We start from the raw sequence: 115,343 nt of genomic DNA, 5'->3' as shown, positions 1-115,343 counted from the left end.
GTGTTTTGTACGTTCTCGATACTGCGTTTAAACCATTTTCTTCAAGGAAATCGTTGAGCACCGCCACATCTTTCATTGCTAACATTTGAATAGCGAACTCGTTTGCGCTAATCCAGAAACCTTCCACCTGTTGTGTTGCTTCTTCAGCGGTTTGTGCGGCACTAGTGGCTATTGTTGTATCAGACTGACTGTCGATTTCATCGTTAGGCGCATTGGTAGTGTTATCACCTGTGCTTGAAATAGCCTGAACGGAAGAAACGTTAGTCGTGCTATTCTCTAAATTCGAAATAGCCTCTTTCCAATCTGTTACAAGCGTAGCTGAATCATCTTTAGGGATGTTTGTTGCGGCATCACTTGGGCCTTGTGCCACAATGTCACCAGACTCTTTGTTTTCTTTTGTGTTTTCGGGGGCGCTTTCGTTGCCCGTGGTGTCTGTTGTAAGGGGCTCCACTACCGCAGGTTCATCGGTATCAGCAGGCTGCGATGCATCTGCTTCATCAAGCAGGTTCTTATACGCTGAACCAGGCACTGCCTGTGGAGTGTCTGCGATATCTGCGTCGCTATTAATCGGCGTGAACAGTGAGGCTAGTTTATCGCCGTACTGCCAGTAGACTAAACCCGAAAACGTTACCAAAAACACCGCTAAAATACTGATATAGAGCCACTTTGATTTTAATGGGTTTGAAAAGGTAATGGCGTTTTCTTGCTGCCTATTATCCAAGTGCGCTTGAAATGCCTCACGACGAGACGCAATCATTTTATCTAAATCTGATTCAAAGCGCGGCTGTTCACTCATTACTGACTGACTGCTAATGATAAGTGGCATTTCGGTATTTTTGGCAGGTAGCCATTGCTTGGCCTTTTCAGCCCATGCACTGTTGGCAAAAAGTAAAACATTAAGGTGTTGTTTGTTGCCTGCAAATCGGCTTTGTAGCACTAAGTCCCACAGCTCTTGGAGCAGTTTGTCTGGCAGGTGTTGTGCTTGAGTAATAGCAATAAGAATAGGACCATTATGGCCATTTAAGTCAGACAATAACTCGTTAAGGGGGCGAACGAAACTGCCCACTACTTGGCCAAGTAGTTGGCGGCATAGCTGACGACGATAGTCCGAAATATCCATATTATCTTGCGCTGTTAGGTACGCAATTTCGGTGTCGTCGTGCTGCTGAAACACAAAGGCTTCCAACGTTTTTTGTTGCTCAGCAATAGACTCACCGCTAACAAAAATTAGCTGTGATGAGTAATTTACTAAGTATTCCAAACGTTCATGCAGTTCGCTGTGCACGTGGGTTTGCCTCTGTTTTTATTTGCTCATATATACGCGTATCGCACCGCTTTACGCCGTTTTAAATAGTATAGTGATATCACCAATACGCGTATGACCAAAGGCAGTTAGTTAAGTAGGCTGGATAAAATATCGTCAGTAACGTCTTTTGTCACTACAGCTTTGCCGATACCTTGTGGTAGTACAAACCGAATACTGCCTGCCTCAACTTTTTTATCTCGCTTCATGTGTTTCACGTAGTCTGCTTTATCCATCGTTGATGGTCCTTCAACAGGCAACGAGAACGCTTCAAAAAGTGACACCACGCGACGGGTTTGTGACGCGTCGAACCAAGATAATGCCTCAGCTGCTTTACAAGCAATAACAGTACCAGCCGCTACTGCTTCGCCATGCAGCCAGTTACCATAGCCTTGTTCCGCTTCTATGGCATGACCAAAAGTATGGCCTAAGTTAAGTATGGCGCGCAATCCGCCTTCTCGCTCGTCTTGTGCAACTACATCGGCTTTAATTTCGCAGCAGCGAAATATGGCTTGGCTTAGTGTGTCCGTATCTAGTGAAGTAAGTTGTTCAACATGTTGCTCTAACCAAGTGAAAAGCGGCGCGTCGTAAATAATGCCGTATTTAATGACTTCGGCCATGCCCGCTGCAAATTCTCTCGCTGGAAGCGTTGAAAGTGAGTCAGTATCGATGGCAACCAAAACGGGCTGATAAAACGCGCCAATCATGTTTTTGCCAAGCGGATGGTTAACCGCTGTTTTACCGCCTACCGATGAGTCTACTTGCGATAGAAGTGTGGTGGGTACTTGAATGAAAGGTACGCCGCGCTGATAGGTTGCGGCAACAAAACCGGTTAAATCGCCAATAACGCCACCACCAAGGGCAATGAGTGTAGTGTCTCGTGCCGCATTGAGCTCAAGCAAGCGTGTCATTACCACTTCAAACTGCGCAAGGTTTTTATGTTGCTCGCCATCAGGCAGCACAATGGTCTCAACGTTCACATCGCCACACGCAGCAATGACTTTTTCCAAGTAAAGTGGCGCAACAGTTTCGTTGGTTACAATAACGGCTAACGGGCCTTTTATATAGGCACTAAAAAAGCCGGATTGCGATAACAACCCAGCCTCTATATGTATGGGGTAACTACGTTCTCCAAGTTCCACAGTTAAGGTTGACATTGGCGTAGTACCTCCTAATTACATGTTATTTTTTATAGACCAATTTTGCTAATGATTTGGTTAGCTACAGCGCGCGCTGATTGGTCGTCTGTGTCAACGATGTAATCAGCCACTTCTTCGTAAAGTGGATTACGCATTTCAGCTAACTCGCGAAGTACCTTCTCAGGATCTTCATTTTGAAGTAAAGGACGACGTTTATCGCGTTGTGTACGAGCAACTTGCTTATCGATAGTTGTTTGTAAGTAAACAACTATACCGCGGGCAGATAAACGATTGCGCACGGCTTTAGTTACGATAGAACCACCGCCAGTGGCAAGTACAATACCTTGCTTATCGGTCAAGTCGTTAATGACGTTCTCTTCGCGTTTGCGGAAGCCGTCTTCGCCCTCTAGATCGAAGATCCAAGCAATGTCTGCACCGGTACGGCGTTCAATTTCTTGGTCAGAATCAAAGAATTCAAGGTGAAGTTCGTCTGCTAGATGTCTACCGATTGTACTTTTGCCAGCACCCATTGGGCCAACTAAAAAGATATTACGTTTTTCAGCCATATTTGCTTATATCACAACTTAATCATGTTAGGGGCAGCGCACTGTTGCCTTACCAGCCTACCCATTGACTCGTGCCTATTTAGTGTCCAATAAGCACTACTCCTTTAACCTCGCTTAAATTTCGAGAGCGCGATTATCTCAGCTTCGGGTTACACGATGCAAGTTTTGTTACCAACAAATAGCAGGAACTTGTAAATAAACTGCCAAAAAAGTGGTCAAAACGAAAAAGCGCGCCTGAAAAAGCGCGCTTTCAACTAAACTTTGCGTTCACATCGTTACGGTCGCTCTGTCACAATCTTTGGTGTTACAAAGATAAGCAGCTCACGTTTTTGTTGTAACTGAGAGGTATTTCTAAATAATGCGCCTACCAAAGGAAGGTCGCCAAACAGTGGTACTTTCGTTACACCATCCTGACTGGTTTGTTGAAAGATGCCGCCAAGCACTATAGTTTCACCGTTTTCAACCAGCACTTGTGTTTTGATTTCTTGCGTATCAATGGCAATTGCATCGCCGGTAGACGTAGATACTGTTTCGCCCCGAGTGTCTTGAGTTACAACGAGATCAAGAATAATGCGGTTGTCCGGGGTGATATGGGGTGTCACCTTCAAAGACAGCACGGCTTTTTTGAATTCCACCGACGTTGCCCCACTCGATGTTGCCTCTACATAAGGAATCTCTGTACCTTGTTCGATGTACGCTTCGTGCTGATTGGCAACCGTAATACGCGGGCTGGCAATAATTTCGCCTTTGTTTTCAGACTCAAGGGCTGATAATTCTAGGTCTAAAATGGTGCCATCTACCAAACTAGCAATTTGGAAACCAATGCTGCCTGCTGCTGTAGTCACCGGTAGGTTAACGTTGAGTCTGTCGTTAATAGATGGGACAACGCCGCCAGCAATTGTGTCCGCTCCCTCTATAGAACCCGATACACCGTCATCGCCTTGTCTGTCGCTAAAGCCCCAGCGTACACCAAGCTGTTCATCCACGTTGTCTAAAACCGTAACCATACGGCTTTCAATAAGAACCTGCTTAACCGGAATATCTAGGGCATCAATGGTTTTTCTTGCTTCATCAATAGAGGCCAGCGTATCGCGAATGAGAAGTGTATTGGTACGTTCGTCAACCGTTACGCCACCGCGCTCTGAAAGGATACCGCCCTCAGATGATTTTAAAATTAATGCTAACGCAGCTGCTTTTGCATAATTTACTGGAATGTTTACCGTGTGAAGTGGCGCTAAGTCAGACACTTGCTTTTTAGACTGAAGTGCCTGTGTTTCCCTTGCAGAAAGCTCTTCTGCGGGGGCGATAAGAAGTATGTTGCCTTCCAAACGTTTATCTAAACCTTTAACGCGTAAAATCATATCTAGCGCTTGATCCCACGGCACACCTGACAAGCTAATAGTAACGTTGCCCGACACAGTGTCGGTGGTCACCAGATTAAAGCCATTAACTTGCGCAATAATTTGTAGAACCTGTCGCACTGGAACATCTTGAAAGTCAAGTGAGATAGGGTCGCCATTATATTTGCTTTCAGACGCTAGTGCTTCCTCTTGCTCTTCGTCCATAGGTGACACTTCAATGCGCAAAACGTCATCAACAACGCTGTTTTGAACAACAACATTGCCGCTGTAATTCACTTCAATGCGTGCGCTGTTGTCTTCTTCAAAGGTTTCAACAGTAGATACCACTGTGCCAAATTCACTGACATTAAGCTCAATAAGTTGATCGTCGCCAAGTGCAGTTGCTGAAAGCGTTACCGACACTTTTCCTTGCGACTCAATAAGCTGTAGCTTTGGTGTAGTGCCTTTGAATGTGACTAAAGTAACGGCTGCGTTATTGGCACCTCGTGTAAAGTCAACATTGGTTACCGTGGTAGCTGTCTTTGCCTTGTTAGCGCTTGCCTGTGGATCAACCAAGATCGGCTCTTGTGCTTTTACGGGTGCAACAAGTAACGTTAACGAGAATAAAGCAGCAATCGCAAAGGCGAGCCAGTACCATCGTGGCGCTCTGCGGTTAAGAGATTTATTGAATATGTATCGCTCGGCCATTTCTACTCTCCTGCCTTAGATGCTGTAGTCATTGTTGTTGTTTTCCTTTGCCAGCAGCCGGCACCATCCGGTATTAATTGTTCTATACTAATTGAATCGTTGCCAATTTGCGTAATTTTCCCATAAAACAAGCCAATACGGCTTCCAACCTTTGCTTTATGCAATACGCCATCGTTGCTTCGCAATAATGCCCACTTCGTTCCTTGAGCAGAGAAATTTCCACTTAACGCTAATCCGTCAATGCCATAAGCTTCAAGCGCTTCTTTTGGGCGTTGAAAGTTTGGCTGTAAGCAATTCTCTACTCGTGGGCGGCTTACAGGCGCGGTATCGCGCTTAGGTTGTTCAAACGGACTTCTCAATGCACTTGCCGTATAAGTAAAAGGCGGGTGCGTTTTAAATTCTGGGTAAGGTTCTATTTTTGGCTTCGCACGCGCTTTAACTTCAGCGGTGTATGTGTACAAGTCGTCTAATTTGGGGGCGCAGCCACCAATAAATAGCAGAATGAAAAGCGTAACAATATAGCGCATTATTGTTGCTCCTCTTCTAAATCTGCCGAATTTTCAGAGCGATAGGTCTTCGCTTGAAGTTTTAACGACAAGCCATTTTCTTCACGTTTTATATCGAAGTCGTGCAGCGTTACAATGCGCGGCAGATCAGCGACTTTAGACACAAACTCACCGAAATTGTGATAACCACCGCTCACTTCCATTTCAATGGGGAGCTCGGTGTAAAATTCTTTTGGCACTTCTCGCTGCCAATTAAGCAATTCAAAAGTAAGGCCAGAAGAGGTGCCCACATAGGTAATGTCGTCTAGCAATCCTGGCGTTTCATTGCTGGTAGGAAGGCTTTTCAACATAGATGAGAAGTCTTGTTTAATTTTTGCTAGCTGCTCCTGATAAGCCTCTAAGTTAACAGCAATGCGATATTTCGCTTCAAACTGCAGTTTTAGCTCTTGCTCTTTAAGCTCAGCGGCATCTTTAATTGGAAGCTTCGGACTAACAATCATGTAATAGCTAATCGCGCCCACAACAATAGCGACAAACGCAGCAACGACGATGCGAATTTCATTGGGCCAAATCGCAATTTGCTCAAAGTCGAGCTCGTTAAGTTCTTTTAGTTTTGATACATCAAACTTCATAAACTATTGCGCTCCATCTTGTTCTAGTTCTAATGGGGCAACGTTCGGGCTAATTGAAAACGTTAACGTGAAATTACTGATAGCACGCGCGGCGTCGCTATCAGATTTGATGGTTGAAAGTTCGGCTGCAACAAATACTTTTGAATCATCCAACGCACGCATGAAATCGGACAGACGATTATTCGAATCGCTGATCCCTTCTATTTCAATTCGATTGTCAGTGCGGCGCATGGACTCAAAGGCAACGCCGGCCGGTACAAGTTTAGCCAGTTCGTCAAAAACAATAGGAGCTACATTTCGACTTACTTGAAGTTGCTCAATAAGTGCCATGCGCTGTTCAATGGCATTCTTACTGTCTTTTACCTTTTTAATTTCAGCAATCTGCGCATCCAGTATTGCAATTTCTTTTTCCAAATACTGATTACGTGAATTTTGATTACTGATTTGCTGGTCGATAGCTTGACCAATGAACCAAAATAGCAGCCCAACAATAGCGGCAACGGCCAAAAGCGCAGCAAGATATTGTTGCTTTTGATGTTGGCGCTGCTTCTCACGCCACGGAAGCAGGTTTACATGTGCCATGGTGTGAAGCTCCTGCTCGCTAGACCTGCAGCAATCGCTAACTGTGGTGCGATTTTTTCCAAACGTGCAGCGTCTAGTTTTGGGTTAATGGTCATTTGGCTAAATGGGTTGAAGCAGCTTACTTCTAGCCCTAAATCTTGATTAAGAATATCAACCAGTGGTGCAATGGTTGCAGCGCCGCCGCTCAACAAAATACTGGTTGGTCTCTCTGCATGTAGAGTGCTCATATACATTTGCAGTGCACGATTGATGTTTTGCTGTAAGTTGGCTGCGAAAATAGGCAATGTGTCTTCTATCCAGTTACCCGTAAGCGTGCCATCAAGCAACTGACGTTCTGCGGTTTCGCGTTCTACCATATGAATAGCGCTAATATCGTTAATCAGGTTATTTAACCCAAACGCATGCTCTTTGGTGTAAATAACGTCGCCGTTTTTCACCACGCATATTTGTAAAAGCGATGCGCCAATGTTTACGCAGCATACCGCTTTTTCAGGGTCTTCATTGGGGTAGAAGAAATCTAGTGCATTGCCTATTGCATAGTTTTCCATATCTACAATTTTGGGTTCGAAGTTAGCCTCACGTGCAAGTAACAGACGGCTATCAACTAAATCTTTGTGTGCTGCCGTAAGTAATACATTTACTTTACCCGTGTGCGTAGCACTAGGCCCCATTTCTTCAAAGTCTAAATACACTTCGTCTAACGGGTAGGGGATTAGGCTGTCAGCTTCAATTTCAATTTGGTTCTCAAGCTCATAGTCACTTTGGTCTGGGTCCATGTACACTATTTTGCTAATTACCGACGTACCTGCTACAGCAACGTTTGCTTGTTTTAATTTTGTTTTTAGTACTTTGCGAATTTTCTTTAGCGCAATACTCACAGACTCGTAATCTTTTATTTCTCGCTCAGAGAATGCGATTTTTGTGATCGGCTCGCAAGCGTACCCCTGGAGTACGAATCCATCTTTCGATTGTTCTAGCCACACCGCTTTTATTTGACGCGTGCCTATATCTAAGCCCACAATGGGTGGCAGCTTTTTGTTAAACAGCGATTTCATTTAAACGTGTCCAGTTTCAAAGGTAGTTGCTCTAAAGTACAATACTACGCTATTTATTTTAAACGTATGGTTCTACAGATAACACATACGTATAAAAAATACGTCATTTCAACAGAATATCTTGGTATCCGTTACAGTGAAGTACATCAAACCACTTATTTTATTTAGTTTTCTATCCGGCGTTTTAGGTGTTGCTGCGCTGGTAGGTATCTACTTTTATATCAAACCAGACCTACCAAGTGTTACTGTACTTAAGGATGTTCGCCTGCAAACTCCCATGCAGATATACACTAAAGATGGAAAACTTATTTCACAATATGGAGTTAAACGGCGGATCCCAGTAAAACTTGAGGATGTACCTCAAGAATTGATCGACGCTATTTTGGCCACAGAAGACAGTCGTTTTTATGAACACCACGGCATAGACCCCATCGGTATAGTGCGTGCTGCAGTAAGTTTAGTGCTAACTGGCGAAAAACGACAGGGCGCAAGTACGCTAACTATGCAGTTAGCAAGAGGTTTCTTTCTGACTAGAGAAAAAACCTACATACGAAAAGTGAAAGAAATCTTTATTGCGCTTCATATGGAGCAAGAGCTAACCAAGCAAGAAATTCTTGAACTATACCTAAATAAAATTGAGCTAGGGCACCGTGCTTTCGGTTTTGGGGCGGCCGCACAGGTTTATTATGGTAAGCCGCTAGATGAGCTTACACTTGCGCAACTGGCTACAATTGCCGGGTTGCCAAAAGCGCCCTCAGTGCTAAACCCAATAAGTCGTCCAGACCGTTCTATAGAGCGCCGCCGCGTGGTATTACTGCGGATGCTAGATGAACAATATATTACTAAGGCGCAGTTCGATGAAGCGGCAAGTGCGCCTGTTACAGCGCGTAAGCATGGTGCGGAAATAGAAGTCGATGCGCCTTATCTCGCCGACACCATCTATAACGAAATGGTTGAGATTTACGGTAAAGAAGAAGCTGAAACAGGTGGCTATCAGGTTTACGCCACAGCAACTTCTGAACTTCAAATTGCTGCGCAAAACGCAGTAATACGCAACCTTCATGATTATGATGAACGACATGGTTATAAAGGGCCATTAGGTTATTTATGGGACAAGCCTCAAGCTCAAGATTCAGCGGTTCCTGAGTTAACACTGAGTTTTGATATTAGTGCACGAACTACACGCGGTACGTGGGACGAGACGTCAATGCTAATGGCGCTTGCTGAAATACCACATATCAAGCCGTTAATGCCTGCCGTGGTATTAACCGTTAACGAGCAGTCAATTGAAGTATTGGGCGTTGACGGGCAAAAACGTGAGATTACATGGGATGGCCTTGACTGGGCGCGCCCTTATATTACTGATTTCAGGCAGGGTAGCGACCCTACAACCGCGGCAGATGTTACACAAGCAGGTGCGGTTATTTACATTCGTGAGCAGGAAGGTCAGTGGCGCATTTCTCAATTACCAGAAGTAAGCGGCGCTTTTGTTGCGCTTAATCCTAATAACGGCGCGGTAGAAGCAGTTGTTGGTGGTTACAGCTTTTATCAAAGCCAGTTCAACCGTGCCACACAAGCAAAACGACAGGTTGGCTCAAACATAAAACCCTTCGTTTACGCAGCAGCAATTGACAGTGGTTATACGCTGGCGTCAATTATTAATGATGCCCCCATAAACCAGTGGAATGCGGCGACGGGTGTTGCATGGCGCCCACAAAACTCGCCGGCAGAGTACGATGGCCCTATTCGCATGCGAAAAGCGCTGGGTAAATCAAAGAACGTTGTTTCCGTACGATTGCTGCGCGGTGTTGGATTGCGTGAAACTGCGCAGTATTTAACACGCTTCGGTTTTGACCCGGACGATATTCCATTAGATGAAACTGTTTCACTGGGTTCAAGCTCACATACGCCACTAGAATTAGTACGCGGTATGTCAACTATCGCCAACGGCGGGTATTTAGTGAATCCGCACTTTATAAATAAAGTGTTAGATGAAAACGGCAACGAACTATGGCGTGCAAACCCCGTGTGGGCGTGCAACCGATGTGAAGAAACAAGTGAAGCTGATATTTCACCTGAAAATGATGAACAAGACATTGAAGCGCTGCTTGCCGCTGAACTTAACAACGATGTGTTCTTGGGCTTTGACGAAGAAAGTGAGGAGGAGAAAGTTATTGCACCACAGGTTATTTCATCGCAAACCGCCTTTTTGGTTGGTGAAATGATGCGCACTGCGGTAAGAGCAAACGGTAGTTGGAATAAAAAAACATACTGGCTCGGCACTGGCTGGCGCGCTCGCAATATTTTGGGGCGCACCGACATAGCTGGGAAAACAGGTACAACGAACGACTCCCGAGATACGTGGTTTAGCGGTTTCCACAAAGACATAGTGGCAACAGCATGGGTAGGTTTTGACAATATGAGCAGGCAACTTGGCCGCGCTACACGCAATCAGAACCTGATTAATAAAAACCCTGAGAAGTTTAATTGGATTGGAAACGCACTTATTGGTACTGAAGATGGTGCGAAAGCCGCAGGGCCGGCATGGATTCGTTTTATGCAAGAAGCGTTAGAAGACAAGCCTCATTCGCCTATGCCTGTGCCCGAGGGAATTATGCGTGTTCGCATTGATCGTACCAGTGGGAAGTTGACCAAACGTACAGACCATACGACACTATTCGAATATTTCCTGCAAGGCACCGAGCCAACCACGTATGTTAGAGATGACGAAGTGGTTGATCCTGCCGAGCAGGATGAAGAGACTGCGCCAGAGCCGGAAGAAATATTCTAAAAACAACAATGGCACACCACAGCGTGTGCCGCTTTTGGTCATGACGAACAATTTGCCTGAACCTATTATCGGAAAACTAATGTCAGACGATTCACAGCAATATCTTTATATTCCTCACGCCGGCCCTTCATTGCTGGAAACTCCCCTACTGAATAAAGGGAGTGCATTTACTGCTAGAGAGCGCGCTGCGTTTAACTTAACGGGGCTAGTACCACCGCGTTTTGAAACCATTGAAGAACAAGTAGAGCGCGCCTACATGCAGTACAGCAGCTTCGATGAGGCGCTGAACAAACACATTTACTTGCGTGCAATTCAGGACAACAACGAAACGCTTTTCTATCGCCTTATTCAAAAGCATATTGATGAGATGATGCCTATCATCTACACACCTACGGTTGGCGATGCATGTGAACAATTCTCAGATATCTATCGTAGCTCTCGTGGTTTGTTTGTGTCTTATGAAGAGCGTCACCAGCTTGATGACATCATTCGCAACGCGACCAAACGCAAAGTGAAGGTTATTGTCGTTACCGACGGTGAGCGCATTCTTGGTCTTGGCGATCAGGGTATCGGCGGTATGGGTATTCCTATTGGTAAACTTTCGCTGTACACCGCGTGTGGCGGTATTAGCCCAGCATACACGTTGCCAGTTATGCTTGACGTTGGCACAAACAACGAAAAATTGTTGAACGACCCTATGTACATGGGCGCTCGTCACCCTCGAATTGGTCAGGAAGAATACGACGAATTCGTTGATATGTTCATCAAAGCGGTTAAGCGACGCTGGCCGGAAGTAATGATTCAATTTGAAGATTTCGCTCAGCCAAACGCTATGCCGCTATTGAACCGTTATCGCAACGATGTGTGCTGCTTTAATGATGATATTCAGGGTACAGCTGCCGTTACGTTAGGTACAATTTTAGCTGCATGTAGAACCAAACAGCAAAAGCTTAGCGACATGAAAGTCGTTTTTGTGGGCGCTGGTTCTGCGGGCTGTGGTATTGCCGAAATGCTTATCCAACAAATGGTGTTTGAAGGCATAAGCGACGAGCAGGCTCGCAAGCAAGTGTTCATGATAGACCGCTATGGACTTGTCACCGAAGGTATGGAAGGGCTTCGTGATTTCCAGCAGAAGCTGCAGCAAAAACGTGATGATCTTAGCGAGTGGACGTTCAGTGGCGATTACGCGTCATTACTTGATGTAATGCACTGTGCAAAGCCAGATGTACTTATTGGTGTTTCTGGGCAGCCAGGTTTGTTCACTGAGCAGGTTATACGCGCAATGAAGCAAAACTGTGAGTTGCCAATCATCTTCCCACTTAGTAACCCATCTCGCCAAGTTGAGGCGCGCCCAGAGCAGGTTATCGAATGGACCGATGGGGAAGTTATTATTGCAACGGGGAGTCCGTTCAAGCCGGTAGAATACAACGGTAAGATGTATCCTATTGCGCAGTGTAATAACTCGTATATCTTCCCTGGTATTGGGTTAGGTGTTGTAGCGTCAAAAGCAAAGCTAATTAGTGACGAAATGCTAATGGCTGCAAGTAATGCATTAGCGGCGGCGTCGCCACTTGTGAACACTGGCGTGGGTTCTTTGCTTCCACCACTAGCGGCTATTGCTGAAATAAGCCGTGAAATCGCCTTCGAAGTAGGTAAGGTAGCGATGGAGCAGGGACTGGCTTTAGAAATGTCTGACGATGCACTTCGCGCCAGCATTGAGCGTAATTTCTGGAAAGCAGAATACCGTCCTTACAAGCGTGTAAGTATTTAATAATTCATTTCATTTTAAAAAGCAGGCATGGCCTGCTTTTTTTGTGCCTGCCAAAAACACGCTGCGCTTTACGCTTTCTATCAATACGTAAAAATGTGTTGCACATGTGCAACATATTCTTATCTATAACTCGATGCGTTTTTCTTTAATGAATTTAAGTCTCTGTTTTTAATATTTTTTTATGTTGGCACGAACGTTGATACACAACTGTTAAATATTCGATAGACGGATCTATATGTTGCACTGTGGCGAGTAGCACAGTGCGTGAAGAACTAAACAACAGTAATAGGTGGTGCAATGAAATATTCAATGAACTCTAGAAAAGCTCGCGTCAGTCAAATGGTAAAGCAGTCTTTTAATACCGCATTGGTGTTATCTGCTTTAGGTGTGTTAACGGCTTGCGGCGGCTCTAGTGGTTCATCTGACGATACCGCGTCGCCAACGCCTGCACCTACCAGTACTACATTTTCTTTGGCGGTGTCAGATGCGCCCGTTGATAACGCGTCTGAAGTAGTAGTTTATTTTGATGAAGTGGAATTAATCGGTAACGGTGACCCTATTTCTTTTTCTGTGACAGATGAAAATGGCGACCCAAGAAGCATTGATTTACTCGCACTTCCAGGAGCGCAATTTGAAGTTATTGTTGACGATACAGAAATTCCGCTTGGCGAATATAACCAGCTGCGATTAAGCGTAACTGATGAGTCATTCATTGTAATGGACGATGGCATTTTTCCACTGCGAGTTCCAAGTGGTGAGCTGAAACTCGACGGATTTACCGCTCAGCCGAATTTTGATGCTGCATATACCGTTGAATTTGATCTGCGTAAAAGTTTGGTGGACCCAGCAGGTCAACCAGTGATCATGCTAAAACCAAGAGGTGTTCGTCTGGTACTTAACGATGACGTGGGCACGCTAGAGGGCACAGTAGACAGTGCATTAGTAAGTGCGCCAGAGTGTGCCGAGAAAGTCGATATGTTTGAAGGGAACGCAGTATATGTGTACGAAGGCGAACAAACTGCTTTAGATACATTGGGCGACGATGCAGACGCTGGTGTAGATGACTCAGAAGTAAGGCCATTTACAGTAGTGCCTGTGACATATAGCGAAACAGATGAAACGTACGCTTTCTCAGCGGGCTTTTTACCTCAAGGCGACTATTCACTGAGTTTTTCATGTGTTGCCTTAAACGATGAGCCTGAAACGGATGAAGACGAGGAAGATGGTTTCTTCTTACAAACTTTAGATTCGGCAACGGTAGCTGCCGGTGAAACAACTACTGTAACTATTGAGTAATCTCAATCAGTAACCAGTTTGCGGGCAAAGGACTGCTCGCCTTTTATTCATAGGCCGAGCTTCATCAAGCTCGGCTTTTTTATGTTGGTGACCTCACATCAGCTACCGTTAGTCGAAGGTAGTGAACGCAAACCCTTTTAAATCTGTTCAATATATCCATGTAAGTGCTTTAGTTGTGTATTTATCAAGACGTGTAATGAAGGTTTTTATGCCGAAAAAGCCGTGAACCCACTAGCCAAGCATTAAACATACTCAGTACTACACTGTATTAACGAAAATGATTTTTAAACCAGTAGCGATTTTAAGGAAACGCAATGTCATCAACAGATAGCTATACACCGCCAGACGTTTGGACTCAGCCCGAGGGCGATGGAAACAAATGGGCAAGCATTAACCGTCCGGTTTCAGGCGCTACCCACGAAAAAGCGCGTAGTGTTGGAAAGCATCCGCTGCAGTTGTATTCACTGGCAACGCCGAATGGGCAAAAAGTGACTATTATGCTGGAAGAGTTGTTGGCAGCCGGTATTAGTCAAGCAGAGTACGATGCATGGCTTGTTAATATAGGCGAAGGTGATCAGTTTTCGTCAGGCTTTGTTGACGTTAACCCCAATAGCAAAATTCCCGCTTTGGTAGATACCACCACAACCCCAGAAACCAAGCTTTTCGAATCTGGCTCTATCTTGGTATACCTTGCTGAAAAGTTCGATATGTTCATTCCAAAAGATCCGCAGTCCAAAGTGGCGTGTTTTAACTGGCTGTTTTGGCAAATGGGATCAGCGCCTTTCTTAGGTGGTGGTTTCGGCCATTTCTACAGCTACGCACCCTATCCAATGGAATATCCTATTAACCGTTTTGCGATGGAATCAAAGCGTCAGCTTGATGTTTTAGATAAGCATTTGGCACAGCACACCTACATGGCGGGTGATGAATACAGTATTGCAGATATGGCAATTTGGCCTTGGTACGGTAATTTAGTGCTAGGTAATTTGTACGACGCCAAAACGTTTTTGCAGGTGCATGAATACACAAATTTAAGCCGCTGGGCGAAACAAATTGAACAGCGTAACGCTGTGCAAAGAGGCCGCATAGTAAATCGTACGTGGGGCGACGATGGACAAGTACCTAACCGTCACAGTGCAAAAGATATTGATGATGCGCTTAAAGGTTAAACCTAAGCATTCTATATAACCGCTAGATTAGTTCAGCAGTACTTTTTAGATAGGCGCGTTGCAGTACCGTGAAATCCCAGTTTTTAAACTCAACGCGAAACTGATACTCGCCTATTTGACCTTCCCATACGTCAGAGGGTACGTTTTGCCACGTTTTCATCGACACTAATTTGCCGCGAAGGCAGTGCAATACTTGAAGGGGGGGAGCATCACTAACTCGAGTGTTATTCCATTCATCTCCGTGTGCGTTGGTAATGATTGAGCCTTCCTCGCAGTCGACGTCGAAGAACACAAATCCTCGGTACTCGCCGTCTTGACTCATAGTTACAAGGGATGCGTAGTGTTTATTACCAGACACCTGACGTAATGCAGGCAACTGACCGTCCACACTTTTTATTTGCAGTCGCGCAAGCTCATCATGCCATCGCCACCCCTGACTACCCATAAAATTGAGTTCTTCGGCTTTTTTTGCGCTTTCGTCAAGTACGCGATAAGAGAACACGCCACTGATAGCGACGGTTATTGCAATAAAAGCCGTAGCAAAAATTACTTTTTTCATAGCGACACTCGACAACGTTTTATCAATACCACTACATATTTACGTTTTTTGCTTGGTTTAGCGCATGCCTAACGGGAATTTAATACAAAGGTTTACTGCGTAGCGGCAATAGCATAAACATGCAAACGAACCGCTTGAGCAGCCTTTTCAGGCCAATCACTTCTTGCACTATCTGGCAGTTTTTGAATACTATTTAAGCTAATGAAACCATGCACTAACGCCCATATTTGCGAACCAAGCGAATAGGCTTTCGACTCTGAGGGCGTTTTCTTTGGAATAGCGGCTGTTAGCGTAATCAAGCTGTTCTCAAGCTTCTGGAAAGCAAGTGAAGCTTCATCTGACAAGGTTGTGTGGCCTTCAGTACTGCCGAAAATAAGCTGATAATGTGCACGGTGATGTTTTGAAAACAACACAATGCGCTCGCAGGCATCGATAACCTTATCTGAACTGGTGTTGCCTTGGGCTGCATCAATGGCTTGATAAAGCTTTTCACAGGCATCAATAAACAGCGCATCTATTATGCCCTGCTTGCCCTTAAAGTGACTGTATATACCAATGGTGGATAGGCCTGCCTTCTGAGCAATGTTTCGCACGCTGAGGGCGTCAAAGCCGTCTGATACAAAAATCTCAGAGGCTGAATGTAGAATTCTTTCTTTATTATGCATTAGAAATAACCGTGTGTTAGGCGCACATGTGCTGTTGCTATAACGCAGTTATAACTATAGAAAACAAAGTGAAAAGTTGCGTAGGCTTACATTGAAAAAAATAACAGGTGCTTTACGCACTGTATAACAAGGTAAGCCTGCTATTGTGCTATAGATATTGCGCAAAGTAGTGGGTTACTTTTGGCCATAAGTGGCTACATTTGCGAGAAAAAAACTTCATATGACCTATTTCGCTTACCTTATAATCGCGTGGGTTAAGCTCCTCTACTTCGGCTTCCATATTCGGAAACACACTGATCATATCGTGTACGTTGGCAATGTTGGCGATATCGTCATCAGTAGCCAATAGCCATTTTGACGGGATTGAAATGTTGTCGTAATGGTGCGTTTGAACCTCTTTCCCAAATGCGGTTTTAACGTAACCTGAACCGTTACACCATTGTTGCCATTGTCGCGACACCTTCTTAGGAAGAGGCTCTCCCATACCTACCCACTGTGACTTTGTATGGCCAAACAACAAGTTACTTACGGGGATATAGAAATTCATAAAGAAGTGCGCTTTTACCAAGTAGCCTTTGCGCATGTTGCGCAAGCTACCTGATGAGCTTCCAAAATTACAAAACGCGGTTAAGTCATGCACATTATGCATTAAACCAAGTAACTGGCCGCCAGCACTATGGCCAACTAAGAAGTAGGGTACGTTAGGGAATTGAGCTTTCAACGCCTCAAGTGCAGCGGGCATATCCTGTTCGCCCCATGTTATTAAAGAGGCATCGCTCTTGCTTACTGGCACCTGTGCCGACTCGCCAATGCCTCTATTGTCGAAGGTGATAACACCAAAACCTTGTTCACTTAGGAAAGTAGCAAATGCGCTGTAAAACTGTCGTTTAATGCCCGTTGCAGGCCCCACCATAATGGCGCCTTTAGCTTGGGTATTTGGAGAGAAAACGGTAGCTCGTAAACATGTATCATCATGACATGTCACCGAAATATCATTTATCTCAATGCTATTTGCAATATCACTCACAATATCATTCACAACGCATCCTATTACTTCTTGTTGCAGACTTTATTAAAGTCATCTGGTCTTACCAGTAAACCGTGAAGCGTGTGAAAAAGCAATATAGTGAGTATTTATTTTAGTGATATTTGTTTATCTACGCGCAGTAAACGCACGGTACTTGGGCTGTATCGCTATGTCTAATTACACGGCAAGGGTGAATACTTTCGAATTACGCTGAAAGTTGTACAGTTCTTTTTTAACCGACGGTAAAGCACTAATATCTGCAGGCTCAAAACCTTGTTCTAAGAACCAATGTGCCGTAACTGTAGTAAGCACAAATACCGTGTTAATACCTGCATCTTTCGCGCGTTGTCTTACTTCTTCAAGAATACGTTCCCCCCTGTTCTTGCCGCGATAATCTTGATGAGTAGCTACGCAAGCAAGCTCCGCACAGCCGTCTTCTGGGTATAGATAAAGTGCAGCGCAGGCGATGATCATCCCGTCACGCACTATTACAATAAACTGGTTAATTTCGTTTTCTAAGCGTTCACGAGAGCGTTTGACTAATACGCCACTTTCTTCCAACGGTTTAATAAGCCGTAAAATACCGCCCACATCGTCGATGGTTGCTGCGCGAAGCTGTTCATAATGGTGCTCCATTACCAGCGAACCAGTACCGTCGCGGGTAAACAGTTCTTGTAGCAAAGCACCATCTTGTTCGAAGCTAATGCAGTGTGCACGCGGTACACCTGCTGCAACGCTGGTGGTTAAAGCGCTAAGCACGGTATCTTCGGTGGTGATATCACCGGCTAACATATGCTGTTCTAATTGGGGGCGCTCTATTGTGCGTAAAAGCTTGCCTTCGCGATTGTATATACCGTCAAAATTTGAGAACACAATTAGCTTGTCGGCTTTAAGCGCAATGGCTGCCTGCGTTGCCACATCTTCATGAGATAAATTAAATACTTCACCGGTAGAGGAATATCCCATTGGCGACAACAGCACAATAGAGCCATCGTTAAGATGATCGTTTATACCTGTGGTGTCGACGCGGCGAACGAGGCCCGTGTTTTCAAAGTCTACGCCGTTTCGCACTCCCATAGGCTTTGCCACTACCAAGTTGCCGGAGCACACGCGTATTTGCGAGCCATGCATCGGCGAATTCGGCAGCCCCATAGTAAGTAATGCTTCAACCTGAGAGCGTACCGAGCCTGCGGCATCCTTTACACATTCAAGGGTTTGTTTGTCGGTAATACGCACACCATTGTCAAAGCGCCCTTCAATATTGCGAAGTGCCACGCGCTGGTCTATTTGTGGACGAGCACCATGCACCACCACTACTCGAACTCCTAAGCTATTGAGCAGAGCAATGTCGTGAATGATGTTAGGGAAGTTGGGGTGTTCGATGGCTTCGCCACCGAACATCAAAACAAAGGTTTTTCCCTGATGGGCATTTATGTATGGCAGCGAGCTGCGAAACAGTTTTATGCCATCGTGATGTGCTAATACCATGTGCGCGTCCTTTACTGCTAGCCTTGTTTGTCCAAGCTTTCTAGCTCTTGATAAAGTGCCTTTGTGACAGTCTCTTTGCTCGTGCCGCCTAAAATATTGCGCTGGTTTACGCCGTATTCCAGCTGTAATACCGGGTAAACGTCGTCTTCAATTTTGTCGCAAATGGCCTGCAAGTCACCAAGCGGCAAGTCTTCAATAGCACAGCCTTTTTCAATGGCCTGAAGTACTACGCGACCGGCAATATCGTGACCTGTTCTAAACGGCACACCTTTTCCTACTAGGTAATCGGCCAGTTCAGTGGCATTCGAGAAACCTTGTGTTGCCGCAACACGACAGCGCTCTTCATTAAGCTGAAGCGAGTCCAGCACTTCGCTGGCAATGCATAAACAAATATGCCATTGGTTTACGGTATCAATGGCACCTTCTTTGTCTTCCTGCATATCTTTGTTATACGCAAGGGGAAGACCTTTCATGGTCACCAGCAATGCCTGAAGAGAACCGAATACACGGCCACATTTACCGCGCATAAGTTCTAGTGCATCGGGGTTTTTCTTTTGTGGCATTAACGATGAACCAGACGTTACGCTATCACCCAATTGAAGAAAGCCTGCCTCGCCCGAGTTATAAAAAATCATATCTTCGGCTAAACGTGACAAGTGCATCATGCTGGTACTGGCAACAAACAAGAGCTCCAGTACGAAGTCTCTGTCTGAAACCGCGTCTAAGCTGTTCAAACAAGGAGAGTCAAAGCCTAGTTCCTGAGCAATAGCGTGGCGATCAACAGGAAAGGTAGTGCCAGCTAAAGCGCCCGAGCCTAAAGGGCATTGATTCATGCGCACTTTTAAGTCGTCTAAGCGGCTTAAATCACGTTTTAGCATTTCTACATAGGCTAAGCACCAATGCGCAAAGTGAATAGGCTGTGCGCGTTGTAAATGGGTGTAACCGGGAATGATGGCTTCTTGATGACGACTAGCAACATTAAGAAGCGATTTGATTACACCTAAAACGTCAGCACGCAGTGAGGCAATATGTTCACGTACCCACAAGCGAAAGTCAGTGGCTACTTGGTCGTTACGGCTTCGCCCTGTATGCAGTTTACGGCCAATGTCACCAAGCTTTTCAATAAGCGCGGCTTCTACAAAGCTGTGAATGTCTTCTTCGCTAGATGTATTGAAGTCTAATTCACCGGCTTCAGCCTGTGCTTTTAACTCGTTAAGTGCAGCTTCAAGCTGCACTTGTTCATCGGCAGTCAATACGCCTGCTTTTTGAAGCGCACGCGACCAGCTTATCGAGCCTTGAATATCTTGGCTTGCCATTACTTGGTCAAACGGTAGCGAGTCATTAACCTGTTTAAACATACTACTTGCGCCGGCTTCAAACCGACCACCCCACAACGCCATGTGTTGCTCCTTAAATACTGTGCTTTGCCTATGCTTTCTCTATCAAGAAACGCTTTTAAATAGCGCTTATTGCCCGCCTTGCTTTTTTAGTGCTTCGATACGACTTGAAAGGCTAAACAGGCGAATAAAGCCTTCGGCGTGTTTTTGGTCGTATACGTCATCGGCACCAAAGGTTGCAAAGTCTTCAGAATAAAGGCTATTAGGTGAACGACGCTGGGTTACCGTAGCTTGACCTTTGTATAGCTTAACTACGATGTCGCCCGTTACTTTCTTCGCAAAAGATGAAGCGCCTGCTAATAGCGCATCATTAAGAGCTGTAAACCAACGGCCGTCGTACATAACATGTGAGAACTCTAGGCCAATTTGCTCACGGTACTTAAGTGCAGCTTTATCGAGCACCATAGTTTCAAGGGCTTTGTAGGCCTTCAGCAATACAGTGCCTCCTGGTGTTTCATAACAGCCACGTGACTTCATACCTACAAGACGGTTTTCAACAATATCGATTCGTCCCACACCGTGGGCAGCGGCTACGGTGTTTAGCTTAACCAGCGCTTGATAAGGCGATAATGCTTCACCATCAACATGAGTAAGCGCTCCTTCGTTGAAAGACAGAGTTACGCGCTCTGGCGTGTCCGGCGCATCTTCAGGATCAACGGTCATGGTCCACACTTGCTTGGTAGGCTCTTGCCACGGATCTTCAAGTTCACCGCCTTCATGAGAGATGTGCCATGCGTTTGCATCTCGGCTGTATATTTTGGTGGCCGATGCAGTAGTAGCAATATTGCGCTCTGCAAGGTAGGCAAGTAAGTCTTCACGGCTTACCATGTCCCACTCACGCCATGGCGCGATTACGGTAAGATCTGGAGCTAGGGCAGCAAATGTACTTTCAAAACGAACTTGGTCGTTGCCTTTACCCGTACAGCCATGACAAAGTGCATCAGCACCCACTTTACGGGCAATTTCTACCTGCGCTTTTGCAATCACAGGGCGCGCCATAGAGGTACCAAGTAGATATTCACCTTCGTAAACGGCACCTGTGGTAATAGTCGGGAAGATATAGTCTCTGACAAACTCTTCTTTTAAGTCAACGATGTGGCATTCACTCGCACCTGACGCAATCGCTTTTTCATGAAGGCCTTCAAGTTCTTCATCGCCTTGGCCAACATCTGCCGCGAATGCAACCACTTCACAGCCGTAGTTTTCTTTTAGCCATGGAATAATGGCTGAAGTATCAAGCCCGCCAGAATAGGCCAGCACAATTTTTTTAACGTTTTGCATTTAAGTAATCCTCTTAAGCGTCTTCTTAAGCACTAAGCAATTGAGTAAGGATGGCGTTCTGGCCATGCATTCTGTTTTCGGCTTGCTGCATTAATAGCGATTTATCACTATCAATTAACGAGCCTGTAATTTCTAGGTCGCGATGGGCTGGCTGACAATGCATTACATAGCTTGCACCGGTTGCCTCCATTAGCGCCTCGTTTACCTGATAAGGTGCGAATTTTTCTTTAATGGCTTCAAGCGGTGTATCGTCGCCCATAGAAAGCCACGTGTCGGTGTAAATAACATCAGCACCGTTTGCGGCACTTAAATCATGACTTTGCACAATAGAAACGCCCGTTTTATCGGCAATGGTTTGTGCCTGCGCTACTATCTCGGCACTTGCTTCGTGACCTTCAGGCGTGACTACCACTTGATTACAGCCAAGTAATGCCCCGACAATTAACAGTGAATGCGTAACGTTGTTACCATCACCCACATACGCCATGGTTAACCCTTCTGTCTTTCCGAAACGCTCAAACATGGTTAGGTAGTCGGCCAAGCCTTGGCATGGGTGGTATTTATCACACAATGCATTGACTACAGGTACATCAGCGGCCTTAGCAAAGGTTTCAAGGGTACTGTGTGAAAACACGCGCGCTACAATAGCATCGGCCCAGCAGGCCAAGTTCGCAGCGGTATCTACGGCATCTTCACGACCCGCTAATTTGCCCGACTGAACATCTAAATACACCATGTGACCGCCAAGCTTATTAATACCAATATCAAAGCTAACGCGTGTGCGTAAAGACGGCTTTTCAAACAGGGCAACTACCGATTTACCGGCTAATACATTGCTGTAGCTTGCTGGCGCTTGTTTAATTTCTACTGCCAATTGCAGCAAATTTTTCATTGCCTCTGGTGACCAGTTTGCAAAGGTAAGTAGGTCCTGTTTCATTGTGCGTCTCCGGCTTGCTGCGAAACTGTACCCGCAGCTTTTGTAGGTAGTATTTGTGTACCTGTGTTTTGATTAAGAATGTCGGCGATATCGGCTATCCAATTCGCGATGTATACAGGGCGTTTGAGCGTGTCAGCAGACGCGAGCGCCGCATCCACTTTTACTTTCATACCGTCGGTAATAACGCCTTCACTGGCGTAATGGGCGATACTTTGTGCATTGAGTTCACGTAGTAGCATTTTATTAGCGTCTAGTACGCCATCTACATTTGAAAGTAGCAGCAGTTCGGCATCTAAAAGCTCTGCGATTACCGTTGCCGCTTGGTCAGCATTGACGTTAAGCAACCTGCCTTGAGGGCTAGAGCCAATAGAGCTGATGATAGGAAGCGTGTGCTGGGCTAATACATTTTTTAGAAATGCAGCATTGGCCGTAGAAGGTACGCCAACCGCACCATATTTATCGGCAAGTGGCTCACAAACCACCATGTTGCCGTCTAGTAACGATAGGCCTACAGGCGTAAGGCCGCTGGCAATGGCTGCGGCGCAAAGTTGTTTATTTGCCGAGCCTGCAAGTGCGCCACAAATATAGGGCATGTGCTCGTCGGGCGTTACGCGTAGCCCGTCAATTTTGCTGCTTTTCAGTCCAAGGCTTGCCATCAGCGTTTCAACCAGAGGCCCGCCACCGTGAACAATCACAACAGGGCGTTCGGCCTGAACTTCTTTAACGCTTAAAAATAAACGGGCCATGGCGGGTGCATCGTCAAGCAATGCACCGCCAACTTTTATAACAATTGGTGAACGGCTCATAGTACTAACCCTGTTTCTACTGGCTGTGCTGTCATAATGTTTAGGCATTGAATGGCTTGAGAAGCAGCGCCTTTCATTACGTTGTCTATTGCGGCGGTCACTACCGCATACCCCGATGTTTCATCTAACTTCCAATGCAAGTCAACAAAAGGCGTGTTCGCTACGTCATCTATTTTTGGAAAGCTTTCACGTAAACGTACAATAGGTTTATCAGCATAGGCCTGCGTATACGCTTGTTCAAGTTGCGTACTGGTAACACCTTGTTTCACCTTCACGGTAACCGTGGCTAATATGCCCCGTTTAAAGTTGCCTAAGTGCGGTGTGAATATCACAGGGGTGCCTAAATACGCTTCTATTTCAGGGGTGTGACGATGCCCTAGCACGCCATAAGCCTGTAGGCTTACTTCAAAAAAGCTGGTGGTAAGGCTGGCTTTTCTACCGGCGCCCGATACACCAGACACAGCGTTAATCACTGGCCTAACGGTATCATCTAACAGATTGTTCTCGGCAAGCGGCTTAAGCGCACTTAGGCTGGCAGTAGGGTAGCAGCCTGGTACGGCAACAACACTGGCGCTTGCTATGTTCTCTGGATACCACTCAGCAAGGCCATAAACTGCTTTTTGCAGGCAAGCGGCTTGCTGGTGCTCAAATCCGTAATAGCTCGCGAATACATCGGTATCTTTAAGCCTAAAGGCACCAGACAAATCCAGTACTTTGGCATTGCCCGACGTTAACGTAGGCATCCAGTCATGACTTGCCTCATGCGGCGTTGCAAGAAATATAAAATCCACGTTGTTTGCCAGCATGGTCAGTGCTTCAGCAGATATTGGGGTGAGTACGCTATCGACATGCGCTAGATTTCCGTGAAGCGAACCTATCTGTTTACCTGCATCGTTACTTTTTTCAGAAACATAGGTGCTGTGAAGCGACAACAAAGGGTGCTGCTTCACCAGCTGAACAAGTTGTGCTCCGGTGTAACCACTGGCGCCAATAATTGAAACGTTGTACATAATTTAAAATTCAATAAAAGGAGAAAAAATCACTTTTTACCTTTGTAAACTGATTGGGCGTATTCCGTTGCCTAACCGCTACCACATCACAAAGGTAAAAAGTGTGCTAACGCAAAAGCATAGAAGAGTGCACGCGTCGTCGCACGTTCTGCAGCGCGTAGCTAGCCAGGGGAGAGGTTAACTCTTTGTCGCTATGATTAAATGAACCAACAGCGTGAGTTGGTTGTGTCATCTTCAGTTCCTAATTTTGATAACCCAAGTATGGGCTAGATGCTTACACCGTATGCTAGTTTATCTTTATTGAATTTTTATGCAATAATAATGTATAAATATTTTGTATTTATTTCGCTGGTCTGCGCTCTTCATTTATAAAAAAGAGTTTACATTCTGAGTTGTTACAATTAGTTGACACAGTAAAAAGAAAAATGAATATTTATAATTCAAGCAGAGCATTGAGTACGTATTTCTACAAAGTGCCATCATTTAGGGCAAAGTAGTACGATGAAGGTGTAAAAACACAGTAGGTATTAAACGCAATCTTTACAGGTTAAGGATAAGGAATGGACAAGCTAACCATAGCGCTTGTTGCACACGATCATAAAAAGCCAGAGTTACTGGCTTGGGTAAAACAACATCAAGCGGTATTATCGCAATGCAACCTTGTGGCCACAGGCACAACAGGGGGGCTTATTGCAGAACAAACGGGGTTGGACGTTACGCGTTTTAAAAGCGGTCCTTTAGGCGGCGACCAACAAATAGGTGCGCTTATTGCGGAAAATAAGCTCGATGGATTGTTTTTTTTCTGGGACCCATTAAATGCAGCGCCCCACGACCCAGACGTAAAAGCACTGCTTCGCTTGTGTTCAGTATGGAATGTGCCTGTGGCATGCACGCCTGCCACAGCCGACCTTGTCATTACGTCGCCTTTGTTTTTGTCACCAGACTACAAGCCAACAAAGCCTCGATTCGATTAAATTAAAAAAGCGCTGTCATCGCAGAGTGCGAGTATGACAGCGCTGACAGATAAACAGTGTTAATGCTAAAGCGATAACATGTCTCGAAGTTCGCGCTCTTCAGTACGACGCGCTTTTAATGCTTGCTGCTGCGATTCAGTCAGTACTGCGAACATAGCTTGCTTGTGCTTCACCTTTGCTACGCCGGCAGCAACTAAGCTGTCTTTGTACTGCGCAAATAAGGCGTTAAAGGCGTCTTCTGAAAAAGCGTCGCTTCTTATTAACGACTGTTGTGCTTCTCTAAAGTCACGCATTACCACTTTATGCGTTTCAGAAGATACGGCAGCCTCTTCTCGTAAGGCCTTAAGCGATGCTTTCTGTTCACGTGTTAAATTTAAACCCTTGAACATGCCGTTTCGTCCGCTACGCTCGCTGTTTCGTTCACCTCGTTCAAAGTGGTCAAAACGTGCATTACGCTTCTTCATTTTGTCTTGCCTTGCTAGTAAGTGTTCCTCGCGACGCGCTTCACGTTCAGCTTCTTTTTCTTCTAGCAATTGCTGCTGTGAAGGCGTAAGCAACGCATAAATGTCGTGTCGCAACCGTGCAAAAGCAAAGCGTTTTGAAGCCGAAGTTTCTATTTTCCCTTCAATGAACTGGGTAAGTTCGGCTTCACTGGCGTCAGCCATTTCGAAAGAGGGGCGCTCAAAAGTACGTTCGTTGTCGTTTTGATGCGTTGCACGAAAGTTTGCAAACAGTACTTTCATTTCACTACGCTGAGCTTCTGTTAACGACAGGCCGCGTAGGTGTTTTACAATTTGTTCAACCGGCTCGTGGTGACGCATTGCGTTACTGCTATGCTTGGCTATTGCAAAGCTGCTAATGCTGCATGCTGCGATAATTGCACTGGCAATAATGACTTTATTCATTGTCGTCTCCTAGTTGTTCGGACAATGTAATCCTATCGCTTTGTGAAAAGAATGCAGTCAAGGTAACGTAAAGCTTGTGTAAAGGTGCCAACGTTTAGAGATTGTAAAGGTCTGAAAAGATATAGTAAGCGTAAGCAGCGAGAGACGATAAATGAGTTCAGATTTTCACTTTCAGTCGTTATTAGTTATTGATGACGATAAAGAATTAACCGACATGCTATCTACTTATTTAGAAAGTATGGGGTACAAAGTGCAAGTGCGTAACGATGGTGAAGCCGGGTTAGAAGAAGCGGTGTCTGGCCACCATTACGACCTAATATTGCTTGATGTAATGATGCCAAAAATGGATGGCTTCGATGTGCTTAAAAAACTGCGAGCAAGTCATGCAACACCCGTGCTTATGCTTACCGCCAGAGGCGACGATTACGACCGGATTCTAGGTTTAGAGATGGGGGCAGACGACTATTTACCTAAACCGTTTAATCATCGTGAGCTAGTGGCAAGAATAAAAGCTATTGTGCGTCGCCACAATATGGCTGCCGCGGGTAATGGGGTAGAACAAGACTTACTGGTTAACGGTGTGCATTTAAGCCCAAGCAGCCAAACTGCAAACGTTGACGGCGAGCCACTATCGTTAACTTCTACAGAGTTTTCCATACTGCGTTTACTTATGTTGCACGCCGCAAAACGCGTAACCAAAGAAGAGATTAGTTTGAAGGTATTGGGCAAGCCACTTCAGGCCTTTGATAGAAGTATCGATATGCATGTGAGTAATTTGCGAAAGAAAATAAATGCTGTATCGGTGGACGAAAAAATAAAGACCATTCGCGGTATTGGCTACATGCTGCTGACAGGGTCCAATTAAAAATGAAAAGCAAAATTAGTAACTGAAAGAGATAACATTAAAAGAGACTAGTATTGAAAACCTTGCTCGACAATATAAACCCTACCCGCGCCATAATGGGGCGTTTATTCCTGTGGTTTTGGGTAACATTTATTGTTACCGCACTGCTGGCTATATGGGGCGCACGATTATTTTTTGTTGATTTAGAAGTGTCTGAGATAACGCCCGATGAACTTGCTACATTAACAAGCATTACCCAACGTTTCGATCGCCCACGCCTATCACGCATGCCTTTACAAGAAGTGGTTAATCGCAACGCGCGTAGCTTACGGGGCCGCCTTATTGCCGTGAATACCGCCACACAAGACATTGTTATGTCGATGGGGCCGCCACTTCGAGAGAATGACATTCGCGATTTGAAGCGATTAGCCAAACAAACCTCTCCCATTGCCATAAAGCGTGGTGCACTTAAGCTTATTGGGCCTCTGTTCTTTGAGCGAAGAGGGGAACGCTACGCGCTTTTTTCTGCCAAGTTCGACTTACCTGAGAAAAAAACACCGCCTATTGTACTGTTCCTTATTATTGCGCTTATCACTACTACATTGCTTAGTTGGCTTTTCGCCAGAACATTTACTAACCCTATTTTGCATATTCAAGGTTCGGTAAAACGCCTTGCTGGCGGTGAGTGGCAGTCACGAGTAGGGCCTACGTCAAACCGCCAAGACGAGCTAGGTCAACTGGCTAGAGACTTTAATAAAATGGCCGAGCAGCTAGAGGCTATGTGGGGGGCGCAGAAGCGTCTGCTTGCAGATGTTTCTCACGAGCTGCGGTCACCCCTTGCCCGTTTGCAGATGGCGTTAGGGCTGGCGCATCAACAAAATGTCGACCCTGCAACGCTTGAGCGGGTAGAAAGAGAGGCCGACAGAATGGCGTCGCTTATCGATCAGCTTCTCGCGTTAAGCCGCGCAGAGGCAGGCGAGATAACGCTAAGTGCAACACCATTGCCGGATGTACTGAAAGAGGTGTTTACCGACGCACACTTTGAGGCAGTAAACAGTAATAAACAGCTGGTGGTATCTGAAGTTCCTACTTTTATAGTAAATGTAGACGCAGTAATGCTGTGTAGAGCGGTTGAAAATGTATTGCGCAATGCAATAAGACACAGCCACACAACAACACAAGTGTACTTCAGTGAAGACAATAATTTTTGGTCTTTGCATATTGTTGATGATGGAGACGGCTTGTCGTCGCAAGAATGCGAGCGAATTTTTGCGCCATTTTATCGCGCTTCTTTGGCCCGTGAGAGAGAGTCCGGTGGTGTGGGCTTGGGTTTATCCATTGCAAAAGCCGCCGTGGAGTTGCATCATGGACATATAACCGCCGCGCCGGCAGATACTGGTGGCCTTCATGTTACGTTGGCTTTTAAGAAAAGCTAACGTTACGCTTTTATAGCCATACTCGCACAACACGTAAATACGCTGGAGTATTGATGGCCCTTTTTGTCTATTTCCTGTTTTTATAGGTGCCACAATGAACTGGACGTTCACGTCAGAAAACAACCTTGCAAGTACTTTTGCTGCACACATTAATCCCTTTTGGAAAGAGCATGTCACTGAAAGTGAGTTCGTAGGCAAAGACAACGTAACCGTGCGCTATGCTTACTGTATTCCATCAGCGCCTAAGTCTACGCTAGTGATCAGTTCTGGGCGCATCGAATCGTATTTAAAATACAAAGAGTTCATTTACGATTTATATCAAAACGGTTTTGCTGTGTTTATTTTAGATCACCGTGGCCAAGGGCTGTCTGGGCGCATGACTCACGACCCACAGCATGGCTATGTAGCACACTTCGACGACTATGTAGACGATGTCATTACCTTCGTAAATACCATTGTAAAACCAAAGCAGCAGGGCGATTTACAGCTGGTATGTCATTCCATGGGCGGCGCAATTGGCGCACTTACGTTACTTCGCGTACCCACGTTATTTAGTAAAGCCGTACTAGCATCGCCCATGTTTGGCATTAAGCCTGCGCTTCCGAACTGGTTAGCTAACGGCCTTATTAGAACAGGTCTAGCGGTAAACAGAATGAAAAAACAAGATTCTGGTTACTTCTTTGGGCAAACCCCGTATATCGCGTTTCCCTATTCATTAAATAAACTTACGCACAGCAAAACCCGCTATGCGCTGTTTAGAGAGCTGTATGATGAAGAGCAAGAGATACAGCTAGGCGGTGTAACTACCGAGTGGCTTAAAGCGGCCCACGAAGCCATGAATACAATAGAAAATAGTGCTAGAGCCATAACCACGCCTACTTTGTTGTTTAGCGCAGATGCAGACAGCATTATCGACAACAAACGCCAGCGACGGGTGGCGCAGCAAATGCCGAATACCGAACTGGAAATAGTGCCAAGGGCTTACCACGAGTTATTTACCGAAGCGGATGACATAAGAGAGCGCACGCTAGCGCGGATGCTTGATTTCCTTGCCAGTGAGTAGGCGTGCCTTGTGTAGGTGCACCTGAAAAGCTACATGTGAAAAGCCCTCAAATGAAAACGTGATGATTGCTCACTTTTCATTGTAAAATGAACGCGTTTTTATTTAGTTAAGTTAATAGCACTAAGGTAGCGCAGTTAAGCATGTTAGATATTGTACTTTATCAACCAGAAATTCCGCCTAACACGGGTAATATCATTCGCTTGTGTGCAAACAGCGGTTTTACGTTACACCTTATCGAGCCACTGGGATTTGAATGGGATGATAAACGAGTGCGTCGAGCAGGGTTAGATTACCATGAGTTTGCTCATGTTAAGCGCCACGCTAGTTTAGACGCGTACTTAGAAGATGCTAAACCTAATCGTGTATTTGCTTGCACCACCAAAGGTAAGGCATTTCATAGCGACGTAAGCTATCAAAAGGGCGATGCACTTATCTTTGGCCCCGAAACGAGAGGGTTGCCCGACGATTATATCCAGTCGTTACCGCCAGAGCAGCGCGTGCGTATTCCCATGCTACCAGATAGTCGCAGTATGAATTTATCAAATGCGGTGTCGGTGTTTGTGTATGAAAGCTGGCGTCAATTTGGTTACGAAGGGGCAAGATAAAACCGAATCTGTACAAGCTATAGCAAAAGAAAAAGGCTGCAATGCAGCCTTTTTTTTAACGGTTAAAATGGCGAGTTGCCTTTTAAGCTTCTTGCTTCAAGTCTCGTCCTAGCAGTGCTAATGCTGCATCTTTAGGTGACTTGCCATGATAAAGCACCGCATAAATTTGCTCGCAAATTGGCATTTCAACGCCAACCTTTTCAGACAGCACGTGTACTTCTTCGGTGTTCCGGTAGCCTTCTACTACCTGACCAATCTCTTCAATGGCTACGTCTACGCTTTTACCTTGCCCTAATGCTAGGCCAAAGCGGCGATTACGCGACTGGTTATCGGTACAGGTAAGTACAAGGTCGCCAAGGCCTGCCATTCCCATAAAGGTTTCAGGGGTGGCGCCTAGCTTTACGCCTAAGCGAGTTAGCTCAGCTAATCCGCGCGTGATAAGCGCCGTTCGTGCGTTAGCACCAAAACCAAGACCATCGGCAAGGCCCGCGCCTATCGCGATAACGTTTTTCACTGCGCCGCCCAACTGCACACCAGTAAAATCTGAGTTTTTATACACTCTGAAAGATTTGGCGCAATGGAGTTTCGCTGCAAACTCATCACTTAGTGTGTCGTCGGTAGATGAAAGTGAAATGGCCGTGGGTAAACCTGCTACCATTTCTTTTGCGAAGGTAGGTCCAGACAAAACCGCCAGAGGGTGGTCAGTACCTAATATTTCTTCTGCCACATCGCGCAGTAATCGGCCAGTTTTGGGCTCAAGCCCTTTGGTAGCCCAAATAATGCGTTGATGAGGTTTCAGTAATGGCTTTAAGCTTTGAAGCATTGCAGAGAATGCATGGCTAGGCACTACTACTAAGATATCTTGGCTGGCAGCAACCACTTCTTCTAAATTGCCATTTACCACTAGCGCATCAGGAAAAGTTGCGCCGGGTAGGTAACGTGCATTCTCTCGGTTCGCTTCCATTTCAGCAATATGCCTTTCATCACGGCCCCAAAGAAGAGTGGGGTTGCCATTTCTGGCTAAACAAAAAGCAAGGGCGGTGCCGTAAGACCCCGCCCCCAATACTGAAACCGAATTCGACTTCATCTCCACCTTATTAGGCGTCCATTTTTGGTGTTTCGCCTTGTGCTTGCTGTGCACGTTTTTGCACGTAAGCTGCGAAGATCGCGTCAAAGTTAACAGGCGCTAGGTTAAGCGGAGGGAATGTGCCACGGTTAACCAAGTTTGAAATCGTTTCACGGGCATATGGGAAAAGCATGTTCGGGCAGAACGAGCCAAGCGTGTGTGCTTTTGCTTGGTCAGGCATTTCGCCAATTTGGAATATACCAGCTTGCTGTACTTCACATAAGAAGCCCGTTTCTTCGCCAAGCATTGCAGTAACTGTTACAGATAGCACTACTTCATAAACGTTTTCGTCAAGCTTGTTAGTGCTTGTATCGATATCCAGTTTAATTTCTGGTTTCCATTCTTTCATGAAAACAGCTGGCGCATTAGGCGACTCGAAAGAGATATCTTTAGTGAAGATACGCTGAATATTAAACTGCGGGCCCTGTTGAGGTTGTGCTGCCGCTGCGTCGCCGTTGTTTGTCTGATTTTCGTCAGCCATGGTATTTCCTATTAATTTTGTCGTTTTAATTTAATGTAGTGCGTTGCTAAAAGCGCTGACGCTTACTTATTGCTTTAATCTAAACCCAGCATTGGGTTTAGTTTGCTCTGAGCTTCTAAAGCCATCATATCATCACAGCCGCCCACGTGCTGATCGTCAATGAAAATCTGTGGCACAGTCCAACCGCCGTTTGCACGCTCAATCATTTCGTCACGAAGCTCTGGCTTTACATCTATTGGGTACTCAATAAATTCTACACCTTTTTGTGTCAGCAGTGCTTTTGCACGATGGCAGTATGGGCAGTGGCCCTTGGTGTAAAGTTCTACTTTGCTCATAACGGTTACCTGTTATTTAGAGACGGGAAGACTGGCGCTTTGCCAAGCGTTCATACCGCCTTTTAATACATTAACATTCGCGAAGCCATCTTTAAGCATCGCATTGGCTGTACCACGAGCCTGATTACCCATAGCGCATACTACGATAATGGGTTTGTCTTTACTGTTTTCAAGCTTCTTAAAGTTTTTCTCGCGCAACTCTTCAGGTTTTATCTGTCTTGCACCTAAAATATGGCCCGCTTTGAACTCTTTTGCAGCTCGCGTATCAAGTACAACTGCATCGCTTTTGTTCATTAAAAGTGTTGCCTCGTGTGTACTTACTTCTTTTACTGATGATGTCCACGCACTGATGTAGCTAAATATAAGCATACCCACAAGCGCCATCCAAATACCGGCAAGAACAATATTGTTACCAGCAAATTCAACTAGTTGATCCATTACCTCTAACCCTGTCTACAGACCTTGAAAAGAGTGCAAAGTATATAGAAAAATAGACGAGAAACCAGCCTACTGATGTTTTGATGTTGTAGGCAGTGAACGTTGTAAGCCTTGCCATTGTTGCAATCAGCACTTTGAAATGATGAGAACGGTTTAATCTAGAGTTAAAGTTAAGATAAAAGTACAATACACAACACAATGTTAGATGGTTGATATTACGAATAAATTGCACTGGGCATATCACTGTACCTCAGATACACTGGCTTACTGAGCACCTTTGCACAATAATTTAATAAAAGACGAATTACCCTGTTCATGTTTAATCGCTTTGTTACCGTTTTTAATGTTGCTATCTTTTGCGCGCTAGCTTTTGGCTTGGCGCTTGGTTTATCGCTTAGTTTCGCTGCTCCAGTAGCTGCACAAGAGCAAGCAGGCCAGCAAAAAGAGAAGCTTGCCGAGCTGCAAGCAGAGCTACGCGCTCGCCAGCAAGTGCTTGAAAACAGTAAAGCAAGTGCTCAAGAGCTAGAAGACGTGTTGAAAAGCTCTGAGCTTGAAATAGCAAAAGTAGCGAAAGCGTTAGCAAACACTAAGCAATCGCTTGAAAAGGTTGAAAGCGAGCAGACCTCCCTCGAGAACGAACAAAGTGAATTAAAAACAGCAATTAGACAGCAGCAGTCGTTACTATCAAGCCAATTGAAAAGCGCCTTTATGGCAGGGCATTACGACTATGCCAAAATGCTCTTCTACCAAGACGATGCGCGAACCTTCGAGCGTGTTATTACTTACTATCAATATGTGGCGAAAGCACGGCAGCAAGAAATTGAAAATTTCAGAGCTAACGTAGCGCGACTAGAAGCTGTAACGCTTGAGCTTGAAGAAAAGGCGCAGGCGCTGGCATCACTACAGGCGGACCAAGAAAACCAGCGAGCCGTGTTAATTACCCGTCAAAACGACAGAAAAACCACGCTGAAGAAAATAAAAAGCACCATTGCCTCGGAAAGCCAACGCATAGCGTCGTTACAGGCCGACGAACAAGCACTTAAGGACGCCATTGAAGCCGCACGTTTAGCAGCAGAGAGGGCGGCTCGCGAAGCAGAGATCACGCTAGACGGATTAGCAAAGCTGAAAGGTAAACTATCATCGCCCGTTGATGGAAGAATAAGAAACTTGTTCGGAAATCGACGACAGGGGCAGGTACGCTGGAAAGGCATCATTATTGATGGCGCTGAGGGCGACCCGGTTAATTCTATTGCGCCGGGCAAAGTACTGTATTCTGACTGGTTACGCGGCTTTGGGCTGGTGTCTATTATTGATCATGGCAAAGGCTATATGAGTGTTTATGGCCACAATCAGGCATTGCTCAAGCAAGCGGGTGATGAAGTAAGACAGGGCGAACGTATCGCACTGGTTGGGCGAAGTGGTGGACAAGAATATCCTAACCTATATTTCGAAATTCGTCATAAAGGCAAAGCGTTAAATCCACGAGCTTGGTTTAATTAATAGCAAAAAGTTGAATATCACCAATTAATTGGTATGCTTTTTAAAACAGCACAGTAGTTTAAAGCGCCAGCGCTAAGGTTATCCAAAGAGATAGCCAATAAGGCGAAGCTACTGTGCACGAAACCTAGACGCGTTATTTCTTGGGGAAGACTGGTGTTAATTAATGCCAGAATATAACGCGCCGCAATAGCGTTTCAGATAAAAATAACGATAAATAAATGGATAATTGAAGATGCGCATGCGTCTTATAATAACAAGTCTGTTGTGTGTGCTAAGCGGGCTACTTTGCCATGCAGTAATGGCAAAGTCCGACATCATAATTATATTAGATGACCTGGGTTACAGGCCGTCCGATGTCGCTGCTTTCTCACTTCCTAAAGAAGTGACGTTTTCAATACTACCTCAAACGCCCCTTTCTGAAGATATTGCCAAACGCGCTGAACAAGAAGGGCGTGCTGTTATGCTTCATATGCCCATGCAGTCGCAAAAAGGCCTGAACATGGGGCCGCTTGGTTTATCAACCGATATGTATGCCGGTGCTATTACCCATACGTTACGCCGAGCTATAAAAAGCGTGCCCAACGCTGTGGGTGTCAATAACCACATGGGTAGCGCATTTACAGGTCAAGAGCAGGCTATGGAAGCGCTAATGCAGGAAATAAAGCGCCAAGGACTTTTCTTCGTAGACAGTCGCACAACAGTCCAAACAAAAGGTGAAGAAGTTGCTGAGCGTGTTGGTGTACCGAGTGTAAGTAGGCAAGTATTTCTCGATCACGAACTAAGCGAGGCATTTCTATCACGCCAATTCAATCGCATGAAGCGCATTGCTAAAAAGCGTGGGCAGGTGGTTGTTATCGGTCATCCTCATCCAGAAACCATTGCTTTCTTGCAAAAGCACTTACCTACGCTTGAAGCAGAAGGGTTTAACTTAAAGTCTGTTGCAGATTATTTTGCACCTACTGAAGCATTAGCTTCTACAAGTCTTCCCGATATGTCTAGCTCTGCGCCAAATGAATAAGGCTGGCTGTATTTGAATTAAAACGCCTTTAATACAATGTTTTCTCATGTATTCGCTTTTTACTTCCCTTTGAACTTCCTTTTACACATCAGCAAACTTTCAACGAGTTAGGCGTGCAGCACCTTTGGAAAGACGCTTTTAGTTGATTTCAAGGTTTACCAATTAGTCTATTTTGATCTCAGTAAGTCCAAAATTTAATGTGCTTACCTTTCTCATTCTGCGTACTCTGTTATAATATAACGTCCGACGCGTAGCATTGATGTTTTTGGTAACGAGAATTTGTGGTAATGACTCCAATTGAAGATAATCCAGCAAAATTAGACAGACTTGGCATTTGGGTGTCTAGCCTGTGTGCACTGCATTGTCTCGCGTTACCGCTTTTGGTGCCGTTACTTCCGTTAATTGGCTCTAGCTTTTTTGCGCAAGTATGGTTCGAAAGGGCTATTTTATCGTTTTCGCTGATTGTGGGGGCAGTTGCCTTATTAAATGGTGCGCTGCGTTACCATGGTAAATTTTACCCGTTGGGTTTGTTATTTAGCGGCGGCGTTATTTATTGGTTCAAAGATATCTTCGGACATCACTACGAACCGTTTACCATAGCAATAGGCGCAATGTTAATAGTGGCGGGACATTGGGTGAATATGCGCTTATGCCGTCAGTGTAAGTGTTGCAAGAATACAGTGTTCAGCGAGCACTTATCTACTGAGTTAAAATAAAGCTACTGCGCCAGGGTATAGTTGCTGTTGCGCCAGCGAAAAGGTGCGTTCGCCAGCATTTTTCATACTAAGACTTTTCCGATACGGTATCTTTTGCCAAGGCTCTTTTTGCCATGACTCTTTTTGCTAGTTCGGGCACATTGGTGAAAATACCCGTAACACCCCACTGCGCCAACATTTCCATATCTTTGGGTTCGTCTACGGTGTACACGTACACATTAAACCCTTCAGACAGCGCCGTTTGTACAAAGGTTTTATCTACCGCATCTAACGCAATATTCACTGAATAAGCATTTAACGCCTTGGCACTGGCCGTGCAATCTAATTCGTAGCTTGCTGACAATGCGCCAATCTTAACTTCTGGCCATAAATCGGTAATGGCTTTAAGCCAATGATGATTAAACGACGATACTAAAACGTGCTCAATGGCAATCTGGCTTTGTGATAACGCTGCTTTCACGTCGTTCACCCAGCGTTTAACGTCAACAAGGTGCTTTATTTCAATGTTGCACCATTTATTGGCTGGTACCACACCTAGCGTTTCACTTAACGTGGGTATGTGTTCACCGTCACCAATGTCGAAGGTTTGTAGCGTAGACCACGGCGTTTCAAGCAGATACCCTTCGGCGTTCGCCCGTCGTCTTAACGTTCTGTCGTGAAAAACAATAATGCCGTTTTCGTGCTGATAAACATCGAACTCAATACCATCGGCATGTTGCGAAAATGCCAAGCGAAACGCTTTTAAGGTGTTTTCTGGTGCGTCTTTACTCGCGCCGCGGTGAGCATAAATGCGCATAACGTTTCCTAGTTAGACGTATCGTTATTGTGGAGCTTGTGGGTATTCAGCGTTTCATACACAGAGGCAGAAGTAATAAGTATACCTCCTAAAAGCGTAACCCACGTTGGCTTTTCATCAAGAAGCAGTACCGCAAGAAAAACACCATAAAGCGGCTGCATGCAGGCAATAAGTGAAAACGTTTTTGCTCGCAAATGGCGAAGGCTTGCAGCAATAAGTGCGTGAGGTAAGGCGGTAAACACAGTACCAAGTAACAGTAATAATAACCATGTACTGTTGGAAGCTTGGGCAATGCTTGCGCTGCCAAATGGCATTAACAAAATTGCGATTACCAGCGTTTGCCATGCCATTGCTTGGGCGCCGCTGTAATGTTTAAAGTGCTTACGGTGAATAAGGTTTCTGAACGAGTAAAGTATTGCCGAGGCGATACCAATAAGCACACCCAGAGTAACGTCGTTTTCAAGTGACGTTTCGGGCACGATAAGATACACGCCCGCAATGACTGTGAGCGTCGACACAACGTCTTGCCAAACCAGTCGTACTTTTTCGAAAAACGGTTCAATAAGTACCGTGATCACCGGGAAAGTAAACAACGCTATCATGCCTACCGATACACCAGCATACTGCATAGCAGCAAAATACGTTACCCAATGCAGTGCCATGAGCACGCCAAGACCTAGCGCAACGCCGTAGTCTTTTTTCGAATTAAGGGTAATTTTTTGTTGGGCCAGTTTTAAAAATGCAAACAGGGCTATAAAAGCAAAAACCGAGCGCACAAGCGTAATATCGCTAGCGCTTAGCGGCACTAACCTTGAGAAAAGGGCCGTGCCACCAAGTAGAATAACCGTAAGGTGCAGCGATATTAGGCTTTTTTTAACAGCATCCATAAGTTAGCTGTCAGAGCCCTCAGCGGAAGAAGAACTATCGGCAGAGCCCTCAGCAGAAGAAGTCTCTACTTCATTAACACGACTCGCCATGGGTTCACCTAAACGTGTCACCATGCCAGGCGCCATGTCATCAAAGTTAATCATGTCTTTTTCAAAACACACTACAATGGTAGAGCCAAGCTTAAAGCGTCCAAGCTCGTCGCCTTTAGCCAGTTTAACCGCAGCTTCACTGTCTTTCTCATAAGACCAATGCTGAACGTTTTTACCTGCTGGTGGTGTTACTGTACCTGCCCAAACGGTTTCAATGCTAGCAACAATAGTGGCGCCAACAAGCACCATGGCCATTTTGCCAACCGGCGTGTCGAAAAGCGCTACCACGCGTTCGTTGCGTGCAAATAGACCTGGGATATTCTGTGCAGTTAATGGGTTTACTGAAAACAGCTCACCTGGCACGTAAATCATGTCAGTAAGCGTACCTTCAACAGGCATGTGAATGCGGTGGTAGTCGCGCGGCGCTAGATAAATAGTAGCGAACTTACCGTTTTTGTAAGGTGCAGCTACCTCGGGTTTCCCGCCAAGTAGCGTAGTTAAGCTAAAGTCGTGGCCTTTCGCTTGAAAAATACTGTCGCTGTTTATATCGCCGAACTGGCTTACCGTGCCGTCTACTGCATGAATAAGCACGTTTTCATCATTATTAATTGTGCGTGCTTCTGGCTTTAAAGGGCGAGTGAAAAAGGCATTAAAGCTGCGATAATGAGCCGGGTCTTCATACAGTGCCTCGGTCATATCCACGTTGTACTGCTTGATAAATGCTTTTATGAAAAACGTTGTTACGCTTCCCATTTCCGCTGCAGCAAGCAGGCCCACGGCGCGGGAAAGCAAGTGCTTAGGGGTAACATACTGTAAATTAACTTTAAGCCAGTCTAACACTGAGTATCTCCATTATTTGGGCGGGCACGATTCACGTAGAACATCCACATTCATCACCCGATATATCTTCTGCAACGCTCGTCTTTATTGCTTCAAGAGCTCATCATAAAAGCGCTTAAACATAAGCACGTGAATATAAATGCTTTATAATTTCACGTTGATAGACAATTGCATAAACAGATGGTTGTTATTGTACATGATGTTAAAGGACCGCGGTCAACTTTAACATTATGAGAAGTTTCATCTGGGAATAAGCACGCGACGCTGCGCGTTAGGCCCCCGGCGGTAGACTGTGGCTTGGGCGCTGTTCGTCCATGGTAGTTAGAATGCGGTGATAGCTTTCAAATCGCTCTTTGCTAATTTTGCCTTCTTCAACCGCTTCTCTAAGAATACAGCCCGGGTCGTTAAGGTGTTTGCAGTCTCTGAATTTGCAACCACCAAGGTAGTCGCGAAACTCAATAAATCCCCACGTAATACGTTCTGTTGGAATATGCCACAATCCAAATTCGCGAACTCCAGGCGAGTCAATAAGATCGCCGCCAGCAGGAAGGTGCAGCAGTTTTGCTGCAGTAGTGGTGTGCTGTCCTAAGCCTGAGTTGTCAGAAATTTCACCGGTTAATTCGTCGGCGTCAGGCAGTACTTGGTTTATAAGGCTAGACTTACCAACGCCCGACTGACCAACAAATACGCTTATGTTGTCGTTTAAGTAGTCGTTAAGTTCAGCTATGCCTTCACCGGTTTTACAGCTGGTAAACAGCACTTCGTACCCCAGCTTTTCGTAAGTCACAAGTTGCTCTTTTACCGCGCTGCGCTCGTCGTCACTTAATAATTCTACTTTGTTCAGTACAATTAATGGCGTAATGCCAATATCTTCACAAGCAACTAAATAGCGGTCGATAATGTTTAGCGACAGCGAGGGTAAAATGGCGCTTACCACAATAATGCGGTCTATATTCGCGGCTATGGGTTTAATACCGTCGTAATAATCGGGGCGGGTAAGCACGGAGTGCCTGTCTTTTACTATCTCAATTACGCCACTAACACCAGTTTCAGCGTCATCTCCTTTGCTGAAAAAAACTTTGTCTCCACATACCACAGAGTCGACTGTACGGCGAATATGGCATCGAGACACGTTGCCCATAGCGTCTTCAACATCGGCGTGCTTACCGAAGCGACCTACCACTGTGCCGCTCTCAAGGGTGCTTTCGTCAAGCTTAGCTTTGCCTTTACCCGCATGCTTTTCTTGCAAACGCTTGCTTCGGTTCGCTGCAACTTGTCTTTTCTGTCGTTGTGTAAGTTTTGGTTTTTTCGCCACGATTCTTTTCTAGTTTCACGTATACTATGTCAATAATACCGTTTGTAGGGCATGGTTGCCATGTCTGTAGCGCAAAGAGGAACGTAATGAGTAAACACGACAGTAACCTTGTTTGGATAGATATGGAAATGACAGGGTTAGATCCTGAAACGTGTGTGGTAATGGAAATTGCCACCATAGTGACAGATGCGCAGTTAAATATTCTGGCTGAAGGGCCTGTTATTGCTGTACATCAAAGCGATGAAATTCTGGATAACATGGATGAATGGTGTACGCGAGTACATGGTGAGAGTGGGTTAACCCAGCGTTGTCGAGACAGCAAAATAACGGTTGAAGAAGCATCCAAGCAAACCATCGCTTTTCTTGAGCAATGGGTTGATGCTGGTAAATCGCCACTTTGCGGGAACACAATAGGGCAAGACAGGCGCTTTATGGTGAAATACATGCCAGAGCTTGAAGCCTATTTCCATTATCGCAATGTAGATGTAAGCACAATAAAAGAGCTAACGCGCCGCTGGAAGCCAGAAGTATTAGATGGTTTTGAAAAGAAAGGCGTGCATTTGGCATTAGACGATATTCGCGAGTCTATAGAGGAAATGCGCTACTATCGTGAGAAAGTGTTTACGATTTAGGCATTCAAACTACTAAGGGTAAAAAAAGTGGAATTAAAGGTTGCGTTACCCCAAAATTTTTGTAAAATGCGCACCACTTCAAACGAAGTACCTCTTTTGTTGCGGGAATAGCTCAGTTGGTAGAGCACGACCTTGCCAAGGTCGGGGTCGCGAGTTCGAATCTCGTTTCCCGCTCCAAATTTTAAAAGCTGACAGTAATCATTACTTTCAGTGAGCGTGAAAAGCGCGACCCCCTGTGGGCCCGCGACCGAGTGTCGGCCAGTTGGCAAATCTCGTTTCCCGCTCCAAATTCACTTACCCTCGGTAAGTTTCAAAAAGATGCACAGCATCGACTCTATGCGGGAATAGCTCAGTTGGTAGAGCACGACCTTGCCAAGGTCGGGGTCGCGAGTTCGAATCTCGTTTCCCGCTCCAAATTCTTACACAATGTTTTCTCAAGTAACATCATCTGTAATATTTATGCGACCCCTTGTTGGGCCCGCGACCGAGTGTCGGCCAGTTAGCGAATCTCGTTTCCCGCTCCAAATTTTCAAAAATCACGAAGACTCAAACACAATACAGTTGTGTCTATGCGACCCCTTGAAGGGCCCGCGACCAAGTGTGGTCTTATGCTAGTTAATATTGTCTGTACCGTACCCTTATTTTTGTATTTATTCAGTTGAATGAATATTTTTTGGGTAAGTATTCATTGTTTTTGTGCACTAACTTGGTGCTTTCGATGTAGCTGAATCTATTTCTATTCGGTGTTTATCAACTTTGATGCCCTTAAACAATGGTGCTCGATGTGGTGCAATGTGATGGCGCCATTAAAGTGCAACGTATTATCTTTCTCTCGATTGATAATAATTGCACTTTTTTTGAATAAATATCCTTTTTTCTCTGGTTTTTGATGTGGTTTGTATTAGAATGCGCGCCAATTCCGGCATGCTTTCTGCTCAATCCAAAGCGAGAAAGTACGGTCGATAAAAGCAAAAATAAAAAGCGACTAAAAAAGCGCCGGTTAAAAACCTCATGTTTTTTGAAATACAGCGAAATGTCGGATTCTCCGGTATGACAATGTGTTCGTTGTGTTTTGAAAAAAGCAGCAAAGACTTAGAGAGAATACGAATGTTTAAGAAAAGTACGCCTTTTCATTTTTCTGCCGTTGCGGGTGCTGTTTTAGCCGCATGTACAGGGCAAAGCGCTTACGCACAAACCACTGCAGTTGACGAAAAACAAATTGAAAAAGTAGAAGTAACCGCTACACGCAGAAGCGGCACGCTACAAGAAGTACCTATTAATATCTCAGCATTAACGTCTGACGTACTTCAACAACAAAACATAGAAGACCTAGATGCAGTAGCACGTTGGGTGCCGGGTCTTACTGTTACCGATCAGGGTGGTCGTAACGATTCTCCAATCATCGTTCGCGGCTTGAACACCAACTCGTCTGGCCCAGGTTCTAATGGCGGCACTGTAGCCACTTATTTTGGTGACATTCCACTATTTCTAAACATGCGCTTGGTTGATGTAGACCGCGTAGAAGTGCTTATTGGTCCGCAGGGTACCTTATACGGTGCCGGTACATTAGGTGGTGCAATTCGTTACATTCCTAAGAGCGTTGACCTTGAATTTATGTCAGGTGAAGTTACTGGCGACGTGTTTAGCATTAACGAAAGTGACTCATTAGGTGGCGAAGGTAGCGTCGTCTTTAACGCGCCTATTATTGATGGCGAGCTAGGTGTTCGTGCGTCATTAAACTACTTCAATAACCCAGGTTTTCTAGACTACAACTACGTAGTGCGTCAAACCGGTGTATCGTTGCCAGATCCAGATTGGTCAAACGAGGAAGACGTTAACAACAATCTGCGCCGTGTTGAAGATAACAATGGTGAAGACACATTAACCGGTCGCATTGCAGTGCGCTGGGCGCCTAACGACTGGTTCGACAGTACGCTGACGTATTTTTATCAGAAGCAAGAAGTTGAAGGTCGTTCAATAACACATTTCGGCTCGCTTGCAGAAGAAAACCCATTAAGCGACATCATAGGTAAGTACGAATCTGCTTACCGTTATGAAGAGCCAAGAGATAAAAAAGACGAATTGCTAAGCTTAGAAATGAAGGCCGATTTAGGTTTTGCTGAGCTAGTATCTGCCACTGGTGTATCTAGTTTTGAAGCTGACGGTCAACGTGACCAAACCGACTTGCTAATTCGTCTTGATTACAGTTACGAAGAGTTTCCAGCATTTTCTGCTTATACAGAAGAGCTTACTGACCGCGAGATATTCACGCAAGAATTACGCTTAGTATCGCAAAACGATGGTCCACTATCGTGGATTATCGGCGGTTTTTATTACGACCTAGATAGCGAAGGCAGCAGTAAAGAATTTACGCCGAACTTCGACATTTACGCCATTGATGTGTGGGGCGTTGACGGAAACTACCGTCCTGATGCACTTGAGTACTTCTCGGTTGACGAGTCTGAAGTCACTGAAAAAGCGCTTTTCGGTGAACTTACTTACGACATCACCGACAAGTGGGACGTTACATTAGGTCTTCGAGCGTATGAATACGATGTATATTCTCGTTCTGCCGTAGATTTACCACTTTATTTCACTGTATTTGAAGGTCGTGCCTCAGACTCTATCGTGCTTGATTACGGTGAAACACAGGCTGACGACAGCGGAACACTGTTTAAATTTAACACCAGTTATCAGTTTACCGATAGCACAATGGCATACCTAACGGTGAGCGAAGGCTTTAGAATTGGTGGCGCGAACAGCGTGGCTGCGTGCCCTGATAATATCGACGAGCTGAATAACCAGATTGTTTGTGCGCTAGATAACGAGCAGCTTTTTGAAGCTGATACTACGCAAAACTATGAGCTTGGTGTTAAGACAAGTTTCTTCAGAAACAAGCTTCAGCTAAATACCGCGCTATTCTATGTTGATTGGCAAGACCCACAGGTGGCAGGTGCTACGGTGAATGGTCAGCAGCCAATTACAGTAAATGCAGAAGGGGCTGAGTCGAAAGGTGCTGAGTTCTCGATGCGCGCAATTATTGGCGACAACATCACTACTTATGCTACTTATGCTTACACGAAAGCAGAGTTAACGGCTGACGCGCCATTCTTGTTTGGTGTGTTTGACGAGCAGGGCACTGCACTTCAAGACTTCTACGACGGCAAAGAAGGTGATCGCCTTCCGGGTACAGCTGAGCATCAGCTATCGTTTGGTATTACATACAGCCAAGAAGTGTTTGGCGATAAAATGTTAGACGTAAACTACGGTATTACAGCGCAAAGCGATGTATTTACTACTGTTGGCCTTCGTCAAGACGGTGAAGCGCTGCCGGGTTATGCAGTGAGTAACTTAAATGCCACGATTTCTGATGAAGATTGGTCGGTGACCTTGTACATAGACAACTTGTTCGACAAGTATGCCTTTACATCAACTCGCCGTAATGTGGGCGATATTGGTTTAGGTCAGTTTAATGACGAACTGCAGCCTAACGGTATTGAGCTACAGCGTAACTATGGCCATTACGTGCTAACGCCACGCACAATTGGCTTGATGTTTAAGTATCAGTTCGGCATGTAATCGAGTATTTAGCTTAGGCTAAAGGCTACATATTACTTGTGATAGTATGGTGTTTTACGACATCGTACACGTAGAAATAAAAGATACGCGCAATAATAAAAGGCGCTTATGCAGTATGTATAAGCGCCTTTTTTGTAGCTACAGCACTACCGAAAAAAGTTTCTACAATATTACCCATTGAATACAAAAGCGGCTTTACAATGAACTCAAACGATACGCGTTTAAACAAGGCGGTTGAATGCCTTGGTAAGCGTGACTACAAGCAAGCTCACCAATACTGTGTTCAGGTTATCCAACAGTTTGGGCCTCATGCACATGCTTATTTTTTGCTTGGCATCATACACATTGAAATTGGGCAAATAGACAAAGCCATTACGCTGTTTGAAACGTCTAATGATGTTGAGAAAAGGCCAATTACTTTTGCCTATATGGCAAAGGGTTATGCCCTTAAAGGCGACATGCAACAAGCGCTAGATTGTGTACAAATGGCACCTGTCGATTCTCTGTCTAGAGCATTAGATCTTGATACCGTAGGTGTCTCGCTTTCTCGTGTAGGCTTGCATGACACCGCAAAAGCTTACTTTGAAAAAGCATTAGCGCTTTCACCTAACAACCCTCAGTACAATTACAACTATGCGGTTAGCTGCAAATTTGCAGGAAAATTTACGTTGGCTCGCGCTCATTTTGAAAAGGCCATTACTGTTGCGCCTGACTTCCATCAAGCCCATTTTGCCCTGTCTGATTTAGGCACTTCAGGTGCAGATGAACACGCTAGCGATGAAAGCACATTGTCGAAGGAGCGACTACAACAGCTTACTGCACTTGCTGAAAAGGTGGAAAATAACCCAGAGGGCCGCCTTCATATTGGTCATGCACTTGCGAAAGAATATGATTTGCTGGGTGATTATGAACGCGCTTTTAAGTCGCTTCAGCATGCTAAGGTGCCGCATCACCAGCGTAGTGTAGCTGCATTAAAAGACTACCAGTCAATTTTCGAAACGCTTAAACGCAACTTACACATTCAAACACCGAAGAGTTCACAAACAAGTGATGCGCCTATCTTTGTTGTAGGCATGCCGCGAAGTGGCACCACATTGGTTGAGCGTATTCTAAGTCACCACTCAAAAGTGGCATCGGGCGGCGAACTCCAAGATTTTGGTGTAGCGGTAAAACAAGTTGCCGGCACTAACAGTCAGTTGGTGCTAGACACGCCAACCATTGAAAAGGCCTACCAAAGTAATCTAAGTGCTATTGGTGAACGTTACCTCACACGAACCGCGTTTTTGCGAAAAGGGCACGAACGTTTGGTAGATAAATTACCGTTCAATTTTTTCTATATTGATTTAATACGGCGGGCATTACCTAACGCAAAAATTGTATGCTTACAGCGTAATGCTATGGACACCTGCGTAGGTAACTTTCGACAGCTATTTTCAATTCACAGTCCGTACTATGCTTATGCCTATGATTTAGAAGTAATAGGCCAACTTTATTTAGGGTTTAATGAGTGGATAAATCGTTTTGCAGAAGCTTATCCTGAGTCAATTCATGTACAGTCGTATGAACGTTTAGCAGAAAACCCTGAGCAAGAAGTGAAATCAATGCTCGCGTTCTGCGGTTTATCTTGGGAAGCACAATGTCTTCAAGTACAAGACAATACACTACCTGTATCTACCGCAAGTAAGGTTCAAGTGCGCGAACCCATTAACACAAAGTCGATTGGAAGGTGGAAACGGTATGACTCTCAACTCGATAAGTTAAAAGCAATTATTGGATAACTCAGTACACACTTGTTACACACTCAAAACATAATATCGTTAGTTGTGTATTAAATTCATTTGTTGCAACTGTATTAAACAACGATTATGTTTATAGACATGCAACTGGTCTAACCAGATTGAGTGGCGCCTTTAAAACCAACGTTGTTTAACACGTTAAACACCAAGGTGCTTAAACGAATTTTTGTAAGACTTTGAATAGTCAGCGTGGACACCATGTCAAAAAACTATGTATTAAACACCTACAACAAATTTATGAAACTGCCGTTTGGGCAGAAGCTATTTAGCTGGTACTCAGCGCGAAGAGCACCTTACTTTTCAACGGTTTCACCACTAATTACTGACATTAAACCCAACTACTGCGAAGTGCTTATTAACAAACGCAAAGCAGTGCAAAACCATATTGGTACGGTTCACGTTATCGCTATTTGTAACGGTTTGGAAATGGCAATGGGCTTTATGTGTGAGGCGTCTATTCCAAAAAATTTGCGCTGGATCCCTAAAGGCATGGAAGTGAAATATCCTGCAAAAGCCGATTCGGATATTCGCTGTGTAGCCGAAGTACCTGAAGATGCATGGAAACCAGGCGATCTGCCAATTTCGGTAAAAGCGTATAATGCTGAAGGTACGGTAGTTGTTGACGGCACTATTACCGTATGGGTAAGCGAAAAACGCAAAGCTTAAATAGAATGTCTATATTCAAAAATGGCCGCTTCGCGGCCTTTTTTATACCTTTCAATAATGATTGTTTTGTTAAGTTTTTACTACCTTCACTTAATTCTTTGACAGCCTTTAAAAACCCAACTAAGAATAACGTGTACAGCGATAAGAACGCTATATCGGAAGTCTATTTCACCAAGGTTTGTTGTGGGTTATTTCTAAAGCAACGCTCGTCTTTTACCGCTTTAGCCATCAATTAATCTTGCTTGTATTACAAACATTTTGTGTTGTGGAAGAGGTTAAGATGTCAGTGATCACCAAAGAGCAAGTTACTAGAAAGCCGTTTGCGGATAAAAAGCATTATCCCTATGGCTTTGCACGTTCTGGCGATTTCTCAATAAACGAAAGTAAGCTACTGCAGGCTCACGGCAGCCTTTTCGCGGCGTTGGTCGACGGAAAGATAACGCCAGAAAACGATGAAGAGCAACAGTACTTAGAGTCGGCGTTAGGGCATCGCGAACCGTCAACGCCCCAAGAAAAAGCGTGGTTAAAGTACCAAGCACGTATCAATCGCCCTAAAACTGCCAGTATTTATGGTTCGAAGCGTGGTGCTGCGGAAGAGGTTGACGATGATGACGATATAAGCGATAACAGTGACCTCGACATCGATCTTGATGACTAAGCCTACCTACACCAAGTTATTTCCTCGTCCTTGTTAACTTGGTGTAAATTTATATCCTAATAAGTGTAAATTTCACATTCACATCGAAATATTTATCCTAATTATTACGAATATTGGGATATATATCTCACTTTTACGCGATTTGGTGTTTTATCTTCCTATTACCTTAGATATAGTCGGGGCATCGTCAACGTACGCTGACAAACACCCAACCCATTACAGGAGATAGCACTGTGAAAATGATGTCGGGCGCAGCCATGGTGGTTGAAGCGCTAAAAGATGTAGGAGTGACACACTTGTTCGGTTACCCAGGCGGTGCCGTACTAGACATTTATGATGCGTTATTTGCGCAAGATGATGTCAAACACGTCCTCGTGCGTCATGAACAGGCAGCCGCACATATGGCGGATGGTTATGCACGTTCAACTGGCAAAACCGGCACAGTGCTCGTCACATCAGGTCCGGGTGCAACCAATACTATTACGGGTATTGCCACTGCTTACATGGACTCTATCCCAATGGTTGTACTGTCAGGTCAGGTACCGTCAATGCACATCGGTGAAGATGCGTTCCAAGAAACCGATATGGTAGGTTGTTCGCGTCCTATCGTTAAACACAGTTTCTTAGTTAAGCGTGCGGTTGATATTCCTGAAGCGATTGCGAAAGCGTATTACATTGCCAATACCGGCCGACCTGGCCCGGTAGTGGTTGATTTACCGAAAGACATCGTAAACGTAGCAGAAGAGCATCCGTATGTGTTCCCAAGCGATGTAACCATGCGCTCTTACAACCCTACAGAAAAGGGCCACCCTAAGCAGGTTAAGAAAGCGGTTGAATCGCTTCTTAAAGCGGAACGCCCTGTACTTTATGTAGGTGGTGGTGCAGTAGCCTGTGATGCATCTGAAAAAGTTATTCAGCTAGCGGAAACGCTTAACGCGCCAGTAACCTGTACCCTAATGGGCTTAGGCGCAATGCCGGGTACTCATAAGCAATTTATAGGTATGCTGGGTATGCACGGTACCCTTGAAGCGAATAAAACTATGCATAATGCCGACTGCATTATTGCACTAGGTGCACGCTTCGATGACCGCGTAACTAACAATGTAGACAAGTTCTGCCCACATGCCGACATTATTCATGTTGATATCGACCCAGCGTCTATTTCTAAGACCGTTAACGCACACATTCCTGTGGTTGGCTCGGTTGATAAAGTGCTCGAACAAATTTTAGGTCAGGTAGAAAAGAAAGACTTGTCGGGTCAAAAAGACAAGCTGAGCGACTGGTGGCAGCAAATAGAGACTTGGCGTACGCGTAAGTGCTTAAACTACAACCAAGGTGAAGAGGTTATTAAGCCGCAGCGGGTTATCGAAGCGCTTTACAAGCATACCGATGGTAAAGCGTATGTAAGCTCAGACGTAGGTCAGCACCAAATGTTTGCTGCATTGTATTACCCTTATGATAAGCCTCGCCAGTGGATTAACTCGGGTGGTCTAGGCACCATGGGCTTTGGTTTGCCTGCCGCAATGGGCGTGCAGTTTGCGCACCCAAATTCAACGTCGGTAGTGGTAACGGGTGACGGTAGTATTCAAATGAATATTCAAGAGCTGTCTACCTGCTTGCAGTACAACCTGCCAATAAAAATTATCTCGCTAAACAACCGTGCATTGGGCATGGTTCGCCAATGGCAAGACATGATTTATAAAGGCCGTCATTCGCACTCTTATATGGACTCAATGCCAGATTTTGTGAAGCTGGCTGAAGCGTACGGTCACGTGGGCATTAAGGTAGATAAACTCGACGAATTAGATGCCGCAATGGAGAAATGTTTTAGTTACACAGATCGCTTGGTGTTCATGGACATCTCAGTAGACCAAAACGAACACGTATATCCTATGCAAATTAAGTACGGCGCAATGGATGACATGCGCTTAAGCAAGACGGAGCGAACCTGATGAAACGTATTATCTCTGTATTAATGGAAAACGCCCCCGGCGCACTTTCAAGAATTGTAGGTGTATTTTCTCAGCGTGGTTACAACGTTGACTCGCTTTGCGTAGCACCTACTGATGACGCTAGCTTATCGCGCCTTACTATTATTACGCACGGCGACGACAAAGTTATCGAGCAAATTACCAAACAAGTTAATAAGCTCATTGACGTGCTTAAAGTGGTAGATTTAAGCGAAGGTGCACATATCGAGCGCGAGCTTATGCTAATCAAAGTGGCAACGCGCACCGAGTCAGTGCGTTCTGAAGTAAAGCGCAATGCTGATATCTTCCGCGCGCGTATTGTTGATGTGAACGTGAATAATTACACCATTGAGATTACGGGCACCACCGACAAGCTTGACGCCTTTGCCAGCACCATGGGGCAATGTGCGGAAATTATTGAGTCATCGCGCACCGGTGTGTGCGGACTTGCTCGAGGTGATAGAGCGCTGCGACCTTAATAGTCTTAGGCGTTAAAAGCCGCATTCAAGTTAATAAAAAAGGGCGCAACGCGCCCTTTTTTTAATTCTGTGACCCATTCTAAATAGAATTGGCGTTTATTCGAATGTACCTTTAACCACAGCAGTACTGTCTTTCACTAATTGTTTGCCTTTCGCCAGCACATGCACAATGTCTAGCGACGCTTTATCGCAAAGTACTAAATCGGCATCACAGCCTACTTTAATTTTGCCCTTGTGGTGCAGTTTAAGCTTGCTCGCAGGGGTAGTACTTACTACTGAAATAGCGTTTTTCAGCGACACATTGTGTTCAAGAACAAGCGCTTTAAATGTTGCAAATAAACTTCCTACTTTACCCACTTCTAAACCAACAAGCGCCCCATTTTCGTTAAACACAGGCAAACTTGCGTTGCCATCAGAGCTCATACTAAGTTGTGAAGCTGGCACACCTTGCGATAAACAATAGGCAATGGCCTGCGCCGCAGGAATTTCACCTTCTTCAATAAACTGTTCATTGGTGCTGGTGGTCATATCAATAACTCCTCCTGCACGGGTCCACGTAATTCCCGCATCAAGAAGGCTTTGATTGCGATTAATGTGCGTTGGATAGAACTGGCTAGCAGGTATGTCGGTTTCATTAACCACATCGTGCAACACAGAAAGCTGGCGCTTTCCATCGCCTGTGTGAATGTAAACTATACCGGCTTTCCCTGAAATCATACCGCCGGTGCGAGCCTGCGCTGCTACTTCAGCGAGTGCTTGAACCGTGGGCTCTGCGGCTCTATGGTCGGCAATGGCCACTTCACCAACCCCAATCATACAATCAATAAGTGCAATATCATCTGTTACGCTACCTGTAATAGTACGAGCAGGTAAGTGATACGAACCGGTGTAGCAATACGCACTTATCCCTTCTATGTTCAGCCCTTTGGCTTTAGCTAATAAGTCGGGCAAAGTACGGGTGGTTGCATCTGTTCCCAGTGCACCAATAACCGTAGTTACACCGTGAAGTGATGCCTCTGTTAACGACATCTGTGGCGTTCGTGTGTGAAAGCCGCCTTCACCGCCGCCGCCAGAAATGTGCACTAAACTATCTACAAGCCCCGGAAGCGCAATTAAACCACTGCCGTCAATCACGTCTACTAAAGACTCATTAATAGCTATGTTTGCATCAATACATGCAATGGCATTGTTGGCAATAAGAATATCTACGGTGCCCATTGGCGAGGGGGCGTAGCATTCCACATTTTTAATAAGCGTAAGCATTTAAGAAAAACCTATAAGAACGGCAGTGACAACGGTAAGTGAAGCAAGAGCAAAAAGACTAGCGCAAAACTTTGCGATGAATTTTACCCATGTCGTCCAACTAACACCAGCCACGCCTAAACAGCCTATTAATGAAGCAGAGGTTGGAATAATTAAATTAGTCAGTCCGTCGCCTAATTGAAAAGCCAATACTGCTACTTGGCGAGTCACGCCAACAAGGTCAGACAGCGGCGCCATTAACGGCATAGTAATAGCTGCTTGGCCAGAACCTGAAGCAATAAAGAAGTTAAACACACTTTGGAATAAAAGCATTAGCCATGCGCTCACTACCGAGCCCGTTTGCGCTAACGCCGTGCCTGTGTGATGTAACAGGGTGTTTAATACCGATGGCGACGTTACATCGTCACCGCCAAGTACTAGTACAATACCTTTTGCCATGCCTACTATTAATGCTGCTGGCAAAAGCGACTGCGCGCCGCTTACAAATGCTGCACTGATGTCATTCATACGCATTCGCCCGCCAAACCAAGCGATAGTACCAATAACAATGCCCATGCAGAAAAACTGTGATGCAATTTGCGGAATGTAGTAGGCATGTACAATTACACCCCACATCACCCAACAAATACTGGCAAAAAAAGCCACAAGAATAAGCTTGTCGGTAACGCTAAAGGTGTGCGCTAGTCCAGTGTCATCTTGTGGTGACTCAATCGTCGTATTAATTGTAGAAGGTGAACTAACACCTGTTTGAGGGTGAGCCTTCAGCTGCTTGGCATAGCGCAGAGTGAACACGAGTCCAAACGCCGTAAACAAAACCCAAGTTGCCATACGAAACGACTGACCTGACATTAGCGGCACGTCGGCAATACCTTGGGCAATAGCCACCGAAAAGGGGTTCATCCAGCTGGTGGCAAAGCCTATTTGCGTAGCCACATAAGTAACAAGCACGGCCATGATGCCGTTGTAACCCATGGCCGTCATTAAGGGAACAAGCACAATACAAAACGCAATGGCTTCTTCACCCATGCCAAAAATAGCGCCGCCGAGTGAAAACAATAAAAACAATGCAGGTAGTAAAAGGTTATCAGCGTGCTGGTAGCGTTTAATAAGCGCCATAATGCCGTTATTAATGGCACCGGTTTGCATAACAATACCAAATGCGCCGCCCACAATAAGAATAAAAGCGATTACGCCTACTGCTGCGCCCCATTTGTCGCCCGACACCATACCGTCGAACGCATAGTTAGCAATACCTGTAGTGTTGCCCGTGCCGTCAAACAACACAAAACCATGGCTCTCTTCTACATAAGCAAAACTGTCTGCATCTAACACGCTCTTAACCGCGCCATTTGATGTCACTATTTCTTTTGTTTCAAATGTACCCGCTGGCACAAGCCATGCCACTAGCCCAGCAAGCAGTATTACAAAAAACAAGATAACGAATGCATCGGGCATTCGCGATGTTGAAGGTGAATGTTGCAACCTTACCTCCTAAAACAAAGAGGGCAATTCGCCCTCTTTTATTACTGGCTTACAATAATAACACTTACTTAAAGTAGTAGCTTAAGGCTAGCGTATATTGCGTGCCGAATGGGTCGTGGTTAAAGGCGTCAAAACCTCTACCCGAGCCATAAGCGGTAGGAGCGTCTCGGTCGAACAGATTGTCGATGGTTAAACGAATATCTGCATTGTCGAAGTAATAGCCGGCACTTAGCGTAACAGTTGTCCATGCGCTCACATCGCGGCTTTGGTCTTCCTCTGTAATAGCGCCAAGTTCAATAAGCTCGTCAATTTCTCTACCGCGTAAGCGAATAATATCGTCTTCGTAGCTGCCGGTATAGAAAACGTAGGCGCCTACGTACCAATCTTCCTGCACATAGAAAAGCTCGGCTGTAGCAACGGTTTCTGGATAACGGAACGTGCCCGCTAACGATTCAATTTCATCCGACCCCGGTCTGTTGCGATCGTAAGTAAGATAATGCGTACCCGAGAAACCAAACTCTAATGTACCGCTGTCTAACTCGTAGAAGTGATCGATATTCCAGTCAATACCTTCAAGTTCCTGAGTGCCCGTATTGTCTAACAGTAAGATGTGATCTCTGAAAAGTGGTAGTTCAGCAAAACGCGGATCGTCAAACGCAACCCAAGCATCTAAAATCTCAGTTAGGTTAGCACCGTCATCTTCAATGGTATTACCTGCGCTGTCGGTTACTAAACACAAATCGTCAAGGTATGAAATACCAATTTCGCCTTCATCCAATACACCACAGTGGCGCAACGACGCATCGGTAATGGCTTGGTTCAACACGCCCGTCATATTGGTATCAACAATGTCTTCATGGTCGAATGTCCAATAATCAACAGTAATATCGGTGTTATCCGTTGGGCTATAAGCAAAACCGAATGAGTACGTTTCCGACTCTTCTGCACGCAATGCGGGGTTACCAAGCTCTAGTACGTTGTTACCACGCACAGTACCTTGGCCTTCACAGTACAAGTCTGCAATTGCGCTGTTTACTGAGCAATCAAAAGAGGCTCGAGTTGTTCTAAGCTGAACACCTGCTTGTGTTAGTGATGGAGCGCGGAACGCTGTAGACCATGAGCCGCGAAGAACTAAATCTTCAATAGGGCGATAAGTGAAGCCAACCTTTGGATTGAAAGTGCTGCCAAAGTCGTTGTAATCATCAAAACGACCTGCAAGGCTAATATCGAATTGGTCGGTTACAGGTACAAATAGCTCTGCAAATACGCCCATTTGGTTTCTGTCTGCCGATGAGGCGCTAGAACCAAAACCGAATACGTCTACTAAGAAGTTATTTTCAGCGCGGGCTTGCGAATCAAGTGAGGGAAGGTCTGTTATTTCCTCACGTCTAAATTCAACACCGGCAGCCAGCAGCACTGCGTTGCCATTGAACTGTGTAATTTCACCATTGATCTTGGCATCAAGACCAAACACTTTACTGGTGCCATCACGCGTTGGGCGCGCTAGCGCTAGCGCTAAAATAGCGTCGTTTGCTGCATCTCCCACTAAAAATGGGTTGTAGGCTGGAAGTAATGTACCGCCGCCACAACTTAAAATGTCGTCAGCACTGTTGTATTGAGCAATGTCTCCGTTGTCGCACAATTCGCCATGAGCCGCTGCTGTGTATTGGTAGCGGTTGTAAATACCCTGAGTGGCTACTTGCTCAGATTCGCTGCGTGAATAAAGTGCGCCAGCTTCCCATTCCCACTCGCCAATGTAGCCTAATAGTGAAGAAACCAAACGTACTGCATTGGTCTCTACTTCAACGGTACGGGGCGCGGCAAAGCGTGCATCATATTGAAAGCCTTCAAGCTCACGGCCCGCCACTGTATCGAAGGGGTCTACGTAAAGGTTATCAAGAATGGCGTTGCGGTCTGCTGCATCAAGTACGTCAAGAGCTTCAACGCCTATCCATGCACCTTCTTCATCGTCAACCTGATTAATGGGAGCAGGTGTAGAAAACGATGTTGACGTGGTGTGCGACGCTAGTAAGTCGGTGCGCCACGTCACGTTTTCGCCTTGGTACGTATAGGTAAAACCACCTGACAATGTTTCTAAAGGCGTTTCAAAATAGTCATCTTCGTTGCCATAATAGGCGCAAATTTCTTCGCCGAACTCAGTAATGGTTAATTCATTAGGGCAGTCAGGCGCAGGCATTTCATTGCCATCTCTAGCGCTATTAAAATAAATGTTTGGCTGGCCTTTCGCTAGATACGAGTAGCTGCTCTCTAAAATTGGATCGCGGGTTTGCGAGAAGTCAGTAGCGCGAATTTCTTTTCTGTCGTAGTAGTCGAAAAACGCCGTTAAGTTACTTCCGTTATCGAAATTCTTACCCCACAGCATTTGCACATTAAACGCACCATGGTCGTTGCTGTTGGTTGTATTTTCGTAGTTAGTTTGAAGCTCTAAGCCCTCATAATCATTTTTCAGAATGTAGTTGATTACACCGGCTACGGCATCTGCACCGTAAATAGCAGAGGCGCCGGTTGCTAGAATTTCAACTCGCTCAACGGCAGAAGCAGGAATGCTGTTGATATCGACAAAGTTTTCAGTGCCAGAAGCAAAAGAACTTGCTGCAATGCGTCGTCCGTTAACCAACGTTAGGGTAGACGAAGGGCCAATACCGCGTAACGAGGCCGCTGCTTGCCCCGGCGGGGTAGAAGTAGATGTTGCACCACTTTGTGTAGTGTCAAATGTTCCTACGCCACCGCGTGCTTGCGTTACCGTGCGCATTAATTCTGAAATAGTAGAGGCACCGGTACGTGCAATGTCTTCTGAAGTCAGTACCGTTAGCGGCTGTGAGCCTTCTAGGTTGGCACCGCGAATGTTACTTCCGGTCACTTGTATGCGTTCAACGGTCTCTTCTTCTGTGGCTTCTTGAGCGAATACAGCCCCAGAAATACAAAGAGATAGATAACTTAGCGTGCCAATAGACACACCCATTTTGTGCATTAACGTCGATTTTTTCATTGTTATGATCCCATAGCGCGCACGGTCTATTGCCGCTTCTAGCGCAATTCAACACCTGTTGTAGTTTAAGAGTTTGCTGCAGGGCGCAGCTGTGCCGCTTCAATGAATTGAAGGGCGAAGGAGCTACTCGTCGAACCACTCCGACAAGTAAAAGTTTTGATAGCGATAGTTGCCTAAATTGGCAGCTTTCTTGATCATCGAATAAACCAGTGTTGTGACGAATTATGCATTTCGTCTGAATCAAATAGCGTTGTTCGGTACTAACTTTACCGTTGACATTAATAACTTGTTAACACTACCGTGGATAAAAGTCAATCAATTAAGTGTGCTGCTGGTTCTAATGAAAGAAGTCTCTTTTTGTCGAAAAAATATTCGTTTAAACGTAAGCCTTAGAATACCGATTTCTGTATTTTTTTGTTTTTATATATCTGTATTTTCTTGTTTTTCTTTTGCTTCTGCCGACTTGGTGTTGGCCGGTGGCGCTTTGAAAACATGCTCGAGTATGTCGACGAAAAACTGTTCGTCGACGATGGATTTTAACAACGCAAAAGCGACTATTTTGTACGAGGTTAATCAAAAGTCGTTAGCGCGATATAAAGCATTGATGGAAATGCACGCAGTAAACAACGATTTTTTATATTCAAAATTACTGCATATAAATTCAAATTCGGCTGGGCTTACAAAAAATGAATTGTTTGATGCGTTAAACAACGAAGGATTTTCAAACAGCGATATTCGAGGGCTTTCAGATGCAGAATATTTCATATTGTTAGATGCACTTGAAATGCAGCAATTAAATGAAAATGGCGCGCGTTTACAAGAAAAAGTATCGCTAGCGAGTACAAAAGAAAAAGCATCGGTTGATGTTTACACAGCTTTTCTTGACGGTGCTCGCGCAAAACGTGCGGCAAAAAATGCTTTTAAAAATGGTTTTAAACAAATAACAGCTGGAGATAATGCGCTAAACACACCTACAAGAATAGGTGTTGTTACCGCTTCATCCCGTGACCCATTTGAAGCTGTCGATTTTTATGTTGGCGTATTTCAACAACCCAATGTAGAAGTCGTTTGGCTTCCTATTTCGCCTGCCTTTCAAAAAGCGGCGTTTATTGAAAGCATGGGAGGCAATGGTTGTGAGCAGCTTGAAACATTTAGAGCACAAAACCATTTATACGACAAAGCGCGCCTTTATCCGCAGCGTACCGACATGCAGCGTCAATGGTGTGAAGATAGCAGTGTAGCTATTAATACTTTGTCTAACCTCGACGGTATTTTCTTCAACGGTGGCGATCAAAGTAAAACATTGGCCGCGCTAAGTACGCCAACGGGTCAGCCGACGCCGTTCCTCAATACTTTGCGCTCAATGTGGCGTAACGATCAAATTATTGTTGGTGGAACAAGCGCAGGCACCGCAGTGCAGGCTGGCGGATACGCCAATGGTCGCCCTGTGCCAATGTTAACCAGTGGAAGCTCAAAAGGCGTGTTGTCTAGCGGTGTGTTTTCGGTTCCACCGGTATCAGAGCGCTGTGAAGATGAGGGCTGTGAGCAGGTTCTTGTTGATAATGCAGTAACCGTTAATCCAACCGGCGGTTTGGGTCTTTTCAATTTTGGTTTACTCGATACCCACTTTTCAGAGCGCGATAGGGAAGTACGCCTTATTGCAGCGACTGCACAAAGCTTGCAGCAGTTTGGTTTTGGCGTTGATGAAACCACAGCATTGGTGGTCGACATGCATAATAATCAACACAATAACCAACATGGCGCAGATTTTACTGTTGTTGGAAAGTCTGGGGTGTTTATTGTCGACCTTGGTCAGGGGCGTGTGGAAGAGTTAAGAAACGGTGCGGCAGCAAGTAGAGTAGTCGCGGGCTCGGCAAGCTATGTTCCAACGGGCGCAAAGGGCACTATTGTTGGTGAAAAACTCACAATCGATTTAACAGCCACAAAAGAGCAAAAAAGTGCTCAGCATAAACGCAAAAATGAAGATGGCGTTTGGCGAGAGCAATCAATGCGCTTATGTCGCGATGGAATCGATGCAGCTTGGGAATTAGAGGGCACGCAGCATGTATTGAAAAAATCTGCCGACTCGGCAGTGTTGCGAAGTCATTATTGTGGCTATAGCAATGTGCCGTTTCTGGTTTATGAGCCCCAATAATAAGGATTCGAAGTGAATAACGGCCTGTCGAGGCCGTTATCGATTATGCCCGTAATACACTTCAACACGCATGGCGACCCCAAAAGAGGTATTAAAATCTTCGTCTCTTAACCAAAGTACAAAAGGTTCAACTTCAAAGAAAAGCCAGTCTCTAAGCGTGTTGTTCCGCCACCGTATCCCTGCATATACCTCTTCAATGCGATAGTTTGGTCGGCTTAGCCCTTCAACCATGGCTCGGGAAACTATGGCGTTTTGGTCATCAATGGCATAAAGGTGATTTATTTCATGGCGCCACAGCCAGTCGTTAGTGTCATCTCTGAAATAAAGTCGGTTGTTTTGTCTTATAAGGTGCTTTCTGTCTATATCGTATTGAATAGCCAGCCCAACTTCTGCGCCTAATCGGTCTCGTGAGTAGTAATACAGTTCACTATCGTATAGCGCTGACAGTTTATCGGTAAACGCGGTCGCGTCGCGATAGCGTCCTCTTACATAAAGCTGATCTCGTCTTCCTGCGCCTACGCGAAAAGAATAGTGAGAGTCTTGTTCTGGCCTAAATCGCAAGGCAATAGTGGCCTGATCCCGATCATTATTATCCGTATTTCGGGCGGCGCGAATGGTATTGTCTTGGGTTTCATCTTCGTTGTCACTTAGTAGCAAATCGACTTTGTCTTCAAGTGCTGGCAGTTTTACGCGAATTCTAAAGCGCACATCCGTGTCGGTAAGCATGCCGTCTCTGGGTTCCCATGCAAACTGAATGCGACCTTCTGCCCTTGCCTTTTCATTATTGTAGCTATGCGCATCGTCAGAGCGAAAAAGGCTATCTAATTGGCGTACGGTGAAATCCATCGAGTCAGTAAAGCTGCGCTGCCACACATCGAACCATTCATTGTGTTGATGTAAGCTGGAAGAAGTCTTTTCAGCTTTTAGTGACGTAACAGCAGTATTAGTGTTTGCAGGAAGCGTGCGCGTGTCTATTTGTGGCTCAAGTGAAATGAGCATAACGGCGTAGCAGATTGTGGAAATGCACGGCAAGCTCACTAACTCCTTGTTTAAATAAGACGTATTGAGCACAATTGATTTATACTCAACGGTTAATAGAAGCATGGATTGGTGATAATGAAACGTCAATCATTATTCACCGTCACAAATATTCAGGTGAAAGCAGCGCCGCGCAATGGCATACTGTGGCAACAGATGTACGGGAGAAAGAATTTATGGGTGGTATTAGTATTTGGCAGCTACTGATTATCTTAGTGATCGTAGTGCTACTTTTTGGTACAAAACGTTTGAAAGGAATCGGTACTGATTTAGGCGGCGCCATTAAAGGCTTTAAAAAAGCCGTTAGTGAAGAAGAGAAAGACGCTGACTTTGAACAGAAAAAGCAAGTAGAAGAGAAATCTACCGCTGACACTGTTTCAACAAAAACGCAGAGTGATGTAAAAGAAAACTCCTAATGTTTGATATTGGCTTTTGGGAGCTATTGGTCATTGGCGTGTTGGCACTTCTTATATTGGGGCCAGAAAGACTGCCAGGAGCAATGCGCTCTACCATTAACACAATTCGCAGCGTGCGCAATGTGGCAACCGGCTTTAAGCAGGAGGTTGAGCATCAATTGCGCGTGCACGAATTGCATGAGAATTTAAAAAAAGCCGAACAGCAAGGGCTCAAAGATCTTTCACCTGAACTTGAACAAAGCGTCGACGAATTAAAAAAAGCGGCCGAATCTGTTCAAGAACCCTATAAAAAACAATAAATGTCTGACGCTAACAACTTAATATCCCACCTTATCGAGCTTCGCAGTCGCATACTTAAAGCATTATTAAGTGTGCTTATTGTGTTCTTATGCCTCGCAGCATTTGCTCAAGACTTGTATCAGCTGCTAGCAAGGCCGCTGTTAGAGGCATTGCCAGAAAACGCCAGTATGATAGCCACTGATGTGGCATCGCCGTTCTTCGCACCCTTTAAATTAACGCTAGTACTGTCATTCTTTATCGCCATTCCTTATGTACTTTATCAAGTTTGGGGCTTCGTGGCTCCTGGGCTGTATCGCAACGAAAAGCGTTTGGTAGCACCTTTACTTCTGTCTAGTACTTTGTTGTTTTATGCAGGAATGGCGTTTGCGTACTTTGTGGTATTCCCCATCGCGTTTGCATTTTTTACCAGCGTTGCGCCGGAAGGGGTGACGGTAAGTACCGATATATCGAGCTATCTTAATTTTGTTCTGAAACTGTTTTTTGCTTTTGGGGTCTCATTCGAGATACCTATTGCCATTATTCTTATGTGTTGGACCGGCGTAACAGACGCCAAATCGCTGCGCGCCAAGCGCCCATATGTTGTTGTTGGTGCGTTTGTGGTTGGCATGTTGCTTACACCGCCTGACGTTATTTCACAAACCCTATTGGCTATTCCAATGTGGTTGTTGTTTGAAGTAGGCGTCATCATTGGTGGGCTTTACGCAAAGCGTTCAGAACGCGCAGCAGAACAACAGTCTGAAAGCTCAGACAACACATAACAGCTATAACAAAGGAATTAAAATGAAAAAACGCGCTGTTTCTCTTATTGCCCTAATATGCGCTTTAGGTGCTTCGTCGGTTCAGGCCGAGACCGTTGCGCAAGCCATTGAAAAATGCCGAAACACAGATAACAGCCTAAAACGCCTGGTGTGTTACGACAACGTTGCTAAGTCATTGCGCCAATACGAAGGTGTTGATAGCGAGCTAAGCCAACTTCCTGCGCTAACAGTAAAGCGCCCAGCCTCTGTACCTTCAACGCCAGTACAGCCTGCTCAGCCAGAAGCGCGTAATGCAGTGCCTGAAAATGAATTCGGTTTAGAGCATAAACGCGACCTATCTAAAGAAGCTTCTGAGCTTCAAGTGACCATTGCAGAGCTATCTAAAACTGTGCGTGGAAAACATAAACTTACTTTCAGCGATGGCTCGGTGTGGCAACAAACCGACGAAACTTACCTTAAGTTTGAAAAAGGGCAGGTAGTTACCGTTGAGCGTGGCTTGTTAGGTTCATTTTATTTGAGCGTTGAAGGCCTAAATAAGCGCATGAAAGTAAAGCGCCTAAAATAGATGGCGTGGTTTGATGCTGGCGTTAACCTTCTTGATAGTCGGTTTGATGCCAACGACATCATTGCCCGTGCCCAGCAGGCCGGTGTGAGCAAGCTTTGTGTTATTACTACGCATCCTAATGAATGGAAAAGCGCGGTTGCACTTCACAAAGCGTTCCCTGATACCTGCTGCTACACCATTGGGGTTCACCCCCACAATGCAAAAGATGTGTTGCCAGAGCATTATGAGATGCTGCGCGAAATGGCAACGCAACCAGGGTGTGTGGCAATAGGCGAGTGTGGTTTAGATTTCAATCGCAACTTTTCTGCGCCTGAAATACAGCTTACTGTGTTCGAAGCACAGCTAAAAATAGCAAGCGAGCTTGAGCTGCCAGTTTATCTTCACGAACGCGACGCATTCGAGCAGCAGTTATCGTTGTTAAAACGTTACATGCCATCGCTTACCGGCGGCATAGCACATTGTTTTACAGGAACTAAAGAGCAAGTAGAAGCATACGTGGCGCTGGGGTTGTACATTGGTGTAACTGGATGGGTGTGCGACGAAAAGCGTGGCGGCGATTTGCGAGAGGCCGTTCACAGCATCCCATTAAATAAATTGGTGTTGGAAACCGATGCTCCTTACCTTTTCCCCAAATCATTAAGGCCGCGTAAGCGCAACAACGAGCCTGCATATCTTCCTCACATTGGGCAGTACCTTAGCGAGCATTTAGGCGAAACAACAGAAACTTTGCGCGATTGTAGCTATGCTAACACGTGCACTTTATTCTCACTCGGCGAGTAGCGCGTTAGATGCAAATTAATTCGAAGGTACTGAAAAATTACGATGCGGGGTTAATATTAATTACCGCTGTTGCGGTAGTGTCATTTATTTTGTTTTCGCTTAGCCTTACACCCAATAAAGGCGCTGCACCACAATACTCGCAGTTAATGTACACCATAGATGAAGATGAATTCCTTTCCTTCGACAATATCACCCGTTTAGATACCGACAAATGGCTCCCCACCACCTCGCCTGTAAATTTGGGCATGAACACGGCTGTGCATTGGTTTTCGTTTGTCATTCCTCCAACTCAAAGCGCAAGTGATAGCTTCTTACTTCATATCGATTATCCGCTGCTAGATTACCTTGATGTAGGTGTTTACAGCCGAGTAGGCAGTACGCCCATTACACAGTTTTCCGCTGGCGATGCACAAATGCTATCAAAGCGCCCCATTGTGCATACCAAGCCCTTATTCCCACTGCCATCAAGTGCTGAATCGCAGCGGGTTATTGTGCGCGTTCAAACTTCAGGCACAATTAGGTTGCCAGTGCGTATTTGGGAAGAAAAAGCGTTCTTAAGCTTCAGCACTAGTCGCAACCTTGCGTTGGGGTTATTTTTTGGTGTGTTGGTTGCCATGGGGGTAAGCAATGCGTTTTTGACGGTTACGTCGCGCAGTACTTCTTTTATGTTTTATTCAGGGTACGTGCTAAGTTTGGCGCTTACGCTGGCAACGCTACACGGTTTTGGGTTTACCTATTTATGGGCTGACAATACGTGGTTTCAAAGTAAAGCGATTATTGTTTTTGCAAACGCAACCATCATGTTTGCCACGCTGTTTACACGAAGTTTATTGCCCGTAAAAGAACACAGCGTTTTACTGGATAAAATTACGCTTATTGCTAGTGGTGTTTGCGCGTTAAGCATTGTGCTTGGCTTATTTTTACCCTACTACTTCATGATAAAAGCGTATTTACTGTTGCTAAGTCTTATCGTTATCTACACGCTCGCACTAGGTGTCTGGCTGTCATTAAAACGTGTTGCCGTAGCGCGTTACTTCACTATTGCATGGGCCTTTTTGTTAATAAGCGGGCTAAGCGCAAGCTTAGATAATGTAAATTTTATAAACCTGCCCATTTCTTCTAATAACCTGCTGATTATTGGTGGCGCTGTTGAAACGCTAATTTTGGCGCTCATTCTTTCTATAAGCTACAGCCACAGCCGAGACGACTTAATTGAAGCGCAGCAGTTTGCACTAGAACAGGAAAAACAAGCCAACACAGCAAAGGAAAACTTGCTAAGTGTGCAGCAGCGTTATCAAGACGATCTTGAATACAAGGTTCAAGAGCGCACGCTAGAGTTAGAAATTACGCTTCGCGAGCTTTCCGAAGTAAATCAGGAGCTAGAACGGTTAAACGCCATCGACCCGCTTACTGGCGTGCACAACCGAAGGCACTTTGATAAGCGTCTGCGAAATGAAGGGCGTCGTAGCCGCCGAGAAGAAACTCCGCTGTCATTAGCCATTATTGACGTTGACTACTTCAAGCAAATTAACGACAAATATGGTCACGACGGTGGTGATGCGTGTTTGATTCACGTTACCAAAGTCTTGCAAAAACTTATTCAGCGCCCTACAGATGACTTATGTCGTATCGGTGGTGAAGAATTTGCCATTATATTGCCTAATACCGACTTAAACGGCGCGTATCACGTGGCCGAGAGTATGCGTGCTTCGCTGGAACAATCGCCAATGACCTACGACGGTGAGCAAATACAGCTTACGGTGAGCGCAGGGGTGTCCACTACTGTTATTCAAAGTGAAGAGCACGCACAAACACTATTTCGCTATGCCGATGAGTTGCTTTATCAAGCCAAAGCGGCTGGGCGAAATATCGTAATTCACCAAAATTTACAGGACAAATCATGACGTCTTCTTCTTTTCCTCTTCGCAGAATGCGCCGCCTCCGTGCAAAAGACGCCTTACGTGGCTTGGTGGCTGAGCACGCGCTGACTACTGATGATTTGATTTACCCGGTTTTTGTATTGCCGGGTGCCAATGCACGTGAAGCCGTACCGTCGATGCCAGGTGTTGAGCGTCTGTCTATTGATTTACTCATTCAAGAAGCGGCGCGTTGGGTTGAGTTAGGTATTCGTACATTTGCACTGTTTCCTGTTACTCCTATGTCGTTAAAGTCGGACTGTGCCAGTGAAGCATTTAATCCAGAAGGGTTAGCACAGCAGGCTATGCGTGCAATGAAAAAGGCTTATCCTGACGTTATGCTTATGTCTGATATTGCGCTGGATCCTTTCACGTCACACGGCCAAGACGGCTTAATTGATGAGAATGGCTATGTGATGAACGATGAAACGGTAGACGTGCTAATAAAGCAAGCATTATCACATGCAGAGGCCGGCGCTGATATTGTTGCTCCTTCAGATATGATGGATGGGCGTATAGGAAGTATTCGTAAAGCCCTTGAGGACGCTGGCCACGTTAACACGTGTATTATGGCCTACTCAGCGAAATACGCCTCAGCTTACTATGGCCCGTTTAGGGATGCGGTCGGCTCAGCAGCCAATATAAAAGGCGGCAACAAGAAAACATATCAAATGGACCCTGCCAATACCGATGAAGCACTTCACGAAATAGCGCTGGATATTGATGAAGGTGCAGATATGGTCATGGTGAAACCTGGTATGCCGTATCTAGATGTAGTACGACGCTGCAAAGAAACGTTTAAAGTGCCTACCTTTGCCTATCAAGTAAGTGGTGAATACGCAATGCATCAGGCAGCATTCGCCAATGGCTGGCTTAATGAAGATGCAGTAGTGTTAGAGTCGCTTCTAGCATTTAAGCGCGCAGGAGCAGACGGTATTTTAACGTATTTTGCACCTAAGGCTGCTGAACTACTTCAAAAGCAAAAATAGCCTCACAAGAGGCTATTTACATACTAATTCACAGCCCGCTTTGTGCTGTAACCAACACTCGTTGGCAAGTTCTGCATTAATTAACGGGTGCGACTTCAACCATCCCTCTGGAAAGGTCAGTGTCCAGCGGTCGTCTTCACACAGCAAAGACACCTCTGGAATGTGTTTGTTCTGACGGCGAAGGCATAGCACTACTGAAATACGCAGCACGCGCATTAAGCCCTTAAGCATAGGGCGGTAGTCTTCGTGATACTTGTCGAATACGCTGGCCGTAATGTCTAGCCTGTGCTGCGCAACCAAGTCGCGTATAGCGGCACGCTGAAGCCGCGTAAAACCTGGTAGGTCAATGTGGCTAAGAATGTACTCGCCGTGTTCGTGGTGTTTTTTATATTCTATATGCAGCCCAATTTCGTGTAGCTGAGCTGCTGCGCCCAATATGGTTTCTGTGTCTAAGTGGCAGATGTTGCGCTGCGCGCACAGCTGGTGGCATAGTCCAAGCGCCACCTGACGTACAACATTGGCGTGGTTATTATCAATGTGGTAGCGCTGCTTAGCTTGGTTTAGTGTTTGTTGACGACGATCATTGTCGGTCACATTATCAAGCATGCCGTAAATGAGGCCTTCACGTAGAGCGCCACCTGAAATATTCATGTTTTTGATTTGTAGCGCTTCAAACAAACAAATTAAAATGGCTAAACCCGATGGGAATATCGCTTTTCTATTGTCTTCAAGGCCATCTATATCAAGTGTGCTGATGTGACCGCAATCAATGCACTGCTGTTGAAGATGGTATAAATAATCTAGGCGAATGGCGTCGCTAATACCCTGAGCAACCAAAATCTCAGTAATAGCCTGTGGCGTACCTGACGCGCCCAAACAGTTTTCCCAATCGAAGCATAGAAAGGTGTCAGACACATCTTTGATAAGTGCATGGGCAGCCGCTTTTGCATTATCGAAGTTGGCTTGTGTTATTTCGCCGCCCTCAAAGTAGCGCTCCATAAAGGTAACGCAACCCATATCCAAGCTTTTCAGATGAATGGGCTGCATATCATTACCGATAATGATCTCGGTACTGGCGCCGCCAATGTCAATCACCAAGCTGTTGCCTTGGTTTGCCGACGTGTATGCTACGCCTAAATAAATTTGGCGCGCTTCTTCTTCACCACTTATCACGTTGAGTTTGTGATTTAGAATGGCTTCAGCTTTTTTGATAAATTCGTGAGCGTTGGTAGCAAGTCGCAGCGTGGCGGTTGCGACAATTTTGATATTAGAAGGTGGGATGTCTTGTAAACGCTCCGAGAATACTTGCAGGCACTGCCAGCCGCGTTCCATGCTTTCAGTATCAAGTGCAAAATGCTCATCCAAACCGGCGGCTAATCGCACTTTCTGTTTTATCTTCCCGATAATCTGCACACTGCCGTTTACCACATGCACAATAACCATGTGAAAACTGTTCGAGCCCAAGTCTATGGCGGCGTAATACTCGCCATAGGTTTGCGCGTCGTGCTGTAATTCTGCCTGCATAGTTTCTCGTTCTTGCTATATACCGTTATGCTTTATTTTTTCGCTACGTTTTGTTCGCTATGGCATTACGCCCTGTTGTTTCGGTTTTGCGGCTTACCTCGGCCTCTACCATTACCGCGACGTGAAGAGTTACGGTTGTTTGGTGCACGTCTTCTGCGTGGTTTCGGTGGCGTTATGTCTTCAAGCAGGGCGCTGCGATCGTAGTCGGTCACAGGGATTGCTTGCTGAATATATTGTTCAATTGCCGGAAGATTAAGCGCGTATTTTTCACAAGCAAAACTAATTGCAATGCCGCTTTGTCCTGCACGACCAGTACGACCAATTCGGTGAACATAGTCTTCTGCATCATCAGGTAAGTCGAAGTTAAATACGTGCGTTACCGCATCAATATGCAAACCGCGCGCGGCGACATCTGTAGCCACTAATATGTCTGAGTTACCTTTGGTAAAGTCTTCCAATATGCTTAGGCGCTTCTTCTGTGGCACATCGCCGCTGAGTAAGCCAACGCGGTGACCATCAGCAGTGAGCCAGTCGGTAACTTTCTCACAGCTGTTTTTAGTGTTCGCAAAAACAATCGCTTTTTCTGGCCACTCTTCTTCAAGCAACGTTAATAGAAGCAGCATTTTATCGTCGTCAGACGGATAGAAAAGCTCTTGGGTTACACGCGTCGCCGTTGTTTGCTCGGGCGCAACCTGAACATGCGTCGGGTTATTCATGTGCTCGTAAGCCAGTTCTTGAACGCGATAGCTCAAGGTGGCCGAGAACAACATGCTTAAACGTTCTGCGGCAGGTGGCATACGGCGGAATAAGAAGCGGATATCCTTTATAAAGCCCAAATCGAACATACGGTCGGCTTCATCAAGTACGGCAACCTGAATATTTTTCAGAGTAAACACGTTCTGTTTGTAGTAATCCAGAATGCGTCCTGTCGTACCAATAATAATATCTACACCTTCTTCTAACGTTTCCCGTTGACTTTGGTAACCTTCGCCCCCATAAATCAAACCAAGCGTTAAACCGGTATGTTCACTAAGCAGTTTTGCATCGTTGTAAATCTGAACAGCAAGCTCTCGGGTCGGTGCCATTATTATTGCACGCGGACCATTTGATTTGCTGTTATCTGTGTTTTCTGCTTTGCTTAGCAAATAGTGAAATGTAGCCACCAAGAAGGCAATGGTTTTGCCTGTACCCGTTTGGGCTTGACCTGCAATGTCGTGACCTTCTAATAAAGGAGGCAGTGCAAGGGCTTGTATTGGTGTACAATGTGAAAAATTAGCTGCCGTCAAGGCGTCAACAACCTTGCCGTTAATCGGCAGGTCGGAAAAATGAGTATCAGTTAAGTGAGTAGGCATAGCTTATAGCTTATCAGTGCTTGCATTAAAAAACAGTTTCTATATAACACTTATGGTCGGGCTGAGACAAATCAGCAACAGTCCAAAAATGGAGAAAAGAATGAGCGACAAAATTATCCAGTTATCTGACGATAAATTCGAAGCAGATGTTATCAATGCTGAAGGTCCTGTACTGGTTGACTTCTGGGCTGAATGGTGTGGCCCGTGTAAAATGATCGCACCAATCTTAGAAGAAGTTGCGACCGAGTTTGATGGCAAGTTAACAGTTGGCAAGTTGAATGTCGATGAAAATAACGAAACTCCGCCTAAATATGGCATTCGTGGCATTCCTACATTGTTACTTTTCAAAAACGGCAATGTAGCGGCAACTAAAGTTGGTGCACTATCAAAAGCACAATTAACAGAGTTCCTTAACGAGAACCTGTAATCGATACACGTCAAAACCGGTGCATTTTTGCGCCGGTTTTTTTGTTTTACCTTTCCTAATAATTACGCTTTGCTTTTTTATCATCAAACGCTCGCTCCAAATTATTTAACAATTCAGCAGTAAAACGCTGGACGTTGTTTAAATATAGTGCTAACTTTTGTTAAGCGCTCATCCGAGCAGCATTCTGCTTACGCCCACATCCGGGTGAAATCAAATCTAAACTAGAACAGAGTGACTATAAGTCCTGTAAGCGAAGTTCAAGCACAAAGACCCACCAGTATGAATTTAACTGAATTAAAGAACAAACCAATAAGCGAGTTGGTTGCCCTGGCCGAGGAAATGGGCCTGGAAAACATGGCGCGCGCCAGAAAACAAGACATCATTTTCTCAATCCTAAAGACGCATGCAAAAAGCGGCGAAGATATCTTTGGTGATGGGGTACTAGAAATTTTACAGGACGGTTTCGGCTTTTTGCGTTCAGCTGACTCTTCGTATCTTGCTGGTCCAGACGATATTTACGTCTCTCCAAGTCAGATTCGACGTTTCAACCTTCGCACAGGTGACACCATCGCCGGGAAGATTCGCCCGCCGAAAGACAGCGAACGTTATTTCGCTCTGTTAAAAATTCGTGAAGTAAACTTCGACAAGCCAGAAAACTCACGTAATAAAATTCTTTTCGAAAACCTTACGCCGCTTCACGCAGCCGACCGTCTTCGGATGGAACGTGGTAATGGCTCTACTGAAGACATTACTGCACGTGTACTCGACTTGGCCTCACCTATTGGTAAGGGTCAGCGTGGTCTTATTGTTGCACCACCGAAAGCGGGTAAAACGCTTCTACTTCAAAACATTGCACAGTCGATTGCCGCTAACCACCCAGAGTGTGAGTTAATGGTATTGCTTATCGACGAGCGTCCTGAAGAAGTAACTGAAATGCACCGCCTTGTACAAGGTGAAGTCGTTGCATCAACGTTCGACGAGCCAGCAAGCCGTCACGTACAAGTTGCTGAAATGGTTATCGAGAAAGCAAAGCGCCTTGTTGAACATAAAAAAGACGTGGTTATCTTGCTTGACTCAATTACGCGTCTAGCCCGTGCATATAACACCGTTATCCCATCGTCAGGTAAAGTACTTACCGGTGGTGTTGACGCCAACGCTCTGCACAAGCCAAAGCGCTTCTTCGGTGCTGCGCGTAACGTTGAAGAAGGTGGCAGCTTAACAATTATTGCTACTGCACTTATCGATACCGGCTCTAAAATGGATGAAGTTATCTACGAAGAGTTTAAAGGTACAGGTAACATGGAATTACACCTTAACCGCAAAATTGCAGAAAAGCGTGTATTCCCAGCTATCGACTTCAACCGTTCAGGTACCCGTCGTGAAGAGCTACTTACAGCTCAGGATGAACTACAAAAAATGTGGATCCTTCGTAAAATTGTTCACGAAATGTCAGAAATTGACGCTATGGAATTCCTTATCAGCAAGCTTTCGATGACGAAAACTAACGATGAGTTCTTCGATGCAATGCGCAGACAGAAAAGCTAAGTAATTTTCTGATATTTATAAGAAAGGCACCCGTAGGTGCCTTTTTTGTTTACTTGAGAAAAAGTAGTTGTCCGCCGTATACTTTAGTCTAATACTCACTGTGGTGTGAATGGGGTATTTTCTGCAAACAACTAGTTTTGTGCTGCAGTGTTATCACGCCCACCAAACGCTCTACTTTGTTCACAGCTTTAAAGGAAGATAAACCATGCACTACAACGTGTTCCGCAAATTTTTAGCGCTTACCTTTGTTGGAGCTGCACTCTTAAGCGCCTCTACTATCACTAGCGCGAGTAATGCTGATGTAGAAGCGCTGGCTACAGCGGTTGAGCCAGATGTCATCAAATGGCGTCATCATTTCCACGAGTTTCCTGAATTATCTAACCGCGAGTTTAAGACCGCCGAATACGTTGCAAATTATCTAAAAAGCCTAGGGCTTGAGGTGCAAACAGGTGTAGCTAAAACGGGTGTAGTGGCCATACTTGATTCAGGTAAACCTGGTCCGGTAGTAGCGCTTCGTGCTGATATGGACGGCTTACCGGTAAAAGAACAGAACGATTTGCCGTATCGCTCAACACAAATAGGTGAATACAACGGCAATGAAGTGCCTGTTATGCACGCCTGTGGTCACGACACACATATGGCTATGTTGATGGGGGCTGCAACCATACTAACCGAGATAAAAAGCGAGTTGAAAGGCAAAGTTAAGTTTATCTTTCAACCCGCTGAAGAGGGCGCTCCGGCGGGTGAAAAAGGTGGCGCTGAAGTTATGGTGCAGGAAGGCGTTTTAAAGAACCCTGACGTAGATGCCATTTTCGGTTTGCACATTAATGCCAATACTGATGTGGGCTCTGTTCGCTACAATGCAGGAGGCACAATGGCAGCAGTAGACCCGTTTAAAATTGTGATACACGGTAAACAAGCCCATGGTGCTTATCCATGGAAAAGTGTAGACCCTGTAGTTACTGCCGCACAAATGATCATGTCTATACAAACTATCGTTAGTCGCGAGCTTAAACTTATTGACGACGCAGCGGTGGTTTCAATTGGCTCAATCCATGGTGGTAATCGTTCAAACATTATTCCTAATGAAGTGGAAATGGTGGGTACCATTCGCACCTTAAACAAGGCTGCACGTGAGCATATTTATGAAGCATTGCCACGAAAAGTAAAAGCCATCGCTGAAAGCATGGGCGCCGAGGCCGAACTTACGCTTCCGCTTGATTACTATTACCCTATTACCTACAACGACCCAGCGCTTACACAAGCTATGTTGCCAACCATGCAGCGTACCGCAGGTGCTGATAAAACCTTGTTATCTAAGCCAGTAACCGGTGCCGAGGACTTCTCGTTCTTTCAGGAAAAAGTACCTGGTCTTTATGTATGGGTAGGTGGCAAGCCACTTGATGTGAGTGAAGAAGATAGCCCTGCTCACCATACGCCTGAATTTTACGTTGATGATGCGGGTATGAAGCTCGGCGTTAAGCTTCTTACCAACTTTACGCTCGACTACATGGCTCAACATTAAGCGCAACCTTAGGCTAAACAGCAAGCCCATTAGTTATGAAAAGGGCTAGGTAACTATTTTGAAATTAGGCAGTATTTCTATTTCGCTATCATGGGCCTTGGTTTTTCAAGCCATTCTTACGTGCTTACTCGGCGTGGGGCTTAACGCGCTTGAAGCACCCTTTGATAGCTCCGGTATTGCTATTTTCGGCGTAAGCGCGGCTGTTTACGCGGCCATGCGCTTCCATCCTGTTATTGCTATCCCTATTGCGCTTATTATTAGTGTCCCGCTTTGGTTAAACGAAGGCAGTATTGTTGGTAAAGAAAGCCTCACTTTGTTGCCTATTGTCTTAAGCCTTTTTGGTTATCAAAAATCGCTTAAGCAAGTGATTAAAGTTGGTGCGGGCTTTTGGTCAATTGTTTTCCTACCTATATTGCTGCTGGAGCACTCTTTAGATAATAGCGATAACATCAATATGGTGTTTTCAGGTGTGTTGGTAACCTGGGTAAGCGGTGTGTTTGGCTTGGTCACTGGGCACTTTGCCTATCTTGCAGTTCACGGCCTAAGACGCCAGACATCGTCTAAGTCAGAGCGCATTTCGCTGCATTTCTTGTTTGGCTATTTCTTTTCGGGCTGCTTTTTCGTAGCGTCTATGGCGGTTATTTATTTGTCAATAAGCCTGTTTCAGCAGCAGCAAGAGCGCCAAATTCACAGCTACATGAAGCAGCGGGTGAAAGTACTTGAATTCCAGCTTTCCGACTTTATTCGCCGACATCAAAATGCCATCGCAGGCGCAGCCCAAATGCTTTCAAGCGACGTGGTTAAAGACAACAAAGATGCCGCTGCAAATACACAGTTAACAATACTGGCTACACGTTACCCCGAATTCTTAACCTTTCTTGTAGCCGACAAAGAAGGTGAAATAAAACAAGCATATCCACCCACCATGCTTGAAAAGGCGCGGGAAAGCGGTATGCCCAATGTTGCCTACCGTCCGTACTTTTATGAAGTAATGCAAAGCGGTCAGCCTTTCTTGTCGAACGTGTTTCAAGGCAGAGGGTTTGGAAATGATCCAATTATTGCGTTATCGGCGCCAATTGTAGACGTCAACGGTGTGCCCACTGGTATTGTGGAAGGTTCACTGTCTTTAAAAAGTTTTGCCGCAGTCGATAACTTGAGCTTAGGCGGCTTCTCGATGCTGATAGAAGATCAGAAAGGCGAGGTAATCTACGCGTCAGAGCGTCTTCAAATGCAACCGTTAACAAAAGCGCCCTTTTATGGATGTGAGCCTACCTGTCCTATAGAAGTAAAAGATGTTAACGATGATAGAACGTGGCTGCGTTTTGCAGAGCCTTTATCCTTTGCCAACTGGACCGTGAGCTATTACTTCGACAAACGCCTAGTCATGGTGTTGATGAGTAGCTACTTGCTTAAAGATCTGCTTTTGCTTTTGGTCTTGTCTTTGTTTGGTAGTTTTACAGGTTATGTAGTAGCTAAAATGGTGGGAGCTCCAATACGTAGACTCGTGCGTTATATTGCAGAGTTTGACCCCAAACAGAAAGACACCGCCAAGCTTTCTCAGCGCACGTTACATATCCAAGAGTTGTCATCACTAAGCGATGAATTCATGAGCCTTGAGCGCCGTTTAATGAAGGCGTTTGACGACTTAGAAGCCGCTCGTGAAACCGAGCAAAGCTTGAACGTAGAGCTGAGCGATTTGAACCAGTCGCTTGAACATCGTATAGAAGAAAAAACGCATCACCTTGCAAGCGCGTTAAAAGAAGCGGAAGCTGCAAACATAGCAAAAACGCAGTTCTTAGCTAATATGAGCCACGAAATTCGTACGCCGATGAATGGCATCATAGGGTCATGCGAGCTTATGCTAGAGAATAAGCTACCATCACACATAGAAGCACGTGCTAAAACCATTTCTAGGTCGGCCACTAACTTACTAATGATCCTAGATAGTATTCTCGACTGGTCTAAAATTGAGTCGGGTAAAATGCTTGTCGATACCCATAACACTGATGTTAGCGAGTTAATTGACGCATCTTGCGAACTTTACCGCTATATCAGTGAAGCAAAGGGCATTGAAATTATTACTAAGATGTCTGACAACTTGCCTACGCACCTGTACTTAGACGCAGGCAAGGTAAGTCAGATAGTGAATAACCTAATCAGCAATGCCATTAAATTTACCAATGAAGGTAACGTTCAAGTACTTACAGACTACGACGGTAGTGCGCTTACTGTGTCGGTGGTAGATACAGGTATAGGCATTGAAGCAGACAAACTTGGCAGAATTTTCGAAAAGTTTGAGCAAGCAGATGCGTCTACAACGCGCCACTTTGGCGGCACGGGATTAGGGTTAGCTATCTCTAAAGGGTTAGTAGAGCTAATGGGCGGCGAACTGCATGTTGAAAGTGAAGTGGGGCAGGGCACAACGTTCCGTTTCTATATTCCGTGCACAGTTGGCGAAAACGATACCGCCAATGGTGATGACACCATAGTGGCATTGCCTGACAAATTACGTGTGCTGTTGGCAGAAGATAACGATATAAACGCTGAAATCGTTATTGATATGTTTGCTTCGGAGAACATTACATGTATTCGCACTAAAAACGGTAAAGATACCGTTGAAGCCGAGAAACGTTACGATTTCGATATTATTTTGATGGACTGTCAAATGCCGGTGATGGACGGGTTTACTGCCGCGTCGATTATTCGCAAAGAAGGCAGAAATAAACAGAACATTAAAATAATTGCGCTAACGGCCAACGCGTTTACCGAAGACAAAAATGCCTGCATAGAAGCAGGCATGAATGCGCATTTAAGTAAGCCTATTCGCAAAAAAGTGTTATTTGACAGTATTGCCCGTGAACTTAGTCGCGTTTAGTGCAACGCCTTTATCATTATTCCTACCATCACTTACAATGCGCAGCACCAGATAACCTAGGCAGGCCGACACTAACGAGCCTGCTAAAATTCCCACTCGCTCATCGAATATCTGATTAATGCCCGTTTGTTCGAACGCCAGACCACCTATGAATAAACTCATGGTAAACCCTACACCGCATAACAGGGCACAGCCATAAATGTGCTTTAAGTTTAGGTCATGAGGTAACGAGGCTAATTTCAGTTTTACCATCAGTAAACAACCTCCAAACACGCCCAGCTGTTTACCCACTACTAGGCCTAAAAAGATACCAAAGGTCACTGGATGAAAAATACCTTCTGGGCTGATATTGCCAAAGCTAATACCGGCATTTGCAAAGGCAAATAAGGGTAAAATAGCAAAGCTCACCGACCCATTTAGACTGTGCTCTAATCGGGTGACGGGGGAATAAGTCGTATCGTTAGGATCACGCATGGGTATAAATGCCGCTAAAACAACACCGGCTAACGTTGCATGCACACCCGATTTCAGCATAGCTACCCATAATACTACGCCCACAAGTACGTAAGCAGGTATATCCACTACATTGCGTTTATTCATTTGCCATAACAGCAGTAAGCATGCAGCAGCGATGTAAAGCGCACCAGCTGTGATGTTATCCGTATAAAATAGCGCAATAATTACAATAGCGCCGATATCGTCGATAATGGCAAGGGTAACAAGGAACACCTTCAAGCTCGTGGGAACACGGCTGCCTAACAGTGCAAGCACACCTAGCGCAAAGGCAATGTCGGTTGCCGCGGGAATAGCCCATCCAGCCACTGCCACAGGGTTGTCCCAATTAATACTTACGTAAATAAGCGCAGGGACTACCATGCCGCCAATGGCCCCGCCAGTGGGCAGTACAATATTACTTGGGTTTGATAACTCGCCTTCGCAAATTTCACGTTTCAACTCTAGTCCTACGTGAAAAAAGAAAATAGCCATCAGACCATCGTTAATCCAAAGCAATAGCGGTTTGTCGATTGCCCAAGAGCCAGCGGAAATTTGTACCGGCATTGTAATAAGCTGGTCGTAAACGGTATCAAGCGGTGAATTTGCAATAATAAGTGCTAGCACTGTCGCTAACATTAACAATATACCGGGCGCCGCTTGGCGATTGAGAAAGTCTGAAACAACGTCATGAACCTCTTCAATCACGTCATCAATGACATCGGGTTCGTGCTTGTGTGTCATGGTTATTCTCCTGCGTCCGTTATAAAAAGCCATTTTCCATGGCGACTTTATGTTCTTTATTTATAGGCCCTTGTTACCTTGCGATAAAATATTTAAAGGCTGTATTGAAGACACTATATCGTCTTAAAAATTGTTTATTAATTCTAGTTCATACGGCTGTTTTGCGAGTCGAAGATCACATTAAGGCATAAGCGGCATATTGGCTGAAAGGGGCATTTAAGTGGGTTTTGCGGTGGGATTTTAAACTGTTTTAGGCTACAATCGCGGCCTTTCCAAGGTTGTCCACTTTACCTACCCCGAGGATCTCTAGATGGCAAAAGTCGCGATTGTAATGGGTTCAACTTCAGACTGGCCTACCATGCAGCAGGCCGCGAAAATGCTGAAGTCGTTTGGTGTTGAATTTGAAGCGAAGGTGGTGTCGGCACATCGTACACCTAACTTGCTAGTAGAGTTTGCCGAGCAAGCCGCAGATGAGGGCTTTAGCGCCATTATTGCAGGTGCTGGCGGCGCAGCGCATTTGCCAGGAATGATTGCAGCCCACACACACCTACCAGTGTTCGGTTGCCCGGTTAAATCCAAAGCGTTAAATGGTTTAGATTCACTGCTGTCTATTGTACAAATGCCAAAAGGCGTAGCTGTAGGTACGCTAGCTATTGGTGAGGCTGGCGCAGCAAATGCAGGCCTTCTTGCTGCGCAGGTTGTTGCGCTTCAAGACGAAAGTGTTCGCAACGCTGTTATTGCATTTAGACAGTCTCAAACTGACACAGTTTTGGCTTCAAGCAATACATTGGAGCTAGATGAATGAGAGTAGTAGTTTACGGCGCAGGCCAACTTGCACAAATGATGTACCTTGCGGGTAGCCCACTTGGTATAGACGTACAAGCTGTTGACGTAAACAACGACACCGTTGTACATCCCGTCAGCAAAACACCTTTAGACATAACGTTAGAGCAGGCGCTTGAAGCGGCTGACGCATTAACCGTTGAGTTTGAACACGTGCCTGAGCGTCTGCTTGAGCAGGCGGCGCAAACCAATAAGCTAATGCCTAACATCGACAGTATCTTGGTAGGTGCTGACCGCGTTAGAGAGAAAAAGCTGCTTGAAAAGATGGGTGTAGCGAATTGCGAACATCGCATTGTTACGCATTTAGACCAGCTTGACGATTGTGTAACTGCATTGGGAAGTAAGCTTATCCTGAAAGCTAGCCGCGATGGTTACGATGGCTACGGTCAGTGGCGTTTGGCCGATGAAGCCGACCTACCAGAGCTTAAAAATGCGTTAACAGGGTTAGATCTTGAAAACGTACCGCTGGTGGTTGAGAAAATGGTGGCTTTCGATAGAGAGCTATCACTTATTGGTGTACGCAACGCCAAAGGCAATATTCGCACCTATCCGCTTGCAGAAAACTTGCATCATCAAGGTCAGCTGCACGTGTCTGTTGCACCTGCAACTCATGTTGACGACGCATTGCAGGCTCAAGCTCACGACATTTTATCAAAACTTGCCGAAGGTATGGACTATGTTGGCGTGTTAGCCGTTGAGTTATTCCAAGTTGGCGATAAGTTGCTGGTCAATGAACTTGCACCTCGCGTTCATAATTCGGGTCACTGGAGTCAGTCTGGCGCCGTTACTAGCCAATTTGAAAACCATTTGCGCGCTGTGTGTGGATTGCCGCTTGGCGACACTAGCGCAATCGGCCCAAGTGCAATGGTAAATGTTATTGGTTGCAGTAGCTTCTCTCGCGATTTACTGAGTATCGATGGCAGTCACCTTCACTGGTACGGCAAATCGGTGCGTGAAAAACGCAAGATGGGGCATATTAATGTCACAACTAATAGCTATGAAAGCCTAGGTGAAAAGCTTATGGCGCTTAGCCAATACTTACCGCTTGAGTACTTCCCCAAATTAGTTGGTGAAGCAACGCGATTAAAAGGTTGACACCAACGCGTTTATCGCTAGAATACGCATCCGCTGTCTAGGCAGCGGTTGTACTTAGTGTGCCGACTTAGCTCAGTTGGTAGAGCAACTGACTTGTAATCAGTAGGTCGCCAGTTCGATTCCGGCAGTCGGCACCATTTCTCTTTTTTCTAAAAGCGATATTACGTACACTAGCTTTGTTTACTACAACGGAGCGTACGTATGTTTTTCCTTTCATCGCGTTATCTAAAGCCACTTTTACTCAGCAGCATATTCGCATTTGGTGCCATTAGTACCACTTTCGCACACCAACATCAGCAGCACAAACCCAACGCACATGACAACCATCAAACAATTATGGTGATGGATGGGTACGCGCGCGCTACCTTTGCGTTAGCCAAAACCGGTGCGGTGTATTTTACCTTACACAACAGCAGTACTAGCCCAGTTACGCTTTCAGGCGTAGACGTTGATAACAGCGTAGCCGACGAAGCTCAGATTCATACTACAGTGATGCAAGACGAAATGATGCAAATGCGCGAAGTGTCTGAAGGCGTTGTGATAACACCAAACGAAAAAGTGTTGTTTAAGCCCGGTGGTTACCATGTCATGTTGCTAGGGCTTAGCAAAGGGCTTGAAGAAGGTAGTGAAGTGCCGCTTACTCTGCATTTCAAAGAAGGCGAAGCTATGGAAATCGAATTAGAAGTAGTATTGCCAGTAAAAAAAAAGGGTGAAGCAAACCACCACCATCATCACAAAGACCATCATTAATACTATATGCGTTTCACGAACGGCCTATTTTGAGTTTCTTAGAATAGGCACGCCGTCATTTCTTTTGCTTTGAACTAATATCAAAAGGTTTTCGTTGTAATTAGCATGCTAAAGATAACGTTGCGTTAATCAGGGTTCATTGAGCTAGTCGATGAACCTAATCAATTTATTGCGACAGCTTTACTGCGCGAATGTATATATCATTTATTTAGATTAGAAATTTGGTTTTTAATTCTTTTGGTGAATTTGAAGACATCTGGATTAGATAAGGGAGTTTGACATGAGCAAGATTGATATTGGTATTTCTGAGAGTGATCGTAACGCAGTAGCAGAAGGATTGAAAAAACTGCTGGCCGATTCGTACACGCTTTACCTTCAAACGCACAATTTTCATTGGAATGTTGAAGGGCCGCAGTTCCGTGAGCTTCACTTGATGTTTGAAGAGCACTACACCGAACTTGCTACGGCAGTTGATGAAATAGCCGAGCGCATTCGCACACTGGGTGTTGCCGCGCCGGGTACGTATAAATCTTTTGCTGCATTAAGTTCAATTGAAGAAGTGGAAGGAGTGCCAGAGGCCATTGAAATGGTAAGGCTGCTTACGCACGGTCACGAGCAGGTGGTTAAAACCTGTCGCGCGTCACTTAAGTTAGCACAAGACGCAGATGATGAGTCGTCAGCAGCCCTAATTGGCGATCGCATGCGTGTGCACGAAAAAACCGCATGGATGCTGCGCGCTACGCTTCCAAAGTAACAGCGTTTAGCGTACCCAATGGGTAACCTGTCTTAAAGGGTACAGCACTGCTGTGCCCTTTTTTGTATACTCGTGTGTATTACAATTCTTAAATGCTGGCTATTATTTATAGGTAATCAGCTATTTAAACCTAATAAAGCATGGATTGGTGTAACGAACCATCGTTGCATAACATACATTGAGGCTACCAATGACAACTAAGACCACCCTGTTACTCAGCGCTGCAGCGCTTACCGCAGTACTTAATCAAAATGCCGTTGCGCATGGCGGACATCACGACGACGGCTCACATTCTGATATTAAGGTTACCACTCTAGCTGAAGGGTTAGAGCATCCATGGGGAATGGCCTTTTTACCAAACGGCGATTTGCTTGTAACTGAGCGTGCAGGTGGCATTCAGCGTTTATCTAAAGACGGCAAGTTATCTGGGCGCCTTGCCAACGTGCCTGAGGTAGTAGCGCAAAATCAGGGCGGTATGTTAGATATTACCATCGATCCAGACTTTGCTACCAACAACACTATCTATTTTTGTTACAGCAGAGAAACTGATGTAGAAGGCAAAACCGGAAGCAGCAGTAGCGTTGCTAAAGCAACGCTTACCGACAACGGGCTAGAAAACGTAAACGTCATTTTTAGCGCCGATTCAATTGTTGATAATGGCTTTCACTTTGGTTGCCGTCTAGTCTTCGACGCCGACAAGCACCTATATATCACAATGGGCGACCGCTATAAGTATATGCAAGAGGCGCAAAACACGAACAACCACTACGGTAAAATTGTCCGTATTAATCGCGACGGCAGCGTGCCGAAAAGCAATCCATTTGTAGACGGTAATGCACCTGAGGTGTTTAGCTACGGTCATCGCAATGTGCAAGGCGTTACGCTTCATCCTGAAACCGGTGATTTGTGGGCTATGGAGCATGGTCCGAAAGGCGGTGACGAAATCAATGAAATTAAAGCGGGCGCTAACTATGGTTGGCCAGTTATTACCTACGGTATTGATTACAGCGGTGAAATCATCAGTGATAAAACCCATATGGAAGGCATGGAGCAGCCGTGGTTGTATTGGGACCCATCAATTGCGCCAAGCGGTCTTACTTTCTACACCGGCGATATGTTTAAAGAGTGGCAGGGCGATATTCTAGTAGGTAGCCTGAAGTTTACACACCTTCGTCGTGTAAGTATTGAAGGTGGTAAACCTGCCGAGCAATTTGAATATGTCCGCGATATGCAGGCCCGTATTCGCGACGTTGAAGTAGCGCCTGATGGCTCTATTTATCTTTTAACCGACGCGACTAACGGCAAGGTTGTGAAGCTGTCTAAATAACGCGTTGCGTTAAATTTATTGCCAGAAGCAATAATGCTAAATGCAAAAAGCCGAGCAGTTAACAGTGCTCGGCTTTTTTGTACCTGAATGAATGCTTCCTTTAAGAGCTATTCGCTCGCTTCTGGCTTGGTTTTGTATCGCTCAAACCACGCTATTATGTTACCTACTTTTTGAATTAAGCGTGAAGGGCGACTGGCAATACCGTGCGATGCGCCAGGAATTCTTACCATGGCGGCATCAACATTTTGTAGTTTCAATGCTTGGTAATACTGCTCTGACTCGCTAATTGGCGTGCGGTAATCAGCTTCGCCCGTAAGTAGCATTGTAGGGGTTTTTACGTTACCCACTAGCGACAGCGGACTGCGCTTCCAAAGCTTATCCGCAATGTTCCACGGCATATCGGCCATCCAGTATTGGCTAAAGTACGGATAGGCATCGGCGGTTAACGCAAAGCTTACCCAGTTGATAACGGGTTTTGCCACTACAGCAGCGGCAAAGCGGTCTGTCTTGCCAATAGACCATGCGGTAAGCACGCCACCGCCAGAACCCCCCGTAATAAATAGGTTGTCAGTATCTACATAGCCTTTGGCAATTACTGCATCCACTACGTCCATAAGGTCGTTGTAGTCTTCAGACGGATAGTTATGGTGAATGGTGTTACCAAAATCTTCACCGTAAGAGCTACTGCCTCTAGGGTTGGCCCATACCACCACATAACCTTGCGCGGCCATTAACTGAATTTCCATGGCAAAGTGCGGGCCGTAAGCAGCATGAGGGCCGCCGTGGATTTCTAAAATAAGTGGGTATTTCTTCGAACTATCAAAACCTGGCGGCAGAGCTACCCAAGCGCCAATATCGCGCTGGTCCACCGAGCTTTTAACGTTAACATCTTTCACTTCTGCTAAGGTTTTATGCCCTAGCGCATCGGTATTGAGTTGGGTTAGAAGCGTAGGTGATTTGCCTTTGCGAAATAGCGCCAAGTCGCCTGGAGTAGTGCGCGAAGCCGTGGTAAAAACAATATCGCCCTTTTTACTAAGTGCAAAGTCGCCCGATGTATATGGGCGTCCAAGTGCTTGCCCACCAATAGCCACGTCAATGGGCTTAACATCGCCTTTTAAGTTAACGGCGGCTAGCTTTGTTTCACCTTTATCAAGGTACGAAAACACCAAGCCACGGCTATCTTGGCGCCAAACAAACTTACCTAACGATCTATCAAGCGATGACGTTAATCGCGTAATGTCACCCGACTCCAGCTCCATCAATACTAAATCACTATTTTGATACGAAAGCTTTCTGTCGTTTAGCTGGCTAAAAGCAAGGTATTTACCATTAGGACTTAACGTTGGCCTGCTTTCTGGACCATCCATATCGGTAACTTGAACAAGCTCTCCTGTGTTTACGCTTACTTTGTAGATATCGCTAAACAGTGGGTTAAGTGCGTAGTCTTCGCGATGTGGTGTTGCAAAGTAAATCCAGTCGTTGTCAGGCGAGAAAGAAAGCGTGCCACCGCTTGGAAATTTACCCGAGGTTAGCTGACGCGGCGTACCACCTTCTACAGGAAGCACATAAATTTGATTATAGCCTTCGCGCAAGTAGCCACGACCGTCGCCGCGATACTGGGTTGAATCGATGTATTTCGCCGTTTCTGCCCATTTTGCCCCTTTAGGCTTAGCAGGCATGCCGGTGAACAGTGGTTTTTGCTTTTCAGGTGTAAACAGCGTAAACGCTAAGGTTTTGCTGTCGTTCGACCATGTTATTTGGCGCGGTGTTTCGCTTAAGTTAGTCAGTCGGACTGACTGTTTACTGTCAACGTAATAAAGATGAAGCTGGGCGCGCCCTTTCACCGCTTTTGTGTAAGCAATATATTTGCCGTTAGGTGAAAGCGTTGCCTGCGATAGATTTACATCATCGCCGATAAATGGGCGGTGTTCACCTGACTTGATATTTACCTGCCACAGTCTGCTCTGACGACTGTCGGTCATAATATCCATGCTTTGACGACTATAGATAACCGTGTCATTGCTAATAAACTGCGGGCTAGCAACAAATTCTAGGTTAAACGTGTCTTCGTAGTTAAGCGGTGATACGGCTGCTTTTGCTTCAGTGTTATTCGGTTCGCTTTGTAGCGCGAACGCCGTATTGACAGTAAAAAGTAAAGCAAGGGCAGCTGCAGGTGCACTCAAGCGCTGTCGGTTGAGTAAAGTAGACGCGAGCATATAAAAGTCCTTTATTATTTTTCGTTGTTATTACTTACAGCGTAATAGGGTATGGTGTTCACCATATCGCTTTATTTTTCAACGTGTAGACAGTATGCGGTGACGTGCAGGTGGAACGCGATAACAAATCGCTCTTTTAGTTCATTCACGCTTTAAACTTACTTTGCCCACAAGAATATCTTTGAACATAACCCAGTCGCCAAGCAAACTGTAAAAAGGATGTTTGAATGTTGCCGGTTTATTTTTTTCAAAGAAAAAATGGCCCACCCATGCAAAGCCGTAACCGACAACAGGAATTAACCACAACAGCGCCCAGTTAGTGGTATAAACGGCCATAGCAATAATACCTAATACCAACCAAGAACCCACAAAGTGTAAAGTTCGACAGGTTGGGTCGCTGTGTTCAGCTAAATAGTACGGATAAAACTGACTGAATGAAGTAAACGGACTGGCGGGCTTGGCTTGCGTTGCCTTTTCTTCTGTTGACTTAGCTTCTGTTGTCATAGGTTATCCTCGAATTTCATCTAATGAAACTGCTTCTTATATTACTGCGTCGTTAACAGTACGTTAACACCTTTGCGTTAGCTTAAATGTCGTCAATTTGACAGTTTGAGGGTAATAGCACTGCCTAGGCCTTGTTCAAGCTAGGTGAGCCTTCGTGAAGCCCTTGTATTTTTTGAAGATGTACCCCATATTCCAAGGCATACAGCAAAGTGTAAAGGCGCGAGTTATGGAAAATTTAGTTGCTAATCATCAAGCAACCATTGTTGATATTACCGTAGAGAATTTTCAGCAAGTTATCGTAGAGGCATCGCAAGAAAAGCTGGTGCTAATCGACTTTTGGGCAGACTGGTGTGAGCCTTGTAAAGACTTGATGCCCATTTTAGAAAAGTTAGCGGGCGAGTACAGTCAGCATTTAATTTTGGCAAAAGTCGACTTCGAGGCACAGCAAGAAGTGGCGGCGCAGTTTGGTATTCGTAGCTTACCTACCGTAATGGTAGTGCAAAACGGACAACCAGTAGACGGCTTTGCAGGCGTTCAGCCAGAGCAGCAAATAAGAGAAATGCTGGCGAAGTATTTACCTAACCCGGAAGATGACTTACTTGCCACAGCCGGTAAAGCAATTCAGCAGGGCGATTACGCCACTGCGCTACCTGCTGCTAGAGAGGCGCTTGAGTTAAGCCCTGATAACGTGAACGCCAAATACATGCTTATCGACTGCTTCATCGAAACGGGGTCGATTGACGTTGCGAAAACGCTTCTTGAAGAGATTAAGCTGGTGGATCAAGACTCTCGCTATAAGTCCCTTGCAGGTAAAATAGAGCTTGCCGAACAAGCGGCAGACACACCTGAAATTAGACAGCTTACGGCTGCTGTACAGGAAAACCCTGACGACCTACAGCTGAAGGTTGACTTAGCGGTGCAGTTGCAACAAGCAAATAAAGCACAAGACGCGCTAGAATTACTTTACGGTGTGTTGAAGAAAGAGCTTGGTTTTGGTGATGCGAGAAAGCTTATGATGGATATGATGAACGCGCTACCAGATGGCGACCCGCTAAAATCAGAATATCGTCGTAAGGTTTACAGCCTTCTATATTAGTACTGCTATTACTGCGGGTACGTTATTCGATGTCATGCTAAAAAGCCGGCGAGTGCCGGCTTTTCTTTATCTTTAAATTCGTTATTCCGCTTGTGCGCTATTTGGTTACTTCGTGTTTAAGGGCGAATACCCTTCGCTATGAAGCCAGTTGAGCGCAGAAAAATATTTCTCAAAATATTCACGCTCGTATTGAGGAAATTCGACGTCTCGCTGTTTTGCAGGGTGGGTTCGCTCAAGCTGTGCACGTTTCACCATGCCGCTATCTAGCACATAAGCACTGCGGCACAAACCACGGGATATATTGGTTTTAATGGCATCGGCCAAACAGGTTTGGCATTCAGGGGTTGAGAGTACCCATCTACGGCCATCCATCAGTGCGGCCCAGGGTTTGTCGTCGAACTTACTAATAAGTTCGTGCATTTCCTCAACAAATAGTTCGGTCGTTCTTAAATTCCACGCACCTGTAGCAAACACCTCAAGCACATTGCCCGAGATATCCAAAGAGTAATTTCCGTATTTTGGGAAGCGCATAGTGAACCCTACCAGTAGAGCGCGTATGTATAGCCATACACTAATTAACAGTTTATAGCAGACTTTAAGTAAATTGCAGTATCAATAGGTATAAAAAAATATACTCTTGTTGTGCAAGCCACAAGTTAACACTTAAATAATGGGCAAAACTATTTACACTTAATTGTAACTAATTGTAATTCGCTAGCGTGCTCACCCATGCTATGTACCGCTATTTTTGGTAGGGTTGAGGTGGTTTTATATTAGAGTATCGGTGTTATGTCGTATCAGCAGTTTTATCAAGGTTTTCTCTCTGCAAACACTCATAATCAGCATTATGCGTGTCATAGCCATTACTTTTGGCCAGACTGTACGCGAGATGCCATGTTGCAGTACTGGGACGACAGTGCGAAATACGTTGACCACAAATGGGGTTACTTTTTCGAAACGCTAGTCCCCCAGCTTCAAACGAAAATAAGCGACATATTAAACACGTCAGCGCCTCAGCAAATTGTGTTTGCGCCCAATACTCATGAACTGCTGTATCGCATAATGAGCTGTTTCGACAGCACTAAGCCATTCAAAGTGGTGTCTACCGACAGCGAGTTTCATAGTTTTCAGCGCCAGGCCAGCCGCTTGCAAGAAGAGGGCAGCATAGAACTCATTACGGTGCCAACCCAACCATTTGCAACGTTCTCTGAACGCTTTAAAGCCGCCATTGCACAGCATAACCCTGAACTGGTGTTCTTTAGCCAAGTGTTTTTTAACTCGGGCTATGTGGTGAGCGATGTTAATGACATCGTGAATAGTGTGAAAAACGACGACACGCTTGTTGTGATAGACGGCTACCACGGCTTTATGGCAAAGCCCACCGATTTAAGCGCTATCGCCCATCGCGCCTTTTACTTAGCGGGCAGCTATAAATATGCGCAAGCAGGTGAAGGTGCGTGCTTTGCACATGTGCCAACCGGGTGTACGCTGCGCCCTGCGTATACAGGCTGGTTTGCCGAGTTTGGCGATTTAGATAAACCTCGCCAAATAGATGGCAAGGCGGCAGTGCAGTATAGTCAAGACGGTATGCGCTTCGCCGGCGCAACCATGGACTTTACGGCGTTATACAGATTGCGCGCCGTGCTAAATATGTTTGAAGAAAACAACATCAGCATCGACACGGTGAACAATTATGTGATGCAAATGCAGCAGCATTTTTTAGAACAGCTGAGTGCTCAGCAGCACCCTATGCTTAATGCATCAAACCTTGTGGTAGAAGACGCATCTGAGCGGGGGCATTTCTTAACGTTTGAATTAGAAAGCGCTGATATTACCCAACAGCTATCTGCTGCATTAAAAGAACAAGGTATCCTTACTGACTCTCGTGGTAACAGACTGCGTTTCGGTTTTGGGCTTTACCATACTAAGGACTACATGGATTTAAGCGCTATTAGCGGCTTGTAGCATAAGCTCTTGTAAAATAGAAAGGTAAATTAATAATGGATTGGCTACTACCAGTGCTTGCGATTGTGCTGATTGTTGAAGGCATTGGCCCTTTGCTATTCCCTAACAAGTGGCGAAATTATCTACTACAGGTAAGTCAGCAGCCTATTAATCAGCTTCGACAAATGGGCGGCGTACTGGTGATTATCGGTACGCTACTTTTATTGTATTTTAATTAGTCGTTGTGGGCGGCTCGACCATTTATTCAGTTTTCTTATGCCGTCTCTTGCGTTATACCTTTCAAATTAAGGTGTTACTGATACGTAGCCATTATTCGGGAAAAAGCAGGCTTTCAAAAAACGGTACTTTTCTTAACGTGTAAAATAATTTCGTTGTATTTTTGTTCGAAAAGGGGGTGATCCTTGCTCGAGAATTTTGTAGAATCCCCGCCTAATTTTCTTACACATATGATTCATGGCAAAGAACGTTGTGGTACTCGGCACTCAATGGGGTGACGAGGGTAAAGGCAAGGTCGTAGACCTACTCACAGATCGCGCAAAATATGTTGTTCGCTACCAAGGCGGGCACAATGCAGGTCACACTCTAGTAATCGACGGTGAAAAAACCGTTCTTCACTTAATCCCATCAGGCATCCTACGCGACAATGTTACCTGTATTATCGGTAACGGCGTGGTACTTAGCCCTGACGCACTAATGAAAGAAATGACTATGCTTGAAGAGCGTGGTGTTCCAGTGCGTGAGCGATTGAAAATAAGTGAAGCATGTCCGCTTATTCTTCCTTATCACATTGCCCTTGATGTGGCGCGTGAAAAAGCACGTGGCGCAAAAGCAATTGGTACAACAGGTCGTGGCATCGGTCCGGCTTACGAAGATAAAGTAGCGCGCCGCGGTTTACGCGTAGGCGACCTTTTCAACGCTGAAGACTTCGCAGCAAAGCTTAAAGAAGTACTAGACGTACACAACTTTACGCTTACACAGTACTACGGCGAAGAAGCAGTAGACTACGATGAAACCTTAAAATGCGCGATGGAAGTTGCTGACATTCTTAAGGCGATGGTGGTTGATGTAACTGATGAGTTGGATAAAGCGCACAACGCTGGTTTGCCTATCATGTTTGAAGGCGCGCAAGGTACGCTTCTAGATATCGACCACGGTACATACCCTTATGTTACGTCGTCTAACACTACTGTTGGTGGTGTAGCAACAGGCGCAGGCTTTGGCCCGCTTAAGCTAGATTACGTACTAGGTATCGTTAAAGCGTACACCACCCGTGTTGGTTCTGGTCCTTTCCCAACTGAACTTGAATGTGAAGTGGGTCAACACCTAGGTGTTAAAGGTCACGAGTTTGGTGCTACCACAGGTCGTAAACGCCGTACAGGTTGGTTTGACGCCGTTGCAATGAAGCGTGCAGTACAAATTAACTCTGTGACGGGTTTTTGCTTAACTAAGCTAGACGTACTAGACGGTCTTGAAAGCCTGCAAATTTGCGTAGGTTATAAAGACGCAGACGGTAACGTGAAAGATGTACCACCCATGGCGGCTGACGGTTACGAAAAAGTAACGCCAGTATACGAAGAAATGCCGGGCTGGACTGACAACACATTTGGCGTAACCGAGTTTGACGCGCTTCCACAAGCGGCTAAAAACTACATTAAGCGTCTTGAAGAGCTTACTGGTGTACCTATTGATATCGTATCAACAGGCCCAGACAGAAACGAAACTATTGTGCTACGTAACCCTTACGATGCGTAATAAATAGTGAATTGTTTGAAAAGCCCAGCACATGCTGGGCTTTTTTATATCTGCATGTTTTTCCACGCGCGTTAAACATTAATTAACAATTTAGTTGCGTTGAACACGAACATCCCTATTAATATAAGATATCGAGATTAATGTTTCGCGTTACCAAAACGCTATCGGAGCCTTCTTATGCCAAATAGACCTTCTCTTCATGCAGTGGAATCGGGTATTTGTTATGTTGATACTGTGCAAAAGCTGAATAACAGTTACATCACCGGTAAAACCCAATCTCTAGAGTGGCGTAAAACACAGCTGCTAGCGCTAAAGCGAATGCTGGAAGAAAATCAGCACGACATCCTTCAGGCATTGAAGAAAGATTTAGGCAAATGTGAAACCGAGGCGATGGTAGCCGAGCAGGGGTTCTTACTTTCTGATATCGATCATACGCTTAAACATTTAGATAAGTGGGTTAAACCACGTAAGGTGTCTACGCCTATTGTGGCGTGGCCCGGTAAAAGCTTTCAGCAGCCCGAACCGCTAGGTACGGTACTGATTATTGGCGCATGGAACTATCCGCTTCAGCTTTTACTTGCTCCTTATATTGCTGCGTTAGCTGCGGGCAACTGCGCCGTATTAAAACCATCTGAACTAGCCGAAGAAACCTCATCGTTAGTGGCCAGGCTTATTCCGCAATATATGGATGTGTCGTGTGTTGAGGTTATAGAGGGCGGAAAAGAAGAGTCTACGGCGCTTCTGGCGTGCAAGTGGGATCATATCTTCTACACAGGCGGTGAAGCAGTAGGCAAAATTGTAATGAGCGCAGCAGCACGCCATCTAACGCCTGTTACGTTAGAGCTCGGCGGTAAAAGCCCATGCTTTGTCGATAAAAATACCAACCTTAAAGTAACAGCCAGACGTTTGGTGTGGGGTAAGTGGATGAATGCAGGGCAAACCTGTATTGCACCCGACTATGTCATTGTCGAAAAAGGCTTCGAGCATAAGTTTATCGATGCGGTAAAAAAAGAGCTGAAAAAGCAATATGGCAAGTCGGCGCTAATGTCGCGCGATTACGGCAATATTATCAATCATCGTCACTTCAAGCGTTTAGAAAGTTACCTTGATAGAGTGAATGTGGTGTACGGCGGTGAAATGGATGAAACACGACCCGCTATGGCGCCAACGCTTGTGCTAGAGCCGTCACTAGACAGCCCTATTATGAAAGAAGAGATTTTTGGTCCTATTCTGCCCATCATTACCGTAAACAATATGGATGAAGGCATTGCATTTGTGAACGACCGCGCGAAACCGCTAGCACTATATGCATTTAGCGATAGCGATGAGGTGCTAGACCATATTATCAGTCGTACTAGCTCTGGCAGCGTGTGCACAAACGACACCATGATGTTTATGACAAACCCAGAACTGCCGTTTGGTGGTGTTGGCAATAGCGGCATGGGTAGCTATCACGGTCGCCATGGCTTCGATACGTTTAGTCACTTAAAAACAGTGATGAAGCGTTCGTTTGCCCTAGATGTTCCATTTAGGTACGCGCCGTTTTCTAAGCTTAAATTATCGTTATTGAAAAAGTTTTTATAAAGGAAACGTTATGCCGCAGCCTTTTCACCTAGCCATTCCTGTTACTAACTTGCACGATGCAGATGCGTTTTATGGCGAACTGTTAGGCTGTGAGAAAGGAAGAAGCGATACGCAGTGGATAGATTGGAACTTTTTTGGTCACCAGTTGGTAACCCACTGTGTGGCTGAAATGCCTTCGGCGCCTGCGCACAACGGCGTAGACAATCACGCTGTTCCCGTGCCGCACTTCGGTGTGGTGCTAGATATGGAAACCTGGCAAGCGTTAGCGAAAAAGCTTGAAGCGGCAGGTACTCACTTTGTTATTGCGCCTTATGTACGCTTTAAAGGTCAGCCCGGTGAGCAGGCCACCATGTTCTTTAACGACCCGTTCGGCAATGCTCTTGAATTTAAGGCTTTCGCTGATATCGATCAGCTGTTTGCTACCTAGGTAACCTTCAATGCGCTGCGCTTTTTGTTATCTAGCGTTGGCGCGCTTCTTAAAATGACTGGCCTTTGAAAATGCTGCGACGGCGACGGGGTTTAAATCGTCTATACAGCAACACCACGCCGGTTAAGGTAAATAAAAACGCACTTGCAGAAAATGCAATTAACAGCGGGCTATTAAAATTGCTCCTGTCCTTATAGTCCATAATGTGCAGCATCCACATAAAGTCGAACAGGCGCCATGTGTTGGTTCGAACACGTGTTACTGCGCCCGTGTTGGGGTCGATGTAAAATCGTGTTTCTAAATCATCATCAAAGGTCACTTGCCAAAGCGGTGCCGACAAGTTCTGCACTTCTTGCGGCAATGTAGAAAGCAATACGGAATCTACAATTGCGCCTTCACCTTGGTATTGAGCTTCAGCCAACGAGGCAATAGTGCTCTTTTCTAGCGGTAATAACGCCTCACCGTTTACAGCATTAAAACGAAAGAGGGTGTCGTTACTGTTCACTTGATAAACCGGAGTACTAAAAAGGGCTGAGGGCGTAGTCTGAAGTCGATGCGTTAAGCGAAGCGTTGCATTGTCATCAAACGTTGATAACACTTGTTGTGGACTAACGGTGGCTTGCTGCCACGGCGTGTTAACGCGCTGTCGTAAATGGTTACCACGAACCTCTTCTATGGGAAGGTAGGCCATTACCAATCCACTTAAAAACCACAGACCTATTTGAATAAACAAAATAAGGCCCAAGTAGTTATGTAGCGCGCGCATAAACTTGTGCATAGTGTCAGTTCTATTTTTATTAGCATTGTTATTATAGTTATTAGTTTATAGAAGCAGAATGACAGCGAATACGCAACTATTAAACGCTGTTCGTGTTAATGTAGCCGCCGTTACATTATGCGTTTCAAAGACGCTTTACACTATGAGAAGGGCAACTACGTGCACAAAACATTAATACTCGTAGACGTACAAAACGTGTATTACACGTGTCGTCAGGCTTATCAGCGTAACTTCAATTACAATGCATTTTGGCAACAAATACAGCAGTGTAGCCATATAGAAAAAGCCTTTGCCTATGCTATTGCACGTAACGACACCAAGCAGCGCGAGTTTCAGAATATTTTGCGCGCTATTGGTTTTGACGTAAAACTAAAGCCTTTTATTCAACGAAGCGATGGTTCCGCTAAAGGTGACTGGGATGTAGGTATTACGGTTGATGCGCTTGAGCACGCAAGCGATGTAGATGAAGTGGTACTTGTGTCGGGCGACGGTGATTTTGATATTTTGGTTAACGCGCTTAAACGTAGAGGAAAAACCGTAACGGTTTATGGCGTACCATCATTAACCGCAGAAAGCTTACAAAAAGCAGCATCGCATTATGTTGCTATCGATGCTGCATTGCTTCTATAGAAAGGTAATTTTCTTATTACTGGTAGTGTTGTTAGTGCACTGCGGCTTCTACAATGCTTTTGCCTCTGCCACTTTTTTCGCTTGCTGCTTCAACCTTATCACCCATTCGCTTGATAAGGTGTACATCGCCAAACCTACGGTTATCGAGGGTGTAGCCCATGGCTTCTAATGCTTTTAATTTTTCAGGGCAAAAGCCATCATGCATGCGTATTTTATCTTTGGGCAAAAGCTGGTGGTGAAAGCGCGGTGAATTTACGGCTTCTTCTGCGCTCATATTAAACAACAACGCATTTAACAGCGACTGGGCCACCGATGAAATAATGGTGGTGCCGCCCGGTGAACCTGTTACCAGTACCACTTCATTGTTTTTTGTGACCAGCGTTGGTGTCATAGAAGACAACATGCGTTTATAGGGCGCAATGGCGTTAGCTTCACCGCCTACTGCGCCAAAGAAGTTTGGTACGCCTGGCTTGGCACTAAAATCGTCCATCTCATCATTTAATAAGAAGCCTGCCCCTGTTACCACTACGCCACTACCAAAGGTAAGGTTAATAGTAGTGGTATTGGCTACGGCATTTCCCCATTTATCGAGTACAGAAAAGTGCGTGGTGTCTTCACTTTCTTTAAGCCCTGGCGTTACATTGGCCGTTTCAGAAATGGTTGTACTATTTAGTTCTTTGGCCCGCGCGGTAATGTAATCGGCTTGGGTTAGCGCTGCTACAGGCACGTCAATAAAGTCTGGATCGCCCATGTATTCGGCGCGATCGGCGAAAACACGCTTACCAATTTCAGACATAACATGAATATACTCAACGCTATTATGAGAGGGTAAATCGTTTGTTGCAGTATACGCTTCAAGCATACCAATCCACTGCGCTACAGCAACGCCGCCCGAGCTTGGCGGCGGCGCAGTTACCAGCTGGTAACCTTGCCACGGTAAGTGCAGTGGCTCTCTGAATACTGCTTTGTATGCAAGCAGGTCGTCGTGGGTAATAAGCCCGCCGTTTTGCTGCATGAAATTAACTATCAAATCTGCCACCTTACCTTGGTAAAAACCGTCTTTACCATTTTGCTGAATGGCTTTTAACGTATTGGCAAGTTCAGGCTGCTTAAATAGGGTGTTGGCTTTAGCACCAGCAAAGTAGTCTGCGAAGTTGCTTTTTACTGGCTTGTCTGCTTCTCTAGCTTCTTGTTTAGAGATGTAGCGAGTAACATTGTTGGCCAGCTTTTCATGCACAATAAAGCCGCCTTCAGCAAGTGTTACGGCGGGTTCAAGCAAACGCGACCACTCTAACGTGCCGTACTTTTGATGGGCGGCCCACATACCTGCCACTGTGCCCGGAATGCCGGAAGCTTTAGCGCCAAACAACAGTTCATGTGCTTTCACATTGCCTTCGTCGTCTAAGTACATATCGCGGTGTGCACTTTTAGGTGCCATTTCGCGGTAGTCTAGAAAGTCTGTGGTATCTTCAAACTTTATCGTCATAAAGCCACCGCCGCCTACATTTCCAGCCTCTGGTAGCGTAACTGCTAATACAAATTGCGCTGTAATGGCTGCATCTATAGCATTACCGCCTTCTTTTAGTACCTGCATTGCAGCATCGGCGCTGTAGCTGTCTGGCATTGCTACAGCGTGTTGTGACTGTGCTGAATTTATCGAATGCGCAGAAGAAGTGGTATCCGTTGCTTGTACACTGGTTTCATTGCTTTTATTTGGGCTACAGGCCGATAGAATACACGTTGCTAAAAATGCACTGGCTATTGCTACTACAGCTTTTTTTAGGCCCCTCGAACGGTTATAAAGAGCGCCGGTATATTTTGGTTTCTTAATTGTCCATTTCATGAATGCAATGTCCTTGTGTATTTGTTTTTTCTTCAGGCTTTTTCTTAGTCTTTCTTGCCTTTATACCTAAAGCATATGCTTTGCCCAAAAAGCTAACTCAACGTTTTAAGCGAATTAGCCAAGCATGACTAAGCTGGCAATGAAGTAGGCAATTAACGTTAAACCGCCTGCCAGAAGCGCATAAGGAAACTGGGTTTTAACATGGGTTAGCACATCACAGCCTGCGGCCAATGACGACACAGCCGTAGTGTCGGAAATAGGTGAACAGTGATCGCCAAAGATACCACCCCCTAAAATTGCACCTATAACCAAAGAAGGTGGCAAACCTAAACTTTGAATTAGCGGCACACCAATAGGAATAAGAATAGCGAAAGTGCCCCACGATGTGCCGGTGGTAAACGACATTACAGCACCAGCAATAAACAGCATGGGCACAATGAGTACCATCGGCAAATACTCACCCACTATACCCGCAACAAATACGCCCGTGCCTAGCACTTTTAAGCTATTACCTAAAGTAAGCGACAGCAGTACGATGGTAACCAGAGGCAGCAGCTCTCCCATGCCTTTAAAGCCAATTTCTACTGCTTGCTGGTGCGTAAAACGTTTGTGCACTAGTAATAAACCGTAGGCAATGGCTGTAGCAAGCGCCGTTGCATACAACACGCTTTTGCTACCACTGCCCTGCGAAAGCACACCGTTTCCTGTCCAAAACATAAAGCCCACCATGCTAAGTACCATTACTAGAAGTGGTACTAACATAAAGCGGGCTTTGGTAGCGGGCTCTGTATGTTGTGTTTCAGAGGTGCTCGACAGTAGCTTTTCTTCCTCTGCCATAGGGCCGTGCACTTTGTCGGCAGAAATGGTGTAAGCCACAATAAGTAAGGTGAAAATAGCATAGAAGTTAAAAAATACGCTGCCCCACAAAATAGAGGCAGAAGACGCGGGAAGCTCGTAAGAATCTAACAAGCTCAAAATAAATGCGCCCCAACCATTTAATAATATAAGAATACAAACTGGCGCACTGGTAGAGTCGATAATATAAGCCAAACGCGCGCGGCTCATACCGAATCTGTCAAAAAGGCCGCGTGCAAAAATACCTGCAGTCAGCACGCTTAAATTCGATTCTATAAACACGGCAACGCCGGTAAACATGGTGAGCCCACCTACTTGTTTACGGCTTTTAGCAACGCCTTTATTCACTAAGTAGTTCACGGTGGCCGTTACGCCGCCGGAATCCCGAATAAAGGCGAGTAACGCACCTACTAAAACAGAAAAAATAAGTACTCTTGTATTGCCTGGGCTGGCTGCGGTATCTACTACACGTTCTATGGCGTTAATAGGCGCTAGATAGCCGGTGGTAACATCGGTATTAAATAGAATAAGCGCTTCAGCACATAGCACGGCCAGTGCAAGCGCAAGAATGACTTCTTTTTTCCAAAAAACAACGATAATCGCTACAAGAGGGGGGATGACCGACATCCAATCCATACTTCTTTCCAATCTTATTTCTAAGCAATGTGCTTAACGGTATTTATACAAGCTTGTAAGGTTGCGCCGTATAGTCAAATACGAATGTGTAAAAACAGGTTCAGCAATAGAGCAGAGCGCATTTCAAGGCTATCTGGGCAGTTCACCATCGGCGAAACTGCTAATTTGTGGTAGCGTACCGTATTGTGTGCTGTGTTACCAAGGATAAGATCAACATTGCAAGTCTTCGCATTCTCCAAGGTTTTTAGAAACCTACTACTTTTTATCTTCATCAATGCTATTACCGCGGTATGTGCTGTTGGCTCAGCTAGCGCGTTCGCTGCCGTTCAATCGACAACTAATGTGCCTGCTAATACACCTACTAGTACTCTTGTAGTCAGTGATAAGGTAGCAAAGACAAAAGCCATGGTCGGGCAAAAGATTATTCTCGACTTTCGGTATTTCTGTCACAACGGCACAGCGTCAAAAGCGTGCAGAACGCCAATGACAAGTATTCCAGATGTTTTGCTTCAAGTACTTAGTCGCAACAATATTGGTGGTGTTATTCTTTTTGCAGAAAACATAGAAAGTGCGCCGCAGTTAATAACGCTTAATCACACTATGCAGCAACACATGACCCAACGCGGCAAAGCACCGCTTTTCATTGCTGTAGACCAAGAAGGTGGGCGCGTATCACGCCTGCCATACAGTATGCTGGCACCGTTTGCGGGTAACATGGCAATTGGCGCCAGTTTTCACAAACACGGTACCGCGTTTTCTACCAACGTAGCAGAGCATATTGGCCAAACGTTATTGCCTCTTGGCATTAATACCAATTTCGCACCATCGGTAGACGTTAATAGCGAACCTAAAAACCCAGTTATTAATGTGCGTAGTTTTTCACAGTATCCACAGCAGGTGGCTGCATTAGGCGAAGCCTTTGTATCAGCCATGCAGCGAAGTGGTGTTATAAGCGCAATAAAACACTTTCCAGGCCATGGTGATACGCATGTAGACAGTCATAGCGGGTTGCCCAACGTGGCTCATTCAAAAACACATGCGCTAGCTACCGACATTTTGCCATTTGCCAACATTATTAACAGCAACACGCCACCGGCTATGATAATGAGTGCGCACATTCAGTACCCATCGCTTGATAGCTCAACGCTTATCGATAAAAACGGTAACGCACAGATAGTGCCTGCCACATTATCTAAACGTATTTTAACCGACCTATTAAGAACGCAGCTTGGCTATCAGGGGCTTGTCGTTACCGATGCATTAGATATGGCGGGCATCGCACAGTTTTTTACTCCTGAAGACGCCATGGTAAATGCATTTAAAGCGGGGGCTGATATTGCGCTAATGCCATTTACTATTCGCACCCCTAACGACATAGCTAACTTTGAGAAATTGCTACATAACGTGAGTAGCGCAGTAGTGAAAGACGAGCAGCTTTATGCAAAAGTTCAGCGCTCCAATAATAGGATTGCCAGTGCAAAGCAGCAATTTGAACTGCATAAATTTGTAGCCAAACCTGCATCGTGGTGGTTAAGCGAAGCCGCTGAAATTAACGATAAGCAGCACGGGAACGGTATGATGAAAAAGGGAGTGCAACTTCAGAAAGCGCTTTCTGAAGCGGCTGTTACGGTGCTCCATGGCAAGGAAGACTTACCGGTGCGCGCAATGCGCTATGTTGCATTTATGCCAGACAGTGCACGTTGTTTAGCGTTAGAGCACGCGCTTTCTGCCAGCGCTAAAAAAGCCTTTAGCGATATGAAAGCCTTTAGCGATACAACAGCTGTAAGCAAACAAAACGTCCAACCGAATAAATCGCTTCAATATGTTTGTTTGCCCTTACTCACATTACCAAAACAGGCTTTAGTAAAACGCTTAATAAACGACACCGATGCTATTATTGTAGGTGACATAAGCCCAAGACATGCCAACTACGAGTTAGGCGGTTTAGATAATGCCGATGTAATGAAGCAGCGTGCGCCGCTTTCTACTATCCATGCGTTTATGAAAGATGTGATGCACTATGCAAAAGGGCAGGGTAAGCGTGTGGTTTTTGCGCCAATGCGTATGCCGTATGTAGCACAAGAAATGGCAGAGGTATCTGATATTATCATTGCAACATTTAGTTATGTAGTTAACGTAAACCCCGATAAAGATGCGGCAGTTAAAGCAACCAGTCACGTACTTCAGGCGTTTACCGATGTGCTGATGGGCAACACCGAAGCGCACGGGCGCTCACCGGTTAACGTAAACATAAAACCAAACCGTTCGTTACTAAAAGAAGGACATTAGTGTGGAAGCATCAAAGGCTTTGCAATGGGTGCAGCAGCTTGTTGACCCTTTCCTACCGTTGATCATTGCCATTGTGTTTGTGGTTGCCGTGCTTACCACCATGCATTATTTGCTGTTAAGGAAGCAAAGCCACCTAAGTAGCGAACAAAAATTACCGCGTCAAGTAAGTATGTTAGTACTTACTATAATAAGTGCGGTCATTATTGCTATGTCACTTCCCGTTAGCGAAAGTACGCGCAATCAAGTAATTGCACTAATTGGCGTACTCATATCTGGTGTCATCGCTTTTTCGTCTACTACCATCGTTGGTAACTTAATGGCGGGTATTGTACTTAGAGTTAATCGTCCGTTTAAAGTAGGCGACTTTGTGAAGGTCGATGGTTATAGCGGCCGCGTTGCTGAAATGGGTTTGTTAGACACTGAAATACAAACCGAGAGTCGTGAGCTTATTGCATTTTCAAATACGTTGATGGTGAATTCGCCTGTAACGGTCACCCGCGCGTCGGGAGCAATAGTGAGTGTGGATCTAAGTTTAGGGTACGACATTCATCATAGTGTGATTGAAAAGTACCTTTTGCAGGCAGCTGACGATGCCAACCTAACCGAGCCTTTTGTGCAGGTCATTGGGCTTGGTGATTTCTCAGTTAGCTATCGTGTATCTGGGTTATTACTGGAAGTGAAAAGCCTACTGTCGGCTCGCTCTCGTTTACACAAAGCCGTGCTCGATTCACTTCACAACGCAGACATTGAAATAGTATCGCCAGGTTTTATAAATCAGCGGCCACAACCCGACGGTTTAAAAATGATGGCTAAATCGCCGGTTGAAAATAGCGAGAAAGTAAATAGCAATCGTCAAGGTGAAAACAATGATGACAGTAAAGTGCCATCTCCAGAGGATGTTATTTTTGACAAGGCAGAACATGCTGAGCAGCACGAAAATAATAAAGCCCTACTGGTTCAAGAAATTGCAGAAATAGATGTGCAAATTAGCGAGTCTAGCGGCGAGCAAAAAGACAAATTGAAGCAACGAAAAACCAATTTAGAGCTGCAGCTTTCAACACTGCTTGAACAAAATAATGCAAACCCTGCTGATTAGCGGGTAAATTTAATGCCTTTAATTAGCTGCGTTTGAAAGTGTGTGAGTATTTACTTAATCAGCTTCGCTGAATTTGCAGTGATACGTGTTCAACAAGCAAGTTTACCAAACAAAATGGAAGATCAATTTTTGTGTATGTAAGTGTTCACTTACTCAGTGCTTTCGACATCTGGATACAGTAAATACGGGCGACGCTGCGCTTTAAATTTTTGCAAATCTGCAGCCCAACTTTGCTTAATTTCCTCGGCACTTTTTCCATTTTTTATCATCTCTCGTAATGTGTTAGTGCCTGCTAACTTATCGAAAAATTCTGGGCGAGTGAAAAATAAAACAGATGCTGATTTATCATTTTTTGCCTGTTGAAAAGCCTGATAAGTGTTTATGAGTAACTGCACATCAATACCGCTTTCTGTATTCACCGTTGTCAGCGCATCATGCGTTTCAAATACAGTAGAAAATAAAACCTGATCTTCATGTTTAGGGTAAGGCGCTGCCGCATTGGCTTTAACTGTTATCTTATTATTACCAAGTTCTATTAAAGGGTGCCCGATAAGCTGAAAAGGAAGGTTAGTGCCACGACCTACGCTTACGTCAGTACCCTCAAAAAAGCACAGGGTTGGGTACAAGGCAACCGCTACGTCATTAGGTAAGTTAGGACTTGGCGCAACAGGAAGTGAATAATGCATTGTTCGCCTATAATGAGAAACGCGCTTGTAATGAGAAATGGGTACGACAGTAAGCTGCGATGTTGTCGCTACTGAGTGCGTCAACCAATTTTCACCCACCATCATTTTTGCAAGTTCACCCAAGGTCATACCGTGCAGCACAGGAATAGGGTGCATACCTACAAAAGATGAGAAAGCGCTTTCTAGAATAGGGCCGTCAACGTGTTGTCCATTGGGGTTGGGTCGGTCTAAAACCACTACGTCAATGTTGCGTTCAAACGCCGCTTCTATTACATAGTGCAGCGTACTTAGGTACGTATAAAAACGCACGCCCACATCTTGGATGTCAAACACCAGTACATCAATATTTTCTAGCATTTCTGGCGTGGGCTTTTTCGTTTTGCCGTAAAGTGAATGAATAGGAAGGCCTGTTTTTGCATCAACGCTGCTTGTTATTTTTTCTCCAGCCCCTTTGTTTCCGCGAAACCCATGCTCTGGCGAAAATACTGCTTTTACATCTACCTTCTGCGCTAACAATGCATCAAGTAAATGTGTGTCTGGTTCGTCAGATGTTGCCAGCGTATTGGTGCCAGCATTATTTAAAGAATCTGTGCGAACGCGCGCGCTTTGATTTACCACTAAGCCAACACGTTTTCCATCGAGTAAATGAAGGTATTGTGGGAATCGCTCGGCGCCCACCCTCAAATTTGCCGCATCAAACTGTTCAACAGGGGAATCATCAAGGCTTGAAGAAGCTGCAGTAGGTGAAGATGAGGTTGCCTTTGCTGTTGAAGTGCACCCGAATGCTAGGCCAAGCAATAATACAACGCTAAGAAAGCGGATGGTACGCGTTATAGCTGTACGCTTACCGTGTGTTCTGCAACCTTCTATAAGCGTGTTATAACCTTGGTTGTTCATAAACTGCATGCTTTTACCTGATCTGCTTTATTCGACGGAGTGCTTTCAGAGTTTTATTCAACTTACGCTTTTGTAAGATCAGCTCATTCATTAGTGCCAGCATTCAGCGCTTTACGTAAAAAACCACTGTTTTCGGCCAGTTGCTTGGTGGCCTGTTCTGCGCTTGCGCCCGTTAACACCATCAAAATTGCGGTTTTTGCGCTGTTGTTACTGGCGTTAAGTGCAGCTTCAGCCGTGCTTTCGTCGCAGTCTGTTGCTTGCATTACAATGCGAAGTGCCCTTGCCTTTAGTTTTTCGTTAGTGGCATTAACATCAACCATCAAGTTTTCGTAAGTTTTACCCAGCTTCACCATGGTCGCCGTGCTTATCATGTTTAAAATCATTTTTTGCGCAGTGCCCGACTTCATACGTGTGCTGCCTGTTAGCACCTCTGGCCCTACAACTGGGCAAATGGCGATGTCGGCAGGTTCAAAAATGGCGGCGTTCGGACTACATGCAATAGCGCCTGTAGTGCAGCCAATCGATGAAGCGTATTTAAGTGCACCACTGACATAAGGCGTGCGCCCGCTTGCCGAAATACCTACCACGGTGTCTTTCTCATTAAGCGCTAACTGTTGTAAGTCGGTTTTGCCTGCTTCGGTATCATCTTCGGCACCCTCAACAGCATGCTGAATGGCGGTTTCTCCGCCCGCAATCACGCCTACTACAACACCATCGGGAACACTGAATGTTGGCCTGCATTCTGCTGCATCTAAAATGCCTAGCCTGCCGCTAGTGCCTGCGCCAATATAAATTAGTCGGCCGTTGTTTTTTATACTTGCCGTGGCCGCATCAATCACGCGGGCTATATTATCAATTTGGCTTGCTACCGCATTAGCAACGGTAGCGTCCTCATTATTAATGCGCGTTAAAATGCCTGTGGTAGACAAGGTATCAATATCTTTAGACTGGGTGTTTCTACCTTCTGAAACGATGTTATTAAGCGATTTAGCTAGTGCGTGAAGCCCCATTTTTTCTGAAGACATTAATTAACCTTTACTGTAGCGGTAAGTAAACAGTGGGAAGGATAACGGCATTTAGCTTAAGGGGAAATAGCAGTGCGCGCTTTGTCTATTATTCAACAGCCCGTTTTGTATAAACTCATGATACAATTTCGCCCTCATTTTTTGGTAACCCCTATTCAAGGACCGTGTTTTTGTGAGTCGACAAACGCAAGCTATTATCCACGCCGACGCAGTGCTGCATAATTTTAAGCAGCTGGCGGCCATGGCACCGCAAAGCGGTTCTATGGCGGTTATAAAAGCCGATGCTTACGGACACGGTGCAGTAAACATAGCGCGCATTTTACAACACGTATCTTCACGTTTTGCGGTAGCGATTATGGAGGAGGCGGTAGCCCTTCGCGATGCTGGCATTACCGCGCCAATCGTGGTGCTTGAAGGGGCTCACCAGGCCAAAGAATGCCAAATGGCATTTCAGCACAATTGTATTTTGGTAATGCATTGTGAGGCGCAGCTAAAATGGCTAAACGCATGCCCCGCAGACAAGCGCCCGCATATATGGCTTAAAGCAGACAGTGGCATGCACCGTTTGGGTTTTCCACTTAATGAACTGCCGCGTATTGTGAAAGAGTATGGGGCGCTGCTAAGCGATGAAACTGTGCTTGCTACTCATTTTGCCAGTGCGGATGATACCAATAACCCATTTACTCAAGTGCAGCTAAGTGCGTTTGAAGCGGTAGTTACACAAGTAGACTCACTTCAAAAATTGCCGCTGAGCTTAGCCAATTCACCCGCAGCGGTAAACTGGCCGACAAGCCGCGCCAAATGGAACCGTTTGGGCTTAGGTGTATATGGCGGGCGGGTATCTACGCAAAGCGATACCGGTTTGTCGCTTATGCCTGCGATGACTTTACGCTCAAGTATTCTAGCCATTCGCGATATACCTGTAGGCGAGGGCGTGGGCTATGGGCAAACATGGGTTGCCAGCAGGCAGAGTAAAATTGCAACGGTGGGCATAGGTTATGCCGATGGTTATCCAAGGCACTGCCCTAACGGCACGCCTGTGATGGTGCGCGGTAAGCTAGCGCCATTAGTGGGGCGGGTGTCTATGGATATGATCACTATTGACGTTACCGACATTGCCGATGTCAGCATGGGCGACATGGTAGAGCTATGGGGAGAACATATTTCTATACACGAGGTTGCACAATGCGCAGGCACTATCGACTATGAATTAATGACTCGCGTGTCTCAACGCGTGCCGCGCATCGTAAAATATCTTTAATACTGCCATATAAGCTGCTTTTTTATTAGCGTGCCTACCATTATATCAACGTCTATGAAGTACTATTCAACAAAAGAATGAGTAGTTTGCCACCAGTTTGGGTTTATACTGATGTAGTCGGTATGTGGGATTGAGGTGAGCTTTTCACCTACAACTGCAGCAGACATCAACTCATAAGAGAGGTTTGTATGCGTACTTCGTATTCTCGTCCAAGAGTGAATCGTGGGGTAGTAAGTCGAACGTCAAGACCGGTACAAAAGAAGCAGTAAGGTCGCAGGCTTTTCATAAAATACAAATAAACAACGCAGCGCTAATCAGGAGAGAGATAAAGCGAAACAGAGCAACACAAAGGCTCAACGCGAAACAAAACCTTCGAATTAGTTAGCGCGAATTTAGCAGTACAGATACAAGAAAGCCCGGTGTATAAAAAATACATCGGGCTTTTTTATGTTCTACGCATTTGTTATCAGCAGGCGTTCAATGGCCTGCGCTCAAGAATACGTTAGCCGTTTTGAGGGTGCAGATCACCGTCTAGCATATCTTCAGCGTGGTCTTCCTTTTCGGCGCTAACGGCTTTTTGTGCGCTAACAGCTTTTGATGTACTAGCAGCACTCGCAGCGCTATTGGTTTTTACTTGGCCATCAGGTTTTGCTGGTGAATAGCGCTCTGGGCGGTGGTTAAGTGAAATAACCATGTTCAAGCAAAACGCCGCAAGAATTGAAATAAGTACTAAATGCCATGCAATAAACATCAATGCGCACGACAGAATTAGGGTATCTACCGTTAACTGGAAGTAGCCCGCGCGAAGGTTAAAACGCTGCTGTAGATAAAACGCCATAATACCGATACCACCAAGGCTAGAGCTGTGCCTAAACATAATAAGCATGCCCACGCCTATTAAAATGCCGCCGAACACAGCTGCAAAAAGCGGGTTTACATGGCTAATATCAACAAATGCGGGAATTTGTTCAGTAAGCACTGACACCGTGGTCACAGAAATGAATGTGTTTATGGTAAAACGCTTGCTAATTTGCGTCCACGCAAGGGCGTAGAATGGCAAGTTAATAAGAAAGAATAACAGGCCAAAGTTCATCTCGAACGCATATGTACCAAGAAGCGCTAGACCAGCCGCACCACCTACCATTAGGTCTTGCGATTGAAAAAGAAAAACACCAAAGGCAACAAACAAGCCGGCGCTTACTAGGGCGAAGACATCCTCGACAACACTGTGATTTGTTTTTTGCATAAAAGCCAATTACCTAAGAAAAAAAGCTAAGAAGACACAGCGTAATTATACGTTTACATCACAATGGGTTACAGCAACGCGCCAAGTTAAACATTGCACAAAGAAGGGGCTTGGTAAGTTTGCCTTTACGACTTTTAGCACACCAGTGAACAGGGTGTTGCGCACATGTAAACGTTGCACCAAAAGGGGTAGGTTTTACGATTTTAAATGAAGCGGAGCGGGTGCTTTTTACTCAACAATAGAGAACACCACTATATCTTGTTTATTAAATTCTACGCTGCACTGCATAATGCCAAAGTGCAGCGGACTGTATGCTTCAATTGTGCTGCCGTTGGCAACAAAAGTGGTATCCCAAATAAGTAAGTCAGCCGTGTCGAGCTGGCGCTCTACACTTCGTTTTGACACGCCGGGCGTAAAGTTGTCGCATAGAATGATGACTTCGCGGCGTGCTTCTATCCAGTAAAACGTTACGGTAATTAACAGTGCAATTGCCGCTATAGCAACAACATCAGCAATAATTGAACGTTTCATGGCTTGCACGGTGGGTACTCCTCTTACTACAACTGTTTCTAATACATGTGCATTTAACTATCTATCTTCTTTTACGTGTTTTATGCGGTTTGTATCAAATCCCATTTATTACCGTAACAGTCTTTGAAAATGGCAACAATGCCGTAAGACTCTTCCCTTGGTGCCTCTAAAAACTCTACAGCATTTGCCAGCATATGTTCGTAGTCGCGATAAAAGTCATCGGTGTGCAAAATAAGGAATACTTTGTTAGCCGCCTGTTTGCCAATAAGTGCACGTTCTTCGCTAGCCTTAGCTTTCGATAATAATAAGCTCATGCTTGAATTTGGCGGTGTTATCAATACAAAGCGAGAGTCCTCACCGGTTACTTTATCTTCGGTAATGGCGAAGCCTAAAATAGTTGTGAAATAGCGAATGGCAGGTTCGTAATCGTCAACAAAGAAAGTGACGGCAGAAAGATGTCGGTTCATGAAATTGGTCTTAATGGTTCAGGTGTTGAATTGTATTGTGTTTTATTGACTTGTGTTGTTTTGCGGCGCTGCCTGGCGGTGAAAACAGCGTTAATGAATTACCTTTGTATTTGGCCCTGTATTTAGCTAGCGAGGCAACGAATTGGCTTCGCGTATCGCGCTAATACGTTTGTAATTCTGGCGCACTGTAGCGCAGCGCTTTAAACATTAGAAGTGAACTACGCTAAAATGCGGGTTTTTAGTGATGGCGGTAAGCGACACAATGTCGGTAAGGGCTATCATTACCATTTCCTGCTGTTTTTTATCTGCCGTTACACCGCTTTTGGATACGTCGCTTTGCGCTACGTTGCTAAGTGGTAGAAGCGCTACGCACTCAATTTTACCCCTATCAGTGGTTAGCATTTTTGTGGTTTTAGCAACGCCTGTAATGTCTATTACATTGGCTTTTTCTGTATGCGGACCTTTCACAGGTTTCTTTTCGTCATGTTTATCTTCATTAGACAGCCAATAGAACGACACAGCATCGTTTTTAAGCGTAACCAGCACGTGCAGGTTACACATGCAGGCAATTTCAATATAGTCGTACAGTTGGCATGCAATAGGTGTTTGGTTTTGCATTGCGAATTCTCATATTTGTTAGCCATTATCTGCTAGCTATTGCTGATTAACCGTTACTTATTAACCACAATAGCATGCGTTGGATATGAAGAAGGTTAATGCGTAATTCTAAATAAGCGATATACTTCAGCCAGTTTTACTAATTTTTTGGGTGTTTTACATGTACGGCTTAGCTTCTTCTATTCGTGTGCTTGCACGCAAGGCGTTAAAAGGCACAATGCTGAAGAGAAGATTTAGGGTATTTAGTTCGTTAAGCGCACTTTTTATAGGCGTTATTTATGTATTAACACCGGCGTACGCTACCTCAGTGATTGGTAATAGCAATCAAGCGAAAGACCAGCTTACCTTCGATTTCTCAGGCTCTTATCGCGTGCGCTATGAAGCGCTAAATAACCCCATATTTCCAACGTCTGCAGAAAGTCGTGAACAAAGTAACCAGCGCATATCTACCCGCATAATCTTTAAGACCACGCTTAACTATAAAAACGTAAGCGCTACATTAGATATCAGAGACTCTCGCGCGTTTTTAGATGAAAACGACCCTACACTTGGTTCAAACCAAGTGAATACATTAGAGCCTGTACAGTTATTTGTTAGCTACAAACCAGAGAGTATTGAAGGTATCAATGCGATTAAATTTGGCCGTATGGAATTAGATTATGGCAGCAGGCGACTACTGGCAAAGGCGATTTATCGAAACGCGACCAACAGCTACGATGGTCTTGTTGTAGAAGGCGAGTTTAATGACTGGCTGGTAAACGGCGTGTATTTACTTCCGGTGTCACGTTTCCCTAACGATCGCGACAGTATAGACGCCAATTCACGTGGCATTGATAAAAGCTTTAGCGAGCGAAGATTCTTCGGTTTTTATGCCCAGTCCCCCAACAAAAACACGCGCATTCAAAGCTATTGGTTAAAAGAAAAAGACAGCGCTGATCTTGCTACCCGAAACCGTGATTTGTATACCCTGTCGCTTGACTACACCAAACCGCTAGGGCAAGGCTGGAAAGCGAACGCAGAAATAATTGGGCAAATTGGTAGTGCCCACGAAAGTGCGTCGCCTAATGATGTTGATGAAAAAGACGTGCGTGCTTATATGCTGTTTGGCTATGTAGGTAAGCAAATTACCGACAACACGTTCTTGCGCGCAGAAGTTGATTACATCAGCGGTGACAATGATAACACCGACAATACTATTTCAGACTTTGATAGCCTGTATGGTGTTCGTCGCTTCGACTTTGGCCCAACCGATGTATATCAAGGTTTCCAACGTCGCAACCTTAAAACCTTTGGTCTTCGTAGCGTTAGTAAGCCAACTCGTCAGCACAACATCATGCTTGGGTATAAAGCCTATTGGTATCAAAAAGCCCCTGAAGCGGTAGACAGTTTTATTGGTCATCAGGTGGAAGCACGCTGGCGCTATTGGTTGTACCCTGAATTGCGCTTGTCGTTAGGTGGTGCTTATTTGTTTAAAGGTGAAGGGTTTGAACGTGGCGATTATAGCGATAACAGCGCGTTCTTATTCACTGGCGCAATGTATTCCTTCTAGCTTTTCCATGCCCAATTAACCTGTTAAGGTACGGCAAGGCTTTATTAAAATTAGACTGAAATCAAGAGGTTGCCTTGTCGTCCATTGCCCACTTATCGTTGTTTGCTCGTTGTGTAGCACTGTTAAAGTTATTAGGGCCCGGCGTGTTAATGGCCACAGCAGCTGTTGGTGGCAGCCATTTGGTAGCGTCTACCCAAGCCGGAGCCAAATTTGGCTGGCAGCTTGCGCTACTTATCCTTGCGGTAAACGTATTGAAATACCCTTTCTTTAGGGCAGGGGTAAGCTATACCATCAGCACCAAGCAAACGCTGCAACAAGGTTATGCGACCATGGGCAAACGCTACCTTGTTATGGCACTTGCGCTTAACAGTGTGGCAAGCGTGGTAAACGCCGCTGCACTGCTGCTATTCGCTGCAAGTTTGCTGTCGTATTTTATTCCTTTCGATATCGCTATTTCGCTGTCTGTTGCCATAGTGCTTGCGCTTATTCTACTTATTATTCTTGCTGGGCATTTCAAAGGGCTAGACAACATTGCCAAACTGATAATGGGCGTACTGGTAATAGCCACCGTTGCAGTATTTTTTGTTGCGCTGTCGAATTACAATACTGCGCAAATGCCTGCAAACCCTCCTTCTCCTTATACACTGGCAACGCTCGGTTTTTTGGTAGTAACCATGGGCTGGATGCCGGCACCTATTGAAATTTCATCTATTACGTCTTTGTGGTTAAAACGACAATGCCAACACCGTGCAGTTACGCCAAAAACGGCGTTGTTCGACTTCAATTTAGGCTACGGTGTTACTGCGCTATTGGCGCTGCTGTTTTTAGGGTTAGGCGCGCTCATTGTTTATGGCAGTGGTGAAACGCTTAGTACTAGCGGTATTGGCTTTTCCCATCAGCTTATAAGTATGTACTCAAGTACCATTGGCAGCTGGTCTCATTGGCTTATTGCTATGGTTGCATTTCTATGTATTTTTGGTTCGGCACTTACGGTGTACGACGGTTACGCCCGCGTAGTGGCTGAAGGTATTAGCTTGCTGGCGAATCGCGGTAAAGCGTGGCGCGATAAACTCGTTACCCCAGTACTGCTGGTAATGGCCGCGGTAAGTTTTACCATTGTTATGTTCTTTAAGTCGGCATTACTTGCCATGTTAGGGTTTGCAATGACGTTGGCATTTATTACCACACCAGTGTTTGCATGGCTTAACCATAAACTAGTGCAGAAAATCGAACTGCATCCCGATGCAGCACCTGGTAAAGCTGTGAAGATTTTAAGTATTATTGGGCTTGTCTATCTATTTGGTTTTCTTTTCGTGTTTATCTGGTGGAAGTGGTTGTACTAGCGCTTTAGTTAAACTAATTAATGAATTCAATTTTAGTTCTATTCATTTAACCTCTTCTATACTAATACCATCTATATTTTTTGAGGTTGCCGTTTGGTGCGCTTTAATAAAAATCACGCAATTGGCTTTCATATGGCGGCTTTGTTAAAGCCTTTTCTTCTTATTACCGTGTTACTAACCCTACTTGGCTGCGGACAAGAAAAAGAGCAAGCCATGCGTTGGCATAATGCATTCGATATAGAACGCGAGCTTTATCTACTTGGGCAAGAGGAAGATCCTCGCGTTATTTACCGCAGGCTACAGAGCATTAAGCAACAAGCTTCATTACAAATAAGCCAGCTGCGCGAGCGGGGCAAGCGTGATGTGGTGTTTAACGATTGGTTAGAAGCGTTGCGAATTAGCTTGTCTCTTGCGCCAATACACTCAAACGATATAGCGCAGTGCAGCGTATGGCAGAACGCAATGGAAAAAGCGTGGGGTGTGCCTGTTAAAGAGTTTAACGAACGTGCCAAGTTAGTATGGCGAGTAATGGTAGCAACATGCAACGGTCATATTCGCTCCCTATAGCAAGGTTTTAGCACTACCTAAATTAAGTTCGAGAGCTTGCTAAAATACAAGTAATAGAAAACACAAGGCAAAGCATGCGGTTGGGCGTGCATGCCTTGCCTTAACGGTGGAAAGTTTTACTTAGTGTAAACCGGGCGTGCTGCGGTAAGCGTGGCTACACTGTCTTTTACCCTAGCCACAACGTTTTCATCTTCCGGTGAAAGTAACACGTCACAAATCCAGCCTGCTAACTGTGTACAATCACTCTCATCAAAGTTACGTGAGGTGACAGCAGGCGTACCAATTCTTATCCCACTGGTTACAAATGGCGACTGTGGGTCGTTTGGTACCGTATTCTTATTCACGGTAATGTTTACGCTATTAAGTATGGCGTCGGCTTGTTTACCCGTCATACTCTGCTTAATTAAGCTAAGCAAAAACATGTGGTTGTCGGTACCGTTCGACACTACGTCGAAACCACGCTGCATAAATACGGTTGCCATTGCTTGCGCGTTTTTTACTACCTGGGCTTGATAGGCTCTAAACTCAGCACTCATAGCTTCTTTAAACGCCACCGCTTTTGCCGCAATAACGTGCATCAATGGGCCGCCTTGAATACCTGGAAAAATAAGCGAGTTAAACTTTTTCTCAAGCTCGGCGTTAGCTTTACACATAATCAATCCGCCGCGTGGGCCGCGAAGGGTTTTGTGGGTAGTGGTAGTTACCACATGCGCAGCATTAATAGGAGATGGATAAACTCCCGCCGCTACTAGCCCTGCTACATGAGCCATATCAACAAGTAAGTAGGCGCCCACACTATCTGCAATGTCTCTAAAACGCTGCCAGTCCACTACACGAGAATAAGCAGAAAAGCCTGCCACAATCATTTTAGGGCGGTGAGTTTCAGCTAGTTGCTGCACCTGTTCGTAGTCAATTTCACCGGTTTCGGTGTTTAAACCATACTGAACAGCGTTATATAGCTTGCCCGAAAAATTAGGTTTTGCACCGTGAGTTAAGTGCCCGCCATGATCAAGGCTTAAACCCAAAATTGTGTCGCCTGGGTTAAGAAGTGCCATATAAACGGCAGTATTGGCCTGAGAACCAGAGTGCGGCTGAACGTTTACATAGTCGGCTTCAAAAAGCGCTTTTGCGCGGTCAATAGCAAGCAGCTCAACCTTATCTACCGCCTCACAGCCGCCATAGTAACGCTTTGTGGGGTAGCCCTCGGCGTACTTGTTGGTCAGCTGGCTACCCTGTGCCTGCATCACTGCTTTGCTGGTGTAGTTTTCCGAAGCAATGAGCTCAATATGATGCTCCTGTCGAACATTTTCTTGCTCGATAAACTCTGCAATATCGGGGTCTATTTGGTGTAGGTTGTTGTTAAGGCTGTTCATGCTTGCTCCTTATCTGTCTTATTTTGCACGCGCTTTGAATGGGTTGATGGTAGAACTGAAAAAAGAATAAATAAAATTAATAAAAAATATGGCATCATAACTTTATTAAATGAGATTGCTGTGTAATTAAAGTAGCTGCATAAACTATGCGGGTGGCGTTAAGTTTGCCTTGCGTTTTAACTAAACTGATAACTAAATTGATGTGGTGGTTATGAAAAACTTGTCTATCGACTTCCTTCGTTCTTTTGTGATCATTGCGCAAACCGGAAGCTATACGCAGTGTGCAGAGCAACTTCAGCGAACCCAGCCAGCCATCAGTTTGCAAATAAAAAAGTTAGAAGAAATGGTAGGAGAAAAGCTGTTTTCTCGTGACAAAAATAAGCTGTCGCTTACGGTGGCTGGCAGCAAGTTGTTAGCCTATGGCGAGAAAATAGTAGCGCTAAACGACCAAGCCATGGCTGAATTTGGTAAACCGCAGGTAACGGGCAACATAAAACTTGGGATCCCCAGCGAGTTTTCTACCATCTTAATGCCAAAAATTATTCGGCAGTTTACGCAAACCTACCCTGAAATTTCATTGGAAGTGCATTGTGCGTTAAGTAAAGATTTACTTAGTGAGCCGTTAAAAAGCCAGTTCGATTTAATATTATCGTTACAAGAGACACCGGACCCTAAGCAAGACGGTTATATCACAACCGACCAGCTTGTATGGGTAGGCAGTCAGCGCTTTGTAAATAGCATTCCCAGCAAGCTACCGCTTATTGCTGCACCTAACCCTTGTACGTATAGAAAGCGTGCTATTCATCTGCTTAACGCAAGTAAAAAGCCATGGCAGGTGGTGTACACCATTGCCGACCTTAACGGTATTCAAACGGCTATAAACGAAGGGTTGGGAATTACAGTGCTAGCAAAAAGCTCGGTGCCACCGGGGCTACACATATTGCCAAGTTCGGCAGAACTACCTGAATTAGGGCATATGGGGGTGTGTTTGGTGAATCCTCAAAAAGTGTCGTCAAAAGCCATAAGCTTGTTAGCCGACACTATCGTGAGCGAAGTAGCCAATTTCTAAGCTGTTAGGCTTTTTTTACGAATTGTGCCGTTAGCATCATCTCGCCAGCACCGTCTACTTTACAGTCAAGCTGGTGGTCTTTACCCTCTTTCACGTGGCGAATAACGGCTTTTGTACCAATTTTCAGAATTAGCGAACTGCCTTTTACTTTTAGATCTTTCGCTAGTGTAATTTTGTCGCCAGCAACAAGCGGCGTGCCGTTCGCATCGTTTGCTGAAGTTTCTTCTTCAACGTCATTAGGGTTCCACTCGTGGCCGCACTCAGGGCATATCAATAAAGACTGGTCTTCATAAACATATTCAGACTGGCAGTGTGGGCATGGAGGTAACGACATAACAAACCTTAAACAACGACATGGTAAAGCGGGAAGTATACCAGCCTGTGTTGTGCTTAAACATCTTTATAAATACAAACCACAGCGGGCGTGTTTTGAAAATAGCTGCCGTAACTCTATTTCTTAACGTTCGCTATTGAAGTGAACGCAAGTATTGGTAGTAGTATTAAGGTGAAAAATTCAGGTGCATCAAACATTGCGGCACAAATAATGGCTGCACCCCAACATAAGCTCATCTTAGTGGTTAGTTTATCGCACTTCATATCTTATCCTTTTACACGAAAATCCAATGGTATTTAGTTAAGCATATGCGCTTGAGGTGTGTTGTTCAATTTGTGAACTGTAATGAAATGTTACGAATCATCATAAAAAAGCGGGCTACCATATGGCGCCCGCTAGAATCTTAAAACGCAAAGCAACTATTTGTTGGTTTTAATAATAGTGCCTTCGCTAAGTGTTTTTACGTGGTACTTTCCTTCGTAGTCTTGCAATTTAAATAGGCTGTTGCGCGCCATCAAAATGCCCATAGATGGCTCTTGCTGTAGAAAAACTACGTCACCCGCCTTTACTGTTACATTTGCTTCGGCCCAGTTCTCGGCTTTTGAAAGAATTTGGTGGTCGCCCGGCTCTACGTTGAAATAAACATACTGCGATGCACGCGTATAACCCATTTCAGATTCAGCTTCTTTATCGTCAACGAAAACGTTGAAACGAATTAATCCACCTAGCGAAGAAGGGCGAACTACGTATACCATGGCTTTGCCCTCTTCAGGCAATTGCGGTACGGTAAAGTTTGCTGTTGCTGCACGCATTTCCTCTGGCGACGGTAAGCTTGCACAGCCTCCCATCACAATGGCCATACAGACAAAGGCAAGTTGGTAAAGTTTCTTCATTGCTGTTTCCTTTTCATTATTTATTGTTTTTTTTATATAACCTAGGCTCGTTTAGTAACTAAGCCTAACACTCCACAAAATCCATCAGAGTGTTTGTTATGCTTTTATCATCGCAACTATCAGTGATGTTCGGTACTAAACCTTTGTCTAGTAGGTTTTTGCTCTCTGTGTGTGCGCAGTTTATCTAAATTACTTGTAGCTGCGATATGTTGGTAATTGGAATGTGTGTTTGATAGTAATATTTAGTGCTAGGTACTCCAGGAGCACGCATAAAATAAATCTTCACTCGTTGTGCTTCGCCTTTTACCTTCAGTGTTTTATTAACAAAAAAACGTTCAAGGTCTAATCCGTATTGTTTTGATAAATCTGATATTACACTTGGAGATAACGCTATAGTTACATTGCGCTGATCACGATAGTCGTTTTCGGTATTCAAAAATAGATGACGTCTTTGTGAGCCTGCAGCTTTTATTTTTAAAGTGTATTCGCCCTCTACTTTTTCTGGCGCTGCAGCTGCGGCGGCGCGAATGATTTCCATAGTGTCAGAATAGCCTAACGGCGAGTTGGTGCTTTGGGTATTGTTTGAAGTTACCTGTGTGCTACTACAGCCAGTGAGTGCAACCGCAAGCAAGATTAAGAGGTATTTCATATTTATTTCCCTATAAATAATATAGTTAGCAAACGCTTAAAAAAACTAAAACGTAGAGTGCAAGAGCGCAGCGCTAAAGTAAACATTTTTTAAGCGAGTGTGAATCTTTTCTACTGGTAACGGGCCGATGTAATAAACTGTCCAAAAGATTCGCACCACACAATAACACTTGAGTATTGCTGTGGGTTTACAGTGTTAGGAACAGGCACCATAAAGTGGTTAAATGTGTCTACATTACCCACTTTTACCATGCGATGTTTTAGGCGAAGAAAGTCATCTTCGGTCTCAACAAATTCTGGTGACAAATACAGTTTGTAATCTGGCCCGGGCGCTAGTTTTCCTTGAAACGCAATCTGTTTATCAGAGATATACACGATACCTTCACCCCAGTGCAAAAAGTCACTGTCTTCTAAATCTTCAACAAAATGGGTGGTAAACGTAGAGCTATTACTTGCTTTTACCAGAGCTTCGTTTGAAGGTGAAGCGGGAGCTGTGAGTAAGGGTAAGCTATAAATACCTAAAGCAAAGCCAGCAAAGGCGATAACCACATGAGAGACAATAATCAGCGCTAGTTTTTTAAAGGGCATTATATTGACTGCCTTTGTTGATTGTTAACGTGAAAAAACGTTTCTGTGGTTTCTATTAATACACTGCACAATGCAGAAAAATCAATGTTGTTTATGCTTTGTTACCAACAGCAATGCTTTCATCAGCTTTAGATACATCTTTCTTTAATGCTAAAACTAAAATGAAAATAGGTCCTAGCGGCGGTATAAAGCCAAAGATGAAGCCTAATACAGCCATGAGTTTTGGGTTGTTGGTTTTTCTTTTGCCAAGTACGTAGCCAGCAACAGCACATAAAATACTTAAGGCAAAAGCAATTTGCCCTATTAGTGTTGCGTTTAAGTTCATTTTTAATCCTCCATGATTTAACTTTAAAAGGGCTAATTTGTTATCGAAAACAAGTATTCGTTAGTCGGGTTTTTACTAATCGTTGTCATCATCAGAACCAAACATACCTCGAAAAAGTGCAGTAAGCACGCCAGACATTGTGTCTTCAATGAATTCATTGTCCGGGTCAGACCTTCCTTGGTGTGGGAAATTTGATTGTTTTTGACGCCTTGATTCAGCGCTGGAACTGGCCCCATCAAGAAAATCGTTTGCAGCTTTATTAGCGGTTGCGGCACATCCATTTAAGAATGCGCAAATTAATAGTGTAGTAAATATTTTAGTTTTCATATTTTTCCATAAAACTCGGACTCGTTCAGTTAGTGAGTAACATCAAAGCTGCAGGTTAATAACTTGAGGTTAAGATGTCGTTCAATTCACTTATCTCTGCATCCAGTTGAACTTCGCTTATAATATCCTTTTGGAAGGCGACTTCTAGCTCTAAAAGTTTCAATGTTTGTTCTAATACCTTGAGATATAAAGGTGCATTAAAAGTTCGACTTCTTTTGAGATTAATTAAGTATTCATTCAGCTCACTTAATGTGGTTCCTGACAAGTTTTTACTTACGATATTTTGCATTAAGAAGGTGTCTAAATAATCTGGGTATGGTGGTGGATTTTTTATATAGAACTCATCCCTTAAGCTGTCTTCTTCTGGCAACGAGTTAAAAAACTCTGATAATTCTTCGCTGTATTCATAACATGTTTTTACTGACGATATTGATGAATTTAAAAGCTTAATAACATCATGCTTTTCTTTCTGTTCGGCTTCGTAATTGGTAAAGGAGATGGCTAACAGAACGCCAACCAACGTTGCAATAAGAGTGAGAAAAAAGTTTATGCCGACATCATGACGTTCGATAACGCTTTTGAATTTAGGGATAAATGTAAAAATACCCAGAAAGCAAAGAAGGGCAGTGAATATTATGTACAGCATATCAATCCTTTTGATAAACAAATTAATAATAAGCACAAGGCAAGTTACCTCAGCTTAAGGTGCGCATTTCACCTATTAAAAAACAAGGAGTAGTTCAAGTATGGGGTGTTGCGACCCCGATATAGCGTTTATTTAGTGCTATGTGCGTTCCTTAAAATATCCCAGCTTGTCTAATAACGCTGACTTTATTAACCCAGGTTCTATTAAACCAGTTACTATTGTATGTGCAACAATGCAAAGAGCTAAGTTTCTATCACTGATTATGTAGACAAGAGCAAGTCCAGCCCCCAAGAAAAAAGTGTAAAAAGTGGCATTAATAGCTGCTGATAAAGCCTTACCACCCCAGACTAAATGAGCTAGCCCAAATGCTAAACCCGAAATAATGATTTGTATGAAATTACCAAAGCCTTCTTCTTGAAGATAATCCATTAATAATTTTCGAAATACTAATTCTTCAAAGACGCCAGATACCAGCGCTCCTGTTAAAGCCAGAAATTTTAGTTTATTAAACTTAAACATATGCTCGCGTACATTTGAGATACTAGCTGCACCCCACACATATATAACGACGACCAAAGCAGCGGTACACCAAGCCAAAGCACTCGCATTTGTTAATGATGAGAAGCCTAACGAGGCAATAAAATTTTCAGATGTAAAAAACCAAAAAAATAAAATACCCCCTTGGACCAAGATTATCGATGAAATTATTTTAAAAGTTTGATTGTTAATAGATTGCATAAAATTCCCTTTAGCACATAACTTTTCAAAAATGGGCGATAACGCGTAGGGCATAATAGCAAAGCGGCCCTGCGTGTATGCGGTTCAGCGAACACAGCGAGTGTTAATGCGTTCGTTATATTCCAACCATGCTTTGCAATGCGCATCTGTATGCGTGTGCTTGGTGCTAAAATTAATTGGAGTGATTAATGCAAGATTTATATGACATCAATGCACCCAAGAAAGCGACAAATCTAAGCTTAAATAGCGACTTATTGCAAAAAGCTAGAAGTTTAAAAGTTAATCTGTCTGCGACATTAGAGCAAGCACTTAAAGACAAGCTAAAAAGTATTGAAGCGGAGAAATGGAAAAAAGAAAACAAGGCTGCCATAGCTGCATACAACGAGTTCGTTGCTGAGAACGGATGTTTAGGTGATGAGTAGAGGAACTTCTAATGGCGCAATTTGATGTTTACAGAGACCCAAGCAAGAGGACTCAGGAAGCTTACCCTTTTCTTGTTGATGTTCAAAACTCTGTAATTGATCAATTGGCAACAAGGTTGGTTGTACCGTTAACAATTAGCAACACTAGAAATAGTTTTTACATGAAGAAGCTGACGCCGGAGATAGAATTTGAGGGCACAACATACTTATTTCTACCACAACAGCTTAGTGCAATACCCGAAGACGTGCTCAAGGATCGCATTGGATCGCTGGAGCAATCCAGAGAACTGCTGATAGATGCAATAGGCTTCGTTATCACTGGAATATAACTTTCTAATAAGGGGCGCTAGCTTGTGGGCTACAATACCAAGCGAAGCGCAGGGAGCCTAAGTGTTTTTGTCCCTAGCGAGCATAGCGAGTGTTAATGCGCTTGTTATACGCAATTTGCCACATTTGTAGCGCATTGCTACAATGTGTTTATGAACTTACTGGAGACATATTATGGCAACCGCGAGCGTAAGACTAGACCAAGATCTAGTTGAGAAAGCTACCATTATGGGCAAAGCACTAAATCGAACTATGCCAAAACAGATTGAGCATTGGGCAAAAATAGGTGAAATGATGGAAGATAATCCTGATTTACCATACGAATTCGTGAAACAGGCAATTATTTCCAAAGCGGAAAAAGAGGCAGGAAAATTGGAGCCTTACGATTTTGGCTAAGATTACGAGTGTTTTACAGACAGCCAATTTTAAGAGAGCAGTAAAGAAGTTACATAAGAATCAGAAACAAGACTTGGATAAAGCTGTAAAGGAACTGATGGACGATCCTCTGCTAGGTGAACAGAAAAAAGGCGACCTGGCTTTTCTTCGCGTGTACAAGTTCAAGATGGTTAAGCAGTTAACCTTACTAGGTTACAGCTACGAGGACGGGACTGTAATACTTGAATTAATAGCTCTTGGTTCTCATGAAAACTTTTACCGCGATGTTAAAAAGTTATTCTGACCAATTGCGTA

Annotated in this window: 109 protein-coding genes and 3 tRNA genes (1 of these 112 running past the window's edge); 57 read left to right on the top strand and 55 right to left on the bottom strand. The window is 44.9% G+C overall.

Features of this window, described 5'->3' with window-relative positions; all coding sequences use genetic code 11:
• The 8 genes from ACGHAV_RS14560 to pilM all read right to left on the bottom strand — a co-directional run.
• On the bottom strand, window positions 1-1,285 hold the 5' portion of the coding sequence (locus tag ACGHAV_RS14560; protein WP_390382164.1) for an SPOR domain-containing protein. 164 nt of this gene lie to the left of the window's left edge; 1,285 of the gene's 1,449 nt are visible here — the first part of the coding sequence; it begins with the start codon at window positions 1,283-1,285; its stop codon lies off the left edge, out of view.
• 107 nt (window positions 1,286-1,392) lie between these two features.
• Window positions 1,393-2,460, bottom strand: a complete 1,068-nt coding sequence (aroB, locus tag ACGHAV_RS14555) for a 3-dehydroquinate synthase (RefSeq protein ID WP_390382161.1) — start codon at window positions 2,458-2,460, stop codon at window positions 1,393-1,395.
• Window positions 2,461-2,492: 32 nt separating this feature from the next.
• Entirely contained in the window at window positions 2,493-3,008 is a 516-nt protein-coding gene (gene aroK, locus ACGHAV_RS14550) for a shikimate kinase AroK (protein ID WP_334015563.1), read from the bottom strand.
• Between the two features lie 275 nt (window positions 3,009-3,283).
• Entirely contained in the window at window positions 3,284-5,056 is a 1,773-nt protein-coding gene (locus ACGHAV_RS14545) for a type IV pilus secretin PilQ (protein ID WP_390382158.1), read from the bottom strand.
• 2 nt (window positions 5,057-5,058) lie between these two features.
• Window positions 5,059-5,583 carry a pilus assembly protein PilP gene (locus ACGHAV_RS14540; RefSeq protein WP_390382155.1) on the bottom strand — a complete coding sequence of 175 codons (525 nt, stop codon included), beginning with the start codon at window positions 5,581-5,583 and terminating at the stop codon, window positions 5,059-5,061.
• Window positions 5,583-6,194: a type 4a pilus biogenesis protein PilO gene (locus ACGHAV_RS14535; RefSeq protein WP_390382152.1), complete on the bottom strand. Its 612-nt coding sequence runs from the start codon at window positions 6,192-6,194 to the stop codon at window positions 5,583-5,585. Before ACGHAV_RS14535 ends, ACGHAV_RS14540 begins: the two co-directional genes overlap by 1 nt.
• A gap of 3 nt (window positions 6,195-6,197) precedes the next feature.
• The gene (locus tag ACGHAV_RS14530) at window positions 6,198-6,776 is read right to left on the bottom strand and encodes a PilN domain-containing protein (protein WP_390382149.1); all 579 of its coding nucleotides are present in this window, start codon (window positions 6,774-6,776) and stop codon (window positions 6,198-6,200) included.
• Window positions 6,764-7,831, bottom strand: coding sequence for a type IV pilus assembly protein PilM (pilM, locus tag ACGHAV_RS14525; RefSeq protein WP_390382146.1), 1,068 nt, complete (start codon window positions 7,829-7,831; stop codon window positions 6,764-6,766). The genes ACGHAV_RS14530 and pilM overlap by 13 nt, the downstream gene beginning before the upstream one ends.
• A 136-nt stretch (window positions 7,832-7,967) precedes the next feature.
• Between pilM and ACGHAV_RS14520 the strand changes: the two genes are divergently transcribed.
• The 4 genes from ACGHAV_RS14520 (at window position 7,968) to yghU (ending at window position 14,858) form a co-directional block, all read left to right on the top strand.
• Window positions 7,968-10,622 carry a penicillin-binding protein 1A gene (locus ACGHAV_RS14520; RefSeq protein ID WP_390382143.1) on the top strand — a complete coding sequence of 885 codons (2,655 nt, stop codon included), beginning with the start codon at window positions 7,968-7,970 and terminating at the stop codon, window positions 10,620-10,622.
• A gap of 79 nt (window positions 10,623-10,701) precedes the next feature.
• Window positions 10,702-12,393 (top strand): NAD-dependent malic enzyme, encoded by a 1,692-nt coding sequence (locus tag ACGHAV_RS14515; RefSeq protein ID WP_390382140.1) that lies wholly within the window; start codon window positions 10,702-10,704, stop codon window positions 12,391-12,393.
• Between the two features lie 297 nt (window positions 12,394-12,690).
• On the top strand, window positions 12,691-13,689 hold the full coding sequence (locus ACGHAV_RS14510) for a DUF4382 domain-containing protein (RefSeq protein WP_390382138.1): 999 nt from the start codon (window positions 12,691-12,693) through the stop codon (window positions 13,687-13,689).
• Between the two features lie 314 nt (window positions 13,690-14,003).
• Window positions 14,004-14,858, top strand: coding sequence for a glutathione-dependent disulfide-bond oxidoreductase (yghU, locus tag ACGHAV_RS14505; RefSeq protein WP_390382135.1), 855 nt, complete (start codon window positions 14,004-14,006; stop codon window positions 14,856-14,858).
• Between the two features lie 22 nt (window positions 14,859-14,880).
• On the opposite strand, the gene ACGHAV_RS14500 is transcribed toward yghU, so the two are convergent.
• From ACGHAV_RS14500 to argC, 9 genes are all read right to left on the bottom strand, one after another.
• On the bottom strand, window positions 14,881-15,417 hold the full coding sequence (locus tag ACGHAV_RS14500) for a hypothetical protein (protein ID WP_390382132.1): 537 nt from the start codon (window positions 15,415-15,417) through the stop codon (window positions 14,881-14,883).
• A gap of 92 nt (window positions 15,418-15,509) precedes the next feature.
• A complete protein-coding gene (locus ACGHAV_RS14495; RefSeq protein ID WP_390382129.1) occupies window positions 15,510-16,082 on the bottom strand; it encodes a TetR/AcrR family transcriptional regulator in 573 nt (190 codons plus the stop codon).
• Between the two features lie 148 nt (window positions 16,083-16,230).
• Window positions 16,231-17,121 carry an alpha/beta fold hydrolase gene (locus ACGHAV_RS14490; RefSeq protein ID WP_390382126.1) on the bottom strand — a complete coding sequence of 297 codons (891 nt, stop codon included), beginning with the start codon at window positions 17,119-17,121 and terminating at the stop codon, window positions 16,231-16,233.
• Between the two features lie 165 nt (window positions 17,122-17,286).
• A complete protein-coding gene (gene argA / locus ACGHAV_RS14485) occupies window positions 17,287-18,597 on the bottom strand; it encodes an amino-acid N-acetyltransferase (RefSeq protein WP_390382123.1) in 1,311 nt (436 codons plus the stop codon).
• A 17-nt stretch (window positions 18,598-18,614) separates the two neighbouring features.
• A complete protein-coding gene (gene argH / locus ACGHAV_RS14480; protein ID WP_390382121.1) occupies window positions 18,615-19,997 on the bottom strand; it encodes an argininosuccinate lyase in 1,383 nt (460 codons plus the stop codon).
• Window positions 19,998-20,063: 66 nt separating this feature from the next.
• On the bottom strand, window positions 20,064-21,275 hold the full coding sequence (locus ACGHAV_RS14475; protein WP_390382118.1) for an argininosuccinate synthase: 1,212 nt from the start codon (window positions 21,273-21,275) through the stop codon (window positions 20,064-20,066).
• A gap of 25 nt (window positions 21,276-21,300) precedes the next feature.
• Window positions 21,301-22,212, bottom strand: a complete 912-nt coding sequence (locus ACGHAV_RS14470) for an ornithine carbamoyltransferase (RefSeq protein WP_390382115.1) — start codon at window positions 22,210-22,212, stop codon at window positions 21,301-21,303.
• Window positions 22,209-23,018, bottom strand: coding sequence for an acetylglutamate kinase (gene argB, locus ACGHAV_RS14465; RefSeq protein WP_390382112.1), 810 nt, complete (start codon window positions 23,016-23,018; stop codon window positions 22,209-22,211). The genes ACGHAV_RS14470 and argB overlap by 4 nt, the downstream gene beginning before the upstream one ends.
• Entirely contained in the window at window positions 23,015-24,028 is a 1,014-nt protein-coding gene (gene argC, locus ACGHAV_RS14460; protein WP_390382109.1) for an N-acetyl-gamma-glutamyl-phosphate reductase, read from the bottom strand. Before argC ends, argB begins: the two co-directional genes overlap by 4 nt.
• 560 nt (window positions 24,029-24,588) lie before the next feature.
• On the opposite strand from argC, the gene ACGHAV_RS14455 reads away from it, so the two are divergent.
• Window positions 24,589-25,002, top strand: coding sequence for a methylglyoxal synthase (locus tag ACGHAV_RS14455; protein WP_390382106.1), 414 nt, complete (start codon window positions 24,589-24,591; stop codon window positions 25,000-25,002).
• Between the two features lie 65 nt (window positions 25,003-25,067).
• On the opposite strand, the gene ACGHAV_RS14450 is transcribed toward ACGHAV_RS14455, so the two are convergent.
• The gene (locus tag ACGHAV_RS14450; protein WP_390382103.1) at window positions 25,068-25,907 is read right to left on the bottom strand and encodes a Spy/CpxP family protein refolding chaperone; all 840 of its coding nucleotides are present in this window, start codon (window positions 25,905-25,907) and stop codon (window positions 25,068-25,070) included.
• A gap of 151 nt (window positions 25,908-26,058) precedes the next feature.
• Here ACGHAV_RS14450 and ACGHAV_RS14445 point away from each other — a divergent pair, with 151 nt between their 5' ends.
• The 4 genes from ACGHAV_RS14445 to trmL all read left to right on the top strand — a co-directional run bounded on the left by ACGHAV_RS14445 (window position 26,059) and on the right by trmL (window position 29,855).
• The gene (locus ACGHAV_RS14445) at window positions 26,059-26,772 is read left to right on the top strand and encodes a response regulator (RefSeq protein ID WP_390382100.1); all 714 of its coding nucleotides are present in this window, start codon (window positions 26,059-26,061) and stop codon (window positions 26,770-26,772) included.
• Between the two features lie 53 nt (window positions 26,773-26,825).
• A complete protein-coding gene (locus ACGHAV_RS14440) occupies window positions 26,826-28,187 on the top strand; it encodes an ATP-binding protein (RefSeq protein ID WP_390382097.1) in 1,362 nt (453 codons plus the stop codon).
• Between the two features lie 94 nt (window positions 28,188-28,281).
• The gene (locus ACGHAV_RS14435) at window positions 28,282-29,250 is read left to right on the top strand and encodes an alpha/beta fold hydrolase (RefSeq protein WP_390382094.1); all 969 of its coding nucleotides are present in this window, start codon (window positions 28,282-28,284) and stop codon (window positions 29,248-29,250) included.
• 140 nt (window positions 29,251-29,390) lie between these two features.
• Complete coding sequence (gene trmL / locus ACGHAV_RS14430) at window positions 29,391-29,855, top strand: tRNA (uridine(34)/cytosine(34)/5-carboxymethylaminomethyluridine(34)-2'-O)-methyltransferase TrmL (protein WP_334015590.1); 465 nt, start codon at window positions 29,391-29,393, stop codon at window positions 29,853-29,855.
• An 82-nt stretch (window positions 29,856-29,937) separates the two neighbouring features.
• Here trmL and gpsA read toward each other — a convergent pair whose 3' ends face one another.
• From gpsA to ACGHAV_RS14410, 4 genes are all read right to left on the bottom strand, one after another.
• Window positions 29,938-30,942, bottom strand: a complete 1,005-nt coding sequence (gene gpsA, locus ACGHAV_RS14425) for an NAD(P)H-dependent glycerol-3-phosphate dehydrogenase (protein WP_390382090.1) — start codon at window positions 30,940-30,942, stop codon at window positions 29,938-29,940.
• Between the two features lie 10 nt (window positions 30,943-30,952).
• Entirely contained in the window at window positions 30,953-31,462 is a 510-nt protein-coding gene (gene secB / locus ACGHAV_RS14420; RefSeq protein WP_390382087.1) for a protein-export chaperone SecB, read from the bottom strand.
• Window positions 31,463-31,536: 74 nt separating this feature from the next.
• Window positions 31,537-31,797, bottom strand: coding sequence for a glutaredoxin 3 (gene grxC / locus ACGHAV_RS14415; RefSeq protein ID WP_334015593.1), 261 nt, complete (start codon window positions 31,795-31,797; stop codon window positions 31,537-31,539).
• Window positions 31,798-31,809: 12 nt separating this feature from the next.
• Entirely contained in the window at window positions 31,810-32,235 is a 426-nt protein-coding gene (locus tag ACGHAV_RS14410; protein ID WP_390382084.1) for a rhodanese-like domain-containing protein, read from the bottom strand.
• Between the two features lie 315 nt (window positions 32,236-32,550).
• Between ACGHAV_RS14410 and ACGHAV_RS14405 the strand changes: the two genes are divergently transcribed.
• The 3 genes from ACGHAV_RS14405 (at window position 32,551) to ACGHAV_RS14395 (ending at window position 35,469) form a co-directional block, all read left to right on the top strand.
• On the top strand, window positions 32,551-33,735 hold the full coding sequence (locus ACGHAV_RS14405) for a murein hydrolase activator EnvC family protein (protein ID WP_390382081.1): 1,185 nt from the start codon (window positions 32,551-32,553) through the stop codon (window positions 33,733-33,735).
• 232 nt (window positions 33,736-33,967) lie between these two features.
• Window positions 33,968-34,753 (top strand): divergent polysaccharide deacetylase family protein, encoded by a 786-nt coding sequence (locus ACGHAV_RS14400; protein WP_390382078.1) that lies wholly within the window; start codon window positions 33,968-33,970, stop codon window positions 34,751-34,753.
• A gap of 287 nt (window positions 34,754-35,040) precedes the next feature.
• The gene (locus ACGHAV_RS14395) at window positions 35,041-35,469 is read left to right on the top strand and encodes a MerC domain-containing protein (protein WP_390382075.1); all 429 of its coding nucleotides are present in this window, start codon (window positions 35,041-35,043) and stop codon (window positions 35,467-35,469) included.
• Window positions 35,470-35,536: 67 nt separating this feature from the next.
• Here ACGHAV_RS14395 and ACGHAV_RS14390 read toward each other — a convergent pair whose 3' ends face one another.
• The 4 genes from ACGHAV_RS14390 to rsgA form a co-directional block, all read right to left on the bottom strand.
• A complete protein-coding gene (locus ACGHAV_RS14390; protein ID WP_390382072.1) occupies window positions 35,537-36,265 on the bottom strand; it encodes a glycerophosphodiester phosphodiesterase in 729 nt (242 codons plus the stop codon).
• Between the two features lie 8 nt (window positions 36,266-36,273).
• Window positions 36,274-37,152 (bottom strand): DMT family transporter, encoded by an 879-nt coding sequence (locus ACGHAV_RS14385; protein WP_390382069.1) that lies wholly within the window; start codon window positions 37,150-37,152, stop codon window positions 36,274-36,276.
• Between the two features lie 3 nt (window positions 37,153-37,155).
• Window positions 37,156-38,082, bottom strand: a complete 927-nt coding sequence (gene asd / locus ACGHAV_RS14380) for an archaetidylserine decarboxylase (protein WP_390382066.1) — start codon at window positions 38,080-38,082, stop codon at window positions 37,156-37,158.
• A gap of 271 nt (window positions 38,083-38,353) precedes the next feature.
• Window positions 38,354-39,397 (bottom strand): small ribosomal subunit biogenesis GTPase RsgA, encoded by a 1,044-nt coding sequence (rsgA, locus tag ACGHAV_RS14375; RefSeq protein WP_390382063.1) that lies wholly within the window; start codon window positions 39,395-39,397, stop codon window positions 38,354-38,356.
• A gap of 86 nt (window positions 39,398-39,483) precedes the next feature.
• On the opposite strand from rsgA, the gene orn reads away from it, so the two are divergent.
• From orn to ilvN, 9 genes are all read left to right on the top strand, one after another.
• Window positions 39,484-40,029 (top strand): oligoribonuclease, encoded by a 546-nt coding sequence (gene orn / locus ACGHAV_RS14370; RefSeq protein WP_334015603.1) that lies wholly within the window; start codon window positions 39,484-39,486, stop codon window positions 40,027-40,029.
• Window positions 40,030-40,130: 101 nt separating this feature from the next.
• Window positions 40,131-40,206, top strand: a tRNA-Gly gene (locus ACGHAV_RS14365).
• 161 nt (window positions 40,207-40,367) lie between these two features.
• Window positions 40,368-40,443 (top strand) — tRNA-Gly (locus ACGHAV_RS14360).
• Window positions 40,444-41,136: 693 nt separating this feature from the next.
• Window positions 41,137-43,608, top strand: a complete 2,472-nt coding sequence (locus ACGHAV_RS14355; protein ID WP_390382060.1) for a TonB-dependent receptor — start codon at window positions 41,137-41,139, stop codon at window positions 43,606-43,608.
• Window positions 43,609-43,808: 200 nt separating this feature from the next.
• Window positions 43,809-45,386, top strand: coding sequence for a sulfotransferase (locus ACGHAV_RS14350; RefSeq protein WP_390382057.1), 1,578 nt, complete (start codon window positions 43,809-43,811; stop codon window positions 45,384-45,386).
• Between the two features lie 216 nt (window positions 45,387-45,602).
• On the top strand, window positions 45,603-46,070 hold the full coding sequence (locus ACGHAV_RS14345) for a hotdog fold domain-containing protein (protein ID WP_390382054.1): 468 nt from the start codon (window positions 45,603-45,605) through the stop codon (window positions 46,068-46,070).
• A 280-nt stretch (window positions 46,071-46,350) separates the two neighbouring features.
• The gene (gene maoP / locus ACGHAV_RS14340) at window positions 46,351-46,728 is read left to right on the top strand and encodes a DUF413 domain-containing protein (protein ID WP_334015609.1); all 378 of its coding nucleotides are present in this window, start codon (window positions 46,351-46,353) and stop codon (window positions 46,726-46,728) included.
• A 233-nt stretch (window positions 46,729-46,961) separates the two neighbouring features.
• Window positions 46,962-48,680, top strand: coding sequence for an acetolactate synthase 3 large subunit (locus ACGHAV_RS14335; RefSeq protein WP_390382050.1), 1,719 nt, complete (start codon window positions 46,962-46,964; stop codon window positions 48,678-48,680).
• On the top strand, window positions 48,680-49,177 hold the full coding sequence (gene ilvN / locus ACGHAV_RS14330) for an acetolactate synthase small subunit (protein WP_390382047.1): 498 nt from the start codon (window positions 48,680-48,682) through the stop codon (window positions 49,175-49,177). Before ACGHAV_RS14335 ends, ilvN begins: the two co-directional genes overlap by 1 nt.
• A 96-nt stretch (window positions 49,178-49,273) precedes the next feature.
• Here ilvN and iadA read toward each other — a convergent pair whose 3' ends face one another.
• The 3 genes from iadA to ACGHAV_RS14315 form a co-directional block, all read right to left on the bottom strand.
• The gene (gene iadA / locus ACGHAV_RS14325; protein WP_390382044.1) at window positions 49,274-50,440 is read right to left on the bottom strand and encodes a beta-aspartyl-peptidase; all 1,167 of its coding nucleotides are present in this window, start codon (window positions 50,438-50,440) and stop codon (window positions 49,274-49,276) included.
• Window positions 50,441-51,922, bottom strand: coding sequence for a putative basic amino acid antiporter YfcC (gene yfcC, locus ACGHAV_RS14320; RefSeq protein WP_390382041.1), 1,482 nt, complete (start codon window positions 51,920-51,922; stop codon window positions 50,441-50,443). It abuts the gene before it with no gap.
• Between the two features lie 64 nt (window positions 51,923-51,986).
• Window positions 51,987-54,932, bottom strand: a complete 2,946-nt coding sequence (locus ACGHAV_RS14315) for a TonB-dependent receptor domain-containing protein (RefSeq protein WP_390382038.1) — start codon at window positions 54,930-54,932, stop codon at window positions 51,987-51,989.
• A gap of 502 nt (window positions 54,933-55,434) precedes the next feature.
• Here ACGHAV_RS14315 and ACGHAV_RS14310 point away from each other — a divergent pair.
• A complete protein-coding gene (locus ACGHAV_RS14310) occupies window positions 55,435-57,087 on the top strand; it encodes a cyanophycinase (protein ID WP_390382035.1) in 1,653 nt (550 codons plus the stop codon).
• A gap of 36 nt (window positions 57,088-57,123) precedes the next feature.
• Here the strand turns inward: ACGHAV_RS14310 and ACGHAV_RS14305 are convergent, their stop codons facing one another.
• Window positions 57,124-58,125, bottom strand: a complete 1,002-nt coding sequence (locus ACGHAV_RS14305; RefSeq protein ID WP_390382032.1) for a hypothetical protein — start codon at window positions 58,123-58,125, stop codon at window positions 57,124-57,126.
• A gap of 176 nt (window positions 58,126-58,301) precedes the next feature.
• Between ACGHAV_RS14305 and tatA the strand changes: the two genes are divergently transcribed.
• Genes tatA through hemB form a run of 7 tightly spaced genes read left to right on the top strand, consistent with a single transcriptional unit; the run spans window position 58,302 to window position 63,849 of the window.
• Complete coding sequence (tatA, locus tag ACGHAV_RS14300; protein ID WP_334015683.1) at window positions 58,302-58,541, top strand: Sec-independent protein translocase subunit TatA; 240 nt, start codon at window positions 58,302-58,304, stop codon at window positions 58,539-58,541.
• Window positions 58,541-58,840 (top strand): Sec-independent protein translocase protein TatB, encoded by a 300-nt coding sequence (gene tatB, locus ACGHAV_RS14295; RefSeq protein WP_014948087.1) that lies wholly within the window; start codon window positions 58,541-58,543, stop codon window positions 58,838-58,840. Before tatA ends, tatB begins: the two co-directional genes overlap by 1 nt.
• On the top strand, window positions 58,841-59,599 hold the full coding sequence (tatC, locus tag ACGHAV_RS14290; RefSeq protein WP_334015619.1) for a twin-arginine translocase subunit TatC: 759 nt from the start codon (window positions 58,841-58,843) through the stop codon (window positions 59,597-59,599).
• 22 nt (window positions 59,600-59,621) lie between these two features.
• A complete protein-coding gene (locus tag ACGHAV_RS14285; RefSeq protein WP_390382028.1) occupies window positions 59,622-60,164 on the top strand; it encodes a hypothetical protein in 543 nt (180 codons plus the stop codon).
• Window positions 60,165-60,944 carry a TatD family hydrolase gene (locus tag ACGHAV_RS14280; RefSeq protein ID WP_390382025.1) on the top strand — a complete coding sequence of 260 codons (780 nt, stop codon included), beginning with the start codon at window positions 60,165-60,167 and terminating at the stop codon, window positions 60,942-60,944.
• Between the two features lie 8 nt (window positions 60,945-60,952).
• Window positions 60,953-62,848 carry a diguanylate cyclase gene (locus ACGHAV_RS14275; RefSeq protein WP_390382022.1) on the top strand — a complete coding sequence of 632 codons (1,896 nt, stop codon included), beginning with the start codon at window positions 60,953-60,955 and terminating at the stop codon, window positions 62,846-62,848.
• Entirely contained in the window at window positions 62,845-63,849 is a 1,005-nt protein-coding gene (hemB, locus tag ACGHAV_RS14270) for a porphobilinogen synthase (RefSeq protein ID WP_390382019.1), read from the top strand. The genes ACGHAV_RS14275 and hemB overlap by 4 nt, the downstream gene beginning before the upstream one ends.
• 12 nt (window positions 63,850-63,861) lie before the next feature.
• Here the strand turns inward: hemB and ACGHAV_RS14265 are convergent, their stop codons facing one another.
• Window positions 63,862-65,373, bottom strand: a complete 1,512-nt coding sequence (locus ACGHAV_RS14265) for a guanosine-5'-triphosphate,3'-diphosphate pyrophosphatase (RefSeq protein WP_390382016.1) — start codon at window positions 65,371-65,373, stop codon at window positions 63,862-63,864.
• Window positions 65,374-65,438: 65 nt separating this feature from the next.
• Window positions 65,439-66,725: an ATP-dependent RNA helicase RhlB gene (gene rhlB / locus ACGHAV_RS14260; protein WP_390382012.1), complete on the bottom strand. Its 1,287-nt coding sequence runs from the start codon at window positions 66,723-66,725 to the stop codon at window positions 65,439-65,441.
• Window positions 66,726-66,825: 100 nt separating this feature from the next.
• On the opposite strand from rhlB, the gene trxA (ACGHAV_RS14255) reads away from it, so the two are divergent.
• From trxA (ACGHAV_RS14255) to ACGHAV_RS14240, 4 genes are all read left to right on the top strand, one after another.
• Window positions 66,826-67,152: a thioredoxin TrxA gene (trxA, locus tag ACGHAV_RS14255; protein ID WP_012517074.1), complete on the top strand. Its 327-nt coding sequence runs from the start codon at window positions 66,826-66,828 to the stop codon at window positions 67,150-67,152.
• 279 nt (window positions 67,153-67,431) lie between these two features.
• Window positions 67,432-68,697, top strand: a complete 1,266-nt coding sequence (rho, locus tag ACGHAV_RS14250) for a transcription termination factor Rho (protein WP_014997165.1) — start codon at window positions 67,432-67,434, stop codon at window positions 68,695-68,697.
• 205 nt (window positions 68,698-68,902) lie between these two features.
• Window positions 68,903-70,222 carry an amidohydrolase gene (locus ACGHAV_RS14245; protein WP_390382008.1) on the top strand — a complete coding sequence of 440 codons (1,320 nt, stop codon included), beginning with the start codon at window positions 68,903-68,905 and terminating at the stop codon, window positions 70,220-70,222.
• 58 nt (window positions 70,223-70,280) lie between these two features.
• The gene (locus ACGHAV_RS14240; RefSeq protein WP_390382005.1) at window positions 70,281-73,097 is read left to right on the top strand and encodes an ATP-binding protein; all 2,817 of its coding nucleotides are present in this window, start codon (window positions 70,281-70,283) and stop codon (window positions 73,095-73,097) included.
• On the opposite strand, the gene nhaA is transcribed toward ACGHAV_RS14240, so the two are convergent.
• Window positions 73,059-74,333, bottom strand: a complete 1,275-nt coding sequence (gene nhaA / locus ACGHAV_RS14235; RefSeq protein WP_390382002.1) for a Na+/H+ antiporter NhaA — start codon at window positions 74,331-74,333, stop codon at window positions 73,059-73,061. The two genes, ACGHAV_RS14240 and nhaA, sit on opposite strands and share 39 nt — an antisense overlap.
• A 310-nt stretch (window positions 74,334-74,643) precedes the next feature.
• On the opposite strand from nhaA, the gene purE reads away from it, so the two are divergent.
• The 6 genes from purE to ACGHAV_RS14205 all read left to right on the top strand — a co-directional run bounded on the left by purE (window position 74,644) and on the right by ACGHAV_RS14205 (window position 79,102).
• Complete coding sequence (gene purE / locus ACGHAV_RS14230) at window positions 74,644-75,138, top strand: 5-(carboxyamino)imidazole ribonucleotide mutase (protein ID WP_334015628.1); 495 nt, start codon at window positions 74,644-74,646, stop codon at window positions 75,136-75,138.
• Window positions 75,135-76,271, top strand: coding sequence for a 5-(carboxyamino)imidazole ribonucleotide synthase (locus tag ACGHAV_RS14225; protein ID WP_390381998.1), 1,137 nt, complete (start codon window positions 75,135-75,137; stop codon window positions 76,269-76,271). The genes purE and ACGHAV_RS14225 overlap by 4 nt, the downstream gene beginning before the upstream one ends.
• A 61-nt stretch (window positions 76,272-76,332) precedes the next feature.
• A tRNA-Thr gene (locus tag ACGHAV_RS14220) sits at window positions 76,333-76,408 on the top strand.
• 64 nt (window positions 76,409-76,472) lie between these two features.
• Window positions 76,473-77,021, top strand: coding sequence for a copper chaperone PCu(A)C (locus ACGHAV_RS14215; RefSeq protein WP_390381995.1), 549 nt, complete (start codon window positions 76,473-76,475; stop codon window positions 77,019-77,021).
• Window positions 77,022-77,301: 280 nt separating this feature from the next.
• A complete protein-coding gene (locus ACGHAV_RS14210) occupies window positions 77,302-77,775 on the top strand; it encodes a Dps family protein (protein WP_334015632.1) in 474 nt (157 codons plus the stop codon).
• 190 nt (window positions 77,776-77,965) lie between these two features.
• On the top strand, window positions 77,966-79,102 hold the full coding sequence (locus tag ACGHAV_RS14205; RefSeq protein WP_390381992.1) for a PQQ-dependent sugar dehydrogenase: 1,137 nt from the start codon (window positions 77,966-77,968) through the stop codon (window positions 79,100-79,102).
• A 107-nt stretch (window positions 79,103-79,209) separates the two neighbouring features.
• On the opposite strand, the gene ACGHAV_RS14200 is transcribed toward ACGHAV_RS14205, so the two are convergent.
• A complete protein-coding gene (locus ACGHAV_RS14200; protein WP_390381989.1) occupies window positions 79,210-81,318 on the bottom strand; it encodes a S9 family peptidase in 2,109 nt (702 codons plus the stop codon).
• Window positions 81,319-81,459: 141 nt separating this feature from the next.
• The gene (locus ACGHAV_RS14195) at window positions 81,460-81,822 is read right to left on the bottom strand and encodes an Mpo1-like protein (protein ID WP_390381986.1); all 363 of its coding nucleotides are present in this window, start codon (window positions 81,820-81,822) and stop codon (window positions 81,460-81,462) included.
• Between the two features lie 226 nt (window positions 81,823-82,048).
• On the opposite strand from ACGHAV_RS14195, the gene trxA (ACGHAV_RS14190) reads away from it, so the two are divergent.
• A complete protein-coding gene (gene trxA, locus ACGHAV_RS14190; RefSeq protein ID WP_390381983.1) occupies window positions 82,049-82,918 on the top strand; it encodes a thioredoxin in 870 nt (289 codons plus the stop codon).
• Between the two features lie 105 nt (window positions 82,919-83,023).
• Here the strand turns inward: trxA (ACGHAV_RS14190) and ACGHAV_RS14185 are convergent, their stop codons facing one another.
• Window positions 83,024-83,449 (bottom strand): hypothetical protein, encoded by a 426-nt coding sequence (locus tag ACGHAV_RS14185; protein ID WP_390381980.1) that lies wholly within the window; start codon window positions 83,447-83,449, stop codon window positions 83,024-83,026.
• Window positions 83,450-83,707: 258 nt separating this feature from the next.
• Between ACGHAV_RS14185 and ACGHAV_RS14180 the strand changes: the two genes are divergently transcribed.
• From ACGHAV_RS14180 to ACGHAV_RS14160, 5 genes are all read left to right on the top strand, one after another.
• Window positions 83,708-84,883 carry an aminotransferase class V-fold PLP-dependent enzyme gene (locus tag ACGHAV_RS14180; RefSeq protein WP_390381977.1) on the top strand — a complete coding sequence of 392 codons (1,176 nt, stop codon included), beginning with the start codon at window positions 83,708-83,710 and terminating at the stop codon, window positions 84,881-84,883.
• Between the two features lie 35 nt (window positions 84,884-84,918).
• Window positions 84,919-85,101, top strand: coding sequence for a DUF2065 domain-containing protein (locus ACGHAV_RS14175; RefSeq protein WP_390381974.1), 183 nt, complete (start codon window positions 84,919-84,921; stop codon window positions 85,099-85,101).
• 235 nt (window positions 85,102-85,336) lie between these two features.
• On the top strand, window positions 85,337-86,635 hold the full coding sequence (locus ACGHAV_RS14170) for an adenylosuccinate synthase (protein ID WP_390381971.1): 1,299 nt from the start codon (window positions 85,337-85,339) through the stop codon (window positions 86,633-86,635).
• Between the two features lie 177 nt (window positions 86,636-86,812).
• Window positions 86,813-88,219 carry an aldehyde dehydrogenase family protein gene (locus tag ACGHAV_RS14165; protein WP_390381969.1) on the top strand — a complete coding sequence of 469 codons (1,407 nt, stop codon included), beginning with the start codon at window positions 86,813-86,815 and terminating at the stop codon, window positions 88,217-88,219.
• A 10-nt stretch (window positions 88,220-88,229) separates the two neighbouring features.
• Complete coding sequence (locus tag ACGHAV_RS14160) at window positions 88,230-88,646, top strand: VOC family protein (protein WP_390381966.1); 417 nt, start codon at window positions 88,230-88,232, stop codon at window positions 88,644-88,646.
• A gap of 49 nt (window positions 88,647-88,695) precedes the next feature.
• Here the strand turns inward: ACGHAV_RS14160 and ACGHAV_RS14155 are convergent, their stop codons facing one another.
• On the bottom strand, window positions 88,696-89,424 hold the full coding sequence (locus tag ACGHAV_RS14155; RefSeq protein ID WP_390381963.1) for a PepSY domain-containing protein: 729 nt from the start codon (window positions 89,422-89,424) through the stop codon (window positions 88,696-88,698).
• Window positions 89,425-89,583: 159 nt separating this feature from the next.
• Here ACGHAV_RS14155 and ACGHAV_RS14150 point away from each other — a divergent pair, with 159 nt between their 5' ends.
• Window positions 89,584-90,054 carry an NYN domain-containing protein gene (locus ACGHAV_RS14150; RefSeq protein WP_390381960.1) on the top strand — a complete coding sequence of 157 codons (471 nt, stop codon included), beginning with the start codon at window positions 89,584-89,586 and terminating at the stop codon, window positions 90,052-90,054.
• 31 nt (window positions 90,055-90,085) lie between these two features.
• On the opposite strand, the gene ggt is transcribed toward ACGHAV_RS14150, so the two are convergent.
• Together ggt and ACGHAV_RS14140 are read right to left on the bottom strand one after the other, a co-directional pair.
• Window positions 90,086-91,897 carry a gamma-glutamyltransferase gene (gene ggt, locus ACGHAV_RS14145; RefSeq protein ID WP_390381957.1) on the bottom strand — a complete coding sequence of 604 codons (1,812 nt, stop codon included), beginning with the start codon at window positions 91,895-91,897 and terminating at the stop codon, window positions 90,086-90,088.
• Between the two features lie 114 nt (window positions 91,898-92,011).
• Window positions 92,012-93,388: a Na+/H+ antiporter NhaC family protein gene (locus ACGHAV_RS14140; RefSeq protein WP_390381954.1), complete on the bottom strand. Its 1,377-nt coding sequence runs from the start codon at window positions 93,386-93,388 to the stop codon at window positions 92,012-92,014.
• A gap of 216 nt (window positions 93,389-93,604) precedes the next feature.
• Between ACGHAV_RS14140 and ACGHAV_RS14135 the strand changes: the two genes are divergently transcribed.
• Window positions 93,605-95,677, top strand: coding sequence for a glycoside hydrolase family 3 N-terminal domain-containing protein (locus tag ACGHAV_RS14135; protein WP_390381951.1), 2,073 nt, complete (start codon window positions 93,605-93,607; stop codon window positions 95,675-95,677).
• A gap of 1 nt (window position 95,678) precedes the next feature.
• Window positions 95,679-96,773, top strand: coding sequence for a mechanosensitive ion channel family protein (locus ACGHAV_RS14130; RefSeq protein ID WP_390381948.1), 1,095 nt, complete (start codon window positions 95,679-95,681; stop codon window positions 96,771-96,773).
• A gap of 149 nt (window positions 96,774-96,922) precedes the next feature.
• Here the strand turns inward: ACGHAV_RS14130 and ACGHAV_RS14125 are convergent, their stop codons facing one another.
• Together ACGHAV_RS14125 and murQ are read right to left on the bottom strand one after the other, a co-directional pair.
• Complete coding sequence (locus tag ACGHAV_RS14125) at window positions 96,923-98,365, bottom strand: exo-beta-N-acetylmuramidase NamZ domain-containing protein (RefSeq protein ID WP_390381945.1); 1,443 nt, start codon at window positions 98,363-98,365, stop codon at window positions 96,923-96,925.
• 74 nt (window positions 98,366-98,439) lie between these two features.
• Window positions 98,440-99,381 carry an N-acetylmuramic acid 6-phosphate etherase gene (gene murQ / locus ACGHAV_RS14120; RefSeq protein ID WP_390381942.1) on the bottom strand — a complete coding sequence of 314 codons (942 nt, stop codon included), beginning with the start codon at window positions 99,379-99,381 and terminating at the stop codon, window positions 98,440-98,442.
• 172 nt (window positions 99,382-99,553) lie between these two features.
• On the opposite strand from murQ, the gene alr reads away from it, so the two are divergent.
• Window positions 99,554-100,642: an alanine racemase gene (gene alr, locus ACGHAV_RS14115; RefSeq protein ID WP_390381939.1), complete on the top strand. Its 1,089-nt coding sequence runs from the start codon at window positions 99,554-99,556 to the stop codon at window positions 100,640-100,642.
• Between the two features lie 502 nt (window positions 100,643-101,144).
• On the opposite strand, the gene ACGHAV_RS14110 is transcribed toward alr, so the two are convergent.
• The 4 genes from ACGHAV_RS14110 to ACGHAV_RS14095 all read right to left on the bottom strand — a co-directional run bounded on the left by ACGHAV_RS14110 (window position 101,145) and on the right by ACGHAV_RS14095 (window position 103,504).
• Window positions 101,145-101,888, bottom strand: coding sequence for a YitT family protein (locus ACGHAV_RS14110; protein ID WP_390381936.1), 744 nt, complete (start codon window positions 101,886-101,888; stop codon window positions 101,145-101,147).
• Between the two features lie 228 nt (window positions 101,889-102,116).
• Window positions 102,117-102,428 carry a hypothetical protein gene (locus ACGHAV_RS14105; protein ID WP_390381933.1) on the bottom strand — a complete coding sequence of 104 codons (312 nt, stop codon included), beginning with the start codon at window positions 102,426-102,428 and terminating at the stop codon, window positions 102,117-102,119.
• Window positions 102,429-102,499: 71 nt separating this feature from the next.
• Window positions 102,500-102,886, bottom strand: coding sequence for a VOC family protein (locus ACGHAV_RS14100; protein WP_390381930.1), 387 nt, complete (start codon window positions 102,884-102,886; stop codon window positions 102,500-102,502).
• A 207-nt stretch (window positions 102,887-103,093) separates the two neighbouring features.
• Complete coding sequence (locus tag ACGHAV_RS14095) at window positions 103,094-103,504, bottom strand: Rho-binding antiterminator (protein ID WP_390381927.1); 411 nt, start codon at window positions 103,502-103,504, stop codon at window positions 103,094-103,096.
• Window positions 103,505-103,664: 160 nt separating this feature from the next.
• Here ACGHAV_RS14095 and ACGHAV_RS14090 point away from each other — a divergent pair, with 160 nt between their 5' ends.
• From ACGHAV_RS14090 to ACGHAV_RS14080, 3 genes are all read left to right on the top strand, one after another.
• The gene (locus ACGHAV_RS14090; protein ID WP_390381924.1) at window positions 103,665-105,053 is read left to right on the top strand and encodes an alginate export family protein; all 1,389 of its coding nucleotides are present in this window, start codon (window positions 103,665-103,667) and stop codon (window positions 105,051-105,053) included.
• A gap of 149 nt (window positions 105,054-105,202) precedes the next feature.
• Window positions 105,203-106,396, top strand: a complete 1,194-nt coding sequence (locus ACGHAV_RS14085) for an NRAMP family divalent metal transporter (protein WP_390382315.1) — start codon at window positions 105,203-105,205, stop codon at window positions 106,394-106,396.
• A 132-nt stretch (window positions 106,397-106,528) separates the two neighbouring features.
• Window positions 106,529-106,963, top strand: coding sequence for a hypothetical protein (locus tag ACGHAV_RS14080; RefSeq protein WP_390381921.1), 435 nt, complete (start codon window positions 106,529-106,531; stop codon window positions 106,961-106,963).
• Between the two features lie 116 nt (window positions 106,964-107,079).
• On the opposite strand, the gene glyA is transcribed toward ACGHAV_RS14080, so the two are convergent.
• Window positions 107,080-108,336 (bottom strand): serine hydroxymethyltransferase, encoded by a 1,257-nt coding sequence (gene glyA, locus ACGHAV_RS14075; RefSeq protein WP_390381918.1) that lies wholly within the window; start codon window positions 108,334-108,336, stop codon window positions 107,080-107,082.
• 211 nt (window positions 108,337-108,547) lie between these two features.
• Here glyA and ACGHAV_RS14070 point away from each other — a divergent pair, with 211 nt between their 5' ends.
• Window positions 108,548-109,405, top strand: a complete 858-nt coding sequence (locus tag ACGHAV_RS14070) for a LysR family transcriptional regulator (protein ID WP_390381915.1) — start codon at window positions 108,548-108,550, stop codon at window positions 109,403-109,405.
• A 4-nt stretch (window positions 109,406-109,409) separates the two neighbouring features.
• Here ACGHAV_RS14070 and ACGHAV_RS14065 read toward each other — a convergent pair whose 3' ends face one another.
• The 9 genes from ACGHAV_RS14065 to ACGHAV_RS14025 all read right to left on the bottom strand — a co-directional run bounded on the left by ACGHAV_RS14065 (window position 109,410) and on the right by ACGHAV_RS14025 (window position 113,904).
• Complete coding sequence (locus tag ACGHAV_RS14065; RefSeq protein ID WP_390381912.1) at window positions 109,410-109,739, bottom strand: zinc ribbon domain-containing protein YjdM; 330 nt, start codon at window positions 109,737-109,739, stop codon at window positions 109,410-109,412.
• 116 nt (window positions 109,740-109,855) lie between these two features.
• Complete coding sequence (locus ACGHAV_RS14060; RefSeq protein ID WP_334015663.1) at window positions 109,856-110,002, bottom strand: hypothetical protein; 147 nt, start codon at window positions 110,000-110,002, stop codon at window positions 109,856-109,858.
• Window positions 110,003-110,158: 156 nt separating this feature from the next.
• A complete protein-coding gene (locus ACGHAV_RS14055; protein WP_334015664.1) occupies window positions 110,159-110,632 on the bottom strand; it encodes a DUF2846 domain-containing protein in 474 nt (157 codons plus the stop codon).
• A 184-nt stretch (window positions 110,633-110,816) separates the two neighbouring features.
• Window positions 110,817-111,281 carry a hypothetical protein gene (locus ACGHAV_RS14050; RefSeq protein WP_390381908.1) on the bottom strand — a complete coding sequence of 155 codons (465 nt, stop codon included), beginning with the start codon at window positions 111,279-111,281 and terminating at the stop codon, window positions 110,817-110,819.
• A gap of 110 nt (window positions 111,282-111,391) precedes the next feature.
• Entirely contained in the window at window positions 111,392-111,868 is a 477-nt protein-coding gene (locus ACGHAV_RS14045; RefSeq protein WP_390381905.1) for a DM13 domain-containing protein, read from the bottom strand.
• Window positions 111,869-111,959: 91 nt separating this feature from the next.
• Entirely contained in the window at window positions 111,960-112,193 is a 234-nt protein-coding gene (locus ACGHAV_RS14040) for a hypothetical protein (protein WP_390381902.1), read from the bottom strand.
• A gap of 75 nt (window positions 112,194-112,268) precedes the next feature.
• Window positions 112,269-112,520 (bottom strand): hypothetical protein, encoded by a 252-nt coding sequence (locus ACGHAV_RS14035; protein ID WP_390381899.1) that lies wholly within the window; start codon window positions 112,518-112,520, stop codon window positions 112,269-112,271.
• 55 nt (window positions 112,521-112,575) lie between these two features.
• Complete coding sequence (locus tag ACGHAV_RS14030) at window positions 112,576-113,166, bottom strand: hypothetical protein (RefSeq protein WP_390381896.1); 591 nt, start codon at window positions 113,164-113,166, stop codon at window positions 112,576-112,578.
• A gap of 138 nt (window positions 113,167-113,304) precedes the next feature.
• On the bottom strand, window positions 113,305-113,904 hold the full coding sequence (locus tag ACGHAV_RS14025) for a CPBP family intramembrane glutamic endopeptidase (protein ID WP_390381893.1): 600 nt from the start codon (window positions 113,902-113,904) through the stop codon (window positions 113,305-113,307).
• 188 nt (window positions 113,905-114,092) lie between these two features.
• Here ACGHAV_RS14025 and ACGHAV_RS14020 point away from each other — a divergent pair, with 188 nt between their 5' ends.
• The 4 genes from ACGHAV_RS14020 (at window position 114,093) to ACGHAV_RS14005 (ending at window position 115,332) form a co-directional block, all read left to right on the top strand.
• The gene (locus ACGHAV_RS14020) at window positions 114,093-114,326 is read left to right on the top strand and encodes a type II toxin-antitoxin system CcdA family antitoxin (RefSeq protein ID WP_390381890.1); all 234 of its coding nucleotides are present in this window, start codon (window positions 114,093-114,095) and stop codon (window positions 114,324-114,326) included.
• A gap of 11 nt (window positions 114,327-114,337) precedes the next feature.
• Window positions 114,338-114,655 (top strand): CcdB family protein, encoded by a 318-nt coding sequence (locus ACGHAV_RS14015; RefSeq protein ID WP_390381887.1) that lies wholly within the window; start codon window positions 114,338-114,340, stop codon window positions 114,653-114,655.
• Between the two features lie 172 nt (window positions 114,656-114,827).
• Window positions 114,828-115,049, top strand: coding sequence for a hypothetical protein (locus tag ACGHAV_RS14010; protein ID WP_012518669.1), 222 nt, complete (start codon window positions 114,828-114,830; stop codon window positions 115,047-115,049).
• Window positions 115,042-115,332: a type II toxin-antitoxin system RelE/ParE family toxin gene (locus ACGHAV_RS14005; protein ID WP_390381883.1), complete on the top strand. Its 291-nt coding sequence runs from the start codon at window positions 115,042-115,044 to the stop codon at window positions 115,330-115,332. The genes ACGHAV_RS14010 and ACGHAV_RS14005 overlap by 8 nt, the downstream gene beginning before the upstream one ends.
• Window positions 115,333-115,343 lie beyond the last annotated feature (11 nt).

The organism is Alteromonas sp. MTD1 (assembly GCF_042848195.1).
Taxonomy (GTDB): domain Bacteria; phylum Pseudomonadota; class Gammaproteobacteria; order Enterobacterales; family Alteromonadaceae; genus Alteromonas.
The sequence above is the reverse complement of the archived record's forward strand: the minus strand, read 5'-3'. Positions and strand labels throughout refer to the sequence as shown.

What these genes read in the sequence shown, in the direction of transcription:
- aroK (WP_334015563.1), bottom strand. Translation starts at nt 3,008, where the DNA reads ATGGCTGAAAAACGTAATATCTTTTTAGTTGGCCCAATGGGTGCTGGC.
- ACGHAV_RS14200 (WP_390381989.1), bottom strand. Translation starts at nt 81,318, where the DNA reads ATGCTCGCGTCTACTTTACTCAACCGACAGCGCTTGAGTGCACCTGCA.
- ACGHAV_RS14385 (WP_390382069.1), bottom strand. Translation starts at nt 37,152, where the DNA reads ATGGATGCTGTTAAAAAAAGCCTAATATCGCTGCACCTTACGGTTATT.
- ACGHAV_RS14345 (WP_390382054.1), top strand. Translation starts at nt 45,603, where the DNA reads ATGTCAAAAAACTATGTATTAAACACCTACAACAAATTTATGAAACTG.
- ACGHAV_RS14100 (WP_390381930.1), bottom strand. Translation starts at nt 102,886, where the DNA reads ATGAACCGACATCTTTCTGCCGTCACTTTCTTTGTTGACGATTACGAA.
- ACGHAV_RS14055 (WP_334015664.1), bottom strand. Translation starts at nt 110,632, where the DNA reads ATGAAGAAACTTTACCAACTTGCCTTTGTCTGTATGGCCATTGTGATG.
- argB (WP_390382112.1), bottom strand. Translation starts at nt 23,018, where the DNA reads ATGAGCCGTTCACCAATTGTTATAAAAGTTGGCGGTGCATTGCTTGAC.
- ACGHAV_RS14400 (WP_390382078.1), top strand. Translation starts at nt 33,968, where the DNA reads ATGCGCATGCGTCTTATAATAACAAGTCTGTTGTGTGTGCTAAGCGGG.
- ACGHAV_RS14275 (WP_390382022.1), top strand. Translation starts at nt 60,953, where the DNA reads ATGCAAATTAATTCGAAGGTACTGAAAAATTACGATGCGGGGTTAATA.
- ACGHAV_RS14060 (WP_334015663.1), bottom strand. Translation starts at nt 110,002, where the DNA reads ATGAAGTGCGATAAACTAACCACTAAGATGAGCTTATGTTGGGGTGCA.
- ACGHAV_RS14310 (WP_390382035.1), top strand. Translation starts at nt 55,435, where the DNA reads ATGTCGACGAAAAACTGTTCGTCGACGATGGATTTTAACAACGCAAAA.
- ACGHAV_RS14095 (WP_390381927.1), bottom strand. Translation starts at nt 103,504, where the DNA reads ATGCAAAACCAAACACCTATTGCATGCCAACTGTACGACTATATTGAA.
- ACGHAV_RS14170 (WP_390381971.1), top strand. Translation starts at nt 85,337, where the DNA reads ATGGCAAAGAACGTTGTGGTACTCGGCACTCAATGGGGTGACGAGGGT.
- ACGHAV_RS14180 (WP_390381977.1), top strand. Translation starts at nt 83,708, where the DNA reads ATGTCGTATCAGCAGTTTTATCAAGGTTTTCTCTCTGCAAACACTCAT.
- ilvN (WP_390382047.1), top strand. Translation starts at nt 48,680, where the DNA reads ATGAAACGTATTATCTCTGTATTAATGGAAAACGCCCCCGGCGCACTT.
- ACGHAV_RS14265 (WP_390382016.1), bottom strand. Translation starts at nt 65,373, where the DNA reads ATGCAGGCAGAATTACAGCACGACGCGCAAACCTATGGCGAGTATTAC.
- rho (WP_014997165.1), top strand. Translation starts at nt 67,432, where the DNA reads ATGAATTTAACTGAATTAAAGAACAAACCAATAAGCGAGTTGGTTGCC.
- ACGHAV_RS14045 (WP_390381905.1), bottom strand. Translation starts at nt 111,868, where the DNA reads ATGCCCTTTAAAAAACTAGCGCTGATTATTGTCTCTCATGTGGTTATC.
- ACGHAV_RS14470 (WP_390382115.1), bottom strand. Translation starts at nt 22,212, where the DNA reads ATGAAACAGGACCTACTTACCTTTGCAAACTGGTCACCAGAGGCAATG.
- ACGHAV_RS14125 (WP_390381945.1), bottom strand. Translation starts at nt 98,365, where the DNA reads ATGCAGTTTATGAACAACCAAGGTTATAACACGCTTATAGAAGGTTGC.
- ACGHAV_RS14175 (WP_390381974.1), top strand. Translation starts at nt 84,919, where the DNA reads ATGGATTGGCTACTACCAGTGCTTGCGATTGTGCTGATTGTTGAAGGC.
- ACGHAV_RS14445 (WP_390382100.1), top strand. Translation starts at nt 26,059, where the DNA reads ATGAGTTCAGATTTTCACTTTCAGTCGTTATTAGTTATTGATGACGAT.
- ACGHAV_RS14535 (WP_390382152.1), bottom strand. Translation starts at nt 6,194, where the DNA reads ATGAAGTTTGATGTATCAAAACTAAAAGAACTTAACGAGCTCGACTTT.
- nhaA (WP_390382002.1), bottom strand. Translation starts at nt 74,333, where the DNA reads ATGACACACAAGCACGAACCCGATGTCATTGATGACGTGATTGAAGAG.
- ACGHAV_RS14545 (WP_390382158.1), bottom strand. Translation starts at nt 5,056, where the DNA reads ATGGCCGAGCGATACATATTCAATAAATCTCTTAACCGCAGAGCGCCA.
- purE (WP_334015628.1), top strand. Translation starts at nt 74,644, where the DNA reads ATGGCAAAAGTCGCGATTGTAATGGGTTCAACTTCAGACTGGCCTACC.
- ACGHAV_RS14395 (WP_390382075.1), top strand. Translation starts at nt 35,041, where the DNA reads ATGACTCCAATTGAAGATAATCCAGCAAAATTAGACAGACTTGGCATT.
- ACGHAV_RS14390 (WP_390382072.1), bottom strand. Translation starts at nt 36,265, where the DNA reads ATGCGCATTTATGCTCACCGCGGCGCGAGTAAAGACGCACCAGAAAAC.
- ACGHAV_RS14080 (WP_390381921.1), top strand. Translation starts at nt 106,529, where the DNA reads ATGGCGGCTTTGTTAAAGCCTTTTCTTCTTATTACCGTGTTACTAACC.
- ACGHAV_RS14065 (WP_390381912.1), bottom strand. Translation starts at nt 109,739, where the DNA reads ATGTCGTTACCTCCATGCCCACACTGCCAGTCTGAATATGTTTATGAA.
- glyA (WP_390381918.1), bottom strand. Translation starts at nt 108,336, where the DNA reads ATGAACAGCCTTAACAACAACCTACACCAAATAGACCCCGATATTGCA.
- ACGHAV_RS14085 (WP_390382315.1), top strand. Translation starts at nt 105,203, where the DNA reads ATGGCCACAGCAGCTGTTGGTGGCAGCCATTTGGTAGCGTCTACCCAA.
- gpsA (WP_390382090.1), bottom strand. Translation starts at nt 30,942, where the DNA reads ATGAAGTCGAATTCGGTTTCAGTATTGGGGGCGGGGTCTTACGGCACC.
- ACGHAV_RS14315 (WP_390382038.1), bottom strand. Translation starts at nt 54,932, where the DNA reads ATGAAAAAATCGACGTTAATGCACAAAATGGGTGTGTCTATTGGCACG.
- ACGHAV_RS14020 (WP_390381890.1), top strand. Translation starts at nt 114,093, where the DNA reads ATGCAAGATTTATATGACATCAATGCACCCAAGAAAGCGACAAATCTA.
- ACGHAV_RS14475 (WP_390382118.1), bottom strand. Translation starts at nt 21,275, where the DNA reads ATGCAAAACGTTAAAAAAATTGTGCTGGCCTATTCTGGCGGGCTTGAT.
- ACGHAV_RS14245 (WP_390382008.1), top strand. Translation starts at nt 68,903, where the DNA reads ATGCACTACAACGTGTTCCGCAAATTTTTAGCGCTTACCTTTGTTGGA.
- ACGHAV_RS14495 (WP_390382129.1), bottom strand. Translation starts at nt 16,082, where the DNA reads ATGCATAATAAAGAAAGAATTCTACATTCAGCCTCTGAGATTTTTGTA.
- ACGHAV_RS14280 (WP_390382025.1), top strand. Translation starts at nt 60,165, where the DNA reads ATGGCGTGGTTTGATGCTGGCGTTAACCTTCTTGATAGTCGGTTTGAT.
- ACGHAV_RS14435 (WP_390382094.1), top strand. Translation starts at nt 28,282, where the DNA reads ATGAACTGGACGTTCACGTCAGAAAACAACCTTGCAAGTACTTTTGCT.
- pilM (WP_390382146.1), bottom strand. Translation starts at nt 7,831, where the DNA reads ATGAAATCGCTGTTTAACAAAAAGCTGCCACCCATTGTGGGCTTAGAT.
- argA (WP_390382123.1), bottom strand. Translation starts at nt 18,597, where the DNA reads ATGGTATTAGCACATCACGATGGCATAAAACTGTTTCGCAGCTCGCTG.
- ACGHAV_RS14350 (WP_390382057.1), top strand. Translation starts at nt 43,809, where the DNA reads ATGAACTCAAACGATACGCGTTTAAACAAGGCGGTTGAATGCCTTGGT.
- ACGHAV_RS14450 (WP_390382103.1), bottom strand. Translation starts at nt 25,907, where the DNA reads ATGAATAAAGTCATTATTGCCAGTGCAATTATCGCAGCATGCAGCATT.
- ACGHAV_RS14515 (WP_390382140.1), top strand. Translation starts at nt 10,702, where the DNA reads ATGTCAGACGATTCACAGCAATATCTTTATATTCCTCACGCCGGCCCT.
- ACGHAV_RS14195 (WP_390381986.1), bottom strand. Translation starts at nt 81,822, where the DNA reads ATGACAACAGAAGCTAAGTCAACAGAAGAAAAGGCAACGCAAGCCAAG.
- orn (WP_334015603.1), top strand. Translation starts at nt 39,484, where the DNA reads ATGAGTAAACACGACAGTAACCTTGTTTGGATAGATATGGAAATGACA.
- ACGHAV_RS14010 (WP_012518669.1), top strand. Translation starts at nt 114,828, where the DNA reads ATGGCAACCGCGAGCGTAAGACTAGACCAAGATCTAGTTGAGAAAGCT.
- ACGHAV_RS14410 (WP_390382084.1), bottom strand. Translation starts at nt 32,235, where the DNA reads ATGGATCAACTAGTTGAATTTGCTGGTAACAATATTGTTCTTGCCGGT.
- ACGHAV_RS14285 (WP_390382028.1), top strand. Translation starts at nt 59,622, where the DNA reads ATGAAAAAACGCGCTGTTTCTCTTATTGCCCTAATATGCGCTTTAGGT.
- ACGHAV_RS14035 (WP_390381899.1), bottom strand. Translation starts at nt 112,520, where the DNA reads ATGAAAACTAAAATATTTACTACACTATTAATTTGCGCATTCTTAAAT.
- argH (WP_390382121.1), bottom strand. Translation starts at nt 19,997, where the DNA reads ATGGCGTTGTGGGGTGGTCGGTTTGAAGCCGGCGCAAGTAGTATGTTT.
- tatA (WP_334015683.1), top strand. Translation starts at nt 58,302, where the DNA reads ATGGGTGGTATTAGTATTTGGCAGCTACTGATTATCTTAGTGATCGTA.
- ACGHAV_RS14050 (WP_390381908.1), bottom strand. Translation starts at nt 111,281, where the DNA reads ATGAAATACCTCTTAATCTTGCTTGCGGTTGCACTCACTGGCTGTAGT.
- ACGHAV_RS14205 (WP_390381992.1), top strand. Translation starts at nt 77,966, where the DNA reads ATGACAACTAAGACCACCCTGTTACTCAGCGCTGCAGCGCTTACCGCA.
- tatC (WP_334015619.1), top strand. Translation starts at nt 58,841, where the DNA reads ATGTCTGACGCTAACAACTTAATATCCCACCTTATCGAGCTTCGCAGT.
- ACGHAV_RS14140 (WP_390381954.1), bottom strand. Translation starts at nt 93,388, where the DNA reads ATGGATTGGATGTCGGTCATCCCCCCTCTTGTAGCGATTATCGTTGTT.
- ACGHAV_RS14015 (WP_390381887.1), top strand. Translation starts at nt 114,338, where the DNA reads ATGGCGCAATTTGATGTTTACAGAGACCCAAGCAAGAGGACTCAGGAA.
- ACGHAV_RS14090 (WP_390381924.1), top strand. Translation starts at nt 103,665, where the DNA reads ATGTACGGCTTAGCTTCTTCTATTCGTGTGCTTGCACGCAAGGCGTTA.
- tatB (WP_014948087.1), top strand. Translation starts at nt 58,541, where the DNA reads ATGTTTGATATTGGCTTTTGGGAGCTATTGGTCATTGGCGTGTTGGCA.
- ACGHAV_RS14355 (WP_390382060.1), top strand. Translation starts at nt 41,137, where the DNA reads ATGTTTAAGAAAAGTACGCCTTTTCATTTTTCTGCCGTTGCGGGTGCT.
- maoP (WP_334015609.1), top strand. Translation starts at nt 46,351, where the DNA reads ATGTCAGTGATCACCAAAGAGCAAGTTACTAGAAAGCCGTTTGCGGAT.
- ACGHAV_RS14040 (WP_390381902.1), bottom strand. Translation starts at nt 112,193, where the DNA reads ATGAACTTAAACGCAACACTAATAGGGCAAATTGCTTTTGCCTTAAGT.
- ACGHAV_RS14455 (WP_390382106.1), top strand. Translation starts at nt 24,589, where the DNA reads ATGGACAAGCTAACCATAGCGCTTGTTGCACACGATCATAAAAAGCCA.
- ACGHAV_RS14155 (WP_390381963.1), bottom strand. Translation starts at nt 89,424, where the DNA reads ATGCACAAGTTTATGCGCGCGCTACATAACTACTTGGGCCTTATTTTG.
- secB (WP_390382087.1), bottom strand. Translation starts at nt 31,462, where the DNA reads ATGGCTGACGAAAATCAGACAAACAACGGCGACGCAGCGGCAGCACAA.
- murQ (WP_390381942.1), bottom strand. Translation starts at nt 99,381, where the DNA reads ATGTCTTCAGAAAAAATGGGGCTTCACGCACTAGCTAAATCGCTTAAT.
- argC (WP_390382109.1), bottom strand. Translation starts at nt 24,028, where the DNA reads ATGTACAACGTTTCAATTATTGGCGCCAGTGGTTACACCGGAGCACAA.
- ACGHAV_RS14165 (WP_390381969.1), top strand. Translation starts at nt 86,813, where the DNA reads ATGCCAAATAGACCTTCTCTTCATGCAGTGGAATCGGGTATTTGTTAT.
- ACGHAV_RS14110 (WP_390381936.1), bottom strand. Translation starts at nt 101,888, where the DNA reads ATGCAAAAAACAAATCACAGTGTTGTCGAGGATGTCTTCGCCCTAGTA.
- ACGHAV_RS14070 (WP_390381915.1), top strand. Translation starts at nt 108,548, where the DNA reads ATGAAAAACTTGTCTATCGACTTCCTTCGTTCTTTTGTGATCATTGCG.
- ACGHAV_RS14405 (WP_390382081.1), top strand. Translation starts at nt 32,551, where the DNA reads ATGTTTAATCGCTTTGTTACCGTTTTTAATGTTGCTATCTTTTGCGCG.
- grxC (WP_334015593.1), bottom strand. Translation starts at nt 31,797, where the DNA reads ATGAGCAAAGTAGAACTTTACACCAAGGGCCACTGCCCATACTGCCAT.
- hemB (WP_390382019.1), top strand. Translation starts at nt 62,845, where the DNA reads ATGACGTCTTCTTCTTTTCCTCTTCGCAGAATGCGCCGCCTCCGTGCA.
- ACGHAV_RS14500 (WP_390382132.1), bottom strand. Translation starts at nt 15,417, where the DNA reads ATGAAAAAAGTAATTTTTGCTACGGCTTTTATTGCAATAACCGTCGCT.
- aroB (WP_390382161.1), bottom strand. Translation starts at nt 2,460, where the DNA reads ATGTCAACCTTAACTGTGGAACTTGGAGAACGTAGTTACCCCATACAT.
- ACGHAV_RS14540 (WP_390382155.1), bottom strand. Translation starts at nt 5,583, where the DNA reads ATGCGCTATATTGTTACGCTTTTCATTCTGCTATTTATTGGTGGCTGC.
- ACGHAV_RS14030 (WP_390381896.1), bottom strand. Translation starts at nt 113,166, where the DNA reads ATGCTGTACATAATATTCACTGCCCTTCTTTGCTTTCTGGGTATTTTT.
- trmL (WP_334015590.1), top strand. Translation starts at nt 29,391, where the DNA reads ATGTTAGATATTGTACTTTATCAACCAGAAATTCCGCCTAACACGGGT.
- ACGHAV_RS14160 (WP_390381966.1), top strand. Translation starts at nt 88,230, where the DNA reads ATGCCGCAGCCTTTTCACCTAGCCATTCCTGTTACTAACTTGCACGAT.
- ACGHAV_RS14185 (WP_390381980.1), bottom strand. Translation starts at nt 83,449, where the DNA reads ATGCGCTTCCCAAAATACGGAAATTACTCTTTGGATATCTCGGGCAAT.
- ggt (WP_390381957.1), bottom strand. Translation starts at nt 91,897, where the DNA reads ATGAAATGGACAATTAAGAAACCAAAATATACCGGCGCTCTTTATAAC.
- ACGHAV_RS14225 (WP_390381998.1), top strand. Translation starts at nt 75,135, where the DNA reads ATGAGAGTAGTAGTTTACGGCGCAGGCCAACTTGCACAAATGATGTAC.
- trxA (WP_012517074.1), top strand. Translation starts at nt 66,826, where the DNA reads ATGAGCGACAAAATTATCCAGTTATCTGACGATAAATTCGAAGCAGAT.
- ACGHAV_RS14025 (WP_390381893.1), bottom strand. Translation starts at nt 113,904, where the DNA reads ATGCAATCTATTAACAATCAAACTTTTAAAATAATTTCATCGATAATC.
- yghU (WP_390382135.1), top strand. Translation starts at nt 14,004, where the DNA reads ATGTCATCAACAGATAGCTATACACCGCCAGACGTTTGGACTCAGCCC.
- ACGHAV_RS14215 (WP_390381995.1), top strand. Translation starts at nt 76,473, where the DNA reads ATGTTTTTCCTTTCATCGCGTTATCTAAAGCCACTTTTACTCAGCAGC.
- trxA (WP_390381983.1), top strand. Translation starts at nt 82,049, where the DNA reads ATGGAAAATTTAGTTGCTAATCATCAAGCAACCATTGTTGATATTACC.
- iadA (WP_390382044.1), bottom strand. Translation starts at nt 50,440, where the DNA reads ATGCTTACGCTTATTAAAAATGTGGAATGCTACGCCCCCTCGCCAATG.
- rhlB (WP_390382012.1), bottom strand. Translation starts at nt 66,725, where the DNA reads ATGCCTACTCACTTAACTGATACTCATTTTTCCGACCTGCCGATTAAC.
- ACGHAV_RS14210 (WP_334015632.1), top strand. Translation starts at nt 77,302, where the DNA reads ATGAGCAAGATTGATATTGGTATTTCTGAGAGTGATCGTAACGCAGTA.
- ACGHAV_RS14530 (WP_390382149.1), bottom strand. Translation starts at nt 6,776, where the DNA reads ATGGCACATGTAAACCTGCTTCCGTGGCGTGAGAAGCAGCGCCAACAT.
- ACGHAV_RS14510 (WP_390382138.1), top strand. Translation starts at nt 12,691, where the DNA reads ATGAAATATTCAATGAACTCTAGAAAAGCTCGCGTCAGTCAAATGGTA.